92 protein-coding genes and 5 pseudogenes are annotated in these 115,286 nt (G+C 59.7%); 56 read left to right on the forward strand and 41 right to left on the reverse strand.

The annotated features are described in order from the left end of the window. Positions 1–112: 112 nt before the first annotated feature. Positions 113–835, reverse strand: a pseudogene (locus VJ162_RS16335) (response regulator); the annotation flags it as partial. Between the two features lie 250 nt (positions 836–1,085). Between VJ162_RS16335 and VJ162_RS16340 the strand changes: the two are divergent. Next, on the forward strand, positions 1,086–2,846 hold the full coding sequence (locus tag VJ162_RS16340; protein WP_324665795.1) for a sensor histidine kinase: 1,761 nt from the start codon (positions 1,086–1,088) through the stop codon (positions 2,844–2,846). A 260-nt stretch (positions 2,847–3,106) separates the two neighbouring features. Here the strand turns inward: VJ162_RS16340 and VJ162_RS16345 are convergent, their stop codons facing one another. The 3 genes from VJ162_RS16345 to VJ162_RS16355 form a co-directional block, all read right to left on the reverse strand. Then, positions 3,107–4,759, reverse strand: a complete 1,653-nt coding sequence (locus VJ162_RS16345; RefSeq protein ID WP_324665796.1) for an ATP-binding protein — start codon at positions 4,757–4,759, stop codon at positions 3,107–3,109. A gap of 247 nt (positions 4,760–5,006) precedes the next feature. Continuing rightward, positions 5,007–6,710 carry a methyl-accepting chemotaxis protein gene (locus tag VJ162_RS16350; RefSeq protein WP_324665797.1) on the reverse strand — a complete coding sequence of 568 codons (1,704 nt, stop codon included), beginning with the start codon at positions 6,708–6,710 and terminating at the stop codon, positions 5,007–5,009. Between the two features lie 134 nt (positions 6,711–6,844). Then, positions 6,845–7,600: a DICT sensory domain-containing protein gene (locus VJ162_RS16355; RefSeq protein ID WP_324665798.1), complete on the reverse strand. Its 756-nt coding sequence runs from the start codon at positions 7,598–7,600 to the stop codon at positions 6,845–6,847. A 474-nt stretch (positions 7,601–8,074) separates the two neighbouring features. Here VJ162_RS16355 and VJ162_RS16360 point away from each other — a divergent pair, with 474 nt between their 5' ends. The 5 genes from VJ162_RS16360 (at position 8,075) to VJ162_RS16380 (ending at position 14,281) form a co-directional block, all read left to right on the forward strand. Continuing rightward, on the forward strand, positions 8,075–8,431 hold the full coding sequence (locus VJ162_RS16360; protein ID WP_277543166.1) for a toxin-antitoxin system TumE family protein: 357 nt from the start codon (positions 8,075–8,077) through the stop codon (positions 8,429–8,431). A gap of 13 nt (positions 8,432–8,444) precedes the next feature. Beyond that, entirely contained in the window at positions 8,445–8,825 is a 381-nt protein-coding gene (locus VJ162_RS16365) for an HVO_A0114 family putative DNA-binding protein (RefSeq protein ID WP_277543167.1), read from the forward strand. Positions 8,826–9,243: 418 nt separating this feature from the next. Further along, the gene (locus tag VJ162_RS16370; RefSeq protein WP_324665799.1) at positions 9,244–12,123 is read left to right on the forward strand and encodes a bacterio-opsin activator domain-containing protein; all 2,880 of its coding nucleotides are present in this window, start codon (positions 9,244–9,246) and stop codon (positions 12,121–12,123) included. A gap of 112 nt (positions 12,124–12,235) precedes the next feature. Then, positions 12,236–12,379, forward strand: a complete 144-nt coding sequence (locus VJ162_RS16375) for a rubrerythrin-like domain-containing protein (protein ID WP_324665800.1) — start codon at positions 12,236–12,238, stop codon at positions 12,377–12,379. 648 nt (positions 12,380–13,027) lie between these two features. After that, positions 13,028–14,281, forward strand: a complete 1,254-nt coding sequence (locus VJ162_RS16380; RefSeq protein ID WP_324665801.1) for a Glu/Leu/Phe/Val family dehydrogenase — start codon at positions 13,028–13,030, stop codon at positions 14,279–14,281. A 337-nt stretch (positions 14,282–14,618) separates the two neighbouring features. Here the strand turns inward: VJ162_RS16380 and VJ162_RS18540 are convergent, their stop codons facing one another. From VJ162_RS18540 to VJ162_RS16400, 5 genes are all read right to left on the reverse strand, one after another. Further along, positions 14,619–14,945 (reverse strand): DUF5615 family PIN-like protein, encoded by a 327-nt coding sequence (locus tag VJ162_RS18540; RefSeq protein WP_407066871.1) that lies wholly within the window; start codon positions 14,943–14,945, stop codon positions 14,619–14,621. Then, positions 14,946–15,326, reverse strand: coding sequence for a DUF433 domain-containing protein (locus VJ162_RS18545; protein ID WP_407066872.1), 381 nt, complete (start codon positions 15,324–15,326; stop codon positions 14,946–14,948). It abuts the gene before it with no gap. A gap of 257 nt (positions 15,327–15,583) precedes the next feature. Further along, the gene (locus VJ162_RS16390; protein WP_324665803.1) at positions 15,584–16,279 is read right to left on the reverse strand and encodes a hypothetical protein; all 696 of its coding nucleotides are present in this window, start codon (positions 16,277–16,279) and stop codon (positions 15,584–15,586) included. 131 nt (positions 16,280–16,410) lie between these two features. After that, the gene (locus VJ162_RS16395) at positions 16,411–17,274 is read right to left on the reverse strand and encodes a DUF2250 domain-containing protein (protein ID WP_324665804.1); all 864 of its coding nucleotides are present in this window, start codon (positions 17,272–17,274) and stop codon (positions 16,411–16,413) included. A gap of 84 nt (positions 17,275–17,358) precedes the next feature. Next, entirely contained in the window at positions 17,359–17,775 is a 417-nt protein-coding gene (locus VJ162_RS16400) for a TRAM domain-containing protein (protein ID WP_324665805.1), read from the reverse strand. A gap of 295 nt (positions 17,776–18,070) precedes the next feature. Between VJ162_RS16400 and VJ162_RS16405 the strand changes: the two genes are divergently transcribed. The 7 genes from VJ162_RS16405 (at position 18,071) to VJ162_RS16435 (ending at position 25,961) form a co-directional block, all read left to right on the forward strand. After that, positions 18,071–18,304, forward strand: a complete 234-nt coding sequence (locus VJ162_RS16405; protein ID WP_324665806.1) for a hypothetical protein — start codon at positions 18,071–18,073, stop codon at positions 18,302–18,304. 212 nt (positions 18,305–18,516) lie between these two features. Then, the gene (locus tag VJ162_RS16410; protein ID WP_324665807.1) at positions 18,517–19,545 is read left to right on the forward strand and encodes a Cdc6/Cdc18 family protein; all 1,029 of its coding nucleotides are present in this window, start codon (positions 18,517–18,519) and stop codon (positions 19,543–19,545) included. Between the two features lie 230 nt (positions 19,546–19,775). After that, on the forward strand, positions 19,776–20,717 hold the full coding sequence (locus VJ162_RS16415) for a hypothetical protein (RefSeq protein ID WP_407066873.1): 942 nt from the start codon (positions 19,776–19,778) through the stop codon (positions 20,715–20,717). 2 nt (positions 20,718–20,719) lie between these two features. Then, positions 20,720–21,022 carry a hypothetical protein gene (locus VJ162_RS16420; protein ID WP_324665808.1) on the forward strand — a complete coding sequence of 101 codons (303 nt, stop codon included), beginning with the start codon at positions 20,720–20,722 and terminating at the stop codon, positions 21,020–21,022. Continuing rightward, positions 21,019–21,669 (forward strand): hypothetical protein, encoded by a 651-nt coding sequence (locus VJ162_RS16425; RefSeq protein WP_324665809.1) that lies wholly within the window; start codon positions 21,019–21,021, stop codon positions 21,667–21,669. Before VJ162_RS16420 ends, VJ162_RS16425 begins: the two co-directional genes overlap by 4 nt. 8 nt (positions 21,670–21,677) lie before the next feature. Beyond that, positions 21,678–23,843: a type B DNA-directed DNA polymerase gene (locus tag VJ162_RS16430; RefSeq protein ID WP_324665810.1), complete on the forward strand. Its 2,166-nt coding sequence runs from the start codon at positions 21,678–21,680 to the stop codon at positions 23,841–23,843. Between the two features lie 771 nt (positions 23,844–24,614). After that, entirely contained in the window at positions 24,615–25,961 is a 1,347-nt protein-coding gene (locus VJ162_RS16435; RefSeq protein WP_324665811.1) for an orc1/cdc6 family replication initiation protein, read from the forward strand. A 366-nt stretch (positions 25,962–26,327) separates the two neighbouring features. On the opposite strand, the gene VJ162_RS16440 is transcribed toward VJ162_RS16435, so the two are convergent. Beyond that, positions 26,328–26,639, reverse strand: a complete 312-nt coding sequence (locus VJ162_RS16440) for a hypothetical protein (RefSeq protein ID WP_324665812.1) — start codon at positions 26,637–26,639, stop codon at positions 26,328–26,330. A 241-nt stretch (positions 26,640–26,880) separates the two neighbouring features. On the opposite strand from VJ162_RS16440, the gene VJ162_RS16445 reads away from it, so the two are divergent. Next, a complete protein-coding gene (locus VJ162_RS16445; protein WP_324665813.1) occupies positions 26,881–28,542 on the forward strand; it encodes a DUF6036 family nucleotidyltransferase in 1,662 nt (553 codons plus the stop codon). Between the two features lie 312 nt (positions 28,543–28,854). Here the strand turns inward: VJ162_RS16445 and VJ162_RS16450 are convergent, their stop codons facing one another. Beyond that, positions 28,855–29,730 carry a hypothetical protein gene (locus VJ162_RS16450; protein ID WP_324665814.1) on the reverse strand — a complete coding sequence of 292 codons (876 nt, stop codon included), beginning with the start codon at positions 29,728–29,730 and terminating at the stop codon, positions 28,855–28,857. Positions 29,731–29,771: 41 nt separating this feature from the next. Then, positions 29,772–30,065, reverse strand: a pseudogene (locus tag VJ162_RS16455) (hypothetical protein); the annotation flags it as partial. Positions 30,066–30,554: 489 nt separating this feature from the next. Between VJ162_RS16455 and VJ162_RS16460 the strand changes: the two are divergent. Beyond that, entirely contained in the window at positions 30,555–30,734 is a 180-nt protein-coding gene (locus tag VJ162_RS16460) for a hypothetical protein (protein WP_324665815.1), read from the forward strand. 127 nt (positions 30,735–30,861) lie between these two features. On the opposite strand, the gene VJ162_RS16465 is transcribed toward VJ162_RS16460, so the two are convergent. Both VJ162_RS16465 and VJ162_RS16470 read right to left on the reverse strand, forming a co-directional pair. After that, positions 30,862–31,119: a type II toxin-antitoxin system HicA family toxin gene (locus VJ162_RS16465; RefSeq protein WP_277543699.1), complete on the reverse strand. Its 258-nt coding sequence runs from the start codon at positions 31,117–31,119 to the stop codon at positions 30,862–30,864. Between the two features lie 5 nt (positions 31,120–31,124). Continuing rightward, complete coding sequence (locus VJ162_RS16470; protein WP_324665816.1) at positions 31,125–31,394, reverse strand: type II toxin-antitoxin system HicB family antitoxin; 270 nt, start codon at positions 31,392–31,394, stop codon at positions 31,125–31,127. A gap of 1,470 nt (positions 31,395–32,864) precedes the next feature. On the opposite strand from VJ162_RS16470, the gene VJ162_RS16475 reads away from it, so the two are divergent. Together VJ162_RS16475 and VJ162_RS16480 are read left to right on the forward strand one after the other, a co-directional pair. Next, positions 32,865–33,437, forward strand: coding sequence for a hypothetical protein (locus VJ162_RS16475; RefSeq protein ID WP_324665817.1), 573 nt, complete (start codon positions 32,865–32,867; stop codon positions 33,435–33,437). Further along, entirely contained in the window at positions 33,434–33,745 is a 312-nt protein-coding gene (locus VJ162_RS16480) for a hypothetical protein (RefSeq protein WP_324665818.1), read from the forward strand. Before VJ162_RS16475 ends, VJ162_RS16480 begins: the two co-directional genes overlap by 4 nt. A gap of 450 nt (positions 33,746–34,195) precedes the next feature. On the opposite strand, the gene VJ162_RS16485 is transcribed toward VJ162_RS16480, so the two are convergent. The 4 genes from VJ162_RS16485 to VJ162_RS16500 form a co-directional block, all read right to left on the reverse strand. Further along, complete coding sequence (locus tag VJ162_RS16485) at positions 34,196–34,597, reverse strand: hypothetical protein (protein WP_324665819.1); 402 nt, start codon at positions 34,595–34,597, stop codon at positions 34,196–34,198. A gap of 142 nt (positions 34,598–34,739) precedes the next feature. Beyond that, a complete protein-coding gene (locus tag VJ162_RS16490) occupies positions 34,740–35,141 on the reverse strand; it encodes a hypothetical protein (RefSeq protein WP_324665820.1) in 402 nt (133 codons plus the stop codon). A gap of 96 nt (positions 35,142–35,237) precedes the next feature. Beyond that, positions 35,238–35,384, reverse strand: a complete 147-nt coding sequence (locus tag VJ162_RS16495) for a hypothetical protein (protein ID WP_324665821.1) — start codon at positions 35,382–35,384, stop codon at positions 35,238–35,240. Positions 35,385–36,473: 1,089 nt separating this feature from the next. Continuing rightward, positions 36,474–39,752: an ATP-binding protein gene (locus VJ162_RS16500; protein ID WP_324665822.1), complete on the reverse strand. Its 3,279-nt coding sequence runs from the start codon at positions 39,750–39,752 to the stop codon at positions 36,474–36,476. 359 nt (positions 39,753–40,111) lie between these two features. On the opposite strand from VJ162_RS16500, the gene VJ162_RS16505 reads away from it, so the two are divergent. Beyond that, a complete protein-coding gene (locus VJ162_RS16505) occupies positions 40,112–40,804 on the forward strand; it encodes a hypothetical protein (RefSeq protein ID WP_324665823.1) in 693 nt (230 codons plus the stop codon). 246 nt (positions 40,805–41,050) lie between these two features. Here VJ162_RS16505 and VJ162_RS16510 read toward each other — a convergent pair whose 3' ends face one another. The 3 genes from VJ162_RS16510 to VJ162_RS16520 all read right to left on the reverse strand — a co-directional run bounded on the left by VJ162_RS16510 (position 41,051) and on the right by VJ162_RS16520 (position 43,554). Continuing rightward, complete coding sequence (locus VJ162_RS16510; RefSeq protein ID WP_324665824.1) at positions 41,051–42,337, reverse strand: site-specific integrase; 1,287 nt, start codon at positions 42,335–42,337, stop codon at positions 41,051–41,053. A 264-nt stretch (positions 42,338–42,601) separates the two neighbouring features. Continuing rightward, positions 42,602–42,913, reverse strand: coding sequence for a calcium-binding protein (locus VJ162_RS16515; RefSeq protein ID WP_407066875.1), 312 nt, complete (start codon positions 42,911–42,913; stop codon positions 42,602–42,604). A 41-nt stretch (positions 42,914–42,954) separates the two neighbouring features. Then, the gene (locus VJ162_RS16520; protein WP_324665826.1) at positions 42,955–43,554 is read right to left on the reverse strand and encodes a hypothetical protein; all 600 of its coding nucleotides are present in this window, start codon (positions 43,552–43,554) and stop codon (positions 42,955–42,957) included. 113 nt (positions 43,555–43,667) lie between these two features. Between VJ162_RS16520 and VJ162_RS16525 the strand changes: the two genes are divergently transcribed. Beyond that, positions 43,668–45,488 (forward strand): SWIM zinc finger family protein, encoded by a 1,821-nt coding sequence (locus VJ162_RS16525; protein WP_324665827.1) that lies wholly within the window; start codon positions 43,668–43,670, stop codon positions 45,486–45,488. A gap of 105 nt (positions 45,489–45,593) precedes the next feature. On the opposite strand, the gene VJ162_RS16530 is transcribed toward VJ162_RS16525, so the two are convergent. After that, a complete protein-coding gene (locus VJ162_RS16530; RefSeq protein ID WP_324665828.1) occupies positions 45,594–46,046 on the reverse strand; it encodes a winged helix-turn-helix domain-containing protein in 453 nt (150 codons plus the stop codon). 156 nt (positions 46,047–46,202) lie between these two features. On the opposite strand from VJ162_RS16530, the gene VJ162_RS16535 reads away from it, so the two are divergent. Both VJ162_RS16535 and VJ162_RS18625 read left to right on the forward strand, forming a co-directional pair. Beyond that, the gene (locus VJ162_RS16535) at positions 46,203–46,631 is read left to right on the forward strand and encodes a DUF7509 family protein (RefSeq protein ID WP_324665829.1); all 429 of its coding nucleotides are present in this window, start codon (positions 46,203–46,205) and stop codon (positions 46,629–46,631) included. Between the two features lie 67 nt (positions 46,632–46,698). Next, positions 46,699–46,803, forward strand: a complete 105-nt coding sequence (locus VJ162_RS18625; protein ID WP_455429323.1) for a hypothetical protein — start codon at positions 46,699–46,701, stop codon at positions 46,801–46,803. A 187-nt stretch (positions 46,804–46,990) separates the two neighbouring features. Here VJ162_RS18625 and VJ162_RS16540 read toward each other — a convergent pair whose 3' ends face one another. Together VJ162_RS16540 and VJ162_RS16545 are read right to left on the reverse strand one after the other, a co-directional pair. After that, complete coding sequence (locus tag VJ162_RS16540; RefSeq protein WP_324665830.1) at positions 46,991–47,365, reverse strand: hypothetical protein; 375 nt, start codon at positions 47,363–47,365, stop codon at positions 46,991–46,993. 26 nt (positions 47,366–47,391) lie between these two features. Next, on the reverse strand, positions 47,392–48,276 hold the full coding sequence (locus VJ162_RS16545) for a ParA family protein (protein ID WP_324665831.1): 885 nt from the start codon (positions 48,274–48,276) through the stop codon (positions 47,392–47,394). A 276-nt stretch (positions 48,277–48,552) separates the two neighbouring features. Between VJ162_RS16545 and VJ162_RS16550 the strand changes: the two genes are divergently transcribed. The 3 genes and pseudogenes from VJ162_RS16550 to VJ162_RS16560 all read left to right on the forward strand — a co-directional run bounded on the left by VJ162_RS16550 (position 48,553) and on the right by VJ162_RS16560 (position 50,668). After that, complete coding sequence (locus VJ162_RS16550) at positions 48,553–49,545, forward strand: hypothetical protein (protein WP_324665832.1); 993 nt, start codon at positions 48,553–48,555, stop codon at positions 49,543–49,545. A 293-nt stretch (positions 49,546–49,838) separates the two neighbouring features. Then, positions 49,839–50,081: pseudogene (locus VJ162_RS16555) on the forward strand (heavy metal translocating P-type ATPase); the annotation flags it as partial. Then, a complete protein-coding gene (locus tag VJ162_RS16560) occupies positions 50,078–50,668 on the forward strand; it encodes a class I SAM-dependent methyltransferase (RefSeq protein WP_324665833.1) in 591 nt (196 codons plus the stop codon). The pseudogene VJ162_RS16555 and the gene VJ162_RS16560, both read left to right, overlap by 4 nt. A 112-nt stretch (positions 50,669–50,780) precedes the next feature. Here the strand turns inward: VJ162_RS16560 and VJ162_RS16565 are convergent, their stop codons facing one another. From VJ162_RS16565 to VJ162_RS16585, 5 genes are all read right to left on the reverse strand, one after another. Then, positions 50,781–51,146, reverse strand: a complete 366-nt coding sequence (locus tag VJ162_RS16565; RefSeq protein ID WP_324665834.1) for a hypothetical protein — start codon at positions 51,144–51,146, stop codon at positions 50,781–50,783. A gap of 159 nt (positions 51,147–51,305) precedes the next feature. Continuing rightward, on the reverse strand, positions 51,306–52,934 hold the full coding sequence (locus VJ162_RS16570; RefSeq protein ID WP_324665835.1) for a hypothetical protein: 1,629 nt from the start codon (positions 52,932–52,934) through the stop codon (positions 51,306–51,308). Between the two features lie 2 nt (positions 52,935–52,936). Continuing rightward, a complete protein-coding gene (locus VJ162_RS16575; RefSeq protein WP_324665836.1) occupies positions 52,937–54,418 on the reverse strand; it encodes a P-loop NTPase family protein in 1,482 nt (493 codons plus the stop codon). 47 nt (positions 54,419–54,465) lie between these two features. Further along, complete coding sequence (locus VJ162_RS16580) at positions 54,466–57,855, reverse strand: coiled-coil domain-containing protein (RefSeq protein ID WP_324665837.1); 3,390 nt, start codon at positions 57,853–57,855, stop codon at positions 54,466–54,468. 325 nt (positions 57,856–58,180) lie between these two features. Next, positions 58,181–58,711, reverse strand: coding sequence for a hypothetical protein (locus VJ162_RS16585; RefSeq protein WP_324665838.1), 531 nt, complete (start codon positions 58,709–58,711; stop codon positions 58,181–58,183). 704 nt (positions 58,712–59,415) lie between these two features. Between VJ162_RS16585 and VJ162_RS16590 the strand changes: the two genes are divergently transcribed. Both VJ162_RS16590 and VJ162_RS16595 read left to right on the forward strand, forming a co-directional pair. Then, on the forward strand, positions 59,416–59,895 hold the full coding sequence (locus VJ162_RS16590) for an archaellum operon transcriptional activator EarA family protein (protein ID WP_324665840.1): 480 nt from the start codon (positions 59,416–59,418) through the stop codon (positions 59,893–59,895). Positions 59,896–60,113: 218 nt separating this feature from the next. Beyond that, on the forward strand, positions 60,114–61,643 hold the full coding sequence (locus VJ162_RS16595) for a hypothetical protein (protein ID WP_324665841.1): 1,530 nt from the start codon (positions 60,114–60,116) through the stop codon (positions 61,641–61,643). A gap of 555 nt (positions 61,644–62,198) precedes the next feature. On the opposite strand, the gene VJ162_RS16600 is transcribed toward VJ162_RS16595, so the two are convergent. Next, positions 62,199–62,684 (reverse strand): metallophosphoesterase family protein, encoded by a 486-nt coding sequence (locus tag VJ162_RS16600; protein WP_324665842.1) that lies wholly within the window; start codon positions 62,682–62,684, stop codon positions 62,199–62,201. A gap of 517 nt (positions 62,685–63,201) precedes the next feature. Between VJ162_RS16600 and VJ162_RS16605 the strand changes: the two genes are divergently transcribed. Together VJ162_RS16605 and VJ162_RS16610 are read left to right on the forward strand one after the other, a co-directional pair. Next, entirely contained in the window at positions 63,202–63,513 is a 312-nt protein-coding gene (locus VJ162_RS16605; protein WP_324665843.1) for a helix-hairpin-helix domain-containing protein, read from the forward strand. A gap of 109 nt (positions 63,514–63,622) precedes the next feature. Beyond that, positions 63,623–64,849: an NAD(P)/FAD-dependent oxidoreductase gene (locus VJ162_RS16610; RefSeq protein WP_324665844.1), complete on the forward strand. Its 1,227-nt coding sequence runs from the start codon at positions 63,623–63,625 to the stop codon at positions 64,847–64,849. 202 nt (positions 64,850–65,051) lie between these two features. Here VJ162_RS16610 and VJ162_RS16615 read toward each other — a convergent pair whose 3' ends face one another. Then, positions 65,052–68,603 carry a hypothetical protein gene (locus tag VJ162_RS16615; RefSeq protein ID WP_324665845.1) on the reverse strand — a complete coding sequence of 1,184 codons (3,552 nt, stop codon included), beginning with the start codon at positions 68,601–68,603 and terminating at the stop codon, positions 65,052–65,054. 345 nt (positions 68,604–68,948) lie between these two features. Between VJ162_RS16615 and VJ162_RS16620 the strand changes: the two genes are divergently transcribed. From VJ162_RS16620 to VJ162_RS16655, 8 genes are all read left to right on the forward strand, one after another. Then, positions 68,949–70,037, forward strand: a complete 1,089-nt coding sequence (locus VJ162_RS16620; protein ID WP_324665846.1) for a hypothetical protein — start codon at positions 68,949–68,951, stop codon at positions 70,035–70,037. A 14-nt stretch (positions 70,038–70,051) separates the two neighbouring features. Beyond that, complete coding sequence (locus tag VJ162_RS16625) at positions 70,052–70,537, forward strand: hypothetical protein (RefSeq protein ID WP_324665847.1); 486 nt, start codon at positions 70,052–70,054, stop codon at positions 70,535–70,537. A gap of 33 nt (positions 70,538–70,570) precedes the next feature. Then, positions 70,571–72,394: a hypothetical protein gene (locus tag VJ162_RS16630; RefSeq protein WP_324665848.1), complete on the forward strand. Its 1,824-nt coding sequence runs from the start codon at positions 70,571–70,573 to the stop codon at positions 72,392–72,394. 259 nt (positions 72,395–72,653) lie between these two features. After that, complete coding sequence (locus VJ162_RS16635; RefSeq protein ID WP_324665849.1) at positions 72,654–73,028, forward strand: transcription factor S; 375 nt, start codon at positions 72,654–72,656, stop codon at positions 73,026–73,028. A gap of 12 nt (positions 73,029–73,040) precedes the next feature. Further along, positions 73,041–74,303 carry a hypothetical protein gene (locus VJ162_RS16640; protein WP_324665851.1) on the forward strand — a complete coding sequence of 421 codons (1,263 nt, stop codon included), beginning with the start codon at positions 73,041–73,043 and terminating at the stop codon, positions 74,301–74,303. A gap of 100 nt (positions 74,304–74,403) precedes the next feature. Then, the gene (locus tag VJ162_RS16645) at positions 74,404–75,003 is read left to right on the forward strand and encodes a metal-dependent hydrolase (RefSeq protein ID WP_324665852.1); all 600 of its coding nucleotides are present in this window, start codon (positions 74,404–74,406) and stop codon (positions 75,001–75,003) included. A gap of 309 nt (positions 75,004–75,312) precedes the next feature. Continuing rightward, positions 75,313–78,285 carry a hypothetical protein gene (locus tag VJ162_RS16650; RefSeq protein ID WP_324665853.1) on the forward strand — a complete coding sequence of 991 codons (2,973 nt, stop codon included), beginning with the start codon at positions 75,313–75,315 and terminating at the stop codon, positions 78,283–78,285. A 63-nt stretch (positions 78,286–78,348) separates the two neighbouring features. Beyond that, positions 78,349–78,510 carry a hypothetical protein gene (locus tag VJ162_RS16655; protein ID WP_324665854.1) on the forward strand — a complete coding sequence of 54 codons (162 nt, stop codon included), beginning with the start codon at positions 78,349–78,351 and terminating at the stop codon, positions 78,508–78,510. A 146-nt stretch (positions 78,511–78,656) separates the two neighbouring features. Here the strand turns inward: VJ162_RS16655 and VJ162_RS16660 are convergent, their stop codons facing one another. The 3 genes from VJ162_RS16660 to VJ162_RS16670 form a co-directional block, all read right to left on the reverse strand. Then, entirely contained in the window at positions 78,657–79,355 is a 699-nt protein-coding gene (locus VJ162_RS16660) for a PP2C family protein-serine/threonine phosphatase (RefSeq protein ID WP_324665855.1), read from the reverse strand. Positions 79,356–79,564: 209 nt separating this feature from the next. Then, complete coding sequence (locus VJ162_RS16665; protein WP_324665856.1) at positions 79,565–79,699, reverse strand: hypothetical protein; 135 nt, start codon at positions 79,697–79,699, stop codon at positions 79,565–79,567. Between the two features lie 241 nt (positions 79,700–79,940). Continuing rightward, the gene (locus tag VJ162_RS16670) at positions 79,941–82,439 is read right to left on the reverse strand and encodes a hypothetical protein (RefSeq protein WP_324665858.1); all 2,499 of its coding nucleotides are present in this window, start codon (positions 82,437–82,439) and stop codon (positions 79,941–79,943) included. Between the two features lie 185 nt (positions 82,440–82,624). Here VJ162_RS16670 and VJ162_RS16675 point away from each other — a divergent pair, with 185 nt between their 5' ends. Then, positions 82,625–84,418 carry a M48 family metalloprotease gene (locus VJ162_RS16675; RefSeq protein ID WP_324665860.1) on the forward strand — a complete coding sequence of 598 codons (1,794 nt, stop codon included), beginning with the start codon at positions 82,625–82,627 and terminating at the stop codon, positions 84,416–84,418. Here VJ162_RS16675 and VJ162_RS16680 read toward each other — a convergent pair. After that, a complete protein-coding gene (locus VJ162_RS16680) occupies positions 84,379–86,082 on the reverse strand; it encodes a hypothetical protein (protein WP_324665861.1) in 1,704 nt (567 codons plus the stop codon). The two genes, VJ162_RS16675 and VJ162_RS16680, sit on opposite strands and share 40 nt — an antisense overlap. Before the next feature lie 199 nt (positions 86,083–86,281). Here VJ162_RS16680 and VJ162_RS16685 point away from each other — a divergent pair, with 199 nt between their 5' ends. The 15 genes from VJ162_RS16685 (at position 86,282) to VJ162_RS16760 (ending at position 104,358) form a co-directional block, all read left to right on the forward strand. Continuing rightward, positions 86,282–87,946 (forward strand): ATP-binding protein, encoded by a 1,665-nt coding sequence (locus VJ162_RS16685; RefSeq protein WP_324665862.1) that lies wholly within the window; start codon positions 86,282–86,284, stop codon positions 87,944–87,946. Positions 87,947–88,017: 71 nt separating this feature from the next. Next, the gene (locus VJ162_RS16690; RefSeq protein ID WP_407066874.1) at positions 88,018–92,868 is read left to right on the forward strand and encodes a hypothetical protein; all 4,851 of its coding nucleotides are present in this window, start codon (positions 88,018–88,020) and stop codon (positions 92,866–92,868) included. Between the two features lie 72 nt (positions 92,869–92,940). Continuing rightward, positions 92,941–93,102 (forward strand): hypothetical protein, encoded by a 162-nt coding sequence (locus VJ162_RS16700; RefSeq protein ID WP_324665863.1) that lies wholly within the window; start codon positions 92,941–92,943, stop codon positions 93,100–93,102. A 443-nt stretch (positions 93,103–93,545) separates the two neighbouring features. Further along, the gene (locus VJ162_RS16705; protein WP_324665864.1) at positions 93,546–93,767 is read left to right on the forward strand and encodes a hypothetical protein; all 222 of its coding nucleotides are present in this window, start codon (positions 93,546–93,548) and stop codon (positions 93,765–93,767) included. A gap of 116 nt (positions 93,768–93,883) precedes the next feature. Then, positions 93,884–94,390, forward strand: a complete 507-nt coding sequence (locus VJ162_RS16710; protein WP_324665865.1) for a hypothetical protein — start codon at positions 93,884–93,886, stop codon at positions 94,388–94,390. 34 nt (positions 94,391–94,424) lie between these two features. Then, positions 94,425–94,931, forward strand: coding sequence for a hypothetical protein (locus VJ162_RS16715; RefSeq protein WP_324665866.1), 507 nt, complete (start codon positions 94,425–94,427; stop codon positions 94,929–94,931). Positions 94,932–95,898: 967 nt separating this feature from the next. Then, the gene (locus VJ162_RS16720) at positions 95,899–96,084 is read left to right on the forward strand and encodes a hypothetical protein (RefSeq protein WP_324665867.1); all 186 of its coding nucleotides are present in this window, start codon (positions 95,899–95,901) and stop codon (positions 96,082–96,084) included. Between the two features lie 258 nt (positions 96,085–96,342). Further along, positions 96,343–96,624 carry a molecular chaperone DnaJ gene (locus VJ162_RS16725; protein ID WP_324665868.1) on the forward strand — a complete coding sequence of 94 codons (282 nt, stop codon included), beginning with the start codon at positions 96,343–96,345 and terminating at the stop codon, positions 96,622–96,624. Between the two features lie 177 nt (positions 96,625–96,801). Continuing rightward, on the forward strand, positions 96,802–99,780 hold the full coding sequence (locus VJ162_RS16730) for a hypothetical protein (protein WP_324665869.1): 2,979 nt from the start codon (positions 96,802–96,804) through the stop codon (positions 99,778–99,780). A gap of 263 nt (positions 99,781–100,043) precedes the next feature. Then, on the forward strand, positions 100,044–100,763 hold the full coding sequence (locus VJ162_RS16735) for a vWA domain-containing protein (RefSeq protein ID WP_324665870.1): 720 nt from the start codon (positions 100,044–100,046) through the stop codon (positions 100,761–100,763). Positions 100,764–100,776: 13 nt separating this feature from the next. Next, positions 100,777–102,027 carry a protein phosphatase 2C domain-containing protein gene (locus VJ162_RS16740; protein WP_324665871.1) on the forward strand — a complete coding sequence of 417 codons (1,251 nt, stop codon included), beginning with the start codon at positions 100,777–100,779 and terminating at the stop codon, positions 102,025–102,027. Positions 102,028–102,110: 83 nt separating this feature from the next. Continuing rightward, complete coding sequence (locus tag VJ162_RS16745) at positions 102,111–102,944, forward strand: CAP domain-containing protein (protein WP_324665872.1); 834 nt, start codon at positions 102,111–102,113, stop codon at positions 102,942–102,944. Between the two features lie 15 nt (positions 102,945–102,959). Then, positions 102,960–103,403 carry a hypothetical protein gene (locus tag VJ162_RS16750; RefSeq protein WP_324665873.1) on the forward strand — a complete coding sequence of 148 codons (444 nt, stop codon included), beginning with the start codon at positions 102,960–102,962 and terminating at the stop codon, positions 103,401–103,403. A 29-nt stretch (positions 103,404–103,432) separates the two neighbouring features. Then, entirely contained in the window at positions 103,433–104,005 is a 573-nt protein-coding gene (locus VJ162_RS16755) for a hypothetical protein (RefSeq protein WP_324665874.1), read from the forward strand. Continuing rightward, the gene (locus VJ162_RS16760; RefSeq protein WP_324665875.1) at positions 104,002–104,358 is read left to right on the forward strand and encodes a hypothetical protein; all 357 of its coding nucleotides are present in this window, start codon (positions 104,002–104,004) and stop codon (positions 104,356–104,358) included. Before VJ162_RS16755 ends, VJ162_RS16760 begins: the two co-directional genes overlap by 4 nt. 297 nt (positions 104,359–104,655) lie before the next feature. Here VJ162_RS16760 and VJ162_RS16770 read toward each other — a convergent pair whose 3' ends face one another. Together VJ162_RS16770 and VJ162_RS16775 are read right to left on the reverse strand one after the other, a co-directional pair. Then, entirely contained in the window at positions 104,656–106,017 is a 1,362-nt protein-coding gene (locus tag VJ162_RS16770) for a hypothetical protein (protein ID WP_324665876.1), read from the reverse strand. Continuing rightward, positions 106,010–109,195, reverse strand: coding sequence for a hypothetical protein (locus VJ162_RS16775; RefSeq protein WP_324665877.1), 3,186 nt, complete (start codon positions 109,193–109,195; stop codon positions 106,010–106,012). The genes VJ162_RS16770 and VJ162_RS16775 overlap by 8 nt, the downstream gene beginning before the upstream one ends. Before the next feature lie 223 nt (positions 109,196–109,418). Between VJ162_RS16775 and VJ162_RS16780 the strand changes: the two genes are divergently transcribed. Together VJ162_RS16780 and VJ162_RS16785 are read left to right on the forward strand one after the other, a co-directional pair. Continuing rightward, a complete protein-coding gene (locus tag VJ162_RS16780; protein WP_324665879.1) occupies positions 109,419–110,738 on the forward strand; it encodes a hypothetical protein in 1,320 nt (439 codons plus the stop codon). Between the two features lie 2 nt (positions 110,739–110,740). Beyond that, positions 110,741–111,487 (forward strand): vWA domain-containing protein, encoded by a 747-nt coding sequence (locus VJ162_RS16785; RefSeq protein WP_324665880.1) that lies wholly within the window; start codon positions 110,741–110,743, stop codon positions 111,485–111,487. A 231-nt stretch (positions 111,488–111,718) separates the two neighbouring features. Here the strand turns inward: VJ162_RS16785 and VJ162_RS16790 are convergent, their stop codons facing one another. The 4 genes and pseudogenes from VJ162_RS16790 to VJ162_RS16805 all read right to left on the reverse strand — a co-directional run. After that, the gene (locus tag VJ162_RS16790; protein ID WP_324665882.1) at positions 111,719–112,228 is read right to left on the reverse strand and encodes a hypothetical protein; all 510 of its coding nucleotides are present in this window, start codon (positions 112,226–112,228) and stop codon (positions 111,719–111,721) included. Then, a complete protein-coding gene (locus tag VJ162_RS16795; RefSeq protein ID WP_324665883.1) occupies positions 112,225–112,818 on the reverse strand; it encodes a DUF7437 domain-containing protein in 594 nt (197 codons plus the stop codon). The genes VJ162_RS16790 and VJ162_RS16795 overlap by 4 nt, the downstream gene beginning before the upstream one ends. Before the next feature lie 49 nt (positions 112,819–112,867). Next, on the reverse strand, positions 112,868–113,203 hold the full coding sequence (locus tag VJ162_RS16800) for a DUF7558 family protein (protein WP_324665885.1): 336 nt from the start codon (positions 113,201–113,203) through the stop codon (positions 112,868–112,870). A gap of 8 nt (positions 113,204–113,211) precedes the next feature. Beyond that, a pseudogene (locus VJ162_RS16805) lies at positions 113,212–113,409 on the reverse strand (hypothetical protein); the annotation flags it as partial. Between VJ162_RS16805 and VJ162_RS16810 the strand changes: the two are divergent. After that, positions 113,383–113,997, forward strand: a pseudogene (locus VJ162_RS16810) (DNA polymerase domain-containing protein); the annotation flags it as partial. The pseudogenes VJ162_RS16805 and VJ162_RS16810 sit on opposite strands and share 27 nt — an antisense overlap. Positions 113,998–114,072: 75 nt before the next feature. Continuing rightward, positions 114,073–114,390: a hypothetical protein gene (locus VJ162_RS16815; protein WP_324665886.1), complete on the forward strand. Its 318-nt coding sequence runs from the start codon at positions 114,073–114,075 to the stop codon at positions 114,388–114,390. The last annotated feature ends 896 nt before the right edge of the window (positions 114,391–115,286 follow it).

The raw sequence follows: 115,286 nt of genomic DNA on the forward strand, positions 1-115,286 counted from the left end.
GACCGCTTTCTTCGTGAAGCGGGAAATCTTAGACATGAACCATCGGCGGTTTCCCGCTTCAACTTCCTAGTTCTGACGGTCGAAGACGACGCTGTACAGCGATTCACCAGAGCCGAACGGAGCAAATCAGCTCCCCAGAATCCGTCTGTACGACGCGGTGGTCTTCGGGAAACGTAGTGCTATCGGCCCGGAGACCGGTCGTTTGGCCGCTCCAAGAGCCTTCGTCGGCGACCGTCGGCAAAATCTCGTTCCGAACGACTGCTACTTCGTCGTCGGGATACACCAATTCCCAGTGTTGGCCGAGAATGTCTTCGGGATCGTAGCCGTAGAGATCCGCGTACGCCCGATTGACGTAGATGAATTCGCCGTCCTCGTTGAGGATGCTGATGCCCTCGTGTGCGGTTTCGATGGCCTTGCGCTGACGTTCCCGGGCATTCTCTGCACGGTATCGTTGGACAGCATTTCGGATCCGATTTGCTAACACGGCATACTGGTCAGTACCACGCTCTTTTTGCAGGTAGTCAGTAACACCAGCGGAGATAGCATCGCCGGCAACTTCTTCCGACCCCTTGCCAGTGAACAGGATAAACGGCAAGTCAGGAGCCATCTCACGAACTGTTTCGAGGAATTCGAGTCCGTTCTGCTCGGGCATATCGTAGTCAGAGATGATACAGTCGAAGTCCTCGTCAGCAAGTCTGTCTAATCCCTCGCTGGCGCTCGCTGCGGTTTCGACTACGAGTCTATTGTCTTCGCGTTCGAGAAAGTCAGCTGCGATGTCAGCAAAACCCGGCTCGTCATCAACGTGTAGGACATGAACGTCTAGCAGATGACCCATATATAAACCTCTCTTAGCAGATATCATAAGAGTGTGCTGCCAATTCTCAGACGGGATATTTGCCTCCAGCACTGCTACGATTAGGGCTAAGCAGAGGTGCTAGCTCTCTGCAAAAGTGGTCGTGATTCTCCCAGTATTCTCGAGCGAACTTCCTAACGAGCAGTCCAGTTTACCCACTGATTATTTGGGAACCCATCATATAGTATCAGTAGCACAAAATTTCAGTTTCAATCTTTAGGTATCTCGAACAATGACAGACATATTTCATAAGCCGGTAATCGTGCTCTCTGGGACAGAGATTATCCACGCCGATGATGGGTTCCTCGGTCTTATCGGCGCAACGTCCCGTGACAGTGTGGTTGGTCAGAATCTAACCGATTTCCTCGTGACGGACGTTTCGACCCCGCTCATCGGGGAGATCGAAGCGTTAGAAGACGGTGACGCCAAAGCGTTTGGGCAGACAGTCACACTTCGAACTCGTACCGACGAGTCCCGAGAGGCACTCGCTCTCTTGTCCTCTGTCGAATGGGATGGCACAACCTGCGTTCACATATCCTTCGTAGAACAGACTAGCGGACAGGAAGATATTGACGAACACCTTCAGGACCGTGCGATGGATGCAGCACCAATTGGAATCACGATTTCAGACCCGTCACAACCGGACAACCCACTCATATACGTCAATGACGGCTTTCTAGAACATACGGGCTATTCCCGTGAAGACGTGATTGGCCGGAACTGTCGGTTTCTCCAAGGAGAGCAGACCCGCGAACAACCGGTGGCAGCAATGCGAGCCGCAATCGCTGCTGAAGAGCCTGTCAGTGTCGAGTTGCGCAATTATCGCAAGGATGGCTCATTATTCTGGAATCATGTCACGATAGTCCCGATTCGAGATGAGTCCGGAACGGTGACTAATTTCCTCGGCTATCAACGAGATATAACAGACGCAAAGCTCCACGAACAGGAAAAAGAGTTGTTCAAAAGACAGGCTGAGTTCGCCGACCAGGCGATGTTCGTCACCGACCGCGACGGGACTATAGTCTATGTAAACCCGGCGTTCGAACGACAGACCGGCTATAATGCAGCTGAGGCGGTCGGTCAGACGCCACGCATTCTAAAATCCGATGAACAGGACGCTACCTTCTACAAAGAGCTGTGGGAAACGATCACCGCCGGGGATATCTGGCGAGCAGAGTTGACTAACGAGACCAAACAGGGTGAACGCTACGAGGTCGAGCAGACAATCGTTCCGATTCTGGATAATCGAGAAGAAATCACCCATTTCGCGTCGATTGAGCATGACATCACTGACCGGGTGGTAAAAAACCAGACGCTGAGCGTACTCAATCGCATTCTGCGTCACAACTTGCGAGCCGCTATCACAGTTATCGAAGGGCAGGCGGAGATGCTCGAAACCGAGTTGGACCCATCGGAGCGCCAAGCTGCCATCGAGATGATCCAGAGGCAGACCGACAAGATGCGAAAAATCGCGGACCGGACTTCGACAATTCGGTCCCTCGCCGACCAAGGTGGTTCCGAGGATTCGTGGGATATAGCCGACGTGGTCACACTCATTGAGGAGTACCGAGAGCAGTATCCAGCAGCCACGATTGATCTCACAGTGGATGTCGAAGAGACGCTCACATTCCCGAGCGGGGATCTGTTCAAATTTGCGCTTGACGAAGCTATCGACAATGCCGTCGTCCACGCTGAGCAAGTCACTACAAATATTCAGATTACTGTTACACAGCACGACACCGACCATATTCAAATCCGGATTGCTGATAATGGGCCAGGCATACCGGAGAACGAACGCGAAACAATCGAACGAGGTACTGAAACCCCACTCAGCCACGGCACTGGGGTGGGACTATGGATCATGAGGTGGGTGACGACTAGGCTTGGCGGGACGTTCTCCATTAGCGACACTGATGCTGACGGAGCCACACTGATATTCCAGCTCCCACTCACCGCTAACCAGACACCCGACGGTTCAGACGAAACTGAGTAAAACAACCGCTTTGCTTGCGACTTCCTACCACCTTCAATATCCAGTACCTTCGCACAGTGAGACTCAGCTCACGATGAGCCGGTCTAATGAGAGGTAGATTTCCCGGTCCGTGACAGGTGCGGAATCCGGCCAGATAATCAATAAGATGAGTCTGGAATCATCCCATCTGCGGTGCTGAATATAGTCAGTATATGGACCTCTTCACCGAATCGTGGATACAAAATATCTTGTAACTCATGCTGTGCAAATTTCTTGCTGGGCTATTCAGTTGTGACACCCGTGATCTCAAATCGAGCACCACCGGTTTCACTGTCAGTCGCTTTGATTTGCCAACCATGTGCTTCTGCGATTTCTTTCACAATCGACAACCCAAACCCGGTACCAGTCTCGGCTGTGGAGAATCCCATTTCGAAGAGGGACTCACGTTCGTCAACCGGTAGGCCAGTGCCGTCGTCGACAACATAGAAGCCGGTCGGACTATCGAGTGTCCCAACATGCACTGTCACATCAGGCCCTCCATGTTCAATCGCATTCCGAAAGAGATTCTCCAACAGTTGTTGGAGGCGTGTTGAATCCGCGGTAAATCGCAGGTCATTGTCGACTATGAGCTCACTCTCACCGCTGGTAGCGTCGATCATGTCCCAACTCTGAGCAGCTATACTGGCGAGCGAGACTGTTCCCATCTCATCGATCGGCTGGCCGTTCCGGGCAAGTGATAGGACATCGGCAATCAAAGCCTCCATGCGGTCAAGTGCTTTGACAGCCGTCGCTAGATTCTCATTGTACGATTCCTCTTGGACTAGTTCAACGCGAGCTAAGGCGACCGTAAGTGGATTCCGCAGGTCGTGACTAACCATACTGGCGAATTGTTCTAACCGCTCGTTTTGCCGCTCCAGTTCTTGCCGATACTGCTCCTGGTCTGTAATATCGGTGAACGTGATTACACGTCCAAGCTGCGCCTGTCGTGCCGAGAAGGGACTTTCAGAAACACGACAGTATCGTGTTTCGTCGTTATCTCGGCATTCGATCACTGAGGATGGTGCTTCAAGCGCATCGGTAACTTTGGGAAGGACCGTCCAGAGTGGACTACCGAGTGTGCCTGTCTCATCGAGTTCTGGAAAGAGTTGGCTTGCCCGAGGGTTGTAGTCTCGGATTCGGTCATCTTCACTGACAACGAGTATGGCCTCATCGTGATTAGCAGCCAGTCGAATCGTCTGGAACTGATCGAAGTACACAAACACGATTCCAAGAGCGAACACCGCTACACCGAGCGGCCCGTACGTGGTATCGATGAGATACGGCGTGACAAACCCGATAATGTCAAGCACAAGTGGCAGTCCCGTGATGCCAATTAGAACGAGCAACGGTGTCGTGTCCGAATTGACTTTCGTAACGTGTTCAAGCAGCATAAAGTACCCAATCATTGCCAAGCCGTATGAGAGCCCCATGACGAGCCAATGGGCTAACTGCGGTGAGACCGCCAGGTGGGGGAACGGCATCGTAACGAACTCTGCCTCGAAGTACAGCTGATGCAGAGGATTTGTCAATTTTAGCGCCACAATCGCAAGGAACACTCCAACTGCGACACGACGATAGATCGGTCGTCGATGAAGTGAACGGTTGGTATACGCCGAACAGAAATACAACCACGCACCGACAGTACTGAGCCCGATGACGAGACCAATTTGATAGAACGCGTATTTGATCGGTACCGATGGCACAATGAGGAACGCTACGTGGGCAGTTGCCCACCCGCTACTGGTAAGCAATAGTGCGAGTAGTCCACGGCGGGTATCCGGGTCGTCAAGACGAGCGACACGGAACGCACTAGCGAGACAGGCAACCGCTGCCGCCCCGAACAGCACTACATAGCTTGCAAAGACAAGATCACCTTCAGAAAGAAAATTTAGCATCAGGCGTGGGACTCCATCGTATCGGTATATAAACGCGGGAGATGTATGTGGGCTTGGTATCCGACGCAGCTACGGATGGCATTGACAGGTTCTCGGTTCTGAATTCGAGTCCATATTCGATTTCCACCCCCCGCGATACTGTGTTTCAACTTAGGCATACCGCAGTTGTTCCTGCTGACAGGCTCCCCATCCGAGAAAGTTGAAATCATTAGTAGGTAGAGCGTCAGTCACTTGGAAACGAGTCTGGTTAGAGATCGTCGATTTGGGCGTCTTCACTGGCATTCACTCTGAACTGATCGACCAACTCGAAGACCTCTTCGCTCATCATGTTCAGCTGTTGCGAGCGCTCTGCCACCTGATCCATTGCCTGTGCTTGTTCATCGAGGCCAGCCGAGATTTGCTGGACAGAAGCCGTTATCTCCTCGGAAAGCGCGGAACTATCCTCAACAATGGCGGCGACCTGTTCAGCGTTCTCGGCTTGGTTCTCGACGGCATCGGTAATTTCGCCCACACCGGCACTGGTCTGTTCGACCCGAGACTGTATCTGTTGGAGATGATCGCCGACGGTTTCGACGGCGTCGGCTCCCGATTCAACCTCACGGTTCGCCTCACGGATGCTGTCGACGACCTCGTCAGTCTGTGACTGCAGTTCGTCGATAATCGTCGCCACATCATCAGCGGAATCTTGCGAGTCCTCGGCGAGACTTTTGACCTCGTTAGCGACGACAGCGAACCCCTCACCAGCGTCACCAGCGCGTGCAGCCTCGATGTTAGCGTTTAGTGCCAACATATTCGTCTGGTCGGCGATATCCGCAATCATGTCGACGATTTCACCGACTTCTTCCATCTTGGCATCGAGAGAATCTATCTCTTCGGCCACCTCGCTCGCAGCGTCCGTCGCCGACCTGATATCTCCAACGGCCGTTTCGGCTTCGTCCACGCCATCTTCGGCGAGTTCCTCGGCTTCAGCCGACCGAGCATCGATCTGCTGAACTGATGCCGTTATCTGCTCGATGGAGGCAGAGAGATCATCGACATTGGCGTTCGCCCGTTGGGTTTGCTCAGCAAGGTCATCAGCGCCACCAGCGAGTTCGGTCGAGGAGGCATCGATTTGCTGTATCGACGCGGTCACCTCTTCGGTTGTCGCCGAGAGGTCCTCGCCGGTGTCGGCGAGATCATCAGACTGCTCAGTCAGCGACTCGATGATTTCGCGGAGATTGTACACCGCCATTCCGAGGTTCGAATTCATCTGCTCGAACTCGTCGTGCACCGTTTGGAGGGCCTCAAACTCAGCATCGGGTTCCGGGACCGTCGGGTCGATTGTGAGGTCACCCTCAGCGAGGCGTTCGAGTTTATTTTGGAGATCATCGAGAACTACCTGCTGGTAGGATTCGAGTTGTTCCTTGCGTCGCGCCTGTGCCCGACGCTCGCTGATATCCCGAACGACAACCATCGCACCGGTACACTCACCGTCATCGTTGTGCAGCGGAGTCACTGTTCTGCTGACTGGCGTGGTCTCCCCACGGACGGTGAGTGTTCCTTCACGTTCCTGAATAGCCCGATTATCAGTCAGTGCTGTTCTGACCAAATCACCAATATCGGATTGGAGTTCGCTCACACGAGCACCGATTGCTTCTCGATCGGTAGTGTCGAAGAGGTGCCGTGCTTGGCTGTTGATGTGCGTTATCGTTCGGGTGTCATCAGTAACCACGGTCGGATTCGCAAGCCCATCCAGGATACTCTGAATCATCGCCTGCGCCTCGTCTGCACGGCTACCGGCGTTTTCTCGATTAGCCACGTCCGACATTCCAGAATCGGATTGGCTGGTAGGAGAACCGTGGTCGGTAGAGAGATTATCAAGTTGCTCGTCCGATTTCTCGGAGACATCTTCCCATTCAGTTGACTCCGTCGATCCATCGGACTGCGTAGATCGGTTAGTTTGCTTGCTCATACGAGAACTCTCAAGTATCGGTACTAACCTGTTTCCCCTGAATTATCAAACTCTGTATTATCATGGGCCGAGATAGATGTGGGTCAATTCGGGATGCAGGGATCAAACGAGACAATTTGTCGCTAGAATGTCGTTCAGGCTTGCGAAGGTGATCGCGTATCGTTGGGCGATACGTATGTTCGTTCGAGATAGTCCAACGCACTATCAACGATTTTCGCATCGTAGGTCCAGAACCCATAGAACGTGTTCGTATCACGTTCCTCCGCAATGAGCGCACTTTTTTGAGCCGTATCGCCAGCCCCGTCAAAAATGACGAACCACGTCTTCGCAATTTCATCTGTTTCGACTGTATGTAGCTGCCCACCGCCAAGATTTGGTTTCGGGACATCTGGAACCCCATACGCGTTTACATCAAGCCCTTGTTCCGAGAGATCAGTATAGATAGATCGTTGGTCAGCCATTATAGAACAGCGTTGAAAACCAGCATGAACCGTCCCCTTCCCAACCCGACGAGCCCGATCTTCGATTTCACGAGACGCATACAGCATTTGTTCGGTGTCATAGGAGGTGAACGTCGTCTCCTTGAGATGACCGAGAATTACATCGTACTCAGCGTCAGTAACCCCTACTGCTGTAGACCCGGGTTGTATCGAATCAACGAGTTCGCGGAGTGTGTCCACTGAGATGATTTCCAGTACGTCATCTTCGGTACTGAGAACAGCGATATCCGAAGGCATACCTGATGTTGTTCGATAAGAGCATATCCTGACGTTCTGTGTATCAAAGTACTCTACAAGTTGCTGGTCGATATAATCAGATGAGTCAATATTGAACAGTGCGAGTTCCTTTTCGAGTGTTTGTATGAACTCAATAAGTTGTCGAAGACCCATTGCAAGAAGATATCCATAGCGGATTATAAATACGTAGCCCTGTTTATCAAACCCGATTTTACCGGTCGATACGGGTGTTATAAAATGATTACAAGAGACTAGTTATACTCCAAATCGAAGGATCCAATCATTAGAACGAGCGTGTAAACTAACGGTTAGGTGACACAACAGCGTTTACACGTTCAAATATTCGTTCCACCTGTGGGTACAAGTATTGCAGCACACTTGTCGGAAATCTAATGGTATGAAATTAACATAATCAAAATTGTTCTGCAGGCATATACATCGTCAAGAATATTGTGCACCTGGCATCTCATTTCTTGTGGGCGGGTGCTCAGAAACTACCGTGGTAGTATAGAAAGTGTCTGAAGAATTCTGGTCGTGCTTCTCGCAATGTGCTGGACCCTGAACTACTGCGTTGTTTGAGGAACCAACACCCCTTTATCGTTGGCCACGAAACCAACATAGTACCGGATGGAACCAACGGCCGACGACCTCGATGGATACGACAACGCCACAGTGTACGAGGATGGGACCGTCATTCGCGTGTCTGTCCGGCGGACGGACGACGATGCCTATCCATCGGGATGGCGGTACACGCTTCACTACGGAGCGCTGACCGCCGGTCCCGAGACACTCGACGACGGAACGATCCGTCGCTACGATAACTCACACGAGGATACGAAAGGCCACGAATTACACGTCGCTCCCGACCCGGAGCCCGAGTTCGTCGAGTTCCCCGGCATCGAGGAACTCTACGAACGGTTCTGGGACGAGATTCCGAAGACACGATTCGGTCCATCCGACGACAACGGTGATACCCATGACTGAACAGAACGTACTCGTGGTCACGGTCGACGACGAGACCAATCCGTACGAAGAAGGCCTCGAAGCGATTCAGACACTCAAAGAGGGAGAATACCTTGACCGGCCGGCTACTGTTCGATTCCCGAACGAGAGCCAGCTGACCGACGTGTTCAACGAGCGGACTTACACGCTCTTGCGCGTGATTAGAGACGAAGAACCCGAGAGCATTCGTGAGACAGCACGACTGGTCGGCCGTGACAAAAAGAACGTCCACGAAGAATTGACCACACTGGAAGCGCTTGGCGTCATCAGCTTCGAGGCAGTCGGACGGGCAAAGAAACCAGTGTTCCCCTACGACGATCTCGTCGTCTCGCCGCTTGCTCACGACCCTAGAGACGGGGCCACTGCTGCTCCCTGATATTTGTGTTCTCCCGGGCATCTCATATACACCCGTTTACCCCATTCGAGCCAACAAATGAGCCGCCGGATAGGAACCAGAGGCTATCCGAAACTGTGTCTTTCCCAGTACTGTGGAACAGAATATGCCAAGAAAAGTCTGGTCGTGATTATCGCCGCGATCTCCACTACCAAAATGGAGTTCATCGTCAAGAACTCCTTATCAGCACACTACAGTACGTCCCTGACTCGACTTCACTGACTACGGTGTGTGCCATCGTACACCTTGGTCTCGATTGGATGCAGACGGGCTACCAGACCGTCACTCCGGGTTTCACTCCAAACTGTTTAGGAGGGTGTGGGAATACATATTGAACCATCTCTAATCGCTACATGGAGTCCAGCGCCAAGCAGTCCACACGGATACGTAGTGTAATCAGATGACAGTGACTGCCCCCACCCTTGACACGGCTCAAATCCTCGTTGTTGGCTCGACTGAATGGCTCGAAGCCTTTACAGATGCGGTACGCAGCCAAACTGGAGCGTCTGTTAGGGCGGTTTCTAACGCGTCTGAGGCACTAGATACCGTCGGTCAGATCTCCATTGATTGTGTCGTTACCGAGTATACGCTCAGGGAGAAAACCGGGGTCGAACTAGTGAATTGTCTCAAAGAAACGACACCGTCAACTCCGATAATTCTCGGCACCACAGCCGGTAGCGAGGCTGTCGCGAGCGAGGCTATCCGGGCTGGCGTCACCGATTATATTGCAGTAACCGAGTCCGCTGACCAGACAATGGACGACCTGATCGAACGGACAGCGGACGCGGTTCGTACAGCAGAGGAGACGACCACTCGTGACGAGCGAGCACAGCAGTTCGAGGCGGTCTTCCAGGACACCCAGACGGCGACGTGGGTACTCGACCGACAGGGCTCACTCAAGCGCGTCAATCAACCGGCACGGGAGATGATCGATCAGGACTGTGACGCTCTCATCGGGGAGACGTTCTGGACACTCCCGTGGTGGGACGAAACAGAGACGGCCAGACAAGATGTTCGACAGCTCGTAGCGGAGGCACGCGAGGGACAGTTTAGCAACGTCGTCGTCTTCCAGGCGCCAGCAAACCCCCACCGCGTCTTAGACCTCTCGGTCCGCCCTGTCAAGAACGACCGTGGCGATCTCGTCTCAATCGTGGTTGAGGGGATCGATGTTAGCGAACAGGTCAGACTGCAACGCGACCTCCAGGAGTCCGAAGAGCTCCACCGGGTCACACTCAAAAACATGACCGATACCGTCCTCATCACGAACGACGACGGGGAATACACCTACGTCTGTCCGAACGTCCACTTTATATTTGGGTACACCGCCGAAGAGATCTACGAGCAAGAAACCATAGACGAGTTAATTGGTGAGAATCTCTTCGACCGTGACGACCTCGCTGAAAACAGAGTTCTCAAGAACATCGAGTGCACGGCGACCGATAAGGCTGGTCGCGAACACACACTCCTGGTCAACGTCAGGGAAGTCGACATCCAGGGAGGGTCTGTCCTCTATAGCTGTCGTGACATTACGAAACGAAAACAGCGTGAAGAGGCCCTGGCTACCCTCCAGGAACTCGCGCGATCCTTCCTGTATGCGGGGACCCACGATGAGATCGCACAGCACATCGTCGAGGATTCGTCGAACGTGATCGGTGTTGAGGCGAGTGCTGTCTATCTGTTTGACGCGGACGCGAACGAACTCCGGCCGGCGGCGCACTCACAGACCATGCGGGACCTGCACGGGCCCTTACCGAGAGTCCACGCCGATGGCGACACACTCCCAGGCCACGGGTTCATCACCGGCTCCACGCAGGTGTTCGAGAATATCCACAACTCAGACCGTCTGGAGAACCGAGCGACGGATCTGCGAAGTGCCTGCTATATTCCGCTGGGTGACCATGGCGTCTTCGTAGCGGGATCGGACGCCGTAGGCGCCTTCGACGACGTGACACGGGAACTCGCCGACTTGCTCGCTGCGGCCGCCGAGGCAGCCCTAGACCGTGTGACCCGCGAATCGACGCTCCGGACCCAGGAGCGACAACTCCAGCAGCAAAACGACCAACTCACGACGCTGAACCAGATCAACGAGACGATTCGGGCTATTGACCGGGCGGTTGTCGAAGCTGAAAGCCGCGAGGAAATCGACCACGCCGTCTGTGACCTGCTGACCAGGGATGACCGGTTTCGGTTCGCCTGGATCGGGACCGTGGACCCGACAACAGAGACGCTGGAGGCTCGCACCTGGGCCGGCAATGAACAGGGATATCTGGACGGCCACCAATTTGCCGTCGGAGCGTCCGGGACCGAGCCGGCCGGGCAAACGGCGGCGACTGATGAGGTGACGATGGTGCCCAACGTTGCAGCCGACTTGCGGGAAGATTCGTGGCGAACTGACGCGCTGCGACGCGATTTCATGTCGGTACTGAGTATTCCGCTGGTGTACAATGACCTGACCTACGGCGTTCTCACCGTCTACGCGAGCACCAGAGACGCGTTCGACGAGATGGCACAGACGGTGCTGACAGAACTCGGTGAGACTATCGCTGCCGCACTCAGCGCCATCGAACGGAAGAACGCGCTTCTCACGACGTCGATAACTCGCCTGGTGTTCGGTATCGAGGATTCGACGTTTATTCTCTCGCGTTTGGCGCGGGAAGCCGACTGCACTCTGACGTACAAGGGTGGCGTCCAGCAGACGACCGATAGGAGCTACGTCTTCGTGACTGTCGACGGCGCTGCTATCGAGACGCTTCAGGACTCCGCATCGGGACTAGCCGGTATCGATGATGTACAGCCCATCAGTGCCGATACAGACGGTGGCGTCCTGCGATTGGGGCTAACAGAGCCCTTCCTCGCGCTGGAACTCGCCGACCACGGGGCTGTCTTTCGCGAAGCGGTCGCGTCGCCCACGGAGACCACACTCACCATCGATGCTCCGGAACGTGTCGATGGCCAGACTGCCAGGCAACTGGTGACCGACACATTCGCTGATGTTACCCTCCAGAGCAAACAGACGCTCGACCAGGCTTTCGAACGAGATATCCACGCCCAGTTTCTCGGGGCACTGACAGATCGCCAGCTGGAAGTCACCCAGACGGCCTACTACAGCGGGTTCTTCGAATCACCACGCGAGTCCACGGGTGAAGAGGTGGCGGCGTTACTCGGCATTTCTCCTCCAGCGTTCTATCAGCATATCCGGACGGTACAGCGGAAATTGTTCACGGCGGTGTTCGAGGAAGCGAACCACCCTGTAGCCGGTCAGACAGAGCAGGTTGAATAACGAACCCCCCGTAGCCTGAATACCTTGATAGTAAACTTCTGACTATTGGGTTCTGTACTGCGTATGTATTCGTGAGTGTCGCGCGTCGATAGCGGGCACTCGTGAATACTCAATGCGAGATGTCACGCAAACGCCCGACGAGGCAACGCCGTACGAGTGTTTCGAGTGTGGTACTGTCGTCACTGCGGAGGACAATCCCGACCCATGTCCTGACTGTGGTGGCGAGATGCGGAACCGACAGACACCGGTCGAGTGACGATGGTACGGGTCTGGACCGCACTCTCAGGAACCCGAACCGATTCTCGACTGCACTGGGATAGCTCTCCGTCTGTCGGTCACGAGCAATTCCGTCGAGACAGCCTCCTCGGTGTCGCTGCTGGCCCCGATATCGGGCCAAGTCGTCGGTCAGGGCAACCGGCGCGTTCCAGCGACGGGTGCGAAACGCCACGAATGTACGACGCGCAATTCGCGTGGTCCAATGCTGCCTGAACAAAACCAATCTAGCGGAGACGCCGAGTTGCGACACATCAGAGATCCGGCTACTGCGGCGTGTTTCAGCGCTGTCACCCGAATCTGGCACTTCCCGTCCGGCCACGCACTGCTGGAACGGGAGCGACACCGCGATTGTCTGCTTCCAGGGGTCGACAGGATAGATGTCCCGACCAGTGGGTGCGAACGTGTGGGAGACGCGGTTGCCATCGATACTCAGACGACGGTCGAAGTGGTCGCCGACGGGGACGAACGAGTACTCAAGAAATTTGATATAAAAATGAAAATCGGATAGAAATTAACCCATAATATCATTTCTTCCCGCCTGTCGATTAGTGACTACTAAACTCAGAAAACGGACAAAATCACGTCTAAGATAGTCATCTTTTGGTATCTCGATTCTCCTGAGAGAGATATGTCGGAGCTAAATCCGTACCAGAGTTTGCGGACACAGATCGATGAAGCAGCTAACTATGTTGATGTATCAGATGGTGAACTAGAGCGTCTCAAGACACCCGAGCGAGTGGTGGAGATGAATTTGTCCGTCGAGATGGACAACGGCTCGACCGAGGTGTTCCGTGCCTATCGGTCACAGTTCAACGGTGACCGTGGCCCCTACAAAGGCGGTATCCGCTACCACCCGCAAGTGACTCGTGATGAGGTCAAGGCGCTGTCGGGGTGGATGGTGTACAAAACTGCCACCAGTGATATTCCACTCGGTGGCGGCAAAGGTGGGATTATCATCGACCCGCGTGAGTACTCCGAGTCGGAACTCGAGCGAGTCACCCGCGCATTCGCAGCGGAGCTGAGGCCGTTCATCGGGTCTGACCGTGACATCCCAGCTCCCGACGTGAATACGGGGCAGCGTGAGATGAACTGGATCAGGGATACGTACGAGACGCTGGAGAATACGACGGAACCGGGTGTCATCACCGGGAAAGATACATCGAATGGCGGGAGCGAGGGTCGCGTCGAAGCGACCGGCCGGTCGACGGTCATCGCCGCACGCGAGGCGTTTGAATATCTCGGCAAGGACCTCAGTGGGGCCTCCGTCGCTGTACAGGGATATGGAAATGCCGGCTGGATCGCGGCCAAACTCGTCTACGAGATGGGCGCCGATGTGGTCGCCGTGTCCGATTCGAGCGGCGGTATTTATGCTACAGATTCACTCGACCCCTACTCTGTCAGAGAACACAAACAGGAAACCGGCAGCGTTGTCGGGTACCCGGGTGCAGAACAGACTCTGACCAACGAGGAACTGCTCACCCTTGATGTAGACCTATTGACTCCTGCCGCCCTAGAGAACGCCATCGACGAGTCGCTTGCGGGTGACATCAATGCCGATGTAATCTCCGAGGCTGCGAACGGACCGGTCACACCGACTGCCGACGATATCCTCCGTGAACGGGACGTGCTCGTGATTCCGGATATCCTCGCGAACGCGGGTGGTGTTATCGTCTCCTACTTCGAGTGGGTGCAAAACCGCCAGCGGTTCTACTGGCCCGAGGAACGTGTGAACACAGAGCTAGACACCAAGATTGTCGACCAGTTCCAGAATCTGGTTCACACATACGAAAGTCGCTCTCTGCCGTCTCTTCGGACTGCCGCGTACGTCCTTGCGCTCGAGCGCGTTCTCGACGCTGGTGAGTCGACCGGGACCTGGCCCTGACAGCTCTCGACAGTCACACGCCGCTGTTTCCTTTTAATACATAGGTTCGGCCCCTGATCATATCCCAGGCAGTTCAACATTATCAGATACGCCACCTGTAGTCCGTCTCTCTCGGCGTATCTGCCTCCGATGTTGCCCACCTCCGCACGAACATCACGAGAGTCCCCAGACCGGACTGCTCCCGATAATTAACAGAGGTTACCCTCCACAGCGAGTATCCAACAGATACCTGATCGTGCTTCTCGCACCAATCACGAAGCCACCCGTCACCTGGATTATCTATCAGCGGTAGAAGAGACCGTACTCGCACTCAGCAGTTCTACCTATCTTAAGAGAGCTAAACCCAATTTCCGGGGACTGATTCGGTGATTTCAGATTGAGTGTGATACGCCTCTGAGATACGCTGGATGGCGGTGACAACATCGCCTGGTATCGGGTCATCCAGTTGGTCATACAGAAGCAAACCGTGGTCGCCACCGACTACGAAAAAATCGTCATCATTTGTAAATACGACCCAGTCGTGGCGTTCAGCGTAGGCGACGATATCTTTATCCGCGGCATCATGTTGAAGAACGCTATCGACTGTCGTGACAGTAATGTTGTCCGCGTTGTCAAACGCCTCAATATATTTGGCGGGTACGTTCTGATCGCAAAGAATCCGCATTTATTCGGCTTGACTCTGCTGTGTGACCGAACGCTTCCGTGCTTCTTTCTGGGCACGAAGCGTGTCCATCAACTCCGGATGCTCATCGTAGTACTCGGTCGCAGCACGGACTTGTGCATCGTCGAGACCCAGCTGGTCGGCGACCTCAGAGATGCTCCACTGACGCTGTCGGACTAGTTCCCCAACTTGGAGGACGCCAACCCGTGTTCCCTCGAGACGGGGCTTTCCGTGGAGAGTATCTGGCGTTTTCACAATCTGGACCGTTGAACTCATCTTAGTATTCTCTACCGTCTGGGGCATCAAGAGTGTTCGGACCAGTGTATCTCCATCGAGGGTCTGTGAAGAAGAACTGGTCGTGATTATCGCCGCAATCAGGACCATTGTTTGTGCTTCTTGCGGGTATCACAGTCACACTGAACTCATTTGACTGCGAAGTGTGACAAATCCGCTATGCAGGTCGCGAAAAACGAGACAACTGGAACTTGGCATCTCATCGGTATCCGTGGCTGTGGTACGGTACCAGATGGGAAATCGTTCGGGGACACGTGGGCGATGATTCGGGATCGTGTCGATAGAGATTCAGGCAATAGATGCTCGAACTGTAACTGGCCACGCGAGCGCTAAGACAAATTCCCCGTCTAGTAGAACGAGTAGTCGTCGAACGGTTCGAGGTCGTTATCGGATTCCTCCACAGCGGTCGTCTCGATATAGGCCGCCATCTCGGCCAGCTCCTCTGAGAGATGGTTGTGCATATTCGCAATCCGTTCCTGTTCAGCCTCGGCAATCGGGTCTCCATTAGCATCGACTTGCTCCAGTAGCTTCCGCGTCGAGTTCAGAATGCTCTGGACAAGCACAAGTGCCTGTGATGGCGGGTGGATGAACTGACACAGCTTGACGTCTCCGGAATATACGTCATAGTCGAGGCGTGGGAGCTGTGTCTCCTCGGAGTAGCGAAAGCCTCGCCGGAGTCCTGGCCGTGGATTCCGGAATTCGTTCATACGCTCGGAGAGGACGAGTTCGAGATCATCGGCTAACCGATCGAAGTCTGAGCCAATCGCCTCTAACTTCTCTATGGGAGCGGTCTCGTCCTCGTATTGGTCGTTCAGGTCAGTATAGAACGTCTCAACGTCGAGGACAGCCAGCGCGACGACTCGAAAAATCCCGTTTTCTGTCTGGGCAAACGCCCGAAGCTTCTCCCGGACTGTCTCGGACTCACCCAGCACATGTGCTTCTCGCACATCATCGAGGACACCACGGATTTCGGCCTCACTGTCAAGGAAATCCTCCACCCATGCCCGCGGCGGTTCCACCGTTGACTCATCAGAAGTATCCATGGATACACCGTTGGCATGACGTTACAAGTTGGTTGTCCCGGCATGGGTTCCAATCACACGACAGAAGTCTCGAATGGCTATCGCTAGACCGTCACAGCCCGTCAACTCCAGGCGGTCATGTGGTAGTACCGTTAGTCCTCCAGTTCGCGCAATAGCTCCGACGCAATATCCGTGGTCACGTAGTAGGTGTGCTTCTTGTGCGTCTCGTCTTTGGGTTTCAGCTTCCGTTCGCTGCCCTTGATTGTACTTCCATCATACACTGTAACCAGGTCTACACGCTGGAGTGCACGGTAGAGATGGCGGACATACTCGAAGTCCATCTCCAGTTCGTTGGCCGTCATTCGAGGATAGTCCGGGCCACCCCTATCCAGTCGCCTGGCAATCGTCTGTCCATCAGGCAGGTGCCGGAGCACGTTCAGTTTCCCCTCGCCCTCGGAGAGGAATCGTAACAGGTGATCGCCCTTCCGTGAGAGACGATAGTAAGTGTGGTGTTGGCGAACTTCGTCGGCCTGTTTGGCCTTGACGTTGCGCTGTTTGACTGTCCCCGACTCGACTCGTTCGAGAATCCCAGCGGTCTCCATGGTCGCACAGAGGTCCTCGACCTCGTCTCGGGTAGCATCCAGATGTCCAGCCATCGATCTGGGATAGTTCCCCTCGACAGCATCGAGATGATAGCAAATGAGGTACGCGACTGGATTACGGGGCATCGGTGCGAGTTGCCCGACAACCGCTTCCTGGCGTTCGAGTTCTGACTCAAGTTCTTTGGCTGCTTCGTACCGCGTTTGTGCATTGCTCGCGGCGTCTTCATCGAGATCCAGCGTCACGTCGATTGATTCTCCCTGTGGTGTCTCGAGTGTTAACGTCAGTTCTCGTTCGTCCCAGTGTGACCCTGCCTCTGATCGTGCTTGCTCCAGTGCGGTATCCACGCGCTGGATACGGGTCATGATGGTATTGGCCTCCGTTCGGAGTTGGTCGATTTCAGCCTGAGATACCATCTCGTCAGAGGAGACTTACGCGACCTGCTTGAATCCATGGGCGGCCACTGAGTACGCGCGAATCCGTACTGTGTATTGGTCCCATCACTCGGATTGGTCTGGACGGTCCACTACGTCAGCGAACGCCACATTCTCTTGAACATGTGTAATCTCGACGGTCACTTCTTCGCCGGGAGAGGTATCACTCACGATGACAACGAATCCACGCTCAACGCGCGTAATACCGTCACCTTGATCGCCAAGATGTTCGATTTCCACCGTTCTCTGTTCACCCTCTTCAACAGGTGGGCCCGGATTATCGAAGGTCCTGTCTGAATCCACTTCGCTGTCGTCGGGACCCTCTTCACTGCCCAGTCCCGGGAGTATCGCTACCCGATAGGCTTCGTCACGTTGAATGTTGCCAAGATCAACCTCTTCCCGTGGAACCTCGATGACAAAGCTGGCTTTTCGCTCGTCAATCTGGGCTGAAAAAAGAGTGTGTAATTCAGTCGGAATATCCATCGGAGACTTCTGTAATTGTTCTCCAGTCGGTCCACTTGATTCTATGGTTTGCTCACCAACGGAAGGCAGGCGACATCAGACGTTTGCAGCCTAGCTATTTGTAAATCGACATCATAGGGCCACACATGCTTCAGCGTCTGCGAGCGGTACTTTCCAAGACAGACGCCAATCTATGGTGCGAATGTCGCCACTGCGGGCAGACGCTCCAGACCAAGCACACTCACTGTCCGACCTGCCAGACCGACGAAATAGCTACCTATTACCTCTAGACGACAGGGAAACGGGTTACCAAGCGATGAGACATAGAGACGAACCCAGCCTCCCAACGTGGATCAGGGAATCCTACGAAACTCTGGAAGCCGAGTACACGTCTGAAATTGACGAACTATCCCATACCGATGCCAAAGCGAAGCTTCTCGCCGAAGACGAAAATATCGAAGAGGAGGCTGATGCAGTATATGCCATCGACCGCTTGCTTGACCGTGGGTGGCTCTACGAAGTCAACGACCGACTTCGAAAAACTGAGTGACTTCAGAAATCCCGTCACGGGTTCACGAACTGAATCAGCTATCCTGGAAGCGGGCTACTTCCGGAAGTTTCCGGAAACGCCGCCGTTCACGAAGGAAATATCGCGAGACAGCGGCCGGAATACGGTTGCGAGGCACAGCAACTAGACGGCTTTCCGGAAACAGCCCAGCTATCCTTTTAGGGTTCGGCCGAAAACTGGTCTGATGATAGCAAATGATTCGCGATGCTCGTGTGCTTCGGGCGGGGTTCATACCGAAGGAGATTGAGCATCGCGACGCCGAAGTGAACCACCTCTCTAGCGTTCTGGAACCCATTACGAGCGGTGAACCCGCTGACACCGCCATCGTCACTGGCCCCAGCGGCGCCGGAAAGACGTGCATCTCGAAGTTTGTTACCGAACGGCTTCGCGAGGAAGTGCTGGACATCGAGACAACCTACGTCAACTGCTGGCGCAATTACACGCGCTTCCGGACACTGTACCAGATCCTCGACGACCTTGACCAGACGATCGATATCCACCGACAGTCGACCCCCCACGACGAGCTCGTCGACCGACTCCAGCAATACGACGGACCACGAACAGTGATCATCCTTGACGAAGTCGACCAGCTTGAGGACCCGGGAATTCTCTACGACCTGCATAGTTTGGAGCAGTTTGCGCTGGTCTGTATTGCTAACAAGGAGGAAGAACTGTTCAGCCGCGTCGACGACCGGCTCGTAAGCCGACTCCGCTCCAGCGAACACGTCCGGATGGACAAATACCACAACGAGCAGCTCTACGACATCCTGAGTGCCCGCGCGAAATGGGGTCTCGACGAGAATGTCATCATCGACGACCAGCTGTATCACATCGCCGACGCTGCCGCCGGCGACGCCCGCCTCGCGATAGGGATTCTCCGTATCGCAGCCAGTACAGCCGACAGAAAAGACCGCGAAACCATTACCGACGAGATGTTGCGAGATGCAGCGGACGATGCTCGCGCAGAAATCAGACAGACTAGTCTCGATTCCCTCACTCCCCACCAGCAAGCCGTCTACGATATCGTACGCGAACACGGACCAGTAGGGCCCAGCAAAATACATGAACACTACAGCGATGCCGTTGATGACCCCCGAACGAAACGGACTGTCCGAACCTACCTCTCGAAAATGGATCAGTACAACCTGCTGGTAGCCGAAGGCACGAGCCGTGACCGACAGTATTCGTTAGCCACCGAGTCGATTCGTTCACCGACAAGGTGAGGTTCGAGCAACGATTCGATTCGATATCTTATCCTTAACCAACATACGGGTTGATCGGGCTGTATTTGTTGGTTAACAGCCGGCTAGATTATTCCGGAGAGGTTCGCGGAAACGGACTGAAGAGTCGAAAACCCGGACATAGCAGGGCGGTCCTGACTGCTACAGGGGATTTCATGAAACGCGGAAGCGACACGCCGCGGCTTATCGGACCTGTGACCATCTAGTCGAGTATGCCAGACCACGCAACTTCGAATCGGTTGGCGGTTGAACAGCCCACCCGTGGCGCTAATCGCAATCAGGCTATTGCTGACCGGGCCGACCCAGCAACTGACGATATCCTACTTCCGTCGCTTGACGACGGTATCACGTTGCTGGACGTCGACGGCAGTCGTGGCGTGCCGATTTTGCAGTCGCTCGTCCTAGACCATCTCCTCATGCACGACGGGCCTGCCTTTTGGGTTGACGCTAGCGGGCATGCGACGACGACCACGCTCGCACAGATAGCACCCAGTCAGCGGCTGCTAGACCGCATTCACGTCGCCCGTGGCTTCACAGCGTACCAGCACTACGGCGCCGTCGACGAGCTCTCAACAGCAGTGAACCAATCCATCAAGCAATCGACCGAGCCAACCCAGTCAAGTGGCCAGCAGCCATCCGGGCAGGACGACGACTCGTCGCCGCATACGCCCTCGCTCATCGTTGCACCAGCGGTTGACGCTCAGTATCGCGCCGACGACACCCTCAGCGACCAGCACGCAGAGACCCTCCATGCCCGGACACTCGCTCGGTTAGCGACATACGCCGATGGCTACGATATTCCCGTCCTGGTCACCCGGAGCAAGCAAGACGAATTCACGGCGCCAGTCGCGACGGCTGCTGACCATCATCTGGAGTGCAAGCAAACTCGGATGGGGCCACGATTCGTCGGCGACGACTTCGAGACGCTCGTCTACCCCGTCGACGACGGCGCGTACTATCAGACGACGTTTGCGTATTGGCGGCAACTGCTGGATGCTCGCGCAACGCATGTTGGGGTGAAACCGACGACTACCTCGCCCGCTACGCCCACCGACGGCGTCGGCACGGCCGTCACAACGGAGGGGGAGACTGTGTCAGTCGCAGGGAGTCCGCTGCTTGACGCGTGGACCGCTGCCGGCGTCGGGGGGCGATAGCGATGGGGCGCACAAACCCAACGTATCGTGATGCCCTGCGAGCCATTGAAGAGCGCTGGGCGGATTTCCGGCAAGCGCTCCGCCGTCGCGACCAACCGCACTTCGACCAGCTGTTCGAGTACGCTCGCGAGCATGCCGACGCGAGTGGCCTGTTGAACCACCAGAATCCGCTCGTCCCGGCACTGTTTAGCATCGATCTCGAACAGGAGGCCAGACTCGATACCCACGAGGAGCGAATCGAGGAGCTGGAAGATGCCCTGGAAACGCGCCGAGATCGACAACAGCGCGAGGAGACCGACCGATGACGGACCTCAAGACAGTCGCGTTCGACATCGAGACGACGGGGTTCGCAACAACAGACCAGCTGACTGTCGTCGGGTTCGACGCAGCGATTAGCTCCCGCGTGTTTCTCAATACTGGCGGACGGACGTCCCCGCCCAAGCTCGAACAGCGCCTCAATGAGGAACTGCAGACGCCGATAACACTCTCACTTCACGACAGCGAGGCGGCGCTTCTCGAAGCGATGACGGAATTTGTCGGCTCAACGCTCGCCGATCAGGAGGTCAAACTAGTCGCGTACAACGGCGACACCTGGAACGGTGGCTTCGACCTGCCCTTCCTCCGAACGCGGCTGACCGTCCACAATCTCGGGTGGCCATTCGCTGAGCTTCCGTACGTCGAAGTACTGGATATCTTCGAATCACGGTTCAACACGACAGGGGATACACTGGACGGCGTCTACGAGGAACTCATCGGGGCCGGTCTCGGCGATCTGGATCCGTTCACCGACAGTGCAGCAGCGGTCACCGCCTGGGAGAACGGAAACTTCGAGCAACTGGTTTTGCACAACGTCGCAGATATTCGCCGGACGCGAGCGCTGATGGAACTGGCAGAGCGGTACTGTTCGAAATCAGACTTCTCGATGAAATCACTGGATCCGGTAGTCAACTGAACCTAACGATGCCGTTTACAATCGATTTCTTGGACGACGGTCGTGTAGTAGAGTGGGAAGCCACGGCTGATGGCGTCGTACCAACCGAGCGCAACGACTACACGCCGCGGTTCTACGTTGCGGCACGATCTCCTGAGGACGATCCAGACCTTGCAGAACTTCGGACACAGTACGAGCGGCACCCAGATGTCGTGAGGACCGAAGTCGTCACCCAGCGACCCGGTTTTCGTCGCGACGACGAACCCGTACTCGCCGTCGACGTCCGACATATCGACCGTGTTACGTCGCTTGCGCGTCAAGCACGGCAGCTATCGGCGTATCCAATCGGGGACCTCGCCTGTTTTAATGTCGACTTCTCGCGGGAATTCCGCTACTGTCTGGAAAACGATATCAGCCCAACGCCGGCAACGGAACTGTCGACACTCCAACTCAGCGTCCCGGTGACCGAAACGAGCAACGACGTCTATGGGGAGTTAACGGTGGCCGGTGACACAGTTACTGGCTCACCGATTGAGCTCTTGAGTGCCGTGCGGGCAGCGCTCGAAAAACACGATCCGAACATCCTGGTCTGCTCGACGAGCGAGATTATTCCGACGCTGTACGAGATGGCGACAGACGCCGGCGTGGACGACTTCTCGCTGAGTCGGTGGCCCGAGGTCGACTACCAGCAACTCGCCGGTGAATCGACGTACGCGAGCTACGGGCAAGTCGGGCATTCGCCAGCGCGGTACAACGTGCCCGGTCGGGCGATTATCGACGAGTCGAACACGTTCTTCTACGGAGAGACGAACCTTGACGGCGTCCTCGACCTTGTGTCGCGCTCGAAAAAACCGGTTCAGGAACTAGCGTGGGCGTCGATTGGGAACGTACTCACCGCCATCCAGATCTGTGAAGCCCACGACCGCGGCGTCCTCGTCCCGTGGAACTCCTGGCGCCACGAATTCTTCAAGCCGATGGGAACACTCCACGATGCCGACCGTGGCGGTTTCATCTTCGCACCCGAGGTCGGAATTCATGAGGACGTTCACGAACTCGACTTTTCCAGCCTCTACCCGAATATCATCTGTACCCGAAACGTCTCACCAGACGTTATCCGGTGTGACTGTCACAGCGACCGCGACGACGTTCCTGGGCTCGGCTACTCGATCTGTGACGACCGGGGCTACCTCGGCGACGTACTCCAGCCGATCATTGACGCTCGCGACGAGATCAAAGCGGCCATCCGTCGGGAGAAGGAGCGGGACGACCCCAACGGGGACAGACTGGCAGAACTCGAGGGGCGGTCGGGAGCACTAAAGTGGATTCTCGTCGCCTGCTTCGGCTACCAGGGATTCAGCAATGCGAAATTCGGCCGCATCGAGTGCCACGAGGCAATCAACGCGTTCGCTCGCGAGATTCTGCTGACGGCGAAGCAGCGACTGGAAGCCAGCGGCTGGCGCGTCGTCCACGGTATCGTCGACTCCATCTGGGTGACCCCAGACCCCGACGTCGACGACGATGCTCGTGAGGACCTCGAAGCGCTCGCGACGGAGATCACCGACCGCGTCGAGATTCAGCTCGAACACGAAGCCCACTACGACTGGGTGGCGTTTGTCCCGCAGCGCGATAGTGACGCCGGCGCGTTGACGAAGTACTTCGGGAAGGTCGCCGGCGAAGACGACTTCAAGATACGCGGTATCGAAGCTCGCCAGCGGTCGACCCCACCGTTCATCGAGGACGTCCAGCGGGAGTGTCTCGAACGATTTGATGCGACTCGATCTCCAGAGGCCGTCCTTACATGTCTCCAGAAAGCAATCGACCAACTCCACACCGGGAAGGTGCAAGTAGAGAGACTCGTCGAACGGAATCGTGTCTCCAAGCCGCTGGAGGGCTACACGCAGAATACCCAGAACGTGGCGGCGCTGAAGCGGGCTCGCGATCAAGGTCTTTCTGTCCACCCTGGACAGGACATCGAGTACGTGGTCGTCGACGACAAGAAGAGTTCGCGAGAGCGGGTCGCGTTGGCCCACGAAAAGATAGAGTCGTACGATGTGTCGTACTACGAGACGCAACTAGTCAGAGCTGTCGAGAGTATACTGTCTCCACTGAGATGGGATCGGTCGAAGATTCGTCGAGAACTCGCAGAGATACGGGTGCCGGAGTTGACGGTTTTCGCAAACACGGAGAATATCTAACCAACATAAGAGTGGTTCGGCGGGTTTTGTTGGTTAGCTAGGATGCAAACCAGGTCGAACCCCCACACCCCGTGTGCGATATGAATTTGACGAGAGGATAGGCTGAGAAAAATCATCTAAAGGATACGGGATTCGGCCAGAGAACCTATGAGAAGACGTAGGACAGACGATGACATCCAGCTCACGAGGAAACAAATCCAGGAACGAGTTTGGTCGTTTCACGAAACGTATCGTTTCGTTTCAACCAACTCTAGTTCTAGTACAGATTTGGTTAGCAGAGTACCTAAATAAAAGTTCCGCTCAAAATAATTCATCCCAGTATTGGTGCTTCTGAGATCTCTTCTCCTTAAAATCATGGATTTCTGGGATCTCGATGTCCCTCTTCCCGAACACCCCCTCCCATCGTTTTCTGATTTCATATCGCACACGGGGTGTGGGGGTGACCTACCGACGAGACCTCATCTCACTCGAGATTGTCAAGACATATGCTCGGCACTATCCGGGTCGAGATCCCGTCTGATATTTCATCTTGCACACGGGGGGTGCCTTTACCGAGTTGTTCTGACTCGTATCGGCATCAACCGGAGTTTGATGAGATATCCGGAATTTCATATCGCACACGGGGGGTATTATGATCAATTGATTTCGCCCACGGTTACGGAATCCTACTGGTTGACCCCTTCTAAACACGCTCTTTCGGCTGAATTCAGCTTATTTAACCTCGCACACGGCACCCATATTTATTTATAGTTTCGACCTAACTGCGGAAATATGGCTGATGGCGACGATCAACAATCCCTCTCACAATCTATCAAAGGCCGTCTTCAGGAGGGAGTCCAAAACTCTGTTTTTCGAGATAAGGGACTTCTTGACCCGGATGCTGTCATTGACGAGGACCGAATTGTCGGTCGGGATGACCAGCTGGACGATATCATCACCTACCTACGACCGGCACTGCAGGGGAATCGCCCACCCAATATGCTCCTATATGGGCCATCGGGAACTGGGAAGTCACTCATAATCAATGCGGTCTGCCAGCAGGTTCTCGAACTCGCGAATTCGCAAGGAGATAGGTTTGGTGTTATCAAAACCAACTGTCAGACAATCAAATCGCATGACAGAGCTGTCTATCGTCTTGTAAAGAACGCAGCCGAAGAAGCTGGCGTCGGTGTCGGCGTCCCCGAGAGCGGGATTTCGACTGACCAGAAGCTCAATCGATTCTACGAGATCTTGAGCAATAACTTCGACTCGGTCATCATCATTCTTGACGAGGTTGATCTCCTAGTGGGCCGGCAACGCGATCCGAACGAGGAGCCGGCGTATTCGAAACTGCTCTACCAGCTATCGAGAGCATCACAGCTCGGTCGCATTGAGGGCCATGTGTCCGTCGCTGCACTCACGAACGATCCTCGATTCATGGAGGATCTCGACGGCCGGGCTGAGAGCTCGTTTAATCCTCAGGACGTCGTTTTCCCCGACTACGATGCGAATCAACTGCAGGCGATTCTCCAACGTCGCCGCGACGCGTACCAAGACAACGTCCTTGAGGACGGAATTATTCCAATCAGCGCTGCATTCGCTGCCCAGGATCACGGTGACGCACGGAAAGCGATCGATCTATTTCGAAAGGCAGGTGAAATCGCTGACAGAGAGGGAGAAGATACGGTCCGTGAAGAGCATGTTCGCGACGCTCAGAAAGAGGCCGAACGGGACCGGACGCTAACTCAGATGCAGGGACTATCCACACAGAAGAAACTCTCACTTTATGCCACTGCGATTGTTCCTGTTCACTCGAAGCGCAATTTGAATGCTGTCCCCAGTACGGTTGCCTACCGGGTGTATCAGTACCTCACTGACATCCTGGATGCCGATGAAAAATCGCGCGACTCCTATTTGCGATATATGAATGAAGCTGAGACCTACAATTTCGTCACGTCCGAGAAACGTGGGCGCGGCTACGGCAGTGGTGTCCACAAGGAGTACACATTCATTGACGATCCGGAGGTGGTCGCCGAGACCCTCCAGACTGACTTCCGACTTGAAGGTGCTGAACACGACGATGATCTCATCAAGTCTGTTGTCAACGCTCAGATAGACGATTTCTTCGAAGGGAACTGACGTAAAAAGTCCCCCGACGCTGGCACTAAATTCATTTCGCACACGGGGTGTCCACCTCTGACTCACCAGTCAATTCATCTCTCATACGGGGTCCCATCTACAAACGACCGGATTCATTTCGCATACGAAGGATGGTTCCGGTGAGTATAATATTAGAATGACTATGTATGTCTGACAACGGTACGCAAGATTTCATTTCGCACACGGGGTGTCCACCTCCGACTCACCAGTCAATTCATCTCTCATACGGGGCCCATCTGCAAACGATCGAAATCATCTCGCACACGGGGGGTGTCAGCTCAAGACTGTCGGGGAATTCACTTCGCACACGGGGTGTGATACGGTCAGATGACGGCAGCTGTCGGCTTACTCGTCGGGATTAACTGGCGATTTATATTTTGACTTGACCTTCTCTCCCTCGCGCCACTGCCAGTAGTAGTAGCGATTGTCGTTGATCTTCTTGATCGTGATCGTCGCTTTGGCCGGGACGTCATCCGGAAGTTCGTCTGGTCGCTCTTCATCAGATTCCTCCTCAAGGCGGGCCTCGCGAGCTTTGTGCTCTGCCAGCTTCTCGGCGTAGCGTGCGACGTGCTGGAGTTGGTCTGGAGAATAGTTATTGAGCGTGTTGACGATATTTGTCGGGAGTCCCGCTGGCGGCGTCGGTGGCTCGTAGGACATCAGCAGTCGCCTCGTGTTAACCAACAGTTTGCTAGAAATAAAATCTTGTTGGTTAATCAGATGTTATGTCCCACAGCTCCTGAAGAGCTTGAATAGCAAACTATCGCTGTGGGCCTGTTGACTAGATCGAATTACCTTTGCGGAACAACATTTTATAACTTGACAATTCTATCTGAGCGCCGAGAGTCTGAATTCCACCTTCAGCGATATACTTATAAACAAATCGGTAATACTGGAATATATGAGGGAGGCGGAGCTACGGGTTATCGGCTGTTTGCGGAATCGGTCCTACTCGGTTGGCGAATTAGCCGATGCAATCGATAAAAGTCAAAGCTGGACGTCGGAGGTCGTTGGCGACCTCGAAAACGACCATCTTGTAAACCGAACCGACGGCGTCCGATTGGCCACCACGTACGAAGCGTCACTGCTTGCCGAGCTCCTCGACCGGTACGCACTCGAGAAAGTGCTGACAGGGACGAAAGAGGATATTTTGGGTGCGCTGCTCGGCGGCCCGGAGACGATTTCGGAGCTACAAACACAGGGCTTCGCCAAGTCCACACTCTACAAGCATTTGAACGAGATCCAGGAGACCGGCGCGATCGCACACACGGACGACGGGTATGCTATCACCGATGACACGCTTCGGTCGTTTCTCGAAACCAGAACCCGAACGATACCGTTCGAAACCGAATACCGCGCGAACGGTGACCGACTCGTCGCGACGAGCAAGGACACCGTCGACGGAACGCCGACTGCGTTCTCAGCGTTCACCCGCTACGGCGTCGACTATCACCCAGCGAAAACCTACGTCTACCAAGGTGATCGCTCGCTAGAACTCGAAGAGATTCTGATCCATGCGGTGACCGTCGCTGAGAACAAGAAACAGATGGCGATGGCTGGCGTGTTCTATCTCACACACCGCGCGACCCTCGACACCAGCGACCTGTGGCGGCTCGCAAACAGGTGGGAGTGCGTCGAGAAATGGGCAGATCTCTTTGCATACATCGATCAGCGGGAGGTCCACGACGAGGAGTTCTTCCTCCCGTGGGAGGAATTTATCGATCTCGCGAACGACTATGGGGTCTATCCGCGCGGCCAACATCCGGAAGACAGCCTTCGACGGGGGATTGAAGAGCTTGGAGACCATCTGGAGGCACCTGTTGACGTGTATCTTCTCGGGGGCGGCAACCTCATTCTGCGTGGGTTGAAGGATTCGACGAAGGACGTCGACCTCGTCGTTGCGGACGGACAGACGTTCTTTGCAATCGCTGAATCGCTCCGGAACCTGGGATACGAGGAGCGTAGTGACTTGGAAGCGGCGTACAACCAGCTCGATCCCAGTATTGTACTGGAGAAGGAAGGGTTTCCGCGCTGGGACATTTTCGTGGAGGCGGTCGCCGGCCAGCTCCAGCTGACGCCGGCAATGATCGAGCGGTGCGACCAATCATTCGACTACGGCAATCTCCAGGTACATCTGCTCTCACTGACCGACATCTTCATGTTCAAATCGATCACGGAACGCGAAGGCGATCTCGAAGACGTCGCACTGATTGCCAGACAAGCTGACCTCGACTGGGAGAGCATCTTACAGGAGATCAAGACTCAGGAAGATCGTACTGGCCAATTCTTCTCGTTTGCTGTGCTCGATACGCTCGATGTCCTCGATGAGCGGCACAATATTGTTGCGCCAATCACGGACCGGCTCGTCTCGTACTGTCTCGAGAACGCGTTGCTCGTCTCGCTGGAGGCCCCGAAAACAATCGAAGATCTCCGAGAAGAGCTGGATTTCCCCGATCACCAGATCTACAACAAACTCCGGAAGCTCGAAGAGGAGGGACAGATCACCGTCGACCGTAGCGGTCGGCTCAATACGTACCAGCGAGCTGAATCGACTGACCGTTGACTCTGTAACAAAATAATGTGCCTCTCTTGGCAAATGCGTGACCACCACGCGACCTTCGAGTCCGCACTCACGATGCTCGACCGGATGTACGAGGATCTGGATCTTCCCGTTGCATACCGTGAAACCGAGGGTATGAAGGCATATACGCAAATCGTGCGAGACTTTATAGGTCGGCAGAGCCAAGATTCGTTTGACTAATGAATCTGGACAACGCGGTTGAAGAAGCTCTCGCAACATACGGGATGTCGCGGAGCGAAGAGGCCGAGGAGACGGGCCGCACAGTCGCGACGCTCCAAGACTAGCGCACGCCGCTTACTCGAGGTTCCGAATTTTCTCTGCGAACTCCGCTTTGGATAGCCCAGAGGTTTCCATCAGACCGGGGTTATCGGTACGCTCAACTGCCTCTTCGACGAATTCGATCCAGAGCTCCTCGTGCGCTGTTGCGTAGACTGCTTTCGCTTCTGAGGGATACATATCCAGCTCATACGCCGTCAGGTCGATCTGGACCTCGTGTTTCCGCTCAAGCGTTGTCGCTCCGAAGTCAGCGAGATGCTTGAGTAGAACATTCTTCCGACGAACCGTCAAGAGACGCTTTGACTCGTTAATATACTCGTTTACCCATTCCCGCCAGTCATAGGTCTCTGAGTTTATTTCTACGGAGGTCTCTGGCATCGAGAAATCGGGAGCAATCCGACGGAGGTAGAACTGAACCAGGGCAACTGCAGTCCGATGGTTCCCATTCGGAAGCGCGTGTTTGAGAATGATATTTGAGGCGAGACGGCCTGCAACATCAGTCGCGCTGCCCTCCCACGATGTCCGGTTGAGCGCGTCTGGGAGTGCATCGATGTCGATGTTCTTGTACGCTTCAACGGGAACTCCTTCTTCTTCCTCGTTCTGGGCTATGAGCGCTTGATAGATCTCGAGGAGCCGGGCAACGATGGTACCGTTATCAGCACCCATCTCTGAGAGTGCCTCGCCAAGATCGAATTCGAGATCGCCGACGTCCCCACCACCGACGCGGGACGTATAGATAACGAAGAACTCTCTGTCAAGATCGTACTTGCGAACCTTTACAGCCACGTCATCATCGTACTCGACAATCCTGGCAACGATCTCTGATGGAGTGTCGTGGACAAAATCAAGAGAGAATTGATTGTCGCCCGGATGATGATAATAGACGTGACCCATCTACCTGATTCGCTGTACTCGGAGGAGCATCTTAATTCACTCTACCCGGGTTTCTCCCGGTCGACGTTGATTCGGAGACGATACTTACTGTTGTAATTTCCCCGCTCGCTTCGCGTCGGATCCAGCAACGAGTACCCACTCGTGAACGACGCGACGAGTTCCTTGCGGGCGGGGAGGTTGATGCCGAGCTGGCCACCAATCACGCGAAGCGAGTCGCGGCACGCCGCGACGAGCGTCAGCTGATCACCGTGGCGTCCCCGCCAGCGTGATCGGCCTGTTTGGGACGAGCCGCCGCGGAACAGCCGTTCTCGCGGCGGCTCTTGGACTTTGTAGCCGACGACGCCCAGCTCAATCAGCTGCCGAAACATCCCGCCGAACGCTGGCTGAGCAGAAGACATATCGGCAAATTAGCGGCGGTTCAGTGTAATTATACGGTCTTTCCGCATCTTTACATAAGAGTGACCCTTATTAACCAACACTCGTCCTCAAACGGCGGGTCGTGTTGGTTAAGAAAGCACCGGCGCTGTTGCAGCGGCTATGTGGGGTCGACAGGGAGCAACGATGACTGCCGTCGTCTGCGACTAGCGCCGCCGGGCAAGTACAGTAGCTGGCCAGGACACTGAATCACTCGGAGAGGAGAGAATCATGACCGAGCGTGGGCAGCGCCCGGTACAGGGAGCGTGGGACCCGGGCCCATCAACGATAGCGTGGGTGGGTGAATGTCAGAGGGGTGTCGCAAGCGGGGACCGGATCCATTTAGATAATCTATGGCTTTATGGTAATAAGCTTTCAGTTTCGCCCCTGCCGGTCACAGGAGATGCCCGGTGACGACCATCGAAGTCGGCGAGGTCGTCACGTTGACCGAACTCGACAGCGATCCCCCGCTGCTCGTTCTCACGGTCGATGAGCGTTCACCGTCGCGCTGCTCGCAGATCTCGCTCACGAGACCATTCAGCGGCTCGAGACCACTATCAGTGACCGTGAGGGACGGCAAGATATCGTGACGGCCGTCGCGACCGCCGATGGTATCATGACCTTCACTGTGCCGCCGGCTGAGGTCGCCCATCGCAACGGACCCGGCATTCAGAGCTGTCCGCCGCCCTAGGGAGGTGAAGGGTGATGCGCGGCCCATCAGCTGTTGCGGTCAATCCATGCACAGAAGGCTTCAAAGTCTTCGGCGCCGGCGTCGTCGGCGATATCGTGAAGCGTTCCGATACTGACTGAATCGTGGGAGGGAACCACGACCGTCCGGGTGTCCGTCTCGGTGTGGTCGGCCGGCGGGTCCCACTTCAGAATCAGGTGGTCACCTGTCGTCCGGACGTGCCGGAAGTTCCCGACGTTCACCAGCACCTTGTAGAGTTCTTGCCCGGAGAAATCTCGCGTGACCATCGACGCTACTTCAGGATATCCGGCAGTTCGTCACTCTGCTCGCGAGCAGCGTCGGGTTCGACGCCCAGCTCGCGAAGCTCCTCGTCGGTGGGTTCGTGGCCGGCTTCGCCCGCCAGCGCCGCGACCACGTCATCAAGGGCGGCGAGGGCGGCGGCTCGCGTTTCACCCTGAGCGGTGACTTCGGCCTCAAGGTCCCGAGCGGTCCACTGGCCGTCGGGATTCTCGACGAGCCGGATTTCCCGACCAGTGTTGTCGGGGCGATCAGCGCGTGCCATACTTCGGTTAAGACTGTCCATGGGCAAAACAGTTCGGACGTGACGGAAACGGCGCTGTGATCCCGTCCAAGGGGGCGGAGAGTGATGGCTCGTGTGACCCCGCCGATTGGTACTGCAACCGAGCCAGCGGTCACAGACGGCCAGGCGTGGCGGCTGTGCTACCTCGTCGGCGTGTTCGTCCACTACACGGAGTAGACCTGCGACTTTGCGACCGTCCAGAACTACTACGACCAGTACCGCTGCGGGGACTACGGCTACGGTGTCGTCATTGAGCGCCGCACAGAGGTGCGTCGATGACGGGCCACGGGAACTACTACGGTGTCGACGGCGCCGGCGGGTTCCCCTGCGCGCTGGCCCGGGAGTGTCGACTCGAGAGCATGGATACGACCCGTCAGACCGTCTCCACCCTCCAAGCGGTCAGCAACGATATCGTTGCCGTGGTGAAGGTGGTCTCCTGGCCGGGTCGGAAGCCGGCACGCCTCGTGATCTCGAACTTAACGATGTCCGATTGTCCTTCCCTGATCCCGAGGAGCTGGTTCCCGATATCGGATCTCGCTCCGTCTCGGCGGGCGTCCAGTGTCGCCTGGACGTCGCGGAGCTACTCTCGACGAGCGAGCTTGCCACCCAAATTAGCGTCACGACCTAGACCCTCGCAAACAACGAGGCGTTCTTCGCCGACCTTGAAGCGGCCAGCTTGCTTGAGCGTGAGGCCCCGCTTCGGGACACGTCGATGTGACAGCCTCGCTCTCGCTGGGTGTGGACCCGACGCCGGAGATGACGCCAACCTCGCTACTGACGGCCGACTGATGGAGGATCTCCGTTAGGCTTAGTCTCTCCATTTCTCACATTGCACACGGGAGTGTACGCCTCATAGCTCATTTTGCATACGGTGGATCACGAGTTTCCAATTCACACGAAGAGGGCGGTGGGTTCTCATTTTGCACATCGGGTGTGAGCCACAGGACAGCTCATTTTACACACGGGGGGTGTACGCATCATAGCTCATTTTACAAGGGTAGATTTTTCCTCATCGTGTAGAGACTCTCTCACACCACGTCGGAATCTAGTTCGGTTCTGAGAAAAGTGAGTCCTTCCTCTGTAATGATGTAGTATCCGGTATCGTTGACATCCATCACGAGATCATGCTCAGTTAGCCGAGCAAGACGTCGCTTGACCGTTGAACGATGCGGAGATGCGATGTTTCGGTATTCTAAATTAAATAGAATCACACGTGGAGGGACAGCCGCTCCGCAATCGGCCAAGAACTCCAAAATGGGTTCGTCGTACTCACTCCACCAAGGGGGCTGCACACACCACGCTCAAATCTCGGGATATATAATACATATCGACTAAGTTACAACAATTTGTTGCAACTCGCAACGAAATAGGTTACCTTTATGTAGTGGCCGAAATTGTAACCTCATGTGTAGCTTGCACAGATGACCGTCATTAACCTACACGCCAGCTTGTATGAAAACAGACAATCAGACTTCAGAAGACAAGATCCACCCGCAACCTTTGCAACGATTACTCGGCGTGCTGCTCCCCGATACGACTGTGGAAATCACGTGGGAGCCGTCCGATGAATCCCCTACCCAATCGATGTCGGCAATCATTACCAGTGCGGAATTCTCTTCAGCTCCATGCGTGAACTGTCCGGAACTGAATCAAGAGCTCATACTCACCGACACAGATGCAGAAACCATCGAACTCGTCCCTCGAAGCGATCCTAATCGTGACTCTATCGGTATAGTACGAGACGTAGAAATTACCGAACTGCCGCTCCAACAAGTACCAGTAACAGAATCTGGACCCCAAGTCCCAGATGACCTCGTCGGCGAAACCGGGTTTTTAGACATCGAATATCCCGGCCATAACCAGCAACTCGTGATCCAGGACGGACTCAAGGCGTATGATGAACGACTCAGTGGTATATTTGAACAAGAAGTGACAGATATTGTTGGAGTTCAATACGTTGTGAAAATGTCTGGGTGTGGCCCCAGCCGGATTATATTCGAGCATGCTGGAGATGATGCCCAATGAAGCCTGTCAATTATGTGTGGACTGCTAGCCAGTTTGAGGAGCGGCTCGTTGACACCCTTCCCGAAGATCACTACTTTGTGACCGGGACTGTGACTGAACCGGGGGAATGCTACTATACCGTCCCGGTTGATCAAGAACGAGAGTGTATGCATCTCTGTATGGATGCCACAGTCGGATACGATCTCAGTGTGTTCGCTGGACAGGGCATCGAAGCGATGCAGAATGCCAAGTTTCCGGTCTGGTCAACGGTAGCTGTTCCGAAAGCGTATCTCTCAGATGCAGCACTGGACGCTGTCAGCGACGAGTAACCCATCTTTTCGTCCTCTTCGGGAAACACTCCATTGTCAATCTGTACGGGGTGATGCCGCTTTCATTCTCACAGGGGGGAGAGTAGCGTGGGTAGTTCCGAACTGATTTATCATCGGGGTTGTCTCATTCTCCTCTTGTGTCTCCTGCATCTGTGTAACGTACGACTGGGCTGTCCCTCCATCCCGTGTCGGTGCCTGCCGCCGCCTCGCCCCGTCAGTGCGCAGCCCTCTGTCCCGTTCGTAGTTGTCCCCCTCACCTGCCCGGCCGTCGACCCAGCCACCTGCTGCCGCCGCGCGCGACCGCCGTTCCCCCCGCTGCCCTGAGTGCGTTCGTGTCCCCCACCGCCGTGTCGTTCGTTGGGATGGTCTGGCCTGTTTCGTGGTGGTCGTCGTTGCCGTGTCGTGTCTCCGGTGGCGCCGCCGTTGCTGGTACGCCACTCAGATCCTTGGTTACGGAATAGGCGTTGCCATGAGTTTCCTGGGGTCATCGAACTGTTCGGAATCGACGCTTCCGTCCGTCCCCACGACGTACTGGTCTGCCTCTGGGTAGTGCGGCTTGTCAAATTCCCCGATACTTTCCAGCACCAGTATCTCTCCGTCGGCGAAATACTTTCCCAGGAGTCTGAGAAATCCTACATCAGCCCGTCCCTCGCTCGGGTGGTGTACATCGTCGCGAAACGACGACTCGCTACTGGACAGCGTCACCTTCGTCCCGTCTGTTTGGTACTGGCCGTCGTATCGATAGCCGAGTTTTGTTGGCCGGCCACTGAGGAGCTCCTCGACATCGTCGATATGTTCCTCGGGGATCTCTATTGCATTCGACTCGTAATTACTAATCCATAATGATAGCATTCGCGGTCATCCTCCCGGCGCTATAGAAACTATTCTGCCCTGTTCCCGCGTTGGTCGCTGTGCGAGGTGTCCGGTCGAGTTGTCGTCGTTGCCGTGTCGTATCTCCGGTAGCGTCGTCGCCGTCGCGGTGCTGGTTGCTTGCTTAGGTGCCCGGTTTCCGAACGGCCGGTGTCCCGAGTTCGTCTGGCGACCGGAGCGATTCGGTTTCGACCTCGCCGTTTGCTGGGACGACGTCTTGGTACGCATCCGGGATGTGTCGCGCCCCGGTGTATCCGACACTCCGAATCACCAGCACTTCACCGTCGGCGAGATACTCCCCCAGCCGTTCGAGGAACTGGTCGGTGACTTGCTCATCTGCTGGAGTCCAGGCGTCGAACGTCGTTGCAGTACTGAACAGCACCAGCCCCGTCCCGTCCAGTTCGTACTGGCCGTCGAATCGGTAGCCAGTGTCAGTTGGGTCGCCGCCGAGTAACTCCTCAACTTCGTCGACGTGGTCGGCAGCGATCTCTACAAGATTCGAGCGGTACATCCCAGTGTAATTCATTGGTGGCTCACTCATCCGGCGCCATAGAAATCTCTCTCCCCTTGCCCCCGGTCTGGTCGCTGGCCACGTTGTCCAGTCGTTCGTCCTGTCGCCTCGTCACTGTCGGCTGGCCTGTTTCGTGTCGGTCGTCGTCGCTGTGTCGGTCGTGCTGTTCGTCGCCGTCGTTTCCTCGTCACTGTCAGCTGGTTCGTCCTCGAGTGTTCGGTCCTGCGAGTCCCCATGTTTCCACTCGTCTGTCTCCACCCCAGGGTCCCCTTCGTTGTATCAGGTTTCTGGTAGTCCCCTATTTGGTGCCCCTGTTCCTGTTTTCTCGTTTCCCCCGTTCGTTCTCGGCTCCGCCTGTTCTGATCGCTACGCGACTACCCACTGGATAGGCTCCCCCCTTGGACCCTATTTATGTAAAATCGCGAGCCTACACACGACGGGCTGAGTGTATAATTAGAGGTTCTCTAAAGCTCTCTCGGGCTGTAAGAGCCCGTCCACGAGAATTATGGGTAAGGGGTAGTTAATTACAACTGCCCCGAAATCGACTGCAGTCTGGTAATTAACAGAACTATCGGATGTTTGCCATTTTTAATTACAATCACCCCCAATTCGACCGCCATCGTGTAATTACGAGCCGAAATTGGGGGCAAAATCCGATTATTACAGACCCCCGAAATCCGCTTGCCGTCTGGTAATTACGGTTTTAATTACTATACCCCGAAATTCGAACGCCCTCTTGTAATTACTCATTGGGCAAATCGGCTGGTTGGGGGGTTCAGTGGCAGCGAGCCGATTAATTATACTCCCCCTCAATACGGTTGCCGTCTGGTAATTACTGGATTAATTACGAGACACCGTAATTCGGGTGCCGTCTTGTAATTAACAAATCGGAACAATAACTGGGTGGTGTAGGCAGTGGGGCGAGACAATTAATTACAACTCCCATCAATACGGCTGCCGTCTGGTAATTACGGGTTTAATTACTGATGGGCCATATTCAACCCCCGTCTTGTAATTACAGCGAAGGCAGCCAGAGGAGACTGCGTAATTACAGAGTGCCGGTATTCGACTGCCGTCTGGTAATTACGGGTTTAATTACAACCCCCTCCAATTAGACCGCCATCGTGTCATTATCCGGCTGTAAACTCGATTTTGTATTGGGATTGTGATACAAGCGGCTGGAATCGACTTAGATTGGGCTGGGAGTGGCCTTGGTTCACGGAGGGATGGGAGTGTGAGATGGCACTAGCCATGCGCTCGGCGAGCAGCATGTGGCCTCCTTCCAAGCGGGTGGTGTCGGCACTGCTGCACTGATGGCGACAAAGAAGCGGTTCGCTGTGGAGTCGGTCAGACCTCGTCGCGGAGGTTGTTGATACTCAGGAGTTTGCCAGCTCCGGGTTCGTCCAGTGCCTCACTCATCGTCTGGAAGTTTCCAGACCGACTTGACATATCTTTTGAGGTGTATCCACTGAGCGATTTGAGTAGTCTTTCGGCCCCATCGAAGTTCTCGACTACCCACACAGCGTCCCCTGGCGCGGTTGCGAGCGTTTCGTAGTCTTCCTCGACGTGGCCACGTTTCTCGGGTGAGGTCTCCACTTCGACGAACTTGTCTGTGTTATCGGGCGACTCAGGCGTCCGCTTGGCGTAGACGTCATAGAGCGCGGATCTGTTCTCGGGGTTGTGGTACATCTCGACCTCGTAGCCCAGTTGGTCGTAGTACGTCGCCGCTAGGCGCACACCGATTCGATGGGTCAGGCTCTCACCTCCTTTCTCGCCGCCACCAGCTGGTGAGAGGTCCCGGTCGATGAGTGCTTCTGCCTTTGTCGTGGGCTCGTAGTACAGTTCGTTGTTGCCGAGTTTGGTCTTCTCGAGGAACTCTTCCTCGACGAGATAGCCGGCGGTATCACTGAATGGAAGGTCAGACATTGGACTGCCCAGCGTGTACCCATCGACCCCGTCAGTGAGTGCGTCAAAGACTAGATCCAGGAACGCTTTGTGTTCGTGCGTGATGCCGTCTGGGGTGTCATCGTCGTCGAGGTCGTGGTCAGACGCGGAGTCGGACTCCTCGTCGTCGGCCATTCGTTCTTGGCTGGTCAGTGTGTCTATCGCGTCACTCTCGCGCCCGACACACATCCGGGCACGACTGCGGCTCCGGACGCTGTCGGCCCGTGCGGTGACGTTGAACGGCCCTTCGGAGTGGCCCGGCGGGATTGGGAGTGGCTTGAGCGTGAGTATTTCTGGCTTCTGTTCGTCGAAGGCATACGACGGGAGTTGGACCACCCATTCGCCTCGTTTGAGGCCGGCAATGCGGTCTTTGATCTCGTCGCCATCCAGGTCTTCGTGGAAGAGTGACTCTGCGAGCAGGTCGTCGGTCGCGACGTTCCCGATGATTTTGGTGTTGACGTTGTTCAGGATTTCCTTGTAGGCGCGGCGGTTCTGCCGTGGGTTCTCGCCCAGGACCTGCTCGGGATACTGCATTATCAGGCCCAGCGAGAGGTTGAACTCACGCCCCTGTGGGAGCAGTTCCTGGTAGACGATTTCGTTGCGAGCGATGTTGGCTGACTCTTCGATGATTACGTTCGCGATGTAGTCCTCCCGGTCTGGCGTCCAGATGGATTGGACGGAAGTCCAGAGGTGTGAGAGGAACAGGACGGTGAATATCTCGCTGCTTTCGCCACGCAGGTTCCCCGTGTCGATGAGCAGGACCTTATTGGAGTTCAGAATGGACTTGAGGTCCAGCATGGGGATGTCCTCTTTGTCGTACCAGCCCGTGGAGTCGTCCCAGTGTTCCTCGCCGACCTCATAGGAGAGCATATCCCAGATGAAGTCTCGTTCTTTCAGCTTTCGAATCCGGTTCAGCACTGCGTCGGTGGTGTTGGTGAACTGGCGTTCGTCCTTTTGGAGATGGGAGATGAGGATATCCCGGACCTGTGGGTCGCTCGTTTTCGGGACGGCGTTGTCGATGATGTGGGACTGGTCGACGTCGGGGTCTTCCTCTTTGTCGGGGTCGTATTTCTTCCCCCACCGCTGGTACTCCTGGGCAGTTTGCATCAACTGTCCAATCGAGAAGTAGTCTGAGCCGTACTCTTCGTCGAAGTTGGCTTTGATGAGATTCGTTAGGACTTCGTTCGCGACGAAGGCTTGATCGACCGTGTCTCGCCCGAGGACGAACCTGAGGAGTTGGAAGTAGTGGTCGATGAGGTCCTGTTTGGCGGTGGCCCGTTCGCGGCCGGCTCCTCTGGTGAGCGGTCTGAGGTCGAAGAAGGGGATGCCTGGGACCTGGCCGCCTTCTTCGGGGATTGTGATGTACTCGACGTCGTCCAGATCACCGAACAGCGTCCGGTGACAGCGCAGGTAGTTGTTACACATCTCACCGCCTTTCGGGTCGATGAGAATCGTGGGCCCATCGAGGAAGTGGTGGGTGGTGAGCATGTCGTTGAGGGTGGCGACGGTCTTGCCGCTCCCGGTGGTTGCGCCTCTGATGTAGTGGTGTGTGAGGTCGTTTGCCGACAGGGAGAGGGCATCGCGCTGGTCGAGTTGTTGCCACCACTCGTTTTTGCTCTCGATGGCGCTGATGTCGTTTTGGTCGGCGCCACGGTCACGGAGGGCGGTGACGGCCCGCCCGATGGTCATGCCTTTCGAGAACTCGCGGAACACTTGTTCGTTCGGTGAGGTCAGGGGTGACTGGGCCGTTGGGCGACCGCCCGAGCCACCGCGACTGGCCTTGGGCAGGGAGTCGATCGAGGGGACGGTGATGAAGTTCGCGATCTCGTCGACGTTGGTGACGAGCATGGGTTTGCGGCGGGTGACTGACTCCCAGCCGTTGGGATAGGTCAGGCCGTGGTTGAGCATCCGCGTGTACTCGTACTCGTTTTGGCCCAGATGTTTCCCTTCGATGGAGTAGAACTGCCCACTGAGGTGATTCAGGCCATCCTGGAGGTTCTTGGCTGTTGTCTCGTCACTGGCGGCGACTCTGATACTCGTGTTGTACGTGTGCGAGGGATTTTTCAGGTCGATCTGGCCCATGCGGCCGGTGCCCGAGCGCTGACCGCCGACCTGTGAGTCGTGGATAGTGCCACCGATTTCGTGTGGGGTATCGCTCCGGTGGCGCTCCTGTCGTTCCTCGTCAGATGCACCACCGAGTAAACCGTCGATGAGGGTGCGCATGAACAGGCCAGCTTGGGAGTGGACGCCTTGTTTGAGGAGCCCTTTCTGGCGTTGGGCCTTTGCGGACCAGTCCGAGCGTGGTTCGAAGATGACCTGGAAGAGAACGGCGCCGTCGGACTGGATTGCGGTTTCGAGGAAGTTCGAAAGCGGGGAGCGTTCGATTTCTTCGGTGTCGAATGTGGTCAGGGTCGTCATCCAGTCTTTCCGGCGTTCCTCCCGGCCTTCGTACCGGACCATGTGGGGGACGTCGTCGAAGACGGAAGTGATGTCAAATTCTGTTCGCTCGAAGTCGTAATCTTCGGGATACTGCGAGCGGGTGGCACTTTCGAGCCGGTCACAGGTGACATCGCCCCGTTCGCCGGGCCCGAAAAAGAAACTGAATTGCGCCTCGCCTTCGGGTTTGTAGATGATGAACTCGAAGTTAGATACCTCTTCTATCGCGTCGATATGGAGCTCCACATCGAGAGGGAGTTTGCGCCCTGAGCCGTATCGGTGGAGGCCATAAAGCTCTCTAGTAACTGTCTCTGAGTTTACTTCCTCTCGGACAGGTTTGATTTTGATATATTCCTGTGAGGCTTCGATTTCTTCTCCACAGTCCGTGGTGGTTTTATCGTCAGTGTCGGTCCCGGATTTTGGGGACTGGTTACTCACCATATGTACTGGATATTATCAGAGACCACTGCACAAAGAGGGAGACACTGAGAATACGGGCGTATCGCTTATATCGAGTAACGCATACGAGTGTATTTATTACCTCTAGTTATGATATGTGGTGTGTTGCAAAATTTAATATATCAACACCGATGTACTCCGAAAATATGGTAAGTCCTGATAAAATCCTTCCTCCAGAAATCCGCGAGAAGCTTGATGAAGAGGGGTTTGATAAAACGCGGAAACACTCTCGGTGGAACTATATGTGTGCGTTTTTTCTTCCGGACACCAAAACGTGCTCCCAATCACTCACCCGTCGTCGTGTTGAGAAGATACTTGAAAAACATTTTGACGATTTGAAATTTAAAAATACCAGATCGACGAGTAACGAGGCATTAAAAGAGTTAGTCAATGCCGACCTCCTAGAGGTCGATGGGGAGAGCTCGGAACATCGATATTGGGTAACGGACTCGCTGAACAACGCAGATAGCCAGATGTCTGAAACGACAAGTGGTCCCTCCGCTGATACGGTACAGTCGACCGAACGTGACGCACCATCTCCATCTACTGCATCCACAGGCTCAGCGGGATTGACTGCATCACACTCAACTGGCGATGTAGCTCGGAGACCTACCTTACAAATCCGTGGAATGCTGTCGTTAGGTGCGCTGGTAGCCGGTCTGTCCCTGACAATAGTTGCCCTTGTGTTGCTCCGTCTCCCCGTCGTAACCGCTCTATGGCTTGAGAGTGCTTTTCTCGGATGGACACTCATTTGGCTCGGTGTCGCCGCTGGTGTCGTGACTGTCGCTCAGTGGGTCCGTAGTGATCTCGGCACCTTCTTCGATATAGAAAGTACTTAAATGACCTTCTAACCCCATTGTGTCGAAGGACCCGTTAGAACCCAACAGTCTTCACAAGGCTTCCGTCATATTGTTTTTATGGCTGGACGAGTGAGATTCAACAATTGAATGGATAGATGGCCGTATCTTCGAGATTGAAGCTACACTGAGACGCATTCTGACCTTCTGTTGATTAAGAGAATAGTTATATTGGTTAACGACTACCGATGAAACCTCTTCGAGACGTATCTTCAAGTAGCCTAAGAGTCAGTTGATCAAATTTTTGTTTTGTCCAGCGAGAGACCCGTTTCCGGTCCCGAAAGCATCAGTCAGTTTGGCGGCCATGGCTTGTCGCCGTCGACGTCGCCGATCGGCTTCAGAGAGGTATTGTTCCCAGACTACGGTCCCAGATTGGGCGCCTTGTTCGTCAGCAATGTTATCCATTTCCGCGCGGATATCGACCATGGCGCTGGAGTACATCGAGTACCAGAACCGCCGTGCTGTTCTGGGAGTGGCCAGTTGGCCGTCAACGGACACATCGGCCCGGTCGGCGAGTCGTTTGAATCGGTTAGTAATCGTATCGGAGTGGACGTGTGTGTCCGTCTTTGTGGGTGAGGGAAACAGATACCCCTGCCAGTCATCCGCTGCAGCTAGCTGGCCGATACGATCCGAGACTGTGTGCACACCGTAGTGGAGGGCGACAGTGCCCGGGCCGTTCTTGCGCTCTTCGAAGGCGATGTGTGGATCATCACCTCCGAGGGCGAATTGCGAGACGTGCAACTGGGCGACTTCGGACGGCCGTAGACCCCACCCAGGGAGTGCAGTGACAAGCAGTGTCTCAGCCGGCGTGTCCGCGGCCGCAAGGAGTTGCTGGACATCGGTCGCTTGCAGCGATTGGTTGTCGGCGTCGGGCCGTTCCCAGCCGTATTCGGATTCGACGCCGTCGAGTGGATTGAACGCGAGATAGCCCTCGTCGGTCAGCCAGCTGTAGACAGGGCGGACATCGGCAACGAATGTGAGGCGGGACTGGTCACTGCCTAGGTTATCAGCGATGTCGTCGAGTACGTCACGGGCCCGACGTCGTTCGGCTGCCTTGTTGTCGATATCGTCCGCATGTGCGAGGATTGCATCCGTGCCGTGGTGGCGACGATAGGTTTTCACCCACGTTCGGAACCGGGAGCGACGGGACGCGAGCGTAGATTCGGCCAGCAGTTCACGGTCTTCTCGGCGGGTGAAGTACGCGTCGACGGCTGCTTCTGTGGCCTCGTGTTCTATATTGAAGCGGCGCTGCGGTGATTCTGACCCCCCGTTATCGATTTGTAAACAGTCCTCTCCAACGTCTTTCTGTACGAATTCGGTAAATGTTCTGTCGTGATGCTCGCGAAGTGTATAGCGAATACCGGAGTAGCCGTGTTCTCGAAGCCACGTCGCGGTGGGGTAGGGCTGATTTATGTGGGTGGAATCAGTGAGAAATTCTGGGTGGATGTGGTTGGTGTAGTATTTGGCGAGCTCGTCGAGTGATTTCCGACTCCAGTTGTGCTGTTGCTCACTCATGTTCACACACCGGGTTTCGAGTGTAACTAGCCGGTTCGCTGTCTCTGAGGGGTATTCTGAGAGTTTGTGTTTCCATAGGTAGCGCTGGTCTTCAATTAACTTGATATTTTTGGATAGGTGGTTGTAGACGAGGATACAACTAAACTGTGTAAAACTGGGCGGGAACACCGGTGAATACACATATATCGTATACCGCTATATCTTCATCTTGGCAGATTCCGACCTATAGAAAAGGTCAAAATATGCTTTCCGACCTTGCCTTCGTCACCGGTTGAGCCAGTAGTGCCAGTCTGCGACAGCCTGTTTCGTGTTATCGCTGGCGTCAACCGGCTCAAGTTGGCTCAGGGGAACACCCAATTCGCTATCCTTCCACTGGATGGTCACAAATTGCTGGCGGAGCGATGGATCTGTTGAGGGAACCCCAACCACGCGAACTGTTTCACCTTCGCTAAGGGGTGAGACTTCTTTTTCCTTGATACAGTTGGCCTCGAAGGGGAAATCTATCGTTTCCTCCAGATAGATCTGCCATCCCATCGCCTGCTCGTCCTGCGTGTACGCGTCGACAATAATCTCCATCTGGATTCGCTCTTCACGCTCCTCGTCGCTATCTGAGCGTATCACTGCTCTCGACCACCTGGACTCTCTTTTTCGACCACATCCCGAAGCCCATCCGGAAGCAGGGAAAACGGCTTTTCCGCGTGAAATGCGACGTTCTCGTAGGCCTGTTCAATATGTTTTTGTTTCTCATCCTCACAGTCCTTGGCGAGCGCTTCTAGATCTTCTTTCATCAGCTGGAGCTCGTTGCTGGCCCCAAGCATCTCGGCGGTCAACGCTAATTCTTTCATAGACTTGGCTGCTGCGCGTCTCACTCGGCCGTCGTCGTCGCAGAGTCCGTCGAGATAGAGTTCCCGTAGTCTTTCGCGGTGTGTTGCAATCTCGTCAAGCGTCCACTCCCCCGGCAACGCTTCGTCTGTGATATCCGATCCGACGGTTCGATAGGCCAAGCGTGGATACAGACCCGCCGCAAATCGAATTACGGCCTGTCGTTTATACCCGTCCTCGGCCTTGTATAGGTCTCGACACATCTCGAAACACTCGTCAAACAGGTCGGCTCTCTCCTCGAGTTCGGTATCCTCGACCTCGTCTATGGCACGATTCACGCGCTCGGTGTCACCAGAAGAGAGCGCATCGGCGAACGCATCGCGTGTTCGATCCATACGCTTTCTTGCACAGCTGGCCGCCTAATTCCTCGGGTCAAACGCTACGACTTCGTGTGTTTCTCACCACAGTATTACAACCAATCCACTCGTAGCCACTGGACGACAGGCCGATGGGGGCTCCTAACCCGACAATTACCGAGGCGGCCGTCAGAGAACTCGCACGCTCACAGTCGTACGACCGTGGAGAGAACTACTACAACGAGGGCGCCGTCATCGAGATTGTCCGGCGCGGTAAGAAGCTTCGCGGAACGGTAGAAGGCAGTCAGTACGAGCCCTACCAAGTTCGAATCGACTTCGACGAGACCGGCGTCTCCGACACTGCATGTTCCTGCCCCTACGATCACGGTGGAATCTGCAAGCATCGCGTGGCCACTCTCCTAACCTACATCCGTGATCCCAGTGAGATTGACCAGCGGCCACCAGTCCCTGAGTTGATTGAGGAGGCAGATCCGGAGGACCTCCGCGACATCCTCATGAACCTCGCCGAGAGCCACCCCAAACTGGCAGACAGGGTTGAGTCGCAACTTGAGACGGTGGCTTCCGAAGATATAGGCGATGATAGTGACCGAACGCCCGACATTAATCGCGAGTCGATTCGCCAGCAGGTGCAATACGTCCTCGGTCCCATGGACGGACAAAGCGCTCACGCGTCCGACTCGTATGCAGCGGCCGAGACTGATGTGGAAAAACTCCGAGGTCTCCTTGACCAAGCTTGGACCGCGCTTGACGCCGGCGACGGCGAGGCAGCGCTGGATATCCTCGAACCGCTCGCCGACGAGTTGATGGATGAAAGATGGCTCGCCCTTTCGCACGACGATTCAAACGGTGTCTTCGAGTTTTTCGACGAAGTCGATAATGCCATAGCCGAAGCGCTGCTCACCGCTGCCCCTTCAAAAGAGGAACGTGCCAACTGGGAGGACCGCCTCCGGAGTTGGGAACAGGAATTGGGAAGCTATACGCACCACCCGCCGTACAGCGTCGCCCTCGAAGCCGCCCAACGTGGTTGGGACTTCGATCCGGTCCAGCGAGCGATGCGTGGCAATGCAAGCTTCGCTGACCTCTGGGAGGGCAATCCGCCCTGGTACGCCGAGAATTTCATCAGAGCTCGCCTTAATGTTCTCGAACGCCAGGACCGCAGTTCGGAGTATCTGAACCTTGCGGCAGCCGCGGACCTCGTTGATGCGTACGTGACCAAACTCGTTGGGGAGGGTCGAATCGACGAGGCAATCGAGTATGGACGCGACAACCTGTATTCACCGGACGAAGCACTCACGCTAGCCAAAGCACTTCGGGATCACGACCAACAAGAGGCAGCTCTGGACATCGCCCAGCACGGGCTGACTCTTGAGGGAAGCGAGAAGGCAGAACTGGCAGAACGGCTCCGCGAGCGGGCCAGCAGCCTGGATGAACACGATATCGCACTGGAAGCGGCCGTCGCGGCGTTCGAAGCCTCCCCGACGCTTGCGAACTACCAGGTGACAGAGGAACTCGCCGGCGAGGACTGGCCGGATGTCCGTGAAAAACTACTGACCTCGCTCTCAAATCGAGAGACGACCCAGCGGGTTGCGCGGCGACACATCGAGATTTTCCTGTATGCGGATCGATGTGACGAGGCTATCGCTATCGCGGACCGTTTTTCTGACTCCAAGGTGGTCAAACCGGTTGCCGAAGCCGTCTGGGAGAATCGTCCACAGTGGACGATCGATATGTGTAAGCAACAGGCCGAGCCAATCATCAAGAAAGGCCAGTCACAGCAGTATCAGAACGCCGTGGACTGGCTGGACATCGCCAGCAAGGCGGCCGATGCAGCGGGGGAAATCGATGAGTGGCGTGCCTACGTAGAGGGTCTTCGCGACGAACACTATCAAAAGTACAAGCTCCGACCGATGCTGGATGAGTTACTTGAGGAGGTTCCTGGAGAATCAAGCTAGACATTACCATCTTAGCGGGTACTATCAATGTCCGGCATCTCTGCTCACGTATTTTAAGAAGTAATTCTGATCACCGAGCGCAATCTGATGCTCGCTCATACTGACTTACTCGCCGTATTTTTCACTAAGCGTCGCTTCTTCGGCTGCCAGTTTCTGCACACCTGTCGCCAGCCCCTCAGTCAGGATGACGTGGGCGAGGTCGGTGAGTTCGTAGTACGAATACGTCTCTTTGGTGCCCGTATTCGGATCACGGCGGTTCTTGATGAGTGTGGAGCGTTTGAGCTTGCGAAGGTGGTAGTGAAGGTCATTACCCTCGCGGTCGAGCATCATCTCTAACTCACTGGTACTCAACCGGCCCTCTTCACCAAGTGCAGTGAGGATGTCGAACGCTGGCTGCGAGGCTGCCGTCTCGTACATCTCGAGGTACTCTTCAAGAGTGAAGAAACTCTCATCCGGGAGTTCGACATCTATCGAGAACTCTTGATCGTCGCCCTCACCGCCCTCGGAGTCGTCAGTGAGTACCCCGCCATCGGGACGAGTTGTGTTGGGGTCGGACATGGGTTATGTCCTATATTTTGCTCACACCGGGTTAAATTTTCTTACGGTGGTAGTCCTCCAGACCGAGTACCAGCTGTAATGGATTCGATACCCAATTTGAGATTTACAAACTGCCGGTGACAAAGTATAGGCCACCAGTCTGTGAAAGCCACGACAATGCGAGATCGGATTATTGAGGCGCTTCGTGATAGCAGCTATATCACTCACGGCGCTTCGAAAGAGCAGTTTCTCGTCTATCTAATGGGTCCGTACAAGTCCTATCCACCGTACAACCCACCCCACCAAGGAGCAGCTGAGGCAGCCACCCAGCGTCCGACACTCGACGATATTGACGGCCGTTTGCAGCGAGGGGAATTGGACTTGGATGCTGATGAGGCACTGGCACTATTGGTCCAGCTCAAACGAGATTTGCGGACTCAAACCGGGGTGAATGCGTTTGTGGCGACTGATCCAGAGATTCCCCTGCACCAGATGGATGCCGCCACACAGAGTATCGAGTATACGAAGGCAGCCGACGCCACGATCTTCATCGCGCCGGCCATGGGTGACAATCTTGGCGTCGGTATCGAAACCGGGTGTCTGTGAGCATCTTGGTGAGCGACCGTTGCGCGAGAACGTTGTATTCCTCGGTGAGGCGAACGTCGAGAGTGCGATGGTCACAGCCGTCTCTGAACGCTGGCATGTGACAACGGATGATTTCGAGAGCTATGACGATCTCAACAAAGCGGTTCGAGCGCATCTCAGAACAATAGCATGACTCGCTGCTGACGAGGACTTCAGCTCGTTAGAATAAATGAATGCGACCGGTGAAAGAGCAAACCCAATTCTGAACGGTACCAAAGTGCCCAGTCACAAAAACAGGATTGTCCCGCAGAGATTATTCATCAAGATCGGCGACAATCTTGAATTGGGGTCCTCCGCTTGCGAGCATCGGGTACCCAATGCTACCTTCGATTTTCAATAATCAGTTCGGCAAGTCGCTCTGGCTGCTCAATGGCCAGCTGTAAGAGTGCTTCATGATATTCGCGCTTAGGTACATCTCGGAGTCCTTCATCACGGAGACGGCGCTTAACCTCAAAGTCAAGCGTATCGTCGAACTCAGTGAGGGTTTCTACAGTCGGATAAATTGCCTCTTGCTTGCTATCCTCAAACGGAAACGCAGGGTGCTCAAGAGAACTCGTTGAGGAGTTGTCTTCGGTAGCATCAGTAGTTGAGTCCGGGGACTGTTCAAGATCCGAAGTGGGCTCTGGTGCAGAATCCTGCCGGTCTCTCTCGGGCGTATCAATAGTGTTTGTCTCCTCCGCGTCCTGTTCACTCATTGCTTCGTCCAAATCATCGAAGCCCATCAGCGAGCCACCTCACCGGTTTCGACAATTTGTGCGAGCTCATCATAGCACGCGAGTTGGTCACACTCAGAGTCATAATCCCTGAGTGGAACTCCCTCATCGTTCGCATTGTCGATAGCGGCTCGATGACGGATACCTGGTAATGGGCCATCGTATCCACCACTGTCGACCTTCGCCCAGTCAGATTCGGAGAGGTATGCGAAGTTCGGGACATGCTTAGCTACAGCCTCTCTAGTGGTCATCTCTCTGAGAAGGGCCCGGTCTCGCGTTTCCTGGTCGATTCGGGTAGACAGATCAGTCGGGACGACGCTGAGGATGTTGAGATCAAAGTACTCACGCGCATCCATCACCAACCGTTGGACAGTATTCGTCAGTCCTGTCTCATAGCCATTCTCGGGCCGAAGTGGGATGATAATATTCCCAGTAGCATACATCGCGTTGTCATTGAGTTTCCCCCGATTCGCTGGACAGTCAATGACGATGTAATCATACGCTTCACCGAGAAGTTCGTCAACCAACTCCTGCTTTAGACGCGTAGTCCCCATTGTCGCTTCCTTCAAACCGGATTGGACATCCTCAAGTTCAACGTGTGATGGAAAGAGATCCAATCCATCAGCGACACTCGTAATGTACTGTTGTGGGTCCTCGCCATCAAGAAGCACGTCGGCAGCGTGGTTCGTGCCCCACCGATCGCCACTATAAGCGTCATCATGGCCGAGAATGAGTGTCATGTGGCCATTGTCGTCGAGATCGACCAGAAGCGCCCGTTCGTTCCGGTGACCGAGTTCCCGTGCAAGATTGATCGCGGTGGTAGTTTTCCCAAAACCGCCTTTTAAAACGCCGACTGAGACTGCACGAGGTTCGTTAGCTTGCACATCACTCATACCTTGCTCACCCACCTGAGGTAACTTAGCTATTTTGACTTAGGTACCTTAGGTTGCTAAGCTTGCTTAGCCAATGTGAATAATTCACCTAAGGTACCTTAGGTCTTGTACCTAAGATAGCATAGATGGGCTGGTATCTAACGTCCCTCTCTGTGTTTCACGAAGTGCGATACCACTCATTTACTCGGCTCGTGATTTCGCCACTCCTCGCCAACGGTACTCATGGTTTGGGTGGTGCGGCCTATCGTTTTGACCCATCAACCCGTAGACCCGGCCATGACTTTCAATTCGACGTGGCACAACCTCCTCGAAAACATCGAAGAGCTGTCGGCGGACGCCATACTTGTGACTCCACTGTCACGGAAGGCGTTTCGCGTCACTGACGTGCAGGAACACCGAGTGCTGATGCAGTATCGAGACGACGACGAGACGATTCCACTCCAGAAAGACCAGTTCGAGACATTGTACGAGCGCATCAGTGACTCCCGTGGCGCGTTCGAGCTTGACCGTCTGCCCCCCGACGCCGAACCATACGCGACTGTGCTGTCCCTCCATCCACGCTTCGAGATTGACGACCGAGAGGGGACGCTAACCGAAAGTGACCAATCGACTGGATCCCCGTTGGTGGAAGCACAGAGCAACGGCAGTGAAACCGACGACGTCGAGCGTGAAGAACCAGATCTCGACGTGTATGCCGATGCGCTGTTGCTAATTGATGCGCTCGAACGTCACGACGTGACCCATCTCGAAGGCGCGGAGACGCCGGCACTGGTAAACCTCTATACGCTTCTCTCGGATATCCAGCGCAATGCAAATGACCTCCGGAAAGATATCCGAAGCGTTCTGCTGGGCCGTCTTCACCATGAACAGCCTGTCTCTGGCCAGTTCGGGTCTGTCCAGCGGACTACGCGACGAAACCGATCGCTGAAAGACGACGAACTGGTGTTGAACGCTTTCGAGTCCGCCGGTATCGACCGTGACCGACTAACTACAGTAGACTCAAGCAAAGTTGACGAGGCACTTGAAGTCACAGAGTTGGCCGAGAGTGACGTCTATGAAGTCGAAACAAGCGAGTACGTACGCAAGGCCGATGTTGACGAGGAAGAGAAAGAGGGACGCCTCCAAGGCCTGAAAGACCAGCTTGCGGCCACCGAAGGCGAGGAAGCCAACGAACTCCGAGAGGAAATCGAAGAACTCGAAGATAGGATTGCCGAACTCACAGAGTTCCAATCGGGCCGATCGTTTCACAAGTCTTCCAGCGGCGGGTGACTGTGCCCTTGTTTAATTCGGCGTGCATTACAATAGGCACTTTCTGGTGTTTTTCTCCAGGGGTGCGTACGCTTATTGGAGTAAACGTAAGCACTTATGTCCAGCCGGGATTTGTTCGAATTCGAGCGTTTGAAGCCTTAGACATGGCATTGTTGGCCTAATTCAGCGTCTATATATTGTATGTCGCTATACTATTTTTCATTTCAGAAGGCAGCACAGATTCGGCGTTTGGATTTCTACAAACCAACAACTCAACAACACTTATCGGCGATGTCGAGCTAATCAGCACTTCAGTCGAGAATAATCCTCGCGACGTCGTTCGGCTGATCAAACTCTCGAAGGCGAGCTACCGGAAGATGCAGGAGAACCTCGTTTGGGCGACCGGTTACAACGTATTCGCATTACCTCTCGCAGCCGGCGTCCTCGCACCCGTCGGGATTCTCCTCTCGCCGGCCATCGGTGCGGTGTTCATGTCGCTGTCGACGGTCATCGTCGCTATCAATGCTCGCAGACTCCGCGGAGTCGATCTCTCGTGATTGACGCGGTTCGCCAGTGGGCTTTCGACCGTCGCGACCACGCGCACAGCCAGCACGTGTACGACTGGTGGAGCCGGCACGACCGAGTGTACGCTGCTTTCGTCACGGCCTTCCTGTTCGGTCGAACGGGCGAATTTCGCGACCGGACGGTCGACGCCCTCTCACTGGACCACGGTGATACCGTCCTCGATGTCGGCTGTGGGCCTGGTCCTAACTTCGACCGACTTGCCGAGGCCGTTGGCCCGACTGAAACTATCGTCAGTGTCGACGCCAGCCACGGTATGGTCAAGCGGGCGAGGGAACGCGGCGAACAGTTGAACTGTGAAGTCGAGGTACTTCGAGCGGACGCCAGGCGACTTCCACTAGCGAATAATCGCTTTGATGGCGTGTGCGCAACACTGTCGTTGAGCGTGATGGGCGATGTCGAGGCGGTCGTGTCCGAAATGTCCGACGTACTGCGCCCCGGGGGACGCACTGCAGTTCTCGACGCTCGGTCATTCCAGACGGCACCGCTTCGCTGGCTCAACCCATTCATCGAAGGTGCCTCGGCTTACATTACTGGCAGTGGTGAGAAGGTGACAAGGTGAAACCAAAGTACAATGGATCAGTCACTCCTGACGAGTCGGAGGATGCCTGAACGAACGCACGGTTTGCTATCGGGAGACTGCCCGAATTTGAGGTAATGGAGGTCACATTCACTCAGCACCCACTGGGGGACATCTCCTCGTCGCCAAGTCGGTCCGTGATTTCTTTCTCGAGATGCAACGCGACGAGCCGTGCGAAGTCCTTGAGTTCCTCGTCGAGGTGCTCGTCTGTAGTGACCGGGGGCCGGTAGGGCGTCTCACTCCCTGCGACCGGGAGCAGCTCCGTCTGAATCTCTCTATCCGGCCGCTGTCCCCCCTCGTAGCCGAATGCCTGCGTGAATCGCTGAAACAGGTCTTCGTTCTCATCGGAAAGCCGCCGGATGACCGCCATCCAGGCTTCGTGCTCCACCCAGGCCGGAACCGGCTGGTTGCTGTGAGCCGTCCCGGCAGCACCACCGTCGGGCCGATCTTCGAGCGTCATACAGGTTATTCATTGTACGGTCCTGGGGCTAATTTGATTGATAAGAGTCGTTGAGAGGAGATTGAAGTTCCCCCCAGTTCCGCGTCCCGATGGAGTCAGATTCGGAATCGAGGTAGGGAAGATACGGTTCGAGGAGCCAACAAGAAGCGTGTAGGTCGGTCATAATCTCGAACGGGGGTCTCGATCTCTTGATCTGACCTTCCACAGCGTGACGACAAGGACGAGGACTACACCCACACCGACGAGACACAGTTCCCATGCCGCAACAGGAAGACCGATTCCTGGCATGGAGAGTTGCGTGGTCGCACCCGAGATGACGGCTCTTCGAAGACGAGTCGCCACAGCTGGTCCACGTGTCAGTAGAGAGCCGATTTCTGTGGTCCAGAGTCCCAAAGCGAGCACGGCAGCTACGAGAGCGCCGATTACCGGGATCAAAACGCGAGGCTCGTGAGAGCGATTCGTCTTCGGGCCCTGACGAGACTGAACGGCGTCGGATGCCCGCACTGGGTGAGCAGTCGTACCATCCCGGACTTCCGAGCGCGAGTTGGATACAACCCCGTCGACAAGTGGAATCGCGGGAAGCCCCTCCCGAAGCTGGCTGACGCGGTCCGAAAGTCGCTGTCGAACACTCACCGCAGGCAGTTGGCGCTCTGCTTGCCGGCGGATCGCCACATCGGACAGCTGGGTGTGCTGTTGCAGTGCCCTTACTTCGTCTCCGATCGCATCGAGATGTGTGCGAGCCCGTTCGGCGTTGAGTTTCGCTCTATATTCCTCGACGAGTGCTTGGGTGTCTTCCAGGAGCGCGATCTCGTTGCCCTGGCGTACGTACAGAAGCGCATCGAGATCGTCTTCGTCCAGGTGGTGGTCGGTCCGGCTGATGGCGACCGACTGGGCTGGAGTGTCGGAGAGTAACGCAAGCGCGTGTTCGAACCCGACGCGCTCACCTGGGACGGTGAACTTCAGACAGCGAGATTCTTCTCCCAACGCCTTCGCGAGGATCGAGACCGTACCCTCGTCGACCGTCGTACGGTCGGACATCGACGCGAGATCCGCGATAATCTCGTTTTGGCTGTCGTCAGTGTCCGCCAGTAGAACCCCGGCGGACTCGGAAAGAAAGCGTTTGAGCTCGCTGTGGACGGTTCCGATGCCCATCTCCGGGTCGTATTCGAATCGCACGTAGTACGTTTTGATCCGACCCCGTCGCGACGCACGTGCCCTGACGTGGCTCGTGATGACGACGGTGTTGGTAGTGCCCTCGATCTCGATGTATGCCCGAAGTTGGTCGTCGAAATACTGGCCGATCCGAACGTCGGTAGATGCCGCTGTCCGGGCCGTCGAGGCGACCAGATCGCCGTTCGAGGAATAGAGCGAGAACTCCGTACTGTACTCCTCCGACGCAGGCGAATCAGAATCCGTGGTGTCTCCGCCGTCGATGGACGTATCCCGGGAAGCATCGTGTCGAGCAAGCGAGTCCCGGTCACTCCAGTCGGACTCTGACTGGCCAACGTCGTGCTGCCAGTCGTGCGGACGCGAAACTCTAGCACGGTTGGACTCCGAGTCGGCCACCCCGCTCCCTTCTGGCGTCTCTTCCTCGTTGGTCGATGGACCCGACTGTTCATCACGTCCGGGCCGGTCCCGCGCTCTGGAGGGACGCCCGTGGTCGTTGGCCGACTCGGTCGCACTATCTGTCTCCTGGTGGGAGTCCGTCCGCTCCGGAAGCGCAGGCGTGTCGGTCGTACTGGAGGACGACCGTTCAGCGTCCCATGTTTCGTCAATATCGTCTGACATCCTTATTTGAGACGCTCCTGCAGTTCGACGTGACCGAAGGGCTGGAGATCACCATCGTCGGTCACGACGGGGACGCGGTCGCCGTTCTCATCCTCGACTGTCCGGACGTAGACCGGGTGAACCGCGTCGGCACCGACGTCTCGCATCTGGGTAGCGATGACGTTGCTCTCGCGCTGAATCTTCCTCGTGACGAAGCGTCGGAAACGGTCGAAGTTCCCTACGTTGTACGGATCGAGCCCCGTTTCGTTGCGGAACTCGCTGTCGTAGAGATCGGCTTTTGTCGCGGCGAAGACGATTTCCTTGGACGCCCCGTATTCGGAGATAATCTCACCGTATAGATGCGCGTCGAGGCTGTCGCCGGGATCCCGAAGTGCGGCGACGTCGATCAGGAGGACGATCGTGTCCGCGTTCTCGACCTGTTCTAGGAGTGCTCGGATGACCTCCGGGTTTCCTCGGTCGAGTTCGTCTATCGGGACCCCGCTGAGTGCCTTGACGAACGGGGGGAGATTCTCGCCGGCGTGGTCCCTAATGTCGATCTGGAGGTTCTTCGGAAACAGCTTCCCGTCCTTGATCGTCCAGCTGAACTCCTCAAGGTCGTTCTGCTCGTTGTTGTCTATGAACCACTCTCCGGTCTGTGGGCCCGACCCGTCGTCCTCGATCAGGACCTCTTCTCCCTGACCGAGGAGTTCGTACAGATCCTGTGAGATCTCCAGTGGGGGAACGTCGGCGTACCGGGCGACTCGGTTCATGTAATCCGTCGGGGCGCAGTACGCGAGCACACTCTTTCCGGCGTTTCTCTTCCCGAAGAACGCGACCGTCTTCTTGGCCTCGTACTGCATGAACTTCCGAGTGACGACGATAAATCCGGCTGCAGTGACCGAATCGACGAACAGGTTGTCGAGCCGCACGCCGACCGTGGCTTCCCCGATCGTCCCCGGTGAGAAGACCGGAGGATACACCACGTGATATTCAACATACAGCAGGACGACCGAACCCATAACGGCGATGTAAATGAGCTTGGGAGCACGTCGGAACTCTCTCCGGCGCGGAATCCGCAGGTCGAGGACCGAGTCCCAGACAGTCCGTGGGACGACCAGAAGCAACGCCGCGGTCGCACCGAGTGCAACGTGGCCGAGGTGGGCCCACAGCTGCAACGCGATCCGCGGGACGAAGCCCGACAGCCAGAAGCCGACGGTGAGTGTACCGAGGCCGATCCACAACAGGATTCCCTGTGCCCACTTCTTGTCGTCGAACAGCAACAGGAGCATCAGCGTCAGGATTCCCCCCAGGCCGAACGCTTCGAGCGTCACCAGTCCCGGCCCGAATCCAGTGACCGACTCAACGATGAACCTGGTGAGGGTTCCCTGCGTGGCGCTGTCGTGGCTTCGGCTGACAAGGGTGGCGAGGGGGACACCCAGACCGATCATGACCGCGAGATAGCCCAGGAGTCGCACCTGCTCCTGATTGGACTGGAGCCATTCCATCGGCCCCGCCACCGGTTCGGAGCCGACAGTCGGACTGGATGACGCCATCAATCGTCACCTTCCACGTCTTCCGAGGAATCGACCGAGGATGCTGATTCCGGGGGCGATTCGACCGTACCCGACGGCGAATCGCCTGATGACTCTGCAGGCCGACTCGCTCCCCGATGTTCGCTGTCGTCAGTGTCACGGGACACGCCGTCGACCAAGAGGTCGTCGGCCAGATCAGGCTCGGCTTCGATCTCTTCGTGGACGGGATTCGTCGGTGCGTCGACCCACATCTGGTAGTTCTCCAGGATGGCCTCTACGACGGTCTCCTCTTCACAGGCGGTGAAGAGCCTGGCCTGCTCCGGGTCGTTGAGATTCACACTCGACTCTCGCCGGACGAACCGACCGTCCGACAGTCCGTGCCCGTGGTGGAGGTGGATGCTGTCTTCGCTCTGCCGCCGGGCCTCGTACTGCTGCTGGTATTCCCGGAAGTTCCGGATGTTGTCCAGCGCGACGCCGTCGATGAACACACACAGGCCGATATCCCAGGGGCCACCGAACCTAACGCGGTAGGTGTCGAGGTCGCTCGCACGGTTCTCGAGACCGAACGCTTCCGTCAGCCGACCGACGACGTCGATGTGGTCGTCTGGGAGCTGATCGACCGCGAGACTACTGAAACAGACGTGGAGCTTGTGACCATCGTATCGGTACTGGCCGTCGCTGATCGTCCGTTGCCTCAGGCAGTTGTACCGACTGGACTGGATATTTGCGATAAAGTCCCCGATCTGGTCACTGAGACCCTGCTGCTGGGAATCCGAGACGAGAAGTCCGGCACCCGCCAGATCACGCTGGCCGACGATATCCAGGAGCTGTTCGGGCTTCGTCGAGCGGACGTAGTGGTACTGGTCGTCGGACTGAACCGGCTGTGACTGATTCGGTCCAGCCAGCTCACTCCGAACCTTGCCGTATGCGGCGTCGATCTGCGTTCGAAGGCCGTCGTCACCGACGAAGCCGTCGATACACTCCTCGATTGCGTCAAGCTGTTCGATCTGCTGATTCAGGGTACCAAGCTGTTCGGCTATCTTCTGGGTGTCCTGCTCAAGGTCGGTCGGCTCTGGAATGTTCGCCTCGAAGATGGACTCGGCGAGATTCGTCACGGACTGACCCTGGTTGAGGCGGCTTTCGAGTTCCGTACGCTGCTCCGGGGACAGTGACGGTTCGAGTACGTCCTCGAGGGCTTCGATGCAGTCCCGCCGGACATCGGTGAGGTGGTTCTCGATCAGCTCGACTCCGCGCTGTTTGTTGTAGGTAACCTCGTAGCTGAACGATGCCCGCGACGTCCCGAAGACCTCGAAGATTCCGTCCATCTCGAGGGTCCCACGGCAGTCATCCAACCGGTCGCGAGCCGCTATCGCCTCCTGCTCCGCAGGGGTGTCCCAGGGCTTGCGTTGGTCGAGCCAACTCAGATCTGGATCGGTGTCGAGGCTCGCTTGCCGGGCATCTTTGAGCGTCTGGAGAGACCGCTCGACCGCATCCCGAGGCGGGAGTGTAACCTCGGGGTCGTCGAATCGCAACTGGTCCCGAAGCGCCTCGATCCGATCAAGTGCGGACTGGACACCACTTTCACTGACCTTGCTGAGTTCGGACTCGTCCGTTGCGTTAATGACCGCCTTGCCGAACGAATCCAGTTCGGACTCCAGCTGCTGGAACGGCTCACGGATCGACTGTTCCGCAGCTGCTTGCAGTACTTCGCGCTCTTCGCTCGTGTCAGCCCGCCAGGTCTCTAGCTTCCGCTCAATTGTCGACTTCCGCTTCGACCTAGCCTTCTGCAGTTCAGTCTGCACTGTCTCGAGTTTCTCTTCGGCGGTCTCCCGATCATCAGTCAGGGTATCGAGTCGGTTTTCCAGACGATTGTGTTTCAGGAGCACTTCTCGCATTTTCCCGTGCCCGGCGTTGAGGAGTGCCGCAAGTGATTCACGGGCGTCGTCATCATCGACAGCGGAAAGGTCGGTGAGGGTCTCACACCGGACCGAAAAGAATTCGGCGGCTCGCTGTAAGGCGGAAGCGACCGTCCTGTCGAAGTCATCGACGAACGTCAGTGTGTCCTGCGTGAGGTCCTGGGAGAGCGTGGCCAGGTGGTCGAGCTGATCGTCGAGCGAATCCTCGTGCTCCCGAGCGTCCTGCAGATGGTCCGTGAACTTCGACGTCGAGGTGTATCCGAACTCTTCGAATATCTGCCGGCTCGCGAAGGATTCGAACTCACCGACCCAGCTCTCGAGATCGGATCGCTGGTCGTCGGTTAGCCCGAGGTTCTGTGCAGTGAACTGCTGGTGGATGAGCTCACGCACCTGGCGATGCATCTCGATCTGATCGTCGAGGAGTCCCTGTAGCTTGGTGACTGCAGACTCCAGGTCTTCCTGCATCCGAGCGATCTCTCCGATATTGTAGCGGAGCACCTGCGGAATCGCAATCGAGAAGGGCGCGAAGTCGGGGCTGTCGTCGAATATCCGCTCCTCTCTACTGTTGTAATAGGAGGTGAACACGAACGGGAACGCCTCGTCGAACTCCTCTAGCGCCTCGGTGTTGGTGTCGTTCCCCCGCTTGCCCTCGTATCCAGTAGCATCGATCGGTGAAAGTACGATATCGCGGAAGAGCGACGAATCGTCGGCCAGCTGCACGTTCTCAAGTTCACTTAGCATCGCGAACGCGTTCGCTCCCACGCGCGTCTCTTCGAGCGGCGTCGGGAGAACACCGAAAAGCGTGACGTCGGTCAACTGAGTAGCGTCGGTGACTTCCTGTGCAACATCGAGCGCTAACGATGCCCCCGTACCACCGCCGATCCCAGTCAGAATCGCTGCTTGATCGTTGTTCGGCATGTCGACCAGGTCACGGACCTCCCGCTCTTCGGCGACCGCCTTGTAGTACAGCGCCTTCGCGAGCGCGCGACGCCGGAAGACACCGCGGTTGAAATCGAGGTCGTTGTTGATGTCGACACGGCGGATGAACCAGTCGGCACACTGCATCGAGTGAAACTCGGCCACCGTTTCGACCGCATCCGGGCCTGCGAGGTCGTGGTTCGCCTGGAGCAGCACGCTGTCGGTCAGAATGAACGACTGAATCTCGAGCGTTCCCAGTGGGTCATCTTCCGACTTCTCCAACTCTTCGCGCACACGTTTGCGTACGGACTTGATCTCCGAGACGACGGAGCCGATGGACTCTCGCTCGTTCTGAGCGGTGTCCAAGAGGGTCACAATGACCCGTTGGGGTTGTCCTTCCCGGGGCTTCAGAATATTTCGGACCACTTCGTCGTGGGTGAAAATCCGCCGTGCGAGCTGGATCCCTGCGTGCCCGAGACCGAACACCCGGCGCGGGAAGTTCTCCGGGTCCTCGATGAAGTGGCTTAGGTTGTCTGACGATTCGTCGGCGACTCCGGTGGCAAATTCTTGGGTCATGATGTGGATTCAGTGACGAGTATTTTCTTGCCGGGACAGTTCCGGGACACTCATTCTCTGGCCAGTCCCGTCTCGGCCGAGCGATGACGTCGACAGTCCCGTTCGAGTGCCAATCGGTTCCTATCCTGAGCCCATATTACTCAGTCTGACTTATTCTGGGTTTTGGTTGAGTATAAATGTTTTCCCGAGTGCACTGGAATCGGATTTCCAGATCCCATAGGAGGGCGTTTTCCGACGAAAATCTCCAAATAGAGCTAACTGGTGCCGAAAGGGGTTCTGAGACTTAGAAACTAAACGACGCTCAGTAACAGTCGTTCGAAACTAGTCACTGGATGTAGGACGTTGCCTCTTCCTCGTCCTCAGAAAGGCGATCAGCATAAACAGACGACCTCTCCGGTAGGGAGTCAGACGCTATATGTGTCTGCTCAGTGTCTTCGCCGGATGCCTGTACTGGCTCATCAGGTTCCGGCAGTTCTTCGACGATGCTACCGAGTTCATGTATCATCTGGTCCTGCGCGGCTCGTTCACCATCGTGGAGGTCCTCTCTATCACAGCTCCGCTCAGACATCACGTAGGCGGCCCGCTGGAGCAGTAAGGCGCCACATTGAAGCGCGGACGAGGGACGTATCTGACAGTCGGTGAGCGTCTCGCCTCCGGAACTCAGTTCTACTGTCATAACGGGGACGCCATCAGAATCCCCTGACGCGATGTCACGTAGTTTCGGTATAATCGGATCGTTGTACAGCCCGTACATCTCTTCGCTCCTGACTTTGGAGAGAGGGGCCCGTAGACCGGCAAACTCTCTCTGGATCTCTGCTAGTAGCTCGAGAGCCTCGCCACCGAACTCCGAATGCACGTCCTCTGCGAACTGTTCAGAGCCTTGTAGACTGAGAGCGACGACAGAGAATAGGGCTGGTTCATTTTCACACCACTGACGCAGTTCATTGTGCACCGTCCCGTGCCGCCCTGCCACGAACTCACGCTCTCGCTCTTGAAGGTACGACCTTACTGCATATCGTTGAGAGAGAAGGGTGCTCAGTCCATGCTGTAGATGGTCCGGAAGACCACTGTCGTTCGAATCGCTACGATTGTCCTCAGGCGGTCTATCACTATCCATGAGTCTACACTTATCTTTATTGAGTCAGCCTTAGTAATAGTTGGGGTGGCCTTCAGCTGATAAAGTCGAAACATACCGCCGCTACCAACCTTGTCTGCTCTTCGAATATTGTCTGGTTTAGATAGGGCGTTCCCATTTTTATCAAATGTTCCGACTTACTTGTAGCGGGTAGAGTTAGCGCCATTCGTTCGCACGCGGCTCCCTCCCTCAGACCAATCGGCCTTCGGCAAGTATGGCTAAATCGAGACACTCCCTCAGCGCTTGGCACCAATTCTGAGCAATAATGAGTTCCTTCGAACTCAGCCTATTCTCAATGGACGATAGTAGAATACAGGTCAGAGACTCCCTAAAGTTTCGTTAGAGCGGCGTACAGAACAGTCTTGACGTTTAGTTTATCTTGACTCATCGAAACGACTATTAAGTCACCGTGAGCCAGCCTAAGTATGGATGGCGACATTCAGGACGCGATCCTGATCGTAAAGAGTTCTGATGTACGGGAGGAGGTCCTCCGAGCACTGTATAATCGCAATGAACGCATCCGGCCATCGAAACTACTCGAGAGCATAGAGCCCAGAATGAACACTTCCAGCGGGAACTTCTATATGAACCTCGACAAGCTGCTCGAGGAGGGGATGATCGAGAAGATCGAGGGCAACAGCCGGGCGACTCTCTACACGCTCACCGACAAGGGGACGATGGTTGCCGAGGAGTTACAGGAGGAGTGGGAGTCAAATCCGACGACCGACGAGGCCGAGGCAGAACAGCAGTCACTGGGGCAAGCAGAATCTGGGGCTACCGAGGTGTCCGAAGAGGACGTTGATCCGGAACTACTGAACGAAGTCCGCGACTTTCTCGCTGTCATTCCCTACACACCGGACGAAGTCATCCAGGCTGCTGAATCGATCAAACAGCGCAAAAGATAGCCGCTCCGACCGTACAGTCGCGACCCACCACCGCTTGATGTAGATACCGCGTGGAGACCGTGGTAAACGTGTGAATCGTGCAGTCACCGACGCTTCTGACACCGTTACACGACCTACTATCCCAGTCTGCACCGGTCGCAGCAGATGTGGACTTTGTTTTGAGTCATAATGAGCCAACATAACTATTATATTATCATGGGCCGATTTCTTCAGTACAGATGGCTACCGGAGACGAGCGCGGCGTGGAGACACCGATTGACGACCACACCGGGTCGGAGCCCCAAATGTCGTCAGACGATTTGGCTTCGTCCCAGAGAGATGTATTCGACGGAGACACAACTTGCCCGCAGACTAACGGCCAGGTCGTCGTCACAGGGTTAGGTGAGGGGGGCTCCCGGACAGCGTTGGTTACTCTGGATACGTTGTACCGCTGTGGGCTGCTCGACCTCCAGGAACGGGACGTAGGTGACCGCACACTAACGACAAGTGATGGGCGCCCTGTCCGAATCGGGATTCTCGATACAGATCAGTTCGTGAGCGAGGAGTTGACTGCTGCTGTCAGTTCCCGGCAGTTCGCGGACCATCTCCTCGAGAACACTGTTGCTCCATTTGAGGGCAGTGGCGGCAATCCCGACCGCGTCCAGCGATGGTTCGATAGCAACGACTGGCTGGACCAGTGGCTCGTCAAACAACATTCGACCGACGCCACTGGCCGGATTGGCGGGACTCTGGTTCATCTGGCACTCCTCGGCGGAACGGGCAACGGATCCGTTCGACAACTCTGCGCGGACATTCAACAGGGACGGTATCTAGATGCGGCTGACGACGGGCGCGGCCCAGTGATCGCTGTCGCAGTCGCACCGGCGTTCCGTAACGGTGACCGGCCGCGACACCGATTGCCCGACGAGCCAGGGGCACCGCGGACGGCATTCGTCGAGAACGTCATCCCAGGTCTGGACCACCTCGCGACGCACGTCGATAGCGGCACTCTGAATTCGGCTGTGTTAGTCTCCAATGGCCTCTTGAATCTCCAGTCTCACGCTCTCGCGGAGCCGCTCAGTTACGAAGAGCTCAAACGGATCATCAGTCCCATCAGACGTGCCTTGGACTGGGGCGAGTTCCGACAGTATTTTCAAAAGAATCGGCCAATGCGTGAAGCGACAAAACTGCGCCGAGCAAACGATTCCTTGCGCAAGTCACTCCTCCCGCTGTATCTCGGCCTCCTGCGTCCGCCGGAGATATCAGTCCGAGCCGGGTGGTCACGAGCCGATGCCATGGACTTCAAGGGCCTGTTCGATTACGGTATCTTCGCGCCAGGGCGGTGCTTCCTCTCCGAGCGAGACGATATCGTGACGCTGTACGAATCTGCGAAATCCAGTGATGTCGATTTCGACACCGCGCTCAACGGCGCAGCTGGGTACTCAGCTTGGACTAGTGGTGCTGCGTTCAGCACACTGTCGGTCCAGCGTGTGACCGTGTTCACGTTCAACAAACGTGGGGATCTCGCACAGGCATCCGAACACGGTGTCCGACGGACCGTCGCCGGCGAGTTCGATATCGCCCCACACGACGTCACGGTGGCTACCATCGAGGGGTTCACCGACGAGTCCTTCCCCGGTGGGGAAGCCCCGGAGATCGCTGTCTGGACTTATCCGTCCGTCGCGGACCCGGTGGCGCCGTACGCACAGCACCTCTCCCCGGACGAAAGAGAGTACCTCGCGAACGAACACGACCTGACCGTGAGGTAAGATGTCTCTCCAACAGTGGCTCTCCGACTCGCTATACGACGGAGTCCCGGTGACTGTCCTCCTTGTAAGCACGATTCTGACGTTCCTCACGATACTCACTGCTGCATGGGTGGGAATACCCGCTACCCCACAAATCGTCCGTCCGCCACTCCGCGTATTCACGGCTCTCGTATCGGTGCTGGCACTCCTGTCCATGTGCCTGTCTGCGGTCGCAATCGTTCGCATCGACCGTCTTCGGGCAGACCTCAGCGAGCACGGCAGTAGGACGGACGGGGCCACCTCCGATCACGCCGATCCACGTAGACCCACAGACCAGCCCTGCACACCCCATTCAGACTTACCCGAGAACGCAGGGACCGAGAAGCAGTTTGCAGCGTCGAATCCGGATGAGCGGGCCACAGCGTGGCCACAGACAGGTGACCAAGAATCGCTCTGGTGACCCAGGTTTTCAGCGTGGTCAATCGTAAACGAAGTGGTCGAGTCCCAGAGACGACCGCTCGAACATCACTTCTCGGGCAGACTGGCCAAGAGCGCACTACTCCTTCTTCGACTTGATCACTCGTCACCAAGTTCGGTTCGCGCGGTGTCCACATCACGGATACGGGAGCCGACCGGGCAGGCATCCAGAATCCCCGAGAGCGTCTGCAGTGCGATGGGACGGTAGTTCAGTAACTCACAACTGACGTTGATTCGCTTGGCGTCGTATGCGACAAACGGGAACTCGTCGGGGTTGTTGTTGTGCTCGTGCCCATGTATGACCCATCCCTTCCAGTCGTCTGGCACGTCCTGTGGCCGGTGGGTACAGTAGAACTCCCGGCCCTCATGTTCAAGCGTACAGGCTCGGAGCACCGGAAACGGCGCCGCGTCGGCGTCCAAACCAGTGTCGTGATTCCCACGTAGCAGGAGGTCGGCACCTAACCGTTCGAAGTACTCAATCGTCTCTTGCCCGTCTCGCATGTCCATCGCCACATCGCCGAGATGGACGACCGTATCTGACTCACCGACGGTCTCGTAGTGACGGTTCAGCAGTGTTTGGTTCATATCTCCGACAGAGCTGAACGGTCGGTCGGTGTATCCGATGATCCGAGAATGGCCGAAGTGGTGGTCCGAGATAACGTAACGACTCATTTCGTGGCCTCCAATACAGTCTGGCCGACTGCGTTCGAGTTGTCGCCGGCACAACACCTGTATCTGTCTATAGTTCGGATTAATTTAACACATATGAAGCCCCAGCATACGATCGACCGGTGTCGGTTTCAGGGGACTATCCAACCGCCAGTGAGTGTTTCGAGACCGACCGGAAGCCCAGCGTGTCGTAGAACAACGGGTGGCCCGAACGACGAACGGTCTACCGGGGGCACCACACAAATACACCGATTCAACCGCAGGTGAAACGGGATACGTTGTCCCGACGCAGGTACCAGCCCGTATGGAGGAGCTGATCTCCTCGTGCCACGCGTGTGGGTCCACCTCTGGGAACATCCGGTGTCGACCGGGACAGGGTGGGGCCAAGTACTGCGACGACTGCAGCGCAGCGTTCAGTCAGAGGTGTCGTGAAATGTCCGTCGCCCTGCCCGAGGACCTCCACGACCGGCTTGAGGCGATGTCTGATGGCGGAACACCCGACATGTTCGTTACGGAGGAAACTGCCATCGAGGCTGCCCTCAACGGGGTGGCCGGCGTCACCGACGAGGTCATCCGGGCTCTCAGAGACGCGGGGTTCGAGAACGAAGCGGATCTCCGGGCGGCGAGCCCGGCGGCCTACCGGGACATAGACGGCATCAACGCGGCCCTGGCCGACGCCATCGTCAGTCATCTGAACGACCGGGACGCCGGCGACGATTCCGACTCCAGCAATACGTCAGCGTGAGCACTGTCCACGCGACACCGACGACGCCGTTGTCGCAGGTGCACTTATTACTCCCACCTCAACACACATCGAGGCGACATCCTCAGTCGGTCGGGCCGTCGGCTGGTGTATGTCACCGAACGATATCGCGGACGAGCAGCAGACCGACAGCGATCCGGGGACCGTCGGCGTCGTCGGTGCCGGCATCGTTGGACTGGCGGCGGCGTACTACCTAGCCGAACGAGGCGTGACGGTGACCGTCTACGAGCAGGGGTCCATTGGCTACGGAAGCGGGCCGCTGGCAGTCGGTGACATCCACGCACGGTACGACCGGGAAGCTGACATCCGGATGATGCTCGCGAGCGGGTCCGTGTGGAAGCACTCCGACGAAGTGTTCGGGACGGATGTCGGATACACACAGACCGGTTCTCTCGTTGGGCTCCGGAACGATGACCAGGTAGAGGTCGTTTGCGACACGGTCCTGACGCAGCATTCACTCGGGCTCGAGACCACAGTCGAGGACCACACCGCCGTCGCCGACCACTGCCCAGGGTTCGACCCCGAACCGTTCACCGTGGAGACCTACAGCCCCACTGGCGGCTACGTCGACCCCCAGCGTGCGATGCTGGCCTTCGAGCGAGCGGCGGAGGACGCCGGCGTGGACCTACGAACCGAGACGGAAGTCGTCGACCTCCGACAGACCGCGGACGGTGCTGTCACGGGCGTCGTCACCGAGAGCGGCGTCACCGCGACCGACGCCGTCGTCAACGCGGCCGGCGCGTGGGCACCGTACCTCTCGGAGAGCGCCGGTGTCGACCTCCCGATCGAACCGAGAGCCCGACGGGCCGCTGTCGTCGAACCGGTACACCTGCCCCGAGAGGACATCCCGTTGGTCGTCGACTTCGACTCCGGGGTATACTTCCGGCGGACCGACGGGGAACGGATGCTCGTCGGCGGTCGGTTCGACCTCCCCGGGTCGGACGGGGACGGTACCGACGCTCGCATCACCCTCGACCCTGCTACCGACACGGCTGCGCCCATCGAGTGGCAATGGGAGGCTATCGAGCGGGCGGCCGACTGCGCGTCGTACTTCGGTCCTGGGACCCGTGTGGTGGAGTCACGCGAGGGACGGGCCGCGGTCACGCCAGACGGAAACCCGATCATCGAACGGTCGCGACCCGGACTGTTCACGGCCGCCGGGTTCTCCGGGTACGGATTCATGCTTGCCCCCGCGGCCGGACAGCTAGTGACCGACCTCGTAGTCGAGGGCGAGACGGATATCCTCGACCCCGCGGCGTACAGTCGGACGCGATTCGCGGACGACTCCGACCGGACCAGGACGGCAGCGCTGTTCTGAGAGCAGTACCGCCGGCCCATGCCGAGGAGTCGGTGCTGGTCGGAACACGCTTTGTGGACAGTCGTCTCCATACCCGTTCAGTCGGTCGGGACCGGCGAGAGTGTCGCCTCGACGGTGGCTAGAATCGGGTTTTGTCCTCGCCCCGGCCCCCGGGTTCCGACGACACAATTCGGCGTCGTCGCGGATCGCCAGCGTGACCGCTTCAGTCGTCGGACCGGGGCGGCAGCTTCGGGAGGACCGAGATCAGATCGAGGAGCTCGAGCCGCCTCGGCGGTGACAGGTCGTCGCCCTCGACGAGGGCGCGGATGTTGGCTACCTGCTGTGTGAACAGCGAGGGGTCGTCCTCGAGGTGGGCGACGACGACCTCTCGCGCGAGCGTCGGCGGCAGGGGGAGGGCTGTCTCCGGGCGGTCGCAGTCGGCCGGCGCGAGGCCGGCGACGATCCGCTCGACCAGCTCTTGACGAACGGGGTCGGGCAGTGCGAGCCCGTCGGTCGCAAGACGGTCGACGAACCCCGCCTCGCGCTCGCCGGACAGCGGCTCCGCGACTCTGGTGAGGAGGTCGACGATGGTGTCTTCCGCCGTTGTCGAGACGGTATCCGCCGTAGCCACCGCCACAGCGAGTGGTCCAGCGGACGGAGCGACGTACATCTCGGTCGTGTGGGCCAGCGCCGAGAGAATCCCGTCGACGGTCGTGGACCCGCCATCACTCGCGTTCCACAGGTGGTGGAGTTCCAGCACGATGGCCTCGGCATGGTCCTCGTCGAGCCAGTACAGCTCGTCAAGCGCGGTCTCCAGCGTGGAGACTCCCTCTGACTGGGTCTCCCTCCGTGTCCCAGCCACGAGGAGTTCGCAGAGCCCGGCGACGACGCGGCCGATATCGGCCGTGCCGAAGCCCCCGGGGTTCCTGTTGTTCCGTGCACGGGTCCGGATGATCTCCATCGCGAGCTCTATCTGGTCGATCTCGAAGACATCGGGGCGCTCGATGATAGCGATCGCGGGTTCCGTCTCGAACTCGTTCGTGGTCCGTGCCCGCAGCCCCCGTCCGTCCCACTCGCTCACGAGGGAGTACAACAGCTCCGCAACACGCTCCGTGACCTCGTCCTCGACAGGACCGTCGAGCAGGGCCGTCATCGAATCGAGGAGCAACTGTCGCCGGTCGCCCTCGGGCGCCTGTCCGTCGAGCGATTCCGAGAGTGCGGCGAGGACGTCGTCCGTCACGTCGCCGCCGAGATGGGTGGGATGGGCAGTCAGCCACGCCATCGCCCGGAGGCGGGCCCACCCGGTCTCGTCGCTCACCGCGTCCGCGAACAGCGTCGCGAGTCGGTCCTCGACACCTGGACCCGTTCCGTCGGGGACGGCGGCGAGGATGCCGACGATACACCGACGCCCGACCCGGGACCGGGTCCCGTAGAGGTCACAGAGCGTCTGTACGCTCGCCTCGAACCGGTCGGCGTCGAGGCGGCGCGCACACTCGGCGTAGACGGTCCCGAACGGGTCGACGATGCGCTGTGGATCCGCTATCGAGCCCGTGTCGTGGAGGCCACGGCCGGGGCCTGTGGCCCGTTCGACGAGCGGGAGCAGCACCGAGAGGACGTCGTCCCAGAGGTCCGTCCCGAACCGGTCGGGGCGCGCTGCGACGAACTCCATCCCTCTGATACCGACGCGCGGTGACTCCACGGTGATCGCCGTCGCGACGATTCCGTCGACCTGTTCGGGGGGTAACGAGACGCCCACATTGAGGAGTTCGTCGAGACAGTCCAGGAGCCACGGCAGATCAGATCGACTGGTCACATCAAGGAGCGCCTCGACCCTGCTGGGGTCGGCCGCGACGAAACCGGCCACGGCCTTCGGGGACGGTTGGAATCCGTTCGCGACCCACGAGCGGAGTGCCGACTCGGTCCTGGTTCGGAAGGCCGCGAGGGTCGGCGAATCAGACGTGGCCCGCTCCTCGAACCGCGTCGGAGGTGGCGGGTGTTCGAACCTCAGGGTGTCCACCTCCGTGCGTGCCGCGTGCCACAAGATCGCATCCGCGATGTCGGTCAGCGGCTCACCACCTCGTGGGCCCTCACGGACGAGGGTCCTAGCGCGGTCCCACAGCTCCGTGGACCCGTACCTGGCCGCCCAGACGAGGAGGGGGCGTGCCCACTCCGGCGTCGACCCGTCCGGCGAGGTGAGGGCGTCTTCGAGGACGGCGAGCATCGACTCGCGGACACCGGACGGCCGGGCCGTCTTGGCGATTTCGGTGAGTGCCTCGGTGGCCTGCTCCTGGACCCGACGATGGATTCCCTCGCCCCGGGCGAGCTCGACCAACGTCTCGAGCGACGACTCGTCGACGGTCGTCGCGCTCGCGTGGGCGAGGAGGTCCGCGAGCCGCCAGAGCCCTCGGCGCTGGACCGCGTCCGGCCGCCAGACCGACTGGTCACCGGGTCCGTCCGCGAGGACCTCCTCGGGGTCGTGAACGAACCGACGGGCGTGATCGCGGAGTGTCCGGCGCTGCTCCGGCGAGAGCGTCGCGGCGACACCACTCAGCGAGTCGATGATCCGGTTGCGGACCCGCCAGTCGGGGACGTCGACGGCCGTCACGAGCAGGTCCGCGAGTGCCGCTCGGCCGGCCTCGTCGAAGTCGTCCAGCTGCTCCGCGAGGGCGTCGGCGACGGCGGTCCGGACCTGCCACCGCCCGTCGGTGAGAGCCCCTCGGAGGATCGTTTCGGCGGCGGTCCCGTACTCTGACTCGGCGTGCACGGTCAGGACGCTCAGCACCCGAACGGCGCACTCGCGCGACTCGGGAACGGTGGCGTGCAGTTCCGTCTCCAGTGCCGGTAACCTGGGTTGGTCGTCGTCCGCACTCGTCTCTGCCATCCCCGCCACCGCGGTCCGGTGGAGCCGCGCTGCGTGTTCCGCGAGCGCTCTGGTGTCGGACTGCCGTGCGGACTGGAGAGTATCCAGCGCCCGCACCCGCAGTGGAGGCGGAGCGTCACAGTGACAGAGCGCGGCCAGTCCACGGAGGGTGTGGAGACGCTCAGGGAGCGGTCGCTGCGGCGCTTCGACGGCATCGCACGCGATAGACCCCAGGCGGACCAGATCGATGTCGGGACCCGTGACGTCCCCGACCTGCTCCCGGTCCCCGGCGACGAGGTGCCACACGGCGTGGTGCGGGTCGGCTCTCGGCTCGACCGTGCGTACCTCCCCCGAACCGACGGCCGAGACAGATGTAGACAGCGTGACGGCACACTCAAGCTGGTGCGCCGTGACCGACCCGTCGCCGAAGCGCGTCAGGTCGGCCGGGGCCGGCGACACCGTACCGGCCGTTGAGGAGGCGGGACGCTCGGCCGCCCAAAGTGTCGCAGCCGCGAGGCCCGCGACGGCCTCACCCGCGTCCCCACGGTCGCCCCGGAAGACAGCACGTCTGGTGGCGTGCGAGAGCGTGGAGACGGCCTCCGGCCGGGCACAGAGGACCACTTCGAGCGCCCGAACGGCGTCGGACTGGACGGTAGCCGAGAGCCGGTCCATGCCGAACATCGACCGGACTAGATCGGTCGACTCCCGGCGTTTGGTGTGCCAGGCCCGCTCGAGAACCCCGAGCAGGCCGGAGTCGACCACCGAATCCGGATCGTCCACACAGAGGTCGGTCGCTCGTTCGACGAGGTCCCTGATTTCGGTGTCCCGGGCGAGCCCTTCCTCCGCAGAGAGGCGCGTCTCAAGCCGTCGGGCGAGTTCGCGCGGTCCAATCTCTCCGTCCGTCAGGTCAGTCATGGACCTTGCCCCGCGTGCTGCCGTCCCTTTCTAGCGGCACTGGTGACCCCGTCTCCTGTAGGCTAGCCAGTAACTGCCGTCTCATCGTCACGTCGTCAGTCATTTGTCGTCAACTTGAATAAAACCACACAGTCGGGCCGGAAAACCCCGCTCCCAGGGGTAGTCGAAACAAGATTGAAGTCCCCAGCTCCAAGCAGCCGGGTCGATGGGAACGGCCCCGTCGGCAGTTTATATACCCCGTTTCAACACCAGTTGAGAGGAGAGAGACAGGGGCGGAAGTCGTCTGTCAGCCCGAATGTTCGCCCCAGGAACACGGTTAAGTCATCAGGTTCGGAGGAGATACCTATGAAAGACGAGAGTGGGCACCGTCGGGCGTGGCTGACCATCGCCCAGCGGTTGAGTACCCAGAAACAGAAGCCGCTCGTCAACGCGATTCTGCAACACGACTTCCCGGTCACGACCAAGCAGGAACTCGTCGGCGTCGTCGAACGCGACCACATCGGGCACGACTACCCACCGGCGACGCGGGATCTCGACACGTACGGGAACCACGCCGCCAACGAATCGTTCCAGAAGATCGAGCGGCTCGGTCTCGTCGGTCACCTCCCACACGAGGGTCGGCGACCGAACGTCCTGAAGGTGAACCCGGAGCTCCGCCACGACCTCGTTGAGGCCGACCTACCGCTGATACAGCAGGGTCGCGAGGAGCGTGCGCTGTTCGACCCGCCGGCACCGGAGGAGTGGGATCCCTCTATCTACCGCGACGAAGAGAAGACACTGGCGGCGATCGCCGAGGCAGCCACGGCTGCGGCGGCCGAAATGAAGTCGTACGTCGGCCAAGCCGACGAGCAGGGTCGACTCGCCCGACTCGGGGAGACCGACGAGGACGCCGCTTACGGCGACGGCATCCCCCGTTTCGGCCTCGAAGTGCTGCTGTACGGACGCATCGCGACGTTCCTCGCGGATGCAGAATCCCCCCGCGTGGAGTTTGAGGAGTTCGAGGTGACCGACGACGGCCTTTCGATCGTCGGAGCGCTGACCGCCGACGAGCTCCGCTTCGAGTCGCCGGATCAGCTGGACGACGGAGACGGGCTCGACATCAAGGTCCCGACGGCCGAGCGTATCCGATCAGCGGTCCGGGAGACCCTCGTCACGCTCATGGCGGACGCCTTCTACAGACCCGACGAGACTGACAGCATCGAAAACATCGTCCGATGGTACGAGCCGGGTGCCGTCGAGGTGCAGGCAGAGGACCGGGGGTTCGACTCCGACTCGCTCGAAGTCCTCGTCGAGGGCGAAGAGATCGACCCCAGCGAGGACCCGCTGTCGGACGCGGAGTGGAACTGGTTCCGGGTGACACGAGCCGATATCTCGGTCACGCCCGACGAAGACGCGAATCAAGTGCAGTTCGAACTAGCACTGAGTAGTCTGTAACCCTCGATAGAATCATGTACGTCATCAAACCAGAGACGCGGTACGCGTGGAAGCACCAACTGACCGACGGGTACGGGTTCGATCCCGAGATGGCCCAGTCGATCGTCGACTACGTGGCTGGCGACCCGGCCGTCGCCGACAGCGTTCCGAAGACCGGCGGCGAACTCGACGACGCTATTTTCGCGGTCGAGGGGGCACTCGACGAGTTCCCACTCGGCGAACTGGGCGGGGCTGAGCGACACGAAGACGTTCGATCGGCGCTGATGGACACCATCGAACGGAGCCTCGGTCTGGACACGACCGGTGCGGTCTCCGCCAGCGACTCGAGCGGTAGTACCGATATGACCGTCGCGAAGGAGGACATGAGCCCACCCGAGTATCTCGAACGGGATGTCGAGGAGTGGACCGCACTCATCGAGGACGACGAGGAGGCCTGGGAGTTCGACGACCTGCTGGAACTGGTCGAGTGGGTCGAGTACCGCCTGGATGAGGAGCAATGAGCCGGCGAGTCCACTCTCTCGGGTAAGAATACGATGAGCGACAAAATATACACGTTCTACGACGGGTTCCAGAACCGCAACAGTGCGCGCGGCCAAGAGCGGGCGACGGTCAACCTCGCGACGAACACGCTCCGGATGAAGGTCCCGGCCGACGACGAGGTGGCGATGACAAAGGCGGCAGCCCACGTCCTCCCCGAGGAGTCCCTCCACGGTGACTGGGACGTCGGCGTCATCCACACGCTCGGGCAGCTGACCCTAACGGCCGACAGAGCGGTGGAACGAGGTATCGACGCGGCCGGCGAAGACGGAGCGCTGCCAGCCGAGCACGAGGCCGTGATGCGTGACTGCGAGCGCACTATCGCCGCCCTCTTGGAACCGATGACGCCGTTCGTCGAGGCCGTCGATAAGTTCCAGATTCTGAGCGTCCTCAGCGCCGACACCGCGATCGAGGCGGCGTTCCGCGATTCCGTCGCCGAACAGGTCGGTGAGGAGGCCGCAGAACGCTTCTCCGAGGAGTTCCGGCGGACCATCCAGGAAGAGGTGGATGTGGCCAGCGGTGCGACCCGACCGAGTGCGGACGTGGACTCGTATGTCAATCCCGTCTACTTCCATGCGCTCAGCCGCATCGCACAGCGTGACTGGTCAGACGACACGGACAAGGAGGGGGGCGCTTCCGGCAGTCGCGACTCCGAAGGCCGAGCAGTCGCCGAAGCGGTCGCCCGAGCGACGCTCGATGTCCCGGTCCCAATCGCACCACTGGGCACGACGCAGTATCCGAGCTTCGAGTCGCTGTCGGTGCCTGAGGTCGACAGTGACCCGCTGGACGTCGAAGCGTTGATCGATGGCACGACCTACGACATGACGCGGGCGCAGTACCGCGACCACATCGTCCCCTGTCTCGAAGATATCGAGGCCAAGGAGTTCGAGTTCGACTACGGCGAGGCCTCCCGTAACTGGGTCGCCCGGGTCTTCGTGAACGTGCTGGATGCGCTGGCGGAACTCGACGCCGATGACTCGATCGCCGTCGGCGAGATGGACCGCCAGGCGCTCCAGAACGAACTCGTCAGGCGAGCGCACGGTGTCGACCCGACCAGTGTCACGACGATGCGGGACTGTTCGACGGTGATGTTCGACGTGCCCAGACAGACGACGCCGGTCAGCTACGACGAAGACATCATGACCCAGGAGGGGCCGCCCCTCCCGAAGATACTGATGGCGTCTTTCGAACAGCACGGCTCTTTCGCCGGCGTGGTTTACGACCTCACCGAGACGGAGACGAAACACGAGCTCAACTGGTACGTCGAGACGGAGTCGTTCTCGCTCTCGGAGTACCGGCACGTCCCCGACCATGTCGAGTCCTTCCCCGCTCTGTGGCGGCACGTCCACTTCTGGCATGGGATGCGGCAGTTCGCTCGGGCCGGCTACTGGGACCTCGTTCGAGAGCGGCTGGCGGACCGATACGAGACGCTCGCCGCCCTCGACGACGAGCTCGAGGCGCTCCCTATCGAGGACGTGGCCGACGCGTCCGTCGACGACGACGGCGGCTACACCGAGGTGACGGCCGACAACGAGCGGCGGAGCCACCGGTCCCCGGGGCCGTCGACGGGCGGGGAACTGACCATGGATCGGAAGATTCGGGACCGACTGGACGCGACCCGACGACCCGCGCTGCGCGAACTCGCGGACAAACACGGTCTCGGGCCCGATCAGCTGCCGGTCGACGACGTCCAGTGTCCGCTCTGTGCCATCTATACGTCTCGCTGTGGCGGTGACGGCGACTGCGCGCGACGCGAAGATATCGAGCGACTCCTCGCGCATCTCCCGGCGCTCGTCGGGGCGCCGTCGGACTCGGAGTGAGTCCCGATCCCGACTGCCGTCTAGCGAACACCGGCCCACTCCGAGCCGGCATCGTCGCACGCGAGGTTGTGCCGGAGTCGGATACGCGAACTGCATGTGACGGTATCGGTACGCCCTGGCAGACGATTGGCGAACTCCATGGCACGCGAGGCGTCGTCGACTGGGGCGGGTCGAGTCACGCCTCCTCGCGTGCCTTTCATCCCCCGTATTAATCCCACCTCCAATCACACTTGGCAGGGTTCGACGCCTCGGGGCAGGTATGGGAGTGAAAGTCCCCCCAGAAACGCCTTCGCGTGGTACCGAGATCAACCGACTGTTCTGCGACGAATGTGGCAGCCTCCAGTATCCCGAGCGGCCGGGTCTCTGGACCTGCCGAGCGTGTGACGCCACGACCGCCACGACCCCGGACAGCGACGGTGCTTTCGTCGTCACCGAGGACCAACGGGAGCGAGAGATTTCAGTCGTTGGGTCCGAGATGGAGTTCGACCCACGGCCGACCACGGAGGAACACTGCCCAGAGTGCGGTCACAACGAGGCGTACTGGCAGCTCGAACAGCTCCGTGCCGCCGACGAGTCGGGCACGCGGTTCTTCACCTGCACGAGCTGTGACCACAAGTGGCGTGCGGATGACTGAGTCCGACCCGTTATGCCCGACGACACTACTGAGACCGTGGAACAGGTAACGACTCTGGGCGGTATCGCCATCCCGAGTGGCACTGCCGCCGGGCCAGACCCGATCTACGACCCGAGCCTCTCCCTGCTCTCGGTGCCGACGACCACGGCAGACGTGCTGGGTGATCGGCTGGGTGTCCTTCAATTCCCGGCGGTGGCCGCCGGACGACTGTCCGAAACGCCGATCGCAGACACGCTGCGCCGGCTCGACGCCTGCGCCGAAGCCGCCCTCCACTCGTTCGCGACCGGCACGAGCGACGCCCCAGCCACCGCGCGACGACTCGTCGCCGCCAGACAGCGGACTCGGACGCTCCTGACGCCGTTCCAGCCGGCGCTTCGAACTGCCGTCGAGTGGTGGGTACAACCGGTCCTGAAGGACACCGCGTTCGTGGATAGCTACGCGACGGAGTACGCGGCCGAGAACCGGTCTCTGGAGGCCGAAGCGGTCAGGGCTGCCTGTGATGACCTGCGGCAGGCTGTCGATGGCAAGCACCCGAGCGGGGGTCTGGCGGGCGTACTCGACGGGACGGCACAGACCCACTCGCGAACGGTCGCCGCTGTCGTTGCCCGACTCGCACTGGCACCCGACCTCCCACGGGAGGACTTGCTACAGGCGGACCATGGTGCCTTCGAGGTAGACATCGTCGACCGGGCCCGCGCGTTCGCCGACGCCGCCGACCGAGTCGATACGGACTCGACAAGCGACGGGACCGAAGCTCTGACACGGCGCATCGCCGAGGCGACCGACCAGCGCGCCGTAGGGGTCACCGACGAACTGGTCGGGTCGCCGCCGCTACTGGCGGCGCCCAGAACCGCCACCGAAACGGAGCGCTCGCTCCCGACTGCGGACCGACTCACCGGCTATCCGACTGGCACGGCATGGTTGCTCACGAAGGCGTTCACCGAGGGGAGCGTCGGAACCGCCGTCTATCCGGTCGGCGAGAGCCAGTTGAACTCCCTCACGAACCCGTGGGTCACCGACGACTCGACGGCTCCGTACCGGCGACGGTTCGCTCGCGGGCTGGCCACCGACAACGTGCTGGCGTCGCTGTTCGCCTATCGGGAGGAGTCGTCGTCCGAACCGGGCGCACCGTCGTGTCCGCTCTGTCGAATCGCTATCGGCGACTGTGACGCCGACAGTTGTCTACAATCGACACTCCTGAACGGGGTGCGGAGCGACTACGAGCAACTCCAGGCGGCCGTACGAGCCCACGACGATGGGGACGCAACCCGATAGATGTGTACGCGAGTAGACCGTGGTAGTCGACCGTTTGGTGGCCTACCCACGTCGGCGACAGGTGAGCGACCACGCTACCGACCACACCGGAGGACAGTGAGTGCCATCCTGTGAATCTCACCTCCGCGTCGGCGCCCTGTCACACGGCGCGTTCGTCTGTCTCGCACTCGCCGTCGTCGCCGTGGGAGGATACCCCCACTCGATGGTCGCATATGCTGGGGCGGCGCTCCCGGCTACGCTGCTCGGTGCGGTGTTTCCCGATGTCGATCACCACGCCTCGAAGGCCTACCGCGTCGTCCGGACCGCTGTCCCGGTGGGGCTGACGGCCGCCGTCGCGGCCCTCGGGTACGCGGGCTGGGTCGAGCTGCGACCAGTGGTAGCCGTGGCTGAGGGTCCACAACTCCCGTTTTTTACAGGCGTGTGCTGGACGACGGTTGTCGTCGCCACCTGGACCGCCTCACAACCGCTCGTTCCCGCACTTCGTCCGCCTCATCGTGGACCGACTCATCGTCTCCCGGTTGTAGGCCTCGTCAGCGCTATCCTCGCGGGTGTGGTGGTGGCGCCCTTGCTGGCGCTGGGGTTCCCGATTCCACTCCTCGGAGGGACGAGCATCGCGTTTGCCTTCGTGACCGGAGTCGTCAGCCATCTCCACCTAGACGGGCTCCTGACCGAACGAGAGACGTATCTGTGCGTTCGCTAGCCCCGTGAAGGCCCCGTCGCTACTCGGTCATCGGTGTGGCTCACCCGTCGCCGATCTCGTCGAACAGCGTGGCGAAGTCCCCGGTTTCGAAGTTGGGGACGCCCTCGATGGTCCCAAGTACGTCGACCACCGCGTCGAGTGCGGGAACCCCCATCCTCGAGTACCACGTCATCAACCGAGTGGAAGCGGTCGGACTCCCGAAGAAGATCGGCACCCGGCTGCTCGACGGGTCCTGACGTTGTCGTTCGATGGGGCCGACTACTTGTTTCTCGGTCTCGAACGACAGGGTGAATCGCACGTGAGCACAGGATGATCCCATCAGCGCAGTTGCTCCCGCCCTCCGAAGACGGACACGACCCACACAGTGACAGCGCGCGTCCCACTCCAGAGAGCATCGCGAGTCGTATCCACGAGACCGACCGTACAGACGGGGAGCTGGCCGCGCTCGTCAAGCGGCGGCGGGCCTGTCGAGCCGCCCGCGACATAGTCGCCGACCGCCCGGATGGGGGGCAGCGGCTCGTGCCGCTCCTCGCAGACGTCGCCGAGACCGAACTCCGTCGAGGGGATGGGTCCGCGGTCGGAGCGCTGTTCTTCAATGGTGTTTCCACAGCTGTCCAGCGGGCGGCCCTGAACGCGCTTGCCGACGCCGCGAGACCGGCCCTCGTCCGTAGCTACGGTCGGTCCGACCACGCGCTCTCCTCGCTGATCGACACGCTCACCGCCACGTTGACCGGCTGCGAGGACCACGAGTCCGGGAGAGCGAGCCTACTCGCGCTATCGAGGCTCTGCCAGGTCCGCCCGGCTGCGGTCGCCGAGACAGTCCCGGTCACCGCTGTCGCGGCCTCGGCCAGCGCCGTAGCCAGGCGCCTCGACAGCCAGTGGGCAGTGCTGGAGGCAGCCCGGTTGCTGTTCGTGCTGGCGACTCGGTCGCCGGAGGCCTTCTGGCGGACGAACGAGGTCACAGAGTGGACCGAGTCGCTGTCGGCGGTCGACGATTCGGAAACAGTGCGCCTCGCCCGGGCCATCCGATCGACGGACCCCGAGACCGGGAGGCCAGTGATATCGACGGCAGCAGTCGCCGAACTCGTCGAGCGGGTCTGTGACTCGGAGGGACAACGCCGGCTGGACGCAGCCCGACAGCTCGGTGAACTCGGGGCGCTCCTCCCCGCGGGACGGTCACCGCTCGCAGAAGACCTCCGTCGCCGGATCCGGAACACCACCAGTCGCGACGGGTCGCGGGCAGCGGTCGCGGCCGGTGAAGTGCTCGCTTGCGCTCTCACCGGCGACGACGCAGTCGGGGAACGCCAGCGACGCCGGGTCCGGGCGGCGACCGGCGACCGGCGAACGCGGGAAGCGGCGATCCTCGGTGAACTGTGTGTCGCCCATCCCGACGCGTTCGCCGCGGTGCCAACAGAGCTCGCGGCCGCAGTCGCCGCTGATTCGAAAGCACGCGAGACCTCGCTCGCCGCTGTCGGCGAGTGGATAGCCCTGAGTGGCGGCGACACTACCCCCCGTGCTGAACTCTGCAGACGCGTTCTCGAGGGCGACGCCGACGTCGAATCGAGTGGCGCCATCGCGCTTGGCGAACTGGCGGCACACAGTCCGTCACGGTTCGCCGGAATCCCCGCCCCGCTGATGGCCGCAGTCGCCGAACAAGAGGGGGACGAACGCGAAGCGGCCGCGTTCGCGCTGGGAGTGGCTGTCACTGCCGTCGAGATGGACGACCGGGACTGCCTGAGAGACAGCCGTGCGTGGACGGGCGAGTATAGGGAGCAGGCGGCGAGGGCGTTCGGCGAACTCGCACTGGCAGCGCCGGCGGAGAGTGTCGGCGACGTACGGGTGAGCGACGAACTACCGTCCGATGGTGGGAATCGGCAGCGACGCGGAGCCGTAACCGCGCTCGGCTTCGCAGTCGGTGCTGACCACGACGGCCGGCCGGCGAGCGTCCTCAGCGACTGGGCGACGGACGCACCTGCGGGTGAATTCGGTGAGAGAGTCCGACACCTCGGCCAGTGGGTCGCGATAGTCCCCGGAACTGTGTCCGAACCACTGGCCCCCCTCGTGGACCGAGTCCGGAAGGCCGACGGTGGTGACCGGGACCGGGCGGCCCGGACGCTCGGACACGCAGTCGTCACGGGCACCGAGACGCCGGACGACCTGGGCGAACTCCTGTCGCGGCTCTCCGTCGCCGACGCGGTGCGGAGACTCTCTCTGGACTCCCTAGAGCGGACCGTCGAGACAGTGGGCGCCGTCGACGGTGTTCGATGGTTTCTGGATCGCCCTCGTTACACGGGTCGGAATCCGGAACTGGACGCTCGAACGGCCGGTGAATTTGCCGCCGCGGTGGCAGACCCGCCCACTGACGGCTTCGCATCGCTACACCGGGAAGTACGCCGTAGCGACGGATGGCACACGGTCGACACGGCACGAGCCCTCGGGGTCGCCCTCGCAGCGGCGACAGACACCACCGCCTACCCCATCGGTGCCCTCGTCGACAGAGTCCGGTCTACTGCCGAGGGGCGACCGACGTGGGCGTCTGTGCTTGGCGAGACCGTCGCCGCGTCGCCCGACGTGGCCGCCGAGCCGCCGCAGTCGCTTGTCGACCGCGTCCGCGCCACGAGCGGACGCAACCGCCTGCTGGCGTCGCGTGCGCTAGGGGAGGTTGTGGCCGCGACAGCGGTCGGTACTCCGGCGAGAGTGGCGGCGCTACGGGACCGCGTCACCGGGGCTCCAGTAGGGGCCCGTCAACATCTCGCACGCTCGCTCGGCGCGGCACTCGCCGTGTCTCAGTGCCAGGAAGTGGACGCTCCCGAGTTGCTCGTCACAGCTGTGACAGAGGCCTCCGGTCGTGACCGGCGGGCTGCTGCCTGGGCTCTCGGCGAGGCCGTCGTCTCGGGGTCCGTGACCGCGGCTCTGGACCGGATCGGGCCTGGAGAGCAGGACACATCCGTCTTCGAGCTGGACTGGCGCTGCCGCTCGACTGCGGCACTCACACGAACCGAAGCAGTCACGCCCCAGGAGTTGATGGACGCACTCGATTTCGATGACGACCCGGAGTCTAGCCCGCTGGAACGGGTGCTCCGACTCCGCGATCCGATGCGCAGGGACCTCCTGCGGGCGTTCGCGAACGCAGCGAGGGACTCCGACGGTCCACGAACCGACCTCCGCGAGCCCCTCGTGACAGCGCTTGCCACCCGGGAGAGGCTCGAGCCAGAGACGAGACTGGCAGTCGTCGACGCCCTGTCTCCGCTCGGGACGACACGGACTCCCCCATTCAAGTAGGCTGTTTCAAGTGGTGTTGTGATCAGGACTACACTGGTTCCCGGCCTTTGTCCGTATGTAGCGATGTCAAACTCCCACCGCGACTTCGACGGCTCGCTGAAAGAACCGATCATGTCCTGGGGGGACATGGAATATGTCGACGCTCGGGCGGATCCCACCCTGACGAAGTGGGAGCGGTCCCAAATCGAACGGGTCCACGGCCCGCTGAACGATCCGTACCCCTGAGTCGAACAGTAGTCGCTGATTTCCGGCCCCGTTTTTTCGAGAGGGTGAGCGACCGAATTGTGTGTACCCGTCGGCAACGAGAGAACGAGTATCGCGCTCAGTGAGTGGCTGAAACGAGCGGTAGTACCGGAGCTACACTCGTGCTCCTAAGAAGGTGAATAGAGCGCGACGGTGATGTTGTCGCGTCCGCCGTTCCGGTTCGCGTAGTCGACCAGATTCCGTCCGGCCTCACTGACCGAGTCTGCCCTCGAAACTATATGACTGATCCTGCTATCGTCGAGTTCGTCGGTCAGTCCGTCTGTACAAAGCAACAAGACGTCGTCGGCAGCCAGTTCGACCTCAGAGATGTCGACCTGAACACCCTGCTCCCAGCCCCCGACCACGTTCGTCAGATACGTCGAAGACCGTCTGTGCCCTGCCATTCCGTAATAGCTCGTCTCAGTATGGTCCGTGGAGACCTGCTCGATACCTCCGTCCCTGACTAGATACGCCCGGCTATCACCCACGTTTCCCACGAGGGCACGACTGCCGGCGGTCGTCGCCGTCACCAGCGTCGACCCCATCCCATCTGTGTCCGCGTCCGTTGCCATCTCCCGGTGAAGGGCCTCGTCGGCGTCCTCGAAACTCAGCCTGACAGCTTCCGCGTCCAGCGCTCCGGAGTGCAACCGTCGGATAGAATCGCCGAATGTCCTCGCGGCGAGTTCGCTGGCGACGTCGCCGGCGGCGTGTCCACCGAGCCCGTCCGCGACCACCAACCCGTAGAGGTCGTCGAGCTTGAAGCTGTAAGCATGGTCCTCGTTCCGCTCCCGCTGTCTTCCTTGAATTGACTCCGTGTATCGTGCCATGTTCTGTTGTCGGGCTCTCCGTCGTCCAGATCGGAGTTGGTTGGACAGTCACTTCAAGCCAGTTTCAAATGTAGCTGAAGGTCCACCGTTGGAGTTCCCAGTGTCGACGCCTCTCACCCCTGGATCGACATGGGTGAGTGGTGATGCGCTCCTCAACCGCGGCGTTCGATGAATCAAGTCGAAAAAAGCGGTCCCAGCTTTAGGTACAATCAGGCGCAAGTAGTATCGAAAGGTAGCCACACCCCGAATTGCTCGTGGACGTAGTCCTGGAAGTCATCGACTGCCTGGCGGCCCATGATGGAACCAGTCAGGAGCGCGACAGTCTCGACTCTGCGCTGTGTCACGTCACTTGGATACGCCCTCCCCGATTATCAAGCACCTGCAGGCGACCGACGCGAAGCGACAAACAGTGGCGTGTCGCGTCCTCGGTCACTGTGGAAACCACGATATCGTCCATGAACTGGCGAGAGTACGAGTCCGTGATTCACACCCAGAAGTGCGATCCGCAGCAGCGGACGCCATCGAAGAGCTACTAGATGGACGGTTGAGCGGCGAACGTGTGGTTCCGAGCGCCCTTGTCCCGAATCACTGGCCAGAGCGAGCGAGAATGTCCACCACACGAACCCGTGTCTCGGCGTCAAGGTCACTCTGTGGCAAGGTAGCGCGGACGTCCTTGGCGAGACCCGGAAGGAGGTCCGGCCGGGCGCGGTGAGCGCCGTCAAGAATCATCGACAGATATCGTGGTGCCGCACCGTCCCCGGCAAGCAGATCCCGGACGGGGACATCACGCTTGCCACCGTCGACGGGTTCGGCGTCCGGGAAGACGGCGTCGAGAACCGTCGGAGTCAGTTCGGGCTCCCGTTCGACGAGGGTCGCAAGCGTCTCGGCGGCTACCCGCCACATCGTCGGCTCGTCCTCCCAGTGGAGAACCTTGGCGAGCTCGCCGATCGGGTCTCTCGTCGGCCGAACGTCACCGACGCCGGCGACGGCGTCCGCGACCTGCCCGACCGCACCACCCTGCTGGACGAGCGATAGCAGCTCGTGGCTGGTCGGGTCGAGACCGTCGCGCTCGTCCCGTGCCGCCACGAGCCGGGCCCACACCGTCGTCGCAGCCCTGGTCGTGCGGTCGTCGGGGACCGTCGTCAGGTCTGCCGCCTGTGCGAGCGGACCATACGAGGTCGCGAACTCCCCGACAGCCACCTCGCCCAGGAGAGTTGCCGCCTTCCCGACGTTCCGGTCGAGCCGTGCCGGGTCGACGGCGTCTTCGGGGCGGACCGACTCGAACTCGGTCGACCCGGACCCGCGGACCCGGTCACGGAGGAGGCCCAGCACGGGGTCCTCCGCCTCGCTCTCGCGCCAGGCCAGGGCGAACCCCAGCGCCTTCGACGCAGCCCCCCGGTCGACACCGACGTGCTCGCTGATGTAAGTCGCGAGGGCCTCGATGCCATCCACGTCCTGTTTCGCGTCCGCTGCGACGTAGTACCCGATTGCGAGCGCGAGCTGCTGTCTCGCAACCCCTTCGCGTTGCTCGTACCGGCTGACGAGTGCCTCAAGGGGTCCCTCCAGTTCCCGGTCGTCGTGACAGACGAGCAGCCCGAGCGCGACGGCGGTCGGGCCGACCATCCCCGGATTCAGGCTGTCGTGGTAGGTGGCGGCCCGGTAGACCCGGTCGACCAGCGCTTCGCGGGGGTCGTCGCTCTCGGCACCGGAGCTGAGTGCGACGACGTGGCCACACGCCCCCGCGAGGTTCAGTTGCCTCGTCGACCCCGGCTGTGATTGGTGGAAAGCCTCGGACAGGCTCTCGGGTGACTCCGGCGCCACGTCGTGAACGCAGTGGAACACACCGAGCGCGTCGGCGGCGACAGACCGTTCGAAGCCGCTCGTCCTGCGGTATATCCCGAGCAACCGCTGGCGGACCGGTCCGGGTGCGGCGTACCCGGCCAGCGTCGCACCGACCGCGATGGCCTGCCCACCCCTGTCTTGTCGATGCGAGGGGATCGTCTCGAGATAGCTCGCGGCGATTTCGTCGAGTACCCCCGGCATGTCACCGGACAGCATCGCGAGTCCGTACAGCTGGGCCTCGCGAAGGAACGCCACCCCTTCGCTTGCCGCGACACGCTCGGCCTGCGCCGAGACGAAGTTCTCGCCGTGTGCCTGGAGAAGTGCGTCAACCGAACCGAGCAGTTCGGCCGCACCCGGTCGGTCCGCGGGATGGACAGACTGAACGCGCTCTGTGTCGGCGCGCTCGTCCGAAGGGGCAGTTCGGCAGACGGTCTCGTAGCCGAGCACCTCAGCGACGGCCAGCTGGTCCAGCCCGCCAGTTTCGACGACCGTCTTCCGAAGTACCGCCGTAATCGGGTCGTCCGTCCGGAACGCGTCGACGCTGGGTGACAGGTCGAGGCCCTCGGCCGCCGCGACGAGACAGTCGGTCAACAGGGCTCGCCGGATGCTGTCCCGGTCTTGCTGCGCAGCGAGGAGCTCCGCCAGACGGTCGTGCCCGGAGAGGGCGTCCGGTTGTTGCCCGACGAGGAGCCGAAGCAATCGGAGCGCAGGGAGCGACACCGTGTCGGCAGACGATGCGTACGCCGAGAGGAGTGACGCGACCCGCCCGGCGTCCGTGCCGACGGCATCGGGGAGCAGCCACCCGAGCGCGTCGAGAGCCCGGACGCCAGCACGCTGGACAGACGTGCGCGAGTCCATCGCTGCGTCAATCACGAGTTCGACGACGTCTTCGCCGGTGTATCCAGCTTCGTTGAACCGTACGGTCGCGGCCGCCGGATCGACCGACCCGAGTGCAGTCAAGAGGTGCGCACGACAGGCCGACGAGTGTGCCTTCGAACCGAACAACCGGTCGACGGTGGCAGTCTCGTGCCGCGACCGTTCGGCCTCCAGAATCGTGATTGCCTCCGGGACCAGTTCAGCCCCTGTCCCCGGATTTCGACCGACTGTCCGGCGCAGCTGTCGACACACCTCGCGACGACGGAGCATGTCCGAGGGTGTACCGACACTATCCGTCCGCTCGTCGACCAGTCGCTGCCGGAGCCTCTCGACCGCGTCGGGATCGACGTCTAGTTCAGATTGCATCGAATCTGCCCCTGTCTACGCTCCCAGGAATCTCACATCCAAGTATCTCCCATCGTTTCGAGTGTCGGCGACCATACTTGTCATTGTATCGCCGATTTTCACCGGGTTTCTCTCTGACTGCATACCGGCGAACCTGTCCGAGAGGGATAATTTAGTACCCCGTGCCAACCGTATGTCGGCAGACAATGGACGACTTCGGGCTCCTCCACAGCCATTCCCGGCTTAGTCTGCAACAGGAGCCCGAGGTCATCGAGGAGGTGACACTCCCCGACGCATGCGAGCACAACGGCGTCCAGTACGACCCAGAGTCGATGTCCGGTATCTGGGAGGGGCGAGTCAGGACAGTCCTCTACGAGTGGGAGATCGCTGACTCGGGGAGTGACTACTACGTACTTCACCAGCGGGTTTCGGTCTCGTCGGAGTTCGCACGGTTCCGGGCCGCGTTCGTGTTGCTCTGGCTCGTCGTCTGGGCACTCCTGTACCAGCTCCAGCGTGTCGGAACCGTCGACCTCTCGACGATCGGGATCCTCCCACTCGGACTCGCGGCAGGCGTCCTCCTGCTCTTTGGGCTATACACGACCTACCGGAGCTTCCAGTCGGTCGACCTGCACCGGTATCCCGACCCACTCGTCGATGTCCGGTCGTCGGGGTTCCAGTTCCGTCAGTATCGAGCGACGGCGGTGTTCACGCTCCTCGAGTACAGTAACGTCGCGTGGCTCGCCGTCGCCATCTTCGTCGGTGTCCCAGAGCTGACCCTCGTCCTCGGCGCGGCGTACGTGACCGTCGTGCTGTCGCTGCTCGCCATCTGGGCCGTCGACGGCGGTGAGCTGTTCGTCCTCGCGATGGAGCGGTCGCCGCTGGGCGATCTCCAAATCTCGGGGCTTGCCCGGCGATACGTCGAGTACGCGCTCCAGATGGCTGGGCTCATCGCACTGGTACCGGCGCTCTCGCTCGCGTATCGTGGGTTCGTCGCGCCCGCCGTGCGAGTCGACAGCACGACCCTCGCGTCGGAACTCGAGCGGGCCCCGCTCTCGGTGCCCCTGTTCGACGAGCTCCTGATGATCCTCGTTGCGCTGGTCGGGCTCTCGGCCGTGCGACGGGTCAGAGACGAGGACATGGCCATCGAGTACTTCGACTTCCAGTCCCGGCGGACGACCCATCTCGGGCGAATCGTGGACGCGGGCGCAGTCCTGCTTGCCGCCGGAGTCCTCTACATCGCACTGGCGAGCGCGGTCGAGGTGTTACTCCGTCTCGATGTCGCTCGGTCTCCCGAGTTTCCGGTCGCGCTCCCGCTGACGCTGACGGTCGCGGCGGTGCTCCCGCTGTACTTCCCGGCCGGCATCGTCTATCAGCACCGCCAGCGGTCACGGCGGCTGCACGACCTGCTGGAGAACTCCTCGCCGACGACCGTCTCCGTCGACGGCTTCGAGGCGGATGTACACGTGCTGGAAACTGACACCCACTACGCGACGAGCTTCGAGACCCGGTCCGGCGAGTACATCGTCGTCTCCAAGAGCATCGTAGAGGACTTCGAAGACGAGGTGGTCGCGGCAGTCGTCGCCCACGAAGCGGGCCACATAGCGAACGGAGACACTCGACTCTGCAACCGGGTCGTCGTCGTCAGTACGCTCCTGCTGGTTGGGCAGAACGTGCTCTACGACATGGTCAACTTCTACGAGCGGGAACACGACGCAGACCGCCACGCGGCCCAGCAGGTCGGGTTGGGTGCGATCCGGTCCGCCCTGACCCAGCTCCGGGACAGCGACAAGACGGGCGCAGCCCCGGAGTCGTTCGGCGCGAACTTCGCCCCGCAGTTCGATCCCGACACAGAGGGGGAGTTTGGCGGCATCTTCGAACTGTTCTTCGGCGGGTTCGCGCTCTCGGATGCTCATCCGAGCATCGACGACCGACTGGAGAGGCTCCCGGAACAGACATCGGCTCAGTCGGCGTCGGACGGGTCGAGCGACGCCGGCCCGTAGTACAGTGCCATCGGGCGGAGTAGCGCCGTCAGGAGCCTTGTTCCGGCGTCCCGAACCGCCTGTCGGGCTCGCGCCTTCAGGCCCCGGTCGTCGTCATCGGAGTCAGCCCCGTCCCCGTGCTGCCCAGCCGAACCGACAGGGGGGGACAGTACAGGGAAGAGCAGTGACCGGAGCTGTTGCCAGCCCGGGAACACCGCACACAGCGATATCAGCAGCCCGAGACCGCCGCCGGGCGCGTGTCTCCCGACGAGGTCATCGACGCCTTGCTCGGACTCCGTGGCCTCCTTCGGAAAGAGGAACCCGACAGTCTGACCGAACAGGCGAACTGGCGTCACGTGGTCAAGCCCTGCGACGGCACGAAGAGGTGGACCGGCATCGTCTGCGTCGAGTGGCGTCCCTCCGAGGAACCGGACCAGCCGGTAGCCCGGACTCACCACCACGCCCCGCGCGAAGCTCGCGGCCAGGATGCCAATGGGCGCGAACACGAACGCGAGTACAACGAGCGTCGCGGTTCGCGGGGCGACGACCGGCAGTGGCGCGAGCGCAGCGTCGAACTGGCGGTAGAGCACTGTCAAGGGCGCCGTCGGTGTCTGTTCGACCGACGGCGGGAGGAGTCCAGCGGCGGGTTCAAGCACCGCAGTCGGCAATGGGAACCGACCGTTGAGACCGAACCAGAGGATGCCGCCGACGAGGGCGAGATGCGCGAGCGCAACGACACTCCACCCCAGGTACAGACCGACAAGCGGGAGGAGTGCCCGTCGTGCGGTCTCGGTCGGCGCCAGTGTGTTCGCCAGTTGCGCGTGAAGCCGACGGGCCTCGGACATCGTGAGCCGAGCCAACGATACGCCGATATAGGCCGCGCCGAGGGTCATCGCGGGAGGCAGAAACCGCGTGAGTTGCCGAACGAGAAACAGCACCCGCTGGCCGGAACCGACTGCGCCCCCGGTCATGTCCGAAGAGATTGATCCGACGGCTCGCGGGTTCCCGTCAAGCGAGCCGAGCGTCTGTTCGGTGAAGTGGACGACCCATTCGGATGCGATGACTGCGAGCAGCAGCAAGCCCACCGTCATAGCTGCCCAGCGGACGAGTCCGAGCGGTATCTTGAGGACGTGTGTCGGGAGGTGGCGGGGCTGTCCGGGGAGCGCATTGTTGCTGTAGAGGCGGCTGAGACCGTACACCGCGATTCCGATAATCACCACGGGCCCGTACCGCGACGGGAGGAGCTCCGTCACCAACCGTGCCACCACCAGAAGACCGGCAAAGTAGATGACGGCGACGCCGGCGTGTGACTGTCGGGCAATCAGTTCGGCCGGCGCATCGAGAAGTGGTGATTCGCTATCGGGCCAGGCGTAGCCCGCGAGCAGAAGGAGGAACAGTCCCGAGAGCCACGACGGCGAGAGCAGCGCGACCGCTGCCAGCAGCACGCCGGCGTAGACGACGATCCGCATCCACCCGGTCGTAACCCGCTCGTAGCGGAGCGTCGACCGCCCGCTCGCCTCGATCCGGTAGCTTCCGACGCTCGAGGCGTTCGCGTATCGCCACCCGCCGTCGTCCTCGGAAATCCAGCGCGGGTTCTCCTCGAGCCACGCCTGCATCTCCGACTCCGAGCGCAGACGCCACAGTTCCGAGAAGGTCGCCATCGGCGTGGGGCTCGGCAGTTCCATCTGCTACCGACCTATTCTCCACGACTGGCAAATTTGTACCGCTATCGTTCCTCCCCAATAGTCGGCTGGTCCTTCCTTATCCTCTCGTGTAGACTTGACACTACTCTTATTGTCACATCGGCGAAACTGCACGCCAGTCGATGTTCGCTGCAGTATCCCATCGGGATTCGCGAGGTTCAGTCCGGGGAGGACACCAACCATGACCGGCGACGCTTTCGACCTGTCGGGGACAGACGCCGGTGGCGCCGGCGAGGCGTTCGAGGAGAGCGTGACCGTCAGCGCGGACCCGTTTCATTCGTTCGACGCCCTCGCGGGATACGAGGAGCAGAAGGCGGAGCTCCGGCGAACCGTCGTGGAACCGGCAGCCTACGACATCTTCGGTACTACCTCCGCACTGCTGTTCGGCGAGTCGGCCGAGGCACGGACGAGTGAACTTGCTCGGGGACTGGCGGGCCAACTCGGGTCCCAGTTTACTTATGTGTCCGTCGAATCGGTCGTAGGCCACTTCGACGAGTCGTACACGAGTGTGGGAGCCGCACTCCGGGCCGCCCGCGAGCAGGCGCCGAGTCTGGTCGTCCTGGACTGTCTCGACGAGTTCGGATTCGACGAGGCGGAGTACCGAACCGTCCAGCAGCACCTCACAGAAAACCGGCAGAACGACGATTTCGTTATCGTGGTTGGGACGGCCACAGAACAAGACGCGGACCTGCGGACCAACCAGTCAATATTCGAAGTCACGGTCAGGGTCCCGGCACCCGACGAGCAGTACCGCCGCGAAATCGTTGCCGCGGAGTTAGCCGAAGCCCAAGAAGCCGGGGCTGTCGCCGCTTTCCCAGAGTTGGACGGCATCGAGACCCGTGCGCTCTCGATCCAGTTGCTTCGAACGGCGGTCAAGCGGGCCCTCCAGAGACGGCGACGGGAGGAAGGTGGCCGCCATGCGGTCACCCTCGAGCCGAACCATCTGCAGGCCGCCATCGACGGAGTCGCAGACGAGCAGTTCGAGGAGCGGAACGACCCGGCGTTCTTCGGCGGGAACGACCCCAACGTCCGGTTCGAACCCGACATTCCGGCCGTCTCGTTCGACGATATCGGAGGGTTGCGCGAGGAGAAACGTCGCATCCGGGAGGCGGTGACGGTCCCCGTCGAGTACAGTGAGACGTTCCACGCGGCGGGGTTCTCCGTGGGCCAGGGAATCTTGCTCCACGGCCCGCCGGGCAACGGGAAGACGATGCTCGCGAAAGCCGTTGCTAACGACCTCGATTACCACTTTCTCTCGGTGAAGGGACCGGAACTGGAGCAACCGTTCGTCGGCGAGTCCGAGCGGCAACTCAGGGAACTGTTCGATGCCGCCCGCGAACACGCGCCGACCGTCCTCTTTTTCGATGAGTTTGACTCACTCGCGCCGAGTCGGGCCTCCGATGCACCCGCGTTCAAGTCCGACATGGTCAACGCGCTGCTCTCGGAACTCGACGGTCTGGAACCGCTGACGGACATCCTCGTCATCGCGGCGACGAACCGCCTCGACCATCTCGACGACGCCGTGATCCGGTCGGGTCGCTTCGACACCTTCATCGAGGTTCCGATGCCCAACGCGGAGTCCCGCGCAGATATCTTCTCGGTCCACGCCGCGGACCTCCCGCTCGCCGACGGCATCACGACGGAGTGGGCTACCTCGCTCGACCTCGGCGGCCTCTCGGGCGCCGATATCACCACAGTCTGCCGGAAAGCCCTCGAATTGGCGGTCTGTGACCACGACAACGAGTCACAGCTGTCGCCCATAATCCAGCGCGAACACGTCCGAGAGGCCCTCGACCGCGTCCGAACCGACCCGACGGACACCGGCCCGACACGGAGCTTCCGATGAGGGACCCGACAATTGCAGATCACGGTTACACGCGCTGCGGGGATCCGGACGCCGCCGATCAAGAGAGGATTATGACCGACGGTGGGACCGACGCGTCGCTGCGTGACCGGGCACGGCGTGACCCCGATTCGGTCTTCCTCGCCCTCCACGAGGTGAGGGCGGCCTTGCGCATCCCGACGGACGGCGAGGACCGGTTCGCCGCGTTGCAGCGACGGCGTGACGCGGCGGGTGCGGTCAAACACCTCACAGAGGCCGACGCAGCGCGGACGTCCGCCCTTGCGGAGGCCGTAGTCGAGACCCTTCGGGAAGAGGTCGCCCGCACCCACGCGGCTGGCGACCAGGTCCTGGGTGCTGACGGCCTCTCACAGGAGATACAGCAGGACTTGCTGGCGGCGGCGACAGCGCTCGCGAAGGCAGATCCGGGGCCGTTCCAGCGGGCCGGTGACCTTTTGCTCGAGTGCCTCCAGGCGGAAGTCGCGCCCGCCGAGACACTCTCCGTGCTATCGCATCTCGGGAGCGAACAGCCGGCCATCAACCGGGAGACGGCCACGCAGATTCGCTCGTACCTCGATGCCGACTCACAAAGGACTCGTTACGCCGCGACGGCAGCACTCGGCTCACTCGTAACCGCTCAGCCGGCGCAATTCCCATCCGTCGTCGACGAGCTCGCGGCGATGCTGTCGGACCCCACCGACCGGGTGCGGACCGCCGCGAGTCGGGCACTGATGAATCTGGCTCTCGAAGACTCGGCTACCGTCGTTCCGGTCCTCGACCGGGTGGCGGCCCGGCTCGGTGAGCGGCCGGACGACCACGAACGGACCCACCTGTTGCTGCGGGTCTTCGCCGCACTCTGTCGCTCCCACCCGGACGCCATCGGTCCGCACCTCGACAGCGTGACGCCGTTTCTCGACGCCGCCGACGAGCAGATCCGGGAAACCGCCACGCACATCCTGACCGAGGTCGGCACAACAGCACCGGACGATACGATGGCCGTCCGCAGCGATATCGAGACTCGGCTCTCGAATCCACGCGCGGAACAGGGTCACCTCGTGCGGACGCTCCAGACTGCGTGGGTGCAGACAAGAGATTCGGACGTCTCCCTCGCGGAGGTCGCCAGTGGGAACCTCGACAACACGTCGTTCCCACAGGCGATCGGTGAGCCGGAGACACTCGTCTCGCTGTACGCGTCGCTGGACGACGACGCACCCGTGTCGGCGGCCGCGGGCCAGCTCACCGCCGACGACCCCGAAGTCAGGCGCAGGGCACTCTCGTTTCTCGTCAGCGTCGGCCTCGGCCGCTCACCGGAGATACTGGTGCCACACGGGGACGCTATCGCTGCGGCGCTCGACGACCCGGATCCGGTGGTTCGGTCCAGCGCAGCGCTCGGTATCAGCGTCCTCACAGAGTCCGACCCCGACGCCTTCCGGGCCAACGCCGCGGCCTTGGAGGGCCTGCTAGACGGGACTGACGACGAACGGGCCGGAGCACTCCTCGCCGCCGCCGAGGCTGCTGAACGGTGTCCAGCAGCGGCCACTGGGTTCGTGGATGCGCTGGCCGCGACGATAGAGACGTATCCAGGTCTCGCCCCCTCGGCGCTCGCCGCCCTCGTCAAAGTCGGTGAAGCGACGGGAGTGGTCCCGACCGCGCACCTCGACGCGCTCGTCGAGGGGCTCTCCAACGAGGACCCGGACTTCCGGACCGCCGCTGCGGGGGCGCTGGTGACTGTCGCCGAACATGATTCCGACGCGATCGGCGCCATCGCCGACGAGGTGGCGACGCTGCTCGCGACTGCGGAGGACCAGCTCGCCGGGGACCTCCTCGACGTGTTCGCCGCGCTCGCTCGCGAGAATCCGACGGCTCTCGTATCACACGTAGCTACCATCGCGGACCAACTGACTGGGGCACCACCAGCCCGCCGCTCGGCCGCCGCGACGCTGGCGCTCGTCGCCGAGTCCGACCCGGAGGCCGTCGCAACCGTCGTCGGGACGCTCGGAGACGTGCTCGACACCCTCGCACCCGAGGCAACGATTTCCGCCGCCGTCGTGCTCCGGCGTGTCGCGTCGGTCTCACCTGCACGGGTCGTCGACGCCCTCCCCGCGGACGCAGACGCGTGGCCGACTGACCTCCGTACCCGGTACACGCTGACGAAGGTTGCGGAGGGGGTCGCAGAGACCGACCCCGAGGCGTTGGAAGACCGGGTCGACGCGCTCATCGCCGTCCTCACTCGTGATGGAAGTCACCCCCTCATCCGGGAGGGCTGTCTCGACGCTCTGCTGGCGCTCGATGACGCGGTCCCCGACCCGATCATCGCGAACGCGGACGCGCTCCTGTCGGAGGTCGCCGACGAACAACGGCCCCGGCCACAGCGACTCGACGAATTGGTCGTCGTCGCGTCCCCGCTCCACGAGGAGGAGCGTGAAACGACCCCACTGCGCCCGGTAGTGCCGGCGGTTGGGACCCTTGCCGCCGAGACCCCGCTCCCGGCCGCACGCATGACGTTGGCGGCCGTCGGATGGCTGGTCTCGCGTGAGGACGCCACAGCAGCCAAACCACTGAGAGAGGAACTCACGGCCGCCCTGTGGACGGAACCGGCAGTGACCGTCATCGCTGCGACGGCTCTAGACAACCTCGTGGCGGCCGACTCGACTCACGCCTCGGCTCCCGTCGAGGGAGATATCGAGTCAGTGGACACGGCGGACGCACACGTCGATCGCATCCTCGACGCGCGGGATGACGGGCTGGACCCTGACTCGGTCGCCGCCGAGTACCTCCCGCCCGACTTCGGGGCACGCACGACACGGCCCGACTGGGTGCAGTGGGCGGCCGAACAGCGTGCCGGCGCTCTCCCAGTCGGCGATGCGGAGGCGGACGCCCGGGAGCGTGCGGTCGACCTCCTGGTCCATCCGGACGACGACGTTCAAGACGCCGCCGCCAGACTACTCGCGGACATCGCGGACTCGGACCCGGGCGCGCTGGAACCGTACGTTGGGCGTCTCGCCACACAGATGCACACGTTCGACAACCGGCACGCACACGTCGCAGAAGCACTGTGCTCGATCGCCGCGTGGGACGCATCAGTTCTCGTCCCGCACGCCGAGCTGTTCGAGCTGGGTCTCGCATCCGACTACCCGGCGGTCCTCAAGCTGTCGCTCGTGACCCTCCGTCATGTTGCTGTCAGGGACACTGAATCCGTCCCCAAAGTCGTCGGCCGGACGAGCCAACTGCTCAACTACCGATCGGTCGACGTCAGGCGAGCGGCTCTGGATCTGCTCTGTGCTCTCCTGCCGGAGCGCAGCCATGAGGCCAGCCAAGCAGTCCGGCACGTCGTCCGTATGCTCGACGACGAGCCGTCCGTCCGTCGCACGGCTGTCGACTTCCTTCGAGAGGTCGCCCCTCAGCACCCCGACGGCCTCACACACCGGCTGGATACGCTGGTGGGGTATCTCGACACCGAGACGAGCGCCACCCGGGCGGCGGCAGTGGAGCTGCTCGCTACGACTGCTGCAGACAGTCCGAGCGCCCTCGAACCGTACGCAGGGCGAGTGGCAGCGTGTCTCGACGATTCGGACCCGGCGGTCAGGCAGGCCGCGCTCGGTGGCCTGGTCTCGCTCGCAGAGCATCGTCCGCCACTGGTCGCAGGATATCTCGACCGTATCGTCGACTGCCTCGACGGGTCGGAGACCGAGGTCCGCAACGCGCTCTCAGTGTGTTTCGAACTGGCCGGCTCCGAGCCGGACGCGGTCGAAGCACACGTGGCTCGCGTGGCGGCTCTTCTGGAAGGGAGGCCCGCGACCGACCCCGGCGTCGCACTGGGTATACTCGGTAAGGTGGGATCGGAGAATCCCGACTCACTTGCCGCTCACACCGAGACGGTCCGGTCGTATCTAGACGCTCGGGACGATACCGTCGCCGCCACGGCCGCGCGGGTCCTCGGCGAGGCCGCTGCCGCCGACCCAGCCACCGTCCGCTCGGCCCTCCCGACGCTCCGGGTCGCATTCGCCGAGCGGCCCGCGACACGTGAGGGAACGGCGTACGCACTCACACAAGCAGCCAGACACGCGCCCGAACGGCTCGTCGAAGATGTCTCGACGTTCGCCTCGGTACTCCGGTCGACGGACTCCCTTGCAGTCCAGACGCAGGTCGCAAGTCTCCTAGCGGTGCTGGCCGGGAGCGTCCCGTCGGCCCTCGTCGACGAGGTCTCGGCTCTCACCACCGTCCTCAGCGTGTACGACATCTCCGAGTCGACCCTCTCGGCGTTTCGAGCGGTCCAGCGCATCGCCGACGGCGGCACGGTCTCCTGGGCCGACGTGGAGGAGACACTCACGCCTGGTGAGTGGGGGCGACTGATCGAGACGGGCCTACTCGTCGAAAGTGACGGGGGTTACGCGCCGATCGGAACGACCCACGAGGAGCTCGTATCGGCGGCGCCAGACCTCCGATACCGCTGTCTCCGGACGTGTGCCGCTGTCTCAGAGGCCCACCCCGAGGTGGTGGCTCCCCACACCGACACAGTCGCGGAGTTCGCCACCGACGACGACCGCCGCGTGCGCCGAGCCTGTCTCGACACCCTCGCACAGACCGCTGCTGGTCAGGCGGACGCCGTGGCTCCGCACGCGGGTGTCATCGTCGACGCGCTCGACGATTCGTTCGCGGCCGCCGCCGGGCGCGCGGCAGTCTGTCTGAAGCGGCTCGTCGACGCCGGTGTGGACATCGACACGTCGGCGTCGCGCGTGGGCCGGCTCCTCTCCGCCCCCTCGGAGGGGGCGCGTCTGGGTGGCATCGTCCTGTGTCACACGCTCCTTGACGACGATCCGCGGGCGGTCACGCAACACCGGGAGGCACTGCAGGAACTCGTCACCACAACGCAGACGGACCGCCTCCGGCTGGAAGCCGTCGCCATCCTCGCTCGCCTGCCGCAATGATTCAAGAGGGATGTTTCAACCCCACTTGTGAGGAGCTACACCGTGGTGTCTGTACTCTATTCAGATGGAACGATGACTGAGTTCCACCGCGACTTCGACGGCTCGCTGGACGAACCGATCGAGCTCTGGACTAACCTCGAACTGACCGACGCACGGATGGACCCGATGCTCACCCAGTACGAGCAGTCACAGATCGAGATGCACCACGGCCCACTGAACGACCCGTACCTCTGAGCACGGCTCGTTACCGGCACTGCCGGTCGGCCGCTGTCGCCTCTGTTCCATCCACGTTTCCCAATACGCGAGCTGCGCTCGCGTCCCCAGGTCGTCAATTCTGATGAGAACGTCGAGAGCGACCAGTCCCGGCCACCGTTCAGCAGTCGTGCGTAATTCCCTGACACTCCATGGGAATGGCCGATCTGATAAACGTCCCGTGACGATAATCGCTGCTAAGAGAATCTCCGACTCTCAGCCGGCGGGAGAGAGACTGGTCTCTCCTATCCACCGAGACCTGTGTCGCGAAGTGACAGGGAGAAGAATGGGTACCATACGCCTCCACCCGGAGGGGAGTCTACAGGCGGAGCAGGCCGAGTGCCTCGGGGCTTGAACCCGAGGCGGTTCACACTGCGTGTAAACCTAGAATCGGTCTTTTACGGCCTCCAGCCGGTGGACCACATATGTCAGAATGCGTGGAATGCTCGGCCGAAATCGATGGTGAACCGCTCTACTCCGAGGAGGGGCCGCTCTGTGCGGACCACGTCACTGCGTGTCCGAGCTGTGGCGGGTACGGCGAAGTCGAGGGTCCCTTCGAGTCAGGCCCGTACGGCGAACCGATTCCGACAGTCGTCACGTGTCCGACCTGTTACGGTGCAGGTGCTGTCCCAACGGAGTTCTTGTAGTAGCGGGTCTCTTGCCACACCTGGCCACTCTACAACGTGTGTAGACCGCCGCGGGACTGTATCGGTTATACCTTCGTTCTGGCCGACGGGCAGGACACCCTGCACATGACTGACCAATGTCTGATGCCGACAACACTGACTACGAAGCACTACTCGAATCACTCACTGCGGATCCAGCCTGGGTTCGGTCGTCGACGAGCCCCACGATCGGGGACGCAGCCCGAGCCGCCACTGGCAAGGGCGTCGGTGAGGTCTTCCTGCAACATCGGTTCAGCGACGCGACGCTCTCGATCGCAGTGCCACACCACCGGCCGGGCTACGTCGCGCGACTCCTCCTGGATCATACGCTCGACGATAGCTTTCCTCACGCGGACGATGGCTTCGTCGGGAGACTCTACGAGTCGGAGGCAGCGCTGGTCGAGAGCTACCAGACCCAATATCTCGAGCCGGTCGTCGACACGTCGCTCATCTGCCGTGCTCGGATTCCCGAAGGATACAGTCGGCAGGCGGTTCACGCGACAACCCTCGCCCTCTCGGCGAGTGCGCTGCGCGTGCAGGTGCTTCACGACCGCGTCGAAGCACCGGTCGAAGCGATACTGGGTGACGACTCCCACAGGAAGTAACGATTATTTGACCGAGCGCTCTCTGCATACCCGTATGTGGGACTCGGAAGCCGACGACGAGAGTGAAGAGGAGAGCGGGTGGTACTACGTTGGCCACGGGAGTATCAACCACTCTGCGAACCGGATCCAGTTCCCCGAGGGTATCTTCGAGGCCGGCATTCTCGACCGAGGTGGAGACGCTTACTGGTCCTACGAACGGGTGGTCGGGACGCTCATAACCTCGAACCGCGAACTGACCGAGGAGGAGAACTACAACTGCGTCGGGTCTCGGGCGATCGGCGGGGGCGAAGACAACCACCGCGGCGGCATCCCAGCGCCCTTCTTCGCGGATTACGGCGGTAACACGAAACGAGACTCCGAACGGGTGCCGGAGAAAGCCCAGATACGGAACGGCGAGGAGCGACACTTCGTCTACCGCGAGGGGATGGATGAGGGTGAGACCCGTTCCTGTTACCTCCTGACTGGCGACCAGATTGTCAATCGGCTCCGGGGCCCGGGCGACTGGAAAGGGCAGTTCGACAGCGCCCCGCAGTTCTTCTGATCGACTCTGTCACTGCTCTGTTTCCGACCGCGCTGAATCGCGATTTCTGACGCAGTCGTCACGACGACCGGACAATCAGCGCGACGGACAAGCCTCTTCGAATTCGACTCGTCATCTGATAGGCTCACAGGGCTGGAGAGTCAGGTCGACAGGCGGGGCAGTCCGAGTGCCTGGCTAACCCGAGGCGGTTTACACTCGCTGTAGACTCCTTCCCGGCGCTTTCAGGGGATCCACGAATGGACGGGTATGGGGTTCCGGCCACGACGACCTGCCCAGTCACGACCGATCGCTCGTCGTCTCCGAACGACCACAGACGACGACCAGCAAGGTGCTGGGCCCGGTCCCACTACCGATATCGAGCCCACTGAGACGGAGACTCAGACACGTCTGCGGGCACTCGTCACGCTGGCAAGCGTCGAACTAATCCGGCGATTCCACGCTGACGGTGGCCGCCCTGCCGATGTCCAGTCGAGCACCGACCGACACTCTAGGGTGACGGGCGAGGCCGCGGCGCTGGCTGCCAAAGGCAGTCGTGACCTCGTACCCGGCGCAGGACTCTCTGACATAGATTCCGCTGCCAAGCTGCTTCCGTCCGAGTCCTCGCCCGTAACGGACTCGACGAGTCGACGCGAGCCGGTCGGCAGCGGTCCCCCGTCTATCGACGAGTTTCTCGACCGGACGCTCAAGGCCGAGCAGTTATCGACTGCTGGCCGTATACGGACAGTTGCCGACTCCACGGAACCGGATAGAACGGTGTCGGACGGACAGTTACCGGAACGAGAGATCATTACCGGAGTCTGCCAACCCACTGAATCCACCCTTTCAGAAACCGCGACCGGCGATGGATTTCAGCGCATCTGCTAAATAGAGGTGAATCACAGATCGCTCAGAACAGGAAACACAAGTACTACCGGACTAACATCTCCGCTTCACAACACTGATTCCGAACGGGCTTGGAGAATCCTGTATGGCTGATGAACAAACGGCGCTTCTTGCACATCTTCGTTCGATTCGCTCGGCACTCGTTGCAGTAGCAGTCTCAGTTCTCGCCACGGGTCTAATCATCCGCGAAGATCCGCTAGCATTTCCTTTCCTCATCGCAAGCATAGTTGTCTGTCTGTACACCTTTGTTCCGCCCCTCATTCGGCGGTGATAGTATCTCACCTTCTACGTAGACGTCACCTCTCGGTCACCTCTCGGTGATTGATCGCACAGTGTGCACTCACACTGAGTAACCGATTCAGCAGGAACCACCTGGAAGAAACAGAGTCGTCGTGCTAAAATCACTCTCTCGATTCAGCACACTGTCTGTATCAGCCGTTGCGTGTTTTGATAGAGCTACTTGGACAGTATACATCTGCTGTAGACGGTGAACCTGGTTTAATCCCGTCAATCACAGATTTCGATGTGTATGGTGTCAGTCACAATCGTAGAGAAGTATGATACGTACACAGTCATCGAGTGTGCTCGCTGTGGTGCCAACGGGAGTATCTACACCGGGATGAACTTCCTGACGGGCAACTCGAAGTACAAGACGTGCCCGACCTGCGATGGAAAGGGGAAAGTCCGGATCGAGAAGACCCCGCCGCTGTCCGACTGTGGTCGGTGTGGGGGTGACGGTCAGAAGAGCGGCACCTGCAGCGCCTGTGGGGGGACCGGTGTCGTCTCCGATGACGAACTGGAGAGTTACTGATCCGAATCGGCGTCGTCCGTTCTCGTCCGGTTGGCGTTGGCGGGTAGAGGTTCCCGTTTGGTTGTGATTGGCCACAGAGATGCCGACACGATTATGTAACCTGGCTGTGGAGTGTGGGCCGCTCTGTGATTTCGCGTCGACAATCGAGACTACCACGTTCGAAGGGCCATACTAACAGTGGTCAGTCTCCTAACTGACGCTGCCGAAACCAGTATCGAGCAATCGATGCTGGAGCGTGTTCGGGATGTCGCGACGGCGCTCACGACAGCGACATCACCGTGGGAGTGCCGGGATGCGGCACGACGAGCCCACTCTCTTGCGGCCGAGGAGAAGGCGGCCGCAACGCTGCTGGTGCCCCACCTCTGTGAGGTGCTCGAAACCGTTCGTCTGCGGTCCGACCGGAACACAGCCATGGCGTTGTTCTACGAGGGGCCGACCCGGGAATGCGTCGCCGAGGTCACAGGAGCGCTTGAGGCGATGGATACCCGCCGACTGGCTGGCCACTACAGGTCCACGGAGGATCACGATATCGATGGACTCCTGGAGATCCTCGCGGCCGCGCTGGAGGGCAGCCGACGAGGGGGCGCGCCGGCGGCCATAGCCCGAGTACTCGATGATATAAGCCGATTCTTCCCGCAGCGCGTGCCGAGAGCCCTCGTAGGGACGGATACGTTCAGCCGGCTCGGTGACGTGGTGACGGACCGAACAGATCAGGAGACAGTCGAAGCCGTCGCCCGTCTCTCGGCAGTCGTCGCAATCGAGTCGGACGGCGATAGCGATTCTCCTGCCGTATTCGAACGAATCGCGGATCTGGCCAACGACTGTGGTGACGATACTGCCCGTGCGTTCGCCGCACTCGCATGTACGTACACTGGGGTGAAGCCGCCAAGGTGGGAGTCTTCCGCCACTCCAAACCGGGAGTCGGCTGCCAGTTCGGTGTCCGACCGAACAGGTGCCGAGGGAGGCCAGGGCGACCGGTCTAAAGCTGCCCCCGACGAGTGCGATCCGGTTCGAGTGCTCGCAGCACAAGTCCGCTCGTCCGCTGGCGACGAGCGAAAAGCGACGGCTCGCCGGCTCGGGAAGCTCGTGGCGGTTCACCCGGCGCTATCCGGCCCGGACTTCACCAAGGTGGTGAACCGCATCCACGGGACGACCGGAGCGGCACAACGGCTGGAACAACGTGCCGTCGGGGAGCTGGCAGCCGTCTACCCCGATCTGACGAGTCGCACAGCAGCCCGCCAGGCACTCGTAACCCGGGACCGCCAATCCAGTGGTGAGGACAGTTGGCTGGCCGCACTGGCTCTGGGCGCTCTCCTGTCGGCACATCCGAACGCGGTCCCGGAATCCCAGCGGCCGCTCGTCGGTCTCGTCCGCGCTGTCGAGAGCCATGTCGGACGACCCCGGGCGTACATCACGCTTGGGGCCGTCGTGACTGCCGATCCCGAGGACCCGACAGCCGTCCGAGACGTGTTGCTCGACCGGGCAGAGCGGTCAGACGACACCGGTCGGCGAATTATCGTACGAGGCCTCGGCTGGTTGTGCACGAAGTACCCCTCTGTCGCGCCGCCGGGTCTCGAACCTCTTGTCGAGATTGCCCGACGAACTGAGACAGAGGAGCACACTTCACCACGGACGGCGGTCATCTGGGCGATCGGCGATATCACGATCGAGGAGCCGGCTATCCAGGATCTCGCGGACGTTCGTCGTGCCCTCGTCGAGCGGGTCGACCTGGACAGATCACCGACGCGTGACGTACCCACGCTACTGGGCGAGTTCGTCGCGGCCGTTCCGGAGGTCACACCGGGGGCCGTCGACCCACTCGTCGACCGGCTGAGAGCCGGCCGTGGGCCGTCCGAACCGACGGCGGATGCGATCGGCCGACTGGTGGTGGCGTTCGACAGACGCCAGGTCCACCCTGAAGGGTACCGTCAGGCCTTGGACATACTCTCCGAGGGGTACTCGGACGGGGTTCCCGCTCGCGCAGTCGGTGAACTGACCGCAGCGAACCCCCAGGCCGCCCCGGAAAGAGTGCGTCCGCTCGTCGATCGTCTCCGCGGCGCCGAGGGTGACGACCGTGATCGGCTCGCTGGCGTGCTTGGTGTGCTCGTGACAGGTATCGACGGAGAGACCTCCGCGCCAACGCTCGGTCGGGTGGCCGACGTCACTGACAGAGTTCCGCACGAGGCACTCCAGCCGGCCCTGGACCTCTACCGGGAGATAGACTCATGGGAACGAGAGGAGGCAGCCCGCGTCGTCGGCCGGATCGTCGCAGCCGACCCTGAATCCGCAGGCGACGTGCGACAGGCCATCACAGCGGTCATCGAAGAGAAGGCAGTTCGTGGTCGGACTATTGCCACGCGGGCGCTCGGCGAGGTCGTCGCTGCCGGATACGCCCCGCCGGGTGGTGACTACGGATTCCTCGTCGACCGCGTTCGGTCCGCTGACGGACACGACCGACGCAAGGCGACCGAGGCCCTCGGCGAACTCGTCGCTGCCGACTTCGAGCCAGACGGCCCGGAGATGGCCCGACAAAATCTCGCAGAACGAATCAGCGAGACCGATGGATTGGAGCGCAAGCGTCTGGGGGCTGCACTCGCTACGGTCGTGCTCGCTGCACCTGCTGAATCCCATCAGCAGTACGACCCGCTCGTCGAAACGACTCACGGCGCCGTCTGGAGTGGAACGGATGGCCGCCCGGCAGCACTGGCAGCAGCTGTCGGGGGAGCCCCAGAGGAGTACGTGCGGGAGGCCACGAGATCGCTCTTCGATGGAATTCCGGACTCGACCCGGAGCACCGCGATTGCGGCGCTGGCAGAAACCGATGTCCTGGCTCCTCGTATATTCCTCGAAGCGCTCACGGACGGGGATCGTGCCGCGGAAGTCACAGCGGCCCCGTCGACAGTCGACCAGCCAGCCGGCATCGACGTGCGGCCGCTTTTCGACCTCCCCGAACAGGTCCGTGCGGAGCTTGCCGCTTCGCTCGGGGTGGTCTGTGAACGCACCGACGATAGTTTCCCCGCTCTTACGAACCAACTCGTGGAACTCTTGCGACGTGACGACACACTGGGGACTGGCACCCGACTCCACCTCGTCGACGCACTCGCGCAGCTGGGTCACAGCAGCCGATGTGCCTCCAGTCCGAGACAGAGGAGTTGATCGCAGAGACTGTCGCTGACATCGAATCGGAGTTCGACGAGACGGTCTACAAGACGGACGTCGTCGAGGCGATTAACGTCGCAGCGGTAACAGCGCGGAGGCCCACGGCTTTAGCCGTGGGAGGAAGCGCGTCCACTGAGAGCAGTAATCCACGCCGCAGCAACAGTTTTACCCCGGAGCTCGTAGTTAGTTTGATTTAGTCAAATAGACCTAGTTTGGGCAATAATTATTAGCCCCTGGATCTAAGTAAGCATGTATTCGCTATGAGCGGAAAACAAGCGCAATCGGAGTTCGGAGAACAGCCCCCGACGAACGTCGCCCGCGTCCCGACGCTACTCCTGCTGGACGTGTCGGGTTCGATGTCGCAGAAGACCACTGACGAAAACGGGAACAAGCGACCCAAGATCGAGCAGCTCAACGACGGTCTGCAGCTGTTCAAGAAGGAGATAGCGGGCGATTTCAAAGCGGAGCGAGCAGTCGATATCTCGGTGGTCCCCTTCGGCGGCGACGTCTCCGTCGAGCAGCCGTTCACGGAGATCAGCGACTGGCAGCCTCCGCAGCTGTCGGCAGGGGGCGGGACCCCGATGTGTGAGGCCCTGGTGAAGGGGGCCACGCACCTCCGCGATTACCGCAACCACCTGCGGGACAACAACGTCCCACTCAAGAAGGCGCTGGTGTGGGTCCTGACCGACGGCCGACCCACCGACGACAGCGGCCAGCGGTGGGACAAGGCTCAGGCCGTCGTCGAGGACGGTACCGAGGACGGCGAGCTGCTGTTCTACGGCGTCGGCATCGGCGACGACGCCCGGACCAACACGCTGGACGACCTAGCGTCGGCCGCACCGGACGACTCGAAGGTCAAGGTGTTCCAGCTCGAGGAGGGGATGTTCCAAGAGTTCTTCCGTATCGTCTCGGAGAGCGCGCAGTCCCAGTCGGAGGGCGGGGACAGCGACGACGCGGACGACAACATCTCCCAGGAATAGGCACGGGACAATGATGTCATCCGATTCCGTCGAGACGCAGGTCGTCGGGGGGTCTGTCGAGGGACCGAAGCACGAAGGAACCGACACGCCATGTCAGGACGCCTGGGCCGAGCGCCAGCTTCCGGATGGACGGTTCGTCGTCGCGGTCGGTGACGGGCTCGGCAGTGCAACGCACAGTCACGAGGGATCGGCGATCGCGACGGAGACGGTCGTGGACCATCTCGAGGCGTATCTGGAATCGACCGAGACGATTGAGCGACGAGAAGCGCAAGATGCACTGAAAGCGGGATTCGTCGCGGCGCGGGAAGCCATCGCTGCAGCGGCGTCGGAGCGGGATATCGATACAGCCGAGCTAGCAACTACGCTTCTCGCTGTCGTCGGCGGTCCCGGCGGCCTCGCCGGCGCCGGTGCAGGTGACGGTGGGGCAGTCTACGGCGTTGAGGACAGCTACCAGCTCCTGTTCCCACGCGAGGAGTCCGTCGCTGATCTCGGTGCCTCCTACAAGACGTTCCCGCTGACTCACGACGACTGGGAACAGTACTATCGGTCCGGGTTCGCCGACGACTGGGACCGCATCAGCGTGGTCTCCGACGGTGTCGAGGAGTGGTGCTGGGAGAACACCGAGGAGATCAACCCGTCCTGGTTCCGGTCGGCGTTTGACCTAGTGGGTACCGCACCGGATCCGGAGAGCGCCAGCGAGAAACTGCGTACGGCACTCGACAACGATAACTATCGGCTCTCCAGCGACGACAAGACCGTCGTGATGGGACTTCGAGAACCCGATGAGACCGACGGGCCTGGGGTCAGTGAGACAGCCGATTCGCAGCCCGAACGGGACGCGACCGTGGCTGAAGCGGTCAAGAGCGCCCCCGAGGAGAGCGGGAGTTCGGCTTCCGGTGGCGTCGAGGCGTCGTCGGATGAGGACTCGGATCCACACGGTCGACAGACGGCGGCGTCGATCACCGAGGTCGTCGAATCGATGCACTCAGTCACCCTGGTCGTGGAACCGCCGGAGCGGCAGCAGTTCGAAGTTGTGGCGAGGAAACCGCCGATCTGGGGGAGAAAGAGCTGCAAGCTTGAGAAGCTACTCGACGAGTTCGGGGTCGGACCCGACGACATCGACAGTCTACTCGGCCGAGAGGTGCCCTGTACGTTGGTCGGCAGTGGTGATACCCGGCGACCCGTAATCGAGTGGGAGCGCCTCATCGGGGGCCCGGGGACGTCACGAGCGCACCCGAGTGAGTCCCCGGGACGGTCACGATAGCAAGCTCGTGATGCGTAGACCGAGCGTGGGGAATGTGGCACAGATAAGAGCAGTACCAACGACCCGACTCACTTCACGCTAGAATGACAGACAACGACCGTCCGACGACCAGGCTCGACCCGCCGACGCGTATCAAGAGCGACGACCTGCCCGACTGGGTCAACTGGACGGACAAGTCACAGACGGCGGCGGAACAAGCCGTAGATAGTTCCGAAGACTGGCTGGACAACGCGTTGACCGGTGACAGTCGGGATGGGAGCGCCGACAGTAAGGATACGTCCGACACCGAGCTGAGACTCATAGTCTGTCGTCTCACGTGTCGAAAGTGTGGGACCGGGACGGTACGTCGACAACACGCAGGCTGTACGGCACCGATTATCCGCGTTGGCGACCGGTGGTGCTGTGGGGACTGCGGGACCAGCATGTCCCCACCGACCCGCTGTCCGGACTGTGGTGACGACGTGGAGAGACGGGCCGTCGTCGTCCCCGTGGACCTGCGCCCCAAGGCAGACGCCGACCACATCGAACGTGCGATCCACAGCGAAACCAACGATCGACGAGCAGCCCATTCACTCGTCCCCCTTTCGTACAGTGACCATCTGAGTGCGATCGCGCTCCAACACAGCCGAGACATGGCGGAGCGGGACTTCTTCGATCACGCGTGCCCCGACGACATGGAGCCGGTCGACAGGTATCGGAAGTTCGGCCACTCCGTCCGTAGCTACGGGGAGAACATCGCCAAGATCTATCCCGGTCCAGCGACCTCAGCGGAGGACGCGGCGAGCGAGGTAGTCGACGAGTGGATGGAATCCCCCGGCCATCGAGAGAACATTCTCCAGGACCAGTTCAAACGGGAGGGAATCGGCGTCTACTTCGGGCGAGACGGGGCGATGTACGCAACGCAGAATTTCTACTAGATCTTCCAGACAGACATGGCTACGGAGCAACGCTTCGAACGGGTGTGTCGGTTGATGAACAAGGTGTTGGAGCAGCGAGACGAGAGCGGGGGAGGGCTCAGGTTGGAGGCGGACGAGGTGGCGGAGTTGCTGTCGGCGTTGCGGTATTACCGGTCGACCGTCGATCCCAGTTCCGGTGATGTCCTGATCGGGACGACATACACCTGTCCGGAGTGTGGCAGTAACGAAACGTTTCGAGCGCAGGACAGTCAGGTTTCGATAGAACAGGCCCATCCGGATATCGGTCTCGAAGTGGTCAGGGTCCACGGTATCGCACAGTGCAGTAGCTGCATGTTTCAGGTCGATCTGAAGCAGTTCGAACCGGTCAGGTCGGGCGAATTCGACGAAGATAGCTGGAGTGAGCTGTACAAGGAAGCGTACCGCGAACGGGAACGAGTCGAGACGTTGCAACCGAAGTAATCGTAACCAAGAGAGAGTGTTTCCCAGAAATGAGCTTGGAGGAAGATCTGGAGGTAGTGAAGGAGATGGAGTCACGAGTGCTCCGCAAGCATCGTCACGAGCCGTTTGAGCTGGAGGTTCGCAACGAGAATGAGGCGCTGCTGCTCAAGAGCCTGTTGAACAAAGAGAAGGTCCGACTGTTTCAGGAGATGGAGGACGAATTGGAGAGGCATATTATCGAATGCCCGGGCTGTTGGCGGAGCAGAACCGCCCCGGTACACAGGACGATGTATGAGCTGTACGAGACAGGGCCTGGAATCGAGGAGAACGTGTTCACGGGTGAGATCGAGTTCGTCTGCGAGACCTGTATGAAGATAGTGAAAGGAGAGTCAGTGGTTGCTCTGCTCGATCGAATCGACGGGGACATTTCCGAGATCCGGGAGTATGTACTGGAGGAACGGGAGAAAGCGGCCTCGACACGGTTTGTCGAGGACCTCCCAGAGGAGGACTATCGACGGTCCGAGGAGCAGGATGGTCAGTATTCGAAATTGTTCCCACGGAGTGTCGACGGACTGGCGGAGTGGTACAGCCAGTTCGAGCCGGTGGCTGGAGAGCGGCTATGACGCTGTTGTCCGAGGACGAAACGGAGTTTATCGACCTGGTTCTGGCGGCCGGTGACCGGGCCCTGGAGCGGGATACGTTCGAATTCATGATCCAGGATGGAGTTCCCGCTGATGCCTTCATCGACTCGTATCGGGACTACACTCTGGGCGAGGTACTGGAGAGCCTAGACGAGAAGGGACTGGCGTACACCGACTCACAGGAGGAAATCATCCACTACAACGGTGGAGCGTTTCGAAGAGGCGAGGTTGAGAAGATCAAGTGGGAGGACACGGGGTTCAGAAAGATCGATCGTCAGTACATCTATTTCACTGCGGAACTGAAGGAGCTCTACCAAGAGAAAGGAGAGGCGTGAACTACCCCTGCCTACTCGCCCGCTGACGCGGGCTCCTTGAGGCAGGGGCTTCCTGTTTCCACGACGCGCTTTGCAGACACCGAATCGGTTTCCGTAGGGAGCGCAGTCTCCACAGGCGTTGATTCGGAGTGAACCACTAGATCTCGAGAACCACGCTGGATTGGACAGACGGGCCATGTCGGTTCACTATCTCTGGAACGTCGTCGTACGCTAAGTCGGCCCGCTACCAAGTTACCTTGGATAGCGTCAGTAGATCGTGTTCACTTCGATTTTGCCGTGAAGTCGACGCTGGTCCCGTCAGAGACTGGTGAGGATGACACTGACGGAGAGACGGTTCGCCAGCGCCATGACTGCGTCCTGGTTGTCCTCCGTTATCTCGACCTTGTTCCCTTTCGTCAGTGACTGCCAGAGCTCGAACAGGGACTCCTGGTCGACCGATTCTAGGTCGGCGTCCAGTTCGGAGCGGAGCCAGTCGTGAAGCTCCGCATATTCGCTGAGCGCGTCGACCGGGTCGTTCCTGATCTGACGCTGGGGGAGTGGTGAGGTCTGGAACCGAGACTCCGGGATCGAGGCGGTGGTCGCTTCGGACCCTGCGAGTTCCTCGACCAGTTCCTGTTGGGCCTCAAGCCGCTCAGACACCGTTTGAGCGAACTGGTCGATCCGGTCCGTCATTTCGTCCACGGACTGTGACAGGTACTCGACTGTTGCGTAGTCGTGTCCCTGAAGGCTGGAATACGCTTCGTGGAGGTCGTCGATCTCCGAGTCGAAGGGGCCCTCTGTGCAGTCGTAGTTCTCCAAGTTTGTCATGAATCCCACGACGGTCCGGTAGGTTTCTGCCGCGGTGGTCACCGTCTGTCGTGTGTCCGAAATGGTCTGTACGAGTTCGGACAGCGGCGCCTCGTCGTACACCTCACTGACGTCTGTTTGGACGATGTCTTGGACGTCTATTCCATACGAGTTCAGTGTCTCGAGTGCCGATTCGATGTTCTCGAGATCAGCACGAATCGAGGCGACATCGATGTCGTCCGTGCCATCGTCGTAGAACCGTTCGACGCCGGTGAACTCGAGAGACGGTGCCCAGTCAATCCCCCCAAACTCGGCCTCGAGTGTGTCCAGTGTTGCGTGCCTGGCCTCGATGTCGTCGACGACCGGCAACAACTCCTGGCGGGGTAACACGAGGATGGACGGCTGGCGTTCGACAAGGGCGGCGACCAGCGTCACCAGCACGGAGTCGAAATCACCGACGCGGGCGTAGAGATCCTGATAGGCGTCGGTCGCTACCTGGAGGTCCTCGGGGACCTTCGCTTCGAGCTGTTCGTAAACCTGCGTTCGCGCGTCCTCATCGAGATCGGGCTGGAGCCGTCCGAGCAGCGCAGTGAGAGACTCGCGTGCCACCTGCTGTAGTGGCGACCGAACCGTCTCCTCGACCGTCTCCTGGAGGGCCAGGAGCGCTGCCGGGTCGTCCGTCTCCGCGATCTCTGTCCTGATGGACTCCACCCCCTGATAGAACAGCTCCCGTTCCGTTTCGTCCATGCTTTCAACGCGATCCTGATACGCTTCGGCCGCCGTATTGAGGTCACGCAGGTCGCGGAGTGTCTTCTCAAGCCGCACGGACTCGTCACTGACCGTCTCCACGATGTCCGGGAGTCCGTCAGTCATTGGTCACCTCCACGGAATCGTCGTTCGAGACGAGGGTCAGTAGTGCGCCTTTCGTCTCCCGCGTGAGCTTGTCGACGTCGGCAGCCGTGGCCTCGGTCGCCGCGAGCTCGTCGCGGACTTTCACGAGATGCTGTGCGTGTTGCGCGACGGATCGGTTCAGTTGCTCCAGCACGTCACTGTCTTCCGGGAGTTTGAGTTGCACAGACGCTGATTCCGGGTCAGAGAGGACGACCTGATCGTCGTATTCGTCGACCTGACTCAGGACGGCACCGTCTCCGTTCGCCGAGGAGACAGTCGTCTGTCGGAGCGCACCGCGCAGATCAAAGAGGTCATCGCCGAACTCCTCCAGCTGGGCGACGAGCGCCGCTCTATCGTCGAAGACCGAGTCGACAAAGTCGGCCGTCTCGAGCGTCGCGTGAACGTCGTCGAATAGTTCGACCGCGTCGGTGATAGCGGCGATATCGGTCTCTGTGACGGTCGTTTCGACAGTCTCGAGCTGCCGAGCCATGTCGCGGAGGTAGATACGCAACAGGAACCAGTAGTGGTAGGCGATGGGGCCGGCGGACGGTGTCGACTCGACCTTCGCTATCAGGTCATCGAGGCCGTTGCGGACCTGTTTCAGGTTGGCCTGATAGCGTTCGATCCGGTCTGCCTCAATGGTGACCCACTGGCCGACAGTCGCCCGCGTCGGCGGACGGAGTCGCCGGCCGTAGCTCTCGATGTCATCGAGACAGTGGGTAACTGTCTCCAGGGCCGAATCGACCTCCGATTTCGTCTGGCGAAGCCGATCCAGCATGTCGATGTCGGCGTTCGGTCCGGTCGTGAGGCCTGCGACGAGGAGTGAGCGAACCAGCGCGTGACCGAGGTACGTGTTTCCGTCGAGACCGACGACCGGAACGTGCGTATCCTGCAGGCTCGTCTCCGGATCGTCCAGTTTGGCGATAATGTCCGCGGTGTCGGCGAGCCCCGCGAGATCCGCCAGTGCCTCCTGTGTCCGCCGAACCGGAAGCGCTACCTGATCCCCGTCGGTGTAGTGCTCGCGTTCGGCCAGAACGGCTTTGCTGTATCCGCTTTGGGTGAATAGGCTATCCAGATAGGTTTTGAACTGGAACCCGTCTCTGTCGGCTGCGACCAGATCGTGGTCAAGCCCGTCGACGAACGACTCGTGTAAGTCGGTGTACGCACGGTCCGCTTCGTACTCCGGGCCGAAGAGCAGCAGGTATGACAGCGTGACCGTCGACTCGACGAACTTGCCACTCGACCAGTACGGACTCGCCCCGGCCAACCGAGACTCTTCCCACAGCAGTGTCTCGGCATCCGGAAGCGAGTAGGTCTCGCGATAGCGGCGTTCGAACCCACCCAGGTGGTCACTCGCGACCTGGCGGAGTTGGTCGTAGAGCGTCTCGATCGTGTTCCGGACCTCCCTGTCGTCGCAGTTCGCGACCAGCTCGGCGACTGTCTCGTCATCAACGGCGTACGGGTCAGCGACACCCTTGTCTGCGAGGCGACCGTGGAGGTGTGTTACGAACGTCCAGAACCGGCTCGACTGGTACGATTCGATCGCCGCTAACTGGTGGCGCCGGTAGACGTCCAGCCCAGTCGCGTCGTGGTCGAACTCTCTCCCCTCGGGGACGAGAAGAATCGTCGGTGCAGTGAGGTCGTAGCTGGTCGTGATGTCTCCGACAGCTGTCTGGAACGCATCTTCGGTTGGGCACAGGCGGATCTCTGCAGTCGCTGTGGCTTCACCGTCGGGATGGATGGTGAGCCCGCGGTCCATCGACGACCGGATCGCTTCGGTCGTCCGGTCGGAGACGCGTTCGGGATTAACAGCGATGGGAGGGAACGCCGAGTGGACGATGGACGGTGCGGCCGTCGAAACCGCTTCGTCGACCGTATCGGTATCCGAGACGTGGTCGATCCATCGGGTGTGGAACACGCCCGAAACCCCATCGAGGCCCTCGATTGCGGTCGACCGCGCGTCGCTGGCCGGTTCGAACGACGTGATCGTGTCAGTGACCAGCGAGAGGAACGCGTCGGCCTGCTCTTCGTCGGCTAACCCGAACGCCGGGAATAGGAACTCGTCGGTGACACTCAGTCCCCGGAACACGCGCTCGATGTTCCGGTCGGCGATCTCGAGCGCGTCCTTGTGGTGCTCGTCCGCCGCCCCGTCGAACGTCTCGTCGAGAATGTCGACGGCGATATACTGACACTGGGTCGCAGTGAGGCTCTTCTGCTGAGAGAGCTGCCATGCATCCAACCCAGCCTCGTCGAACATGAGTGCGCGGATCGCCCGGTCCCACTGCTCGCGGTCGCAGTCGGTCCAGATGTTGTTGAGCAGCTTCGTCTCCCGGAAGTTCGTTTCAGCCAGGTCCCGGAGCCACCGGATGACAGCGTCCGGGCCCCCCTCCGGCAGGTTGTCGACGAGTTTGATGATGAGGCCCGTTCGACCACGGGCGAGCCACCAGAGGACGTTCGCAAGCTCGGTCGCGTCACGGTGGTCCTCCGCAAGGAGACTGCGCACGTCGGCCACCCCGAGCGGTGGAATCCGCACTTCCCGCATCCGGCCCCAGTCGGCCTCGCCGATGAACTCGAAGGCCGAGATCATCCCGAAGCTCCAGACTTTCACCGAGTCCTGGAGCCCATCGTTGATCTTCCGAAGCGGATTGTCGTCGTCCTTGTCCATCACCCGGATGAACTCCCGGTAGGACTGCTCAACCTCGTCGAAGAACAGCGCCGTCCGGACCGACGTCGACGAGTCGATGTCGGTCCCGTGTGACTCGACGAACTCGCGCTTGCTGTCACTGTCGACGTTCGGAAACCACGCGACACCCGTGACCTCGTCGTCCGCGTAGGCCGCGAGCTGCTCGTCGATCCGGGACTGCAGCCACGTGTTGAGATCCGTCTCGTCTGTACTCGCGAACTCGGTCAACATGGCCCCCGGGTCACCGATGTAAAAGGCAGGGATGCCACGTTCCCACGACCGTCGGAACAGGTGATAGAGAAGCTGTGTCTTTCCGGAGCGGTAGGCACCGACCAGCGCCAACGGATCGACCGACTGCCCGTTCTCGAAGTGCTCGAAGGTCTCTTCGGCACGTCTCAGTTGTCGCTCGTGTTCGTCCGTGAGCGGCTCCCAGGCGCGCTCCAGCGATGCCTTACGAGTGTTGGGCGTCCCTCCCATCGTACTGACCTCTATTGCTCCCTGTTTACTTAGTATTAGTTTTAACTAGCTCATTAGAACGTACGGGGTCAACCGAGTCCGTGTTACTGATATTGTTGTTAGTCGCCTCAGCAAGCCATAGTTCTCGGCATTTTTCATTTTTCTTGGCGTAGAGGATATCGGACGGTACACTTGGGACAAGAACTAAGTATTTAGTTATACTAACTCAATATGTGTTTGGGAAATGAGCTCGTTCGATTCAGAGGATTGGGAAGGCCGGACCATCGTGGTGGGCTCGGACGAGGTGACCGTCGGTGCGGAGATCGGCTCCGGGAACGAGGGTGGAGTCTACCACATCAAGGGATCACCGGACGAGGTTGTGAAAATACTCGACGAGGGTAGGCGGAAGAAGAAGGAAGCGAAGGTTCGGGCGATGATCGACAACCCGCCCAAAGATCTGACTTTCGAGCAGAAGGGGATTCGCAGTATTATCTGGCCGGAAGCCCTGGCGAAAGAGAAGTCCTCGGGCGCGTTCCTAGGCTATCGAATGCCGTACGCAGACGTCGAGGCGACCACCCCTGCGTTTGAATACTCGATGGTCAGCCTCAGTTGGGACAACAGTAGCCCAAAGGACCGTTTCAAGACCGCCCGGAATCTGGCAATCATGGTCAGGAACATCCACAAAGCCGGCCACGCCATCGGGGATTTCAACGACAAGAACTTCCTGATCGAGGACGGGTACATCACCCTAATCGACTGTGATGCCTTCCACATCACCGACAGCGACACGATCTACGGCGATACCAGCTACCACCCCCGTTACTCCCCGCCCGAGCAGCGTGGATCGTCCCTGAGTGCGGTGCAGGAGGCCGATAAGTTCTGCCTCGGTGTCCACGTGTTTCAGTTCCTCTTGGAGGGTGCCCACCCGTTCCAGGCGGTCGGTGACGATGCAGCGAATGGGGATTTTTCCGACAAGATCGGTGACAACCCATTCCCGTTCGCTGACCCCGCGGGCGACATCGGCCCAGAAGAAGGGACCAAGAACAAGTATCAGCAGCTCCCCACCAAGATTCAGGACCTCTTCGTCGAGTGTTTCGCACAGGGATCGAAGTCGCTGGGATGGTCGCGCCCGGATCCGATCGATTGGATCGAAGCACTGGCGGAGCTGACTGACTTCTCACAAGACATCAGTCGCGATACTTCGACCGGTCAGGGGACGGGTACCCCTGGCGGCACTGGAGCGGGGGGCGCACCCGAGGGGTCGATCACCGTCCCCGTGTTCGGGGACGATGACGGGGAGTCGTCGACGGCAGAGTCGGACCAGACGTTGACCGTTCCCGAGTTCGGGGCCGATTCGTCCCCCGACGGTTCGGCATCACAGTCCGTCGGCGCTGGGTCCGACGACGACCTGACGGTCCCTGCGTTCGGCACGGAAGACAGTGGTGGAACAGCGAATTTGGTGACTCCGGACGGCGGAACACCAGCAGACGAAGAGCTCACTGTCCCCGACTTCGGGACGGACACCGGGGAGGACGAAGACGGTGACGACGACCGAGGGTCGTGACAATGGGCGACGACGACGCTCGGTCTCAAGCCCTGTCGGCATCGCCAGACCCAGTAGTGGCACGAACGCCGGTGCTTCTCATTTTGGATACCGATGGGGCGATGTGTAGCAGAACGGAAGACGGTGAGGGAAACCTCCAATCACGGATCGAACAGATAAACGCCGGACTACAGGAGTTCAAGACCGCTTTGTGTGACGATTTTGAGACGGCATCGAGAACGGATATAGCGGTAGTGACCTTTGGCGGGGACGTCACTATCGAACACGGGTTCACGAACGTGAATCACTGGGACCCGCCGACGCTGTCGGCCGGTGGAACGATCCCGATGGTCGAGGCACTCTGCGAGAGTGCGCACCATCTCGAAGAGTATCAGAAGGAACTCCAGGCGGCACACGTCCCATACAGACCCGCGTTCGTCTGGCTGGCAGCGGGTGGGCCGCCGACAGATGCCGTGAGTGAGCGCTGGGAAACCGCCAAGGAGATCGTAAACGCGGGGACTCGAAACGAGGAGTTCTGGTTCTATACCAGTTCCATCGAGCGCGAGAACGAGATAGATGCACTGGCGGAGTTGCAGTCCGTCGCTTCGAACCACGGCAAGGCCCGGCCTCTCCGGTCAGAGCGTGGTGATATTCGGAGCTATTTCGCCGTGGCCGCGGAAGCGGTTCGACGCCAGATCAACGGATACACAGCCTCGGATCGGGTACGACGCGAATCAGCGGATGTCGCCGACGATGTCCAAGATTTCTGAGACCGCGTTCGGTGACGTCGCACAGATGATGATCTCAGAGTTCGATGACTACAGGCGAGTCGCTCGGTGAGCCATCTACCGGCCTGGCGGACTCAGAAAGGACGAGGCAGCCTCGGCCGTCCCCCGACCCCGTAAGCACCGCAGGGACGAGGCGCGCAGCGGCGGTCGCGGGACGTCGAACGGCCGAGGGCTTTCGAGTGTCATGTCCCACCGAATCAGATTAGCAATCAGTCAGCTGTTGCCGGCGACCAGGTCCTTGATGAGCCGGAAGCCGTTCACGAACGTCACCGAGTCACCGTAACCCTCACTCGCGAGCACGGTTTCGGCCCCCTCGCCGGCCGCGATATCGGTCGTGTAGATGTACACCTCGGTCGCCGTCCCCGCGCTGAGATACTGGGCAGCTAGGGCGGCGAGGGCAGCGTCAGCCCGTTCAACTTCGTCTGCGGGCCGGTCGTCGGCGTTCGCGATGTACCGCTGGACGCCGTCCATCACCCGCGAGACGACCGGCTCGGAGAACTCGAGCGGCGCCGCAACTGTTGCCCAGCCCTCGTCGATTGCGGCGTCGACGGGCGGGCTTTCGACATCCGGATCGTCGACGGTCAGCTCCTCGTACACCCGTTCGGGAAGGATGAAGGTGACGTCGTTCCGGCGAGCGAACCGCCCAACAGCCTTGTACCGGCTGTTCGACGGCTGTCCCATCGCGACGAACAGGCCGGTGTCAGCGATGTGGAGCCGGCTCACGCGTCGTCAGCCGCGTCGCCGACATCCAACTCGTTGAGTCCTGCCCCAGCCTCCTCGATGTCGTAATGTTCGTGGACGACGGGACGGAGCGCTTGGAGGATCATCTCCGCAGCCAGCGGCGAGATATCGAGATCCTCGGCCATCAGGCGGTGGGTCACCTCGCCGCGCTCGCGGGCGACGGCGTAGGTGAGCGCGGTCGCGAGGCCGGCGACGCCGTGGCGGTCGATGTAGGTGTCGATGTCGGCGTCCGTCTCGCGGCGGCCGACGGCGTCGATGAGCGCCGGCGTGATCGTGTACTCGCGGTCGCCGGCAGCCGTCGTCACGGTCAGGTCGATCTCACGGGCGGCGTACCGCCGGGGCTGCTCGTCGTCGGTGACATCGACGACGCCGGCGTCGACGAGTCGGTTGACGTAGCTGTAGGCCGTTCCCTGTGCGAGCTCGAGGTCGTTCATCACGTCCTGGACGACCGCCTCGCCCTCCCGGGCCAGATACGCGTACAGCTGAGCCAGCTGTGGCTCCTCGAGGAGGTCAGCGACCGAGAGGAAATCCTGGACGATGTCGCCGTCGGCGCGGTTTGAGGTGCGTGACACGGGTGGTTCTTGATTACAGTTTACAGCGAACCAGTAATGAGTGTTGGGGTCACTCCGCCGGCGTCGTAACGAGATGCTCCTCGAGATCGCGCGTCCAGTACGTCGCGAGGCCACCCAGACTACAGCGGGCGCACAACTGCAACGGGCCTTCTAGATGCCCCAGTTCAACCCGGAATCGCGTGAGGGCTGCGAGCGTGTCGACGACCAGCCCACAGCCGTCACAGGCGACGTGATCGCGCTCGTCGGGATCCGGCCGCGTCTGGGTGGCGCAGTCGACACAAATCGGGTGGGTGACCCGCTCGTCCTGGCCCCAGGTGTGGGCCTCACCAGTCTCAGTGCCGGGCGGCGCGTCGCAGAACGCACAGCCAACGAGGGTTTGCTGCATCACTCACCCTACGCGTCGGTGTCGCGACCAGCCGTCCAGCCACGGTGGAAGACGGCCAGCTGCGTCGATAAGTCGAACGCGGCGCCGCTCGGCTCGTGAACCAGAACTTGGTCCTCGGGAACCGGAGTGACGACGTCCGCGTCGACGAGCTCGCTGATCAGGTCCTGGGCCGTCGCGTCGTCGATGTCCGCCGTGTCGACGCCGGCGCGTTGACCAAGTATTTTGGGAAAGTCGCCGGCGACGACGAGTTCAAAGTGAGAGGAATCGAAGCCCGGCAGCGTTCGACACCACCGTTCATCGAGGCAGTGCAACGGGAGTGTCTGGAAGTTCTCGATGCAACGCAGTCTCCCGAGGCAGTGGTAGGCCGGCTCGCAAGTGCAATCGAGAGTCTCCATACTGGCGGTATCGCCGTCGATCAACTCGTAGAACGGAACCGTGTTTCGAAGCCGCTGGAAGGATACACCCAGAACACGCAGAACGTAGCAGCGCTGAAACGTGCCCGGGACCAAGACCTTGCAATCAACCCTGGGCAAGATATCGAATACGTCGTCGTCAACGACCGAAAATCGTCGCGAGAACGTGTTGCCCTGGCTCATGAGGAGATCGACACGTATGACCCCGACTACTACGAGACACAACTCATTCGTGCTGTTGAGAGTGTTACCTCGCCATTGGGATGGGACCGGATGGATATCCACCAGGAACTTGCCAAGACACGAGATACCACGCAGCGTTTTCTTCGGAACCGACTCACTAACCAACGAAGCAAGAAATCTGGCCCAGTCGTTGGTTAGTTGCGGGAGTATAGATACGAGCAACATAAAATTAACCAACATCTATAGGTTTTTGCGGTCCCTGTTGGTTAGTATATGAGTGACCGAGACCACGCAATCGAGGCACTCGAACACCTCCGTACGATACAGCCACCTGAGAGTGGTGGGTCAACTATAGAACGGCACCGCCAGGACGCCATCAAACAGGTGGAGACACTGGTTGCAGAGCTCGAAAAATCGGCTCAAGTGGAGAAGTCTAGTGACTCGGTCAAGACACCGGACGACTGGGACGATGATGAGGAGTGGCAGGACAAGCTCGAAACCGCTCGTGAGAAGGCTACGATATCGCCTTCGAAAGGGACGCTGACGACGAAGACGATCAACGGGCGGGAGTACTACTACCTTCAGTGGTGAGAGGGCGAGAAGGTTAGGAGCCAATACGTCGCCCCAGTCGACCCTGTCTGAGATGGCCCCACAGAATCAGAGGGCGAGTGTTCCGAGCTTCACCGATGAGACACACACACCTGATTCCGAGTTAGTGAGGGATTCGGGGATATCCCCCCTTCAGATCGAGCGTGGCTGATTGAAGCATTCATCAGGAGCAGCTATGAGCCCTTTACTGACTAGTAAATTGGTTCTAGATAGTGGTGCTGTTGTGTTACTGTTGTCTGTTGTCTAGCTAGTGTACTAGTCTAGTAACTAGTGAGAACACACCTAGTTCCGAGTTAGAACAGCAATCTCAGCGAGAGAGACAGACGATTGTGGTGGTACTAACTCGGAATCAGGTGTGTGTGTCCTACCAATCCGTTCTAGTTTCGAACAAATCAAACAGATCTCGCACCCTCCTTGCAGTCCCTCCCCACGTGAACTAACTCGGAATCGGGTGTGTCTGGGTGTCTTGTATATCATGAACCGCACCACTGCGGCCGAAAACTAACTCGGAATCAGGTGTCTCCCCACCGTTTTACGCTTCTCCCTGAAGATTCTTGACAGTCAGGTGTCCCTCCAGAAGTCTAACTTCTGTTTCTGTTCCGGAGCTCCATCGCATGGCTGAGGCGGTTTCACAAACTAACTCGGAATCAGGTGTCCCCCGAAACCGGTACAGGAATCTGCCCTCGTAGCAACTGTGACTATACGGTTGTCAATTAGAAAGTAAGCCGGATTGGGGCTGCAAGCGCTCTAACTCGGAAATAGGGGGCTCTGGTGAATCGCTGGACAGCGTCGGTTTCGACCGTTAGAACTAGTGGTATGAAGCGGGAAACCGCCGATGATCCATGTCGAAGATTTCCCGCTTCACGAAGAAAGCGGTT

The organism is Haloarcula sediminis (genome assembly GCF_035656455.1).
In the GTDB taxonomy this organism is placed as follows: Archaea; Halobacteriota; Halobacteria; order Halobacteriales; family Haloarculaceae; genus Haloarcula; species Haloarcula sediminis.

Excerpts from the sequence above, each read along its gene's own strand:
- VJ162_RS16340 (WP_324665795.1), top strand. The coding sequence starts at position 1,086 with ATGACAGACATATTTCATAAGCCGGTAATCGTGCTCTCTGGGACAGAG.
- VJ162_RS16565 (WP_324665834.1), bottom strand. The coding sequence starts at position 51,146 with ATGACGCTCGAAGATCGGCCCGACGGTGGTGCTGCCGGGACGGCTCAC.
- VJ162_RS16410 (WP_324665807.1), top strand. The coding sequence starts at position 18,517 with ATGATTCGCGATGCTCGTGTGCTTCGGGCGGGGTTCATACCGAAGGAG.
- VJ162_RS16355 (WP_324665798.1), bottom strand. The coding sequence starts at position 7,600 with ATGGGTCTTCGACAACTTATTGAGTTCATACAAACACTCGAAAAGGAA.
- VJ162_RS16580 (WP_324665837.1), bottom strand. The coding sequence starts at position 57,855 with ATGACCCAAGAATTTGCCACCGGAGTCGCCGACGAATCGTCAGACAAC.
- VJ162_RS16605 (WP_324665843.1), top strand. The coding sequence starts at position 63,202 with ATGTCCGTCGCCCTGCCCGAGGACCTCCACGACCGGCTTGAGGCGATG.
- VJ162_RS16710 (WP_324665865.1), top strand. The coding sequence starts at position 93,884 with ATGTCTGATGCCGACAACACTGACTACGAAGCACTACTCGAATCACTC.
- VJ162_RS16610 (WP_324665844.1), top strand. The coding sequence starts at position 63,623 with ATGTCACCGAACGATATCGCGGACGAGCAGCAGACCGACAGCGATCCG.
- VJ162_RS18625 (WP_455429323.1), top strand. The coding sequence starts at position 46,699 with ATGGTCACAGCCGTCTCTGAACGCTGGCATGTGACAACGGATGATTTC.
- VJ162_RS16655 (WP_324665854.1), top strand. The coding sequence starts at position 78,349 with ATGTCAAACTCCCACCGCGACTTCGACGGCTCGCTGAAAGAACCGATC.
- VJ162_RS16700 (WP_324665863.1), top strand. The coding sequence starts at position 92,941 with ATGACTGAGTTCCACCGCGACTTCGACGGCTCGCTGGACGAACCGATC.
- VJ162_RS16475 (WP_324665817.1), top strand. The coding sequence starts at position 32,865 with ATGAAAACAGACAATCAGACTTCAGAAGACAAGATCCACCCGCAACCT.
- VJ162_RS16350 (WP_324665797.1), bottom strand. The coding sequence starts at position 6,710 with ATGAGCAAGCAAACTAACCGATCTACGCAGTCCGATGGATCGACGGAG.
- VJ162_RS16415 (WP_407066873.1), top strand. The coding sequence starts at position 19,776 with ATGCCAGACCACGCAACTTCGAATCGGTTGGCGGTTGAACAGCCCACC.
- VJ162_RS16570 (WP_324665835.1), bottom strand. The coding sequence starts at position 52,934 with ATGTCAGACGATATTGACGAAACATGGGACGCTGAACGGTCGTCCTCC.
- VJ162_RS16435 (WP_324665811.1), top strand. The coding sequence starts at position 24,615 with ATGGCTGATGGCGACGATCAACAATCCCTCTCACAATCTATCAAAGGC.
- VJ162_RS16380 (WP_324665801.1), top strand. The coding sequence starts at position 13,028 with ATGTCGGAGCTAAATCCGTACCAGAGTTTGCGGACACAGATCGATGAA.
- VJ162_RS16595 (WP_324665841.1), top strand. The coding sequence starts at position 60,114 with ATGGCTACCGGAGACGAGCGCGGCGTGGAGACACCGATTGACGACCAC.
- VJ162_RS16600 (WP_324665842.1), bottom strand. The coding sequence starts at position 62,684 with ATGAACCAAACACTGCTGAACCGTCACTACGAGACCGTCGGTGAGTCA.
- VJ162_RS16575 (WP_324665836.1), bottom strand. The coding sequence starts at position 54,418 with ATGGAATGGCTCCAGTCCAATCAGGAGCAGGTGCGACTCCTGGGCTAT.
- VJ162_RS16515 (WP_407066875.1), bottom strand. The coding sequence starts at position 42,913 with ATGGAGATTATTGTCGACGCGTACACGCAGGACGAGCAGGCGATGGGA.
- VJ162_RS16440 (WP_324665812.1), bottom strand. The coding sequence starts at position 26,639 with ATGTCCTACGAGCCACCGACGCCGCCAGCGGGACTCCCGACAAATATC.
- VJ162_RS16685 (WP_324665862.1), top strand. The coding sequence starts at position 86,282 with ATGACCGGCGACGCTTTCGACCTGTCGGGGACAGACGCCGGTGGCGCC.
- VJ162_RS16745 (WP_324665872.1), top strand. The coding sequence starts at position 102,111 with ATGACAGACAACGACCGTCCGACGACCAGGCTCGACCCGCCGACGCGT.
- VJ162_RS16530 (WP_324665828.1), bottom strand. The coding sequence starts at position 46,046 with ATGTCCGACCCCAACACAACTCGTCCCGATGGCGGGGTACTCACTGAC.
- VJ162_RS16420 (WP_324665808.1), top strand. The coding sequence starts at position 20,720 with ATGGGGCGCACAAACCCAACGTATCGTGATGCCCTGCGAGCCATTGAA.
- VJ162_RS16780 (WP_324665879.1), top strand. The coding sequence starts at position 109,419 with ATGAGCTCGTTCGATTCAGAGGATTGGGAAGGCCGGACCATCGTGGTG.
- VJ162_RS16680 (WP_324665861.1), bottom strand. The coding sequence starts at position 86,082 with ATGGAACTGCCGAGCCCCACGCCGATGGCGACCTTCTCGGAACTGTGG.
- VJ162_RS16650 (WP_324665853.1), top strand. The coding sequence starts at position 75,313 with ATGATCCCATCAGCGCAGTTGCTCCCGCCCTCCGAAGACGGACACGAC.
- VJ162_RS16540 (WP_324665830.1), bottom strand. The coding sequence starts at position 47,365 with ATGAGTGAACAGGACGCGGAGGAGACAAACACTATTGATACGCCCGAG.
- VJ162_RS16525 (WP_324665827.1), top strand. The coding sequence starts at position 43,668 with ATGGGGGCTCCTAACCCGACAATTACCGAGGCGGCCGTCAGAGAACTC.
- VJ162_RS16740 (WP_324665871.1), top strand. The coding sequence starts at position 100,777 with ATGTCATCCGATTCCGTCGAGACGCAGGTCGTCGGGGGGTCTGTCGAG.
- VJ162_RS16775 (WP_324665877.1), bottom strand. The coding sequence starts at position 109,195 with ATGGGAGGGACGCCCAACACTCGTAAGGCATCGCTGGAGCGCGCCTGG.
- VJ162_RS16400 (WP_324665805.1), bottom strand. The coding sequence starts at position 17,775 with ATGGATATTCCGACTGAATTACACACTCTTTTTTCAGCCCAGATTGAC.
- VJ162_RS16370 (WP_324665799.1), top strand. The coding sequence starts at position 9,244 with ATGACAGTGACTGCCCCCACCCTTGACACGGCTCAAATCCTCGTTGTT.
- VJ162_RS16705 (WP_324665864.1), top strand. The coding sequence starts at position 93,546 with ATGTCAGAATGCGTGGAATGCTCGGCCGAAATCGATGGTGAACCGCTC.
- VJ162_RS16760 (WP_324665875.1), top strand. The coding sequence starts at position 104,002 with ATGACGCTGTTGTCCGAGGACGAAACGGAGTTTATCGACCTGGTTCTG.
- VJ162_RS18545 (WP_407066872.1), bottom strand. The coding sequence starts at position 15,326 with ATGGTCCTGATTGCGGCGATAATCACGACCAGTTCTTCTTCACAGACC.
- VJ162_RS16550 (WP_324665832.1), top strand. The coding sequence starts at position 48,553 with ATGACTTTCAATTCGACGTGGCACAACCTCCTCGAAAACATCGAAGAG.
- VJ162_RS16690 (WP_407066874.1), top strand. The coding sequence starts at position 88,018 with ATGACCGACGGTGGGACCGACGCGTCGCTGCGTGACCGGGCACGGCGT.
- VJ162_RS16480 (WP_324665818.1), top strand. The coding sequence starts at position 33,434 with ATGAAGCCTGTCAATTATGTGTGGACTGCTAGCCAGTTTGAGGAGCGG.
- VJ162_RS16425 (WP_324665809.1), top strand. The coding sequence starts at position 21,019 with ATGACGGACCTCAAGACAGTCGCGTTCGACATCGAGACGACGGGGTTC.
- VJ162_RS16510 (WP_324665824.1), bottom strand. The coding sequence starts at position 42,337 with ATGAGTGAGCAACAGCACAACTGGAGTCGGAAATCACTCGACGAGCTC.
- VJ162_RS16625 (WP_324665847.1), top strand. The coding sequence starts at position 70,052 with ATGTACGTCATCAAACCAGAGACGCGGTACGCGTGGAAGCACCAACTG.
- VJ162_RS16345 (WP_324665796.1), bottom strand. The coding sequence starts at position 4,759 with ATGCTAAATTTTCTTTCTGAAGGTGATCTTGTCTTTGCAAGCTATGTA.
- VJ162_RS16670 (WP_324665858.1), bottom strand. The coding sequence starts at position 82,439 with ATGCAATCTGAACTAGACGTCGATCCCGACGCGGTCGAGAGGCTCCGG.
- VJ162_RS16630 (WP_324665848.1), top strand. The coding sequence starts at position 70,571 with ATGAGCGACAAAATATACACGTTCTACGACGGGTTCCAGAACCGCAAC.
- VJ162_RS16715 (WP_324665866.1), top strand. The coding sequence starts at position 94,425 with ATGTGGGACTCGGAAGCCGACGACGAGAGTGAAGAGGAGAGCGGGTGG.
- VJ162_RS16785 (WP_324665880.1), top strand. The coding sequence starts at position 110,741 with ATGGGCGACGACGACGCTCGGTCTCAAGCCCTGTCGGCATCGCCAGAC.
- VJ162_RS16770 (WP_324665876.1), bottom strand. The coding sequence starts at position 106,017 with ATGACTGACGGACTCCCGGACATCGTGGAGACGGTCAGTGACGAGTCC.
- VJ162_RS16635 (WP_324665849.1), top strand. The coding sequence starts at position 72,654 with ATGGGAGTGAAAGTCCCCCCAGAAACGCCTTCGCGTGGTACCGAGATC.
- VJ162_RS16535 (WP_324665829.1), top strand. The coding sequence starts at position 46,203 with ATGCGAGATCGGATTATTGAGGCGCTTCGTGATAGCAGCTATATCACT.
- VJ162_RS16755 (WP_324665874.1), top strand. The coding sequence starts at position 103,433 with ATGAGCTTGGAGGAAGATCTGGAGGTAGTGAAGGAGATGGAGTCACGA.
- VJ162_RS16590 (WP_324665840.1), top strand. The coding sequence starts at position 59,416 with ATGGATGGCGACATTCAGGACGCGATCCTGATCGTAAAGAGTTCTGAT.
- VJ162_RS16450 (WP_324665814.1), bottom strand. The coding sequence starts at position 29,730 with ATGGGTCACGTCTATTATCATCATCCGGGCGACAATCAATTCTCTCTT.
- VJ162_RS16750 (WP_324665873.1), top strand. The coding sequence starts at position 102,960 with ATGGCTACGGAGCAACGCTTCGAACGGGTGTGTCGGTTGATGAACAAG.
- VJ162_RS16640 (WP_324665851.1), top strand. The coding sequence starts at position 73,041 with ATGCCCGACGACACTACTGAGACCGTGGAACAGGTAACGACTCTGGGC.
- VJ162_RS16390 (WP_324665803.1), bottom strand. The coding sequence starts at position 16,279 with ATGGATACTTCTGATGAGTCAACGGTGGAACCGCCGCGGGCATGGGTG.
- VJ162_RS16720 (WP_324665867.1), top strand. The coding sequence starts at position 95,899 with ATGGCTGATGAACAAACGGCGCTTCTTGCACATCTTCGTTCGATTCGC.
- VJ162_RS16505 (WP_324665823.1), top strand. The coding sequence starts at position 40,112 with ATGGTAAGTCCTGATAAAATCCTTCCTCCAGAAATCCGCGAGAAGCTT.
- VJ162_RS16430 (WP_324665810.1), top strand. The coding sequence starts at position 21,678 with ATGCCGTTTACAATCGATTTCTTGGACGACGGTCGTGTAGTAGAGTGG.
- VJ162_RS16395 (WP_324665804.1), bottom strand. The coding sequence starts at position 17,274 with ATGGTATCTCAGGCTGAAATCGACCAACTCCGAACGGAGGCCAATACC.
- VJ162_RS16615 (WP_324665845.1), bottom strand. The coding sequence starts at position 68,603 with ATGACTGACCTGACGGACGGAGAGATTGGACCGCGCGAACTCGCCCGA.
- VJ162_RS16360 (WP_277543166.1), top strand. The coding sequence starts at position 8,075 with ATGGAACCAACGGCCGACGACCTCGATGGATACGACAACGCCACAGTG.
- VJ162_RS16735 (WP_324665870.1), top strand. The coding sequence starts at position 100,044 with ATGAGCGGAAAACAAGCGCAATCGGAGTTCGGAGAACAGCCCCCGACG.
- VJ162_RS16545 (WP_324665831.1), bottom strand. The coding sequence starts at position 48,276 with ATGAGTGATGTGCAAGCTAACGAACCTCGTGCAGTCTCAGTCGGCGTT.
- VJ162_RS16465 (WP_277543699.1), bottom strand. The coding sequence starts at position 31,119 with ATGGTCACGCGAGATTTCTCCGGGCAAGAACTCTACAAGGTGCTGGTG.
- VJ162_RS16620 (WP_324665846.1), top strand. The coding sequence starts at position 68,949 with ATGAAAGACGAGAGTGGGCACCGTCGGGCGTGGCTGACCATCGCCCAG.
- VJ162_RS16800 (WP_324665885.1), bottom strand. The coding sequence starts at position 113,203 with ATGCAGCAAACCCTCGTTGGCTGTGCGTTCTGCGACGCGCCGCCCGGC.
- VJ162_RS16660 (WP_324665855.1), bottom strand. The coding sequence starts at position 79,355 with ATGGCACGATACACGGAGTCAATTCAAGGAAGACAGCGGGAGCGGAAC.
- VJ162_RS16375 (WP_324665800.1), top strand. The coding sequence starts at position 12,236 with ATGCGAGATGTCACGCAAACGCCCGACGAGGCAACGCCGTACGAGTGT.
- VJ162_RS16485 (WP_324665819.1), bottom strand. The coding sequence starts at position 34,597 with ATGCTATCATTATGGATTAGTAATTACGAGTCGAATGCAATAGAGATC.
- VJ162_RS16445 (WP_324665813.1), top strand. The coding sequence starts at position 26,881 with ATGAGGGAGGCGGAGCTACGGGTTATCGGCTGTTTGCGGAATCGGTCC.
- VJ162_RS16405 (WP_324665806.1), top strand. The coding sequence starts at position 18,071 with ATGAGACATAGAGACGAACCCAGCCTCCCAACGTGGATCAGGGAATCC.
- VJ162_RS16490 (WP_324665820.1), bottom strand. The coding sequence starts at position 35,141 with ATGAATTACACTGGGATGTACCGCTCGAATCTTGTAGAGATCGCTGCC.
- VJ162_RS16675 (WP_324665860.1), top strand. The coding sequence starts at position 82,625 with ATGGACGACTTCGGGCTCCTCCACAGCCATTCCCGGCTTAGTCTGCAA.
- VJ162_RS16815 (WP_324665886.1), top strand. The coding sequence starts at position 114,073 with ATGAGTGACCGAGACCACGCAATCGAGGCACTCGAACACCTCCGTACG.
- VJ162_RS16725 (WP_324665868.1), top strand. The coding sequence starts at position 96,343 with ATGGTGTCAGTCACAATCGTAGAGAAGTATGATACGTACACAGTCATC.
- VJ162_RS18540 (WP_407066871.1), bottom strand. The coding sequence starts at position 14,945 with ATGCGGATTCTTTGCGATCAGAACGTACCCGCCAAATATATTGAGGCG.
- VJ162_RS16520 (WP_324665826.1), bottom strand. The coding sequence starts at position 43,554 with ATGGATCGAACACGCGATGCGTTCGCCGATGCGCTCTCTTCTGGTGAC.
- VJ162_RS16470 (WP_324665816.1), bottom strand. The coding sequence starts at position 31,394 with ATGGCACGCGCTGATCGCCCCGACAACACTGGTCGGGAAATCCGGCTC.